This is a genomic window from Psychrobacter piscatorii (assembly GCF_043641605.1).
In the GTDB taxonomy this organism is placed as follows: Bacteria; Pseudomonadota; Gammaproteobacteria; order Pseudomonadales; family Moraxellaceae; genus Psychrobacter; species Psychrobacter piscatorii_C.
In genome coordinates this window covers 1-115,343 of sequence record NZ_JBHZRK010000007.1, presented here as the reverse complement: position 1 = coordinate 115,343, position 115,343 = coordinate 1, and the positions used below count along the sequence as shown (strand labels likewise).

Annotated in this window: 103 protein-coding genes, 3 tRNA genes and 2 pseudogenes (1 of these 108 running past the window's edge); 42 read left to right on the top strand and 66 right to left on the bottom strand. The window is 44.4% G+C overall.

Annotation, left to right across the window (positions count from 1 at the left end):
• Both ACHUET_RS08370 and ACHUET_RS08365 read left to right on the top strand, forming a co-directional pair.
• Positions 1-211, top strand: partial view of a UvrD-helicase domain-containing protein gene (locus ACHUET_RS08370; RefSeq protein ID WP_394212089.1) — the 3' end only. It extends 1,289 nt beyond the left edge of the window; 211 of the gene's 1,500 nt are visible here — the last part of the coding sequence; its start codon lies off the left edge, out of view; it ends in the stop codon at positions 209-211.
• A gap of 76 nt (positions 212-287) precedes the next feature.
• The gene (locus ACHUET_RS08365; protein ID WP_394212088.1) at positions 288-1,322 is read left to right on the top strand and encodes a tRNA dihydrouridine synthase; all 1,035 of its coding nucleotides are present in this window, start codon (positions 288-290) and stop codon (positions 1,320-1,322) included.
• A gap of 46 nt (positions 1,323-1,368) precedes the next feature.
• Here the strand turns inward: ACHUET_RS08365 and ACHUET_RS08360 are convergent, their stop codons facing one another.
• The gene (locus tag ACHUET_RS08360) at positions 1,369-1,797 is read right to left on the bottom strand and encodes an MAPEG family protein (protein ID WP_394212086.1); all 429 of its coding nucleotides are present in this window, start codon (positions 1,795-1,797) and stop codon (positions 1,369-1,371) included.
• A gap of 11 nt (positions 1,798-1,808) precedes the next feature.
• Positions 1,809-2,222, bottom strand: coding sequence for an OsmC family protein (locus ACHUET_RS08355; protein ID WP_394212084.1), 414 nt, complete (start codon positions 2,220-2,222; stop codon positions 1,809-1,811).
• A 451-nt stretch (positions 2,223-2,673) separates the two neighbouring features.
• Here ACHUET_RS08355 and ACHUET_RS08350 point away from each other — a divergent pair, with 451 nt between their 5' ends.
• Positions 2,674-3,195 carry an RNA pyrophosphohydrolase gene (locus ACHUET_RS08350; protein WP_114701778.1) on the top strand — a complete coding sequence of 174 codons (522 nt, stop codon included), beginning with the start codon at positions 2,674-2,676 and terminating at the stop codon, positions 3,193-3,195.
• A 148-nt stretch (positions 3,196-3,343) separates the two neighbouring features.
• On the opposite strand, the gene ACHUET_RS08345 is transcribed toward ACHUET_RS08350, so the two are convergent.
• Entirely contained in the window at positions 3,344-4,186 is an 843-nt protein-coding gene (locus ACHUET_RS08345; RefSeq protein ID WP_394212082.1) for an NRDE family protein, read from the bottom strand.
• 109 nt (positions 4,187-4,295) lie between these two features.
• The gene (locus tag ACHUET_RS08340; protein WP_394212080.1) at positions 4,296-5,957 is read right to left on the bottom strand and encodes a DUF4139 domain-containing protein; all 1,662 of its coding nucleotides are present in this window, start codon (positions 5,955-5,957) and stop codon (positions 4,296-4,298) included.
• A gap of 439 nt (positions 5,958-6,396) precedes the next feature.
• On the opposite strand from ACHUET_RS08340, the gene lgt reads away from it, so the two are divergent.
• The 3 genes from lgt (at position 6,397) to ACHUET_RS08325 (ending at position 8,971) form a co-directional block, all read left to right on the top strand.
• On the top strand, positions 6,397-7,281 hold the full coding sequence (lgt, locus tag ACHUET_RS08335; protein WP_075106443.1) for a prolipoprotein diacylglyceryl transferase: 885 nt from the start codon (positions 6,397-6,399) through the stop codon (positions 7,279-7,281).
• A 153-nt stretch (positions 7,282-7,434) separates the two neighbouring features.
• The gene (locus ACHUET_RS08330) at positions 7,435-8,304 is read left to right on the top strand and encodes a thymidylate synthase (RefSeq protein WP_394212078.1); all 870 of its coding nucleotides are present in this window, start codon (positions 7,435-7,437) and stop codon (positions 8,302-8,304) included.
• A 79-nt stretch (positions 8,305-8,383) separates the two neighbouring features.
• Positions 8,384-8,971, top strand: a complete 588-nt coding sequence (locus ACHUET_RS08325) for a dihydrofolate reductase (protein WP_394212076.1) — start codon at positions 8,384-8,386, stop codon at positions 8,969-8,971.
• Positions 8,972-9,079: 108 nt separating this feature from the next.
• Here the strand turns inward: ACHUET_RS08325 and uvrC are convergent, their stop codons facing one another.
• Together uvrC and ACHUET_RS08315 are read right to left on the bottom strand one after the other, a co-directional pair.
• Positions 9,080-10,924 carry an excinuclease ABC subunit UvrC gene (uvrC, locus tag ACHUET_RS08320; protein WP_394212074.1) on the bottom strand — a complete coding sequence of 615 codons (1,845 nt, stop codon included), beginning with the start codon at positions 10,922-10,924 and terminating at the stop codon, positions 9,080-9,082.
• Positions 10,925-11,076: 152 nt separating this feature from the next.
• Positions 11,077-12,603 carry a DUF3360 family protein gene (locus tag ACHUET_RS08315; RefSeq protein ID WP_394212072.1) on the bottom strand — a complete coding sequence of 509 codons (1,527 nt, stop codon included), beginning with the start codon at positions 12,601-12,603 and terminating at the stop codon, positions 11,077-11,079.
• A 511-nt stretch (positions 12,604-13,114) separates the two neighbouring features.
• Here ACHUET_RS08315 and ACHUET_RS08310 point away from each other — a divergent pair.
• Complete coding sequence (locus ACHUET_RS08310) at positions 13,115-13,672, top strand: DUF4442 domain-containing protein (RefSeq protein ID WP_394212070.1); 558 nt, start codon at positions 13,115-13,117, stop codon at positions 13,670-13,672.
• 254 nt (positions 13,673-13,926) lie between these two features.
• Here ACHUET_RS08310 and rplS read toward each other — a convergent pair whose 3' ends face one another.
• The 4 genes from rplS to rpsP all read right to left on the bottom strand — a co-directional run bounded on the left by rplS (position 13,927) and on the right by rpsP (position 16,361).
• Positions 13,927-14,346: a 50S ribosomal protein L19 gene (rplS, locus tag ACHUET_RS08305; RefSeq protein WP_102093129.1), complete on the bottom strand. Its 420-nt coding sequence runs from the start codon at positions 14,344-14,346 to the stop codon at positions 13,927-13,929.
• Between the two features lie 205 nt (positions 14,347-14,551).
• Entirely contained in the window at positions 14,552-15,316 is a 765-nt protein-coding gene (trmD, locus tag ACHUET_RS08300; protein WP_201601560.1) for a tRNA (guanosine(37)-N1)-methyltransferase TrmD, read from the bottom strand.
• Between the two features lie 76 nt (positions 15,317-15,392).
• Positions 15,393-15,926, bottom strand: a complete 534-nt coding sequence (gene rimM / locus ACHUET_RS08295) for a ribosome maturation factor RimM (protein ID WP_201601557.1) — start codon at positions 15,924-15,926, stop codon at positions 15,393-15,395.
• 165 nt (positions 15,927-16,091) lie between these two features.
• Positions 16,092-16,361, bottom strand: a complete 270-nt coding sequence (rpsP, locus tag ACHUET_RS08290) for a 30S ribosomal protein S16 (protein WP_021812802.1) — start codon at positions 16,359-16,361, stop codon at positions 16,092-16,094.
• Positions 16,362-16,799: 438 nt separating this feature from the next.
• On the opposite strand from rpsP, the gene ACHUET_RS08285 reads away from it, so the two are divergent.
• Positions 16,800-18,284 (top strand): ATP-binding protein, encoded by a 1,485-nt coding sequence (locus ACHUET_RS08285; RefSeq protein ID WP_394212067.1) that lies wholly within the window; start codon positions 16,800-16,802, stop codon positions 18,282-18,284.
• A gap of 33 nt (positions 18,285-18,317) precedes the next feature.
• Here ACHUET_RS08285 and ACHUET_RS08280 read toward each other — a convergent pair whose 3' ends face one another.
• The 13 genes from ACHUET_RS08280 to ACHUET_RS08220 form a co-directional block, all read right to left on the bottom strand.
• Entirely contained in the window at positions 18,318-18,497 is a 180-nt protein-coding gene (locus tag ACHUET_RS08280) for a hypothetical protein (protein WP_238038631.1), read from the bottom strand.
• A 149-nt stretch (positions 18,498-18,646) separates the two neighbouring features.
• Entirely contained in the window at positions 18,647-20,335 is a 1,689-nt protein-coding gene (locus tag ACHUET_RS08275; protein WP_201601548.1) for an ATP-binding protein, read from the bottom strand.
• A 315-nt stretch (positions 20,336-20,650) separates the two neighbouring features.
• Positions 20,651-21,367 carry a response regulator gene (locus ACHUET_RS08270; protein ID WP_058023509.1) on the bottom strand — a complete coding sequence of 239 codons (717 nt, stop codon included), beginning with the start codon at positions 21,365-21,367 and terminating at the stop codon, positions 20,651-20,653.
• A gap of 621 nt (positions 21,368-21,988) precedes the next feature.
• Positions 21,989-22,405, bottom strand: coding sequence for a F0F1 ATP synthase subunit epsilon (locus tag ACHUET_RS08265; protein ID WP_058023508.1), 417 nt, complete (start codon positions 22,403-22,405; stop codon positions 21,989-21,991).
• Positions 22,406-22,519: 114 nt separating this feature from the next.
• Entirely contained in the window at positions 22,520-23,953 is a 1,434-nt protein-coding gene (gene atpD / locus ACHUET_RS08260; protein ID WP_201601540.1) for a F0F1 ATP synthase subunit beta, read from the bottom strand.
• A 38-nt stretch (positions 23,954-23,991) separates the two neighbouring features.
• A complete protein-coding gene (gene atpG / locus ACHUET_RS08255) occupies positions 23,992-24,873 on the bottom strand; it encodes a F0F1 ATP synthase subunit gamma (RefSeq protein WP_394212063.1) in 882 nt (293 codons plus the stop codon).
• Positions 24,874-25,082: 209 nt separating this feature from the next.
• Positions 25,083-26,627 carry a F0F1 ATP synthase subunit alpha gene (gene atpA / locus ACHUET_RS08250; protein ID WP_201601534.1) on the bottom strand — a complete coding sequence of 515 codons (1,545 nt, stop codon included), beginning with the start codon at positions 26,625-26,627 and terminating at the stop codon, positions 25,083-25,085.
• A 93-nt stretch (positions 26,628-26,720) separates the two neighbouring features.
• Positions 26,721-27,344, bottom strand: coding sequence for a F0F1 ATP synthase subunit delta (locus ACHUET_RS08245; RefSeq protein ID WP_075106456.1), 624 nt, complete (start codon positions 27,342-27,344; stop codon positions 26,721-26,723).
• A gap of 13 nt (positions 27,345-27,357) precedes the next feature.
• Positions 27,358-27,828 carry a F0F1 ATP synthase subunit B gene (locus ACHUET_RS08240; RefSeq protein ID WP_058023503.1) on the bottom strand — a complete coding sequence of 157 codons (471 nt, stop codon included), beginning with the start codon at positions 27,826-27,828 and terminating at the stop codon, positions 27,358-27,360.
• Positions 27,829-27,945: 117 nt separating this feature from the next.
• Positions 27,946-28,194: a F0F1 ATP synthase subunit C gene (gene atpE, locus ACHUET_RS08235; RefSeq protein ID WP_010197960.1), complete on the bottom strand. Its 249-nt coding sequence runs from the start codon at positions 28,192-28,194 to the stop codon at positions 27,946-27,948.
• Between the two features lie 33 nt (positions 28,195-28,227).
• The gene (gene atpB, locus ACHUET_RS08230) at positions 28,228-29,094 is read right to left on the bottom strand and encodes a F0F1 ATP synthase subunit A (RefSeq protein ID WP_075106457.1); all 867 of its coding nucleotides are present in this window, start codon (positions 29,092-29,094) and stop codon (positions 28,228-28,230) included.
• A 682-nt stretch (positions 29,095-29,776) separates the two neighbouring features.
• Positions 29,777-30,175, bottom strand: coding sequence for an ATP synthase subunit I (locus ACHUET_RS08225; protein ID WP_394212060.1), 399 nt, complete (start codon positions 30,173-30,175; stop codon positions 29,777-29,779).
• A gap of 287 nt (positions 30,176-30,462) precedes the next feature.
• On the bottom strand, positions 30,463-31,344 hold the full coding sequence (locus ACHUET_RS08220; protein WP_394212059.1) for a metal ABC transporter solute-binding protein, Zn/Mn family: 882 nt from the start codon (positions 31,342-31,344) through the stop codon (positions 30,463-30,465).
• A 200-nt stretch (positions 31,345-31,544) separates the two neighbouring features.
• On the opposite strand from ACHUET_RS08220, the gene ACHUET_RS08215 reads away from it, so the two are divergent.
• From ACHUET_RS08215 to gluQRS, 6 genes are all read left to right on the top strand, one after another.
• The gene (locus ACHUET_RS08215; RefSeq protein ID WP_394212057.1) at positions 31,545-32,123 is read left to right on the top strand and encodes a Fur family transcriptional regulator; all 579 of its coding nucleotides are present in this window, start codon (positions 31,545-31,547) and stop codon (positions 32,121-32,123) included.
• A 91-nt stretch (positions 32,124-32,214) separates the two neighbouring features.
• Positions 32,215-33,012 (top strand): metal ABC transporter ATP-binding protein, encoded by a 798-nt coding sequence (locus ACHUET_RS08210; RefSeq protein WP_394212055.1) that lies wholly within the window; start codon positions 32,215-32,217, stop codon positions 33,010-33,012.
• 126 nt (positions 33,013-33,138) lie between these two features.
• Positions 33,139-33,954: a metal ABC transporter permease gene (locus tag ACHUET_RS08205; RefSeq protein ID WP_394212053.1), complete on the top strand. Its 816-nt coding sequence runs from the start codon at positions 33,139-33,141 to the stop codon at positions 33,952-33,954.
• A 248-nt stretch (positions 33,955-34,202) separates the two neighbouring features.
• Positions 34,203-35,045, top strand: coding sequence for a metallophosphoesterase (locus ACHUET_RS08200; RefSeq protein WP_394212051.1), 843 nt, complete (start codon positions 34,203-34,205; stop codon positions 35,043-35,045).
• A gap of 472 nt (positions 35,046-35,517) precedes the next feature.
• Positions 35,518-35,955, top strand: coding sequence for an RNA polymerase-binding protein DksA (gene dksA / locus ACHUET_RS08195; RefSeq protein WP_201601517.1), 438 nt, complete (start codon positions 35,518-35,520; stop codon positions 35,953-35,955).
• Between the two features lie 247 nt (positions 35,956-36,202).
• Complete coding sequence (gluQRS, locus tag ACHUET_RS08190; protein ID WP_394212049.1) at positions 36,203-37,183, top strand: tRNA glutamyl-Q(34) synthetase GluQRS; 981 nt, start codon at positions 36,203-36,205, stop codon at positions 37,181-37,183.
• A 105-nt stretch (positions 37,184-37,288) separates the two neighbouring features.
• Here the strand turns inward: gluQRS and ACHUET_RS08185 are convergent, their stop codons facing one another.
• Both ACHUET_RS08185 and murD read right to left on the bottom strand, forming a co-directional pair.
• Positions 37,289-38,485 carry an FtsW/RodA/SpoVE family cell cycle protein gene (locus ACHUET_RS08185; RefSeq protein WP_394212047.1) on the bottom strand — a complete coding sequence of 399 codons (1,197 nt, stop codon included), beginning with the start codon at positions 38,483-38,485 and terminating at the stop codon, positions 37,289-37,291.
• A 288-nt stretch (positions 38,486-38,773) separates the two neighbouring features.
• Entirely contained in the window at positions 38,774-40,210 is a 1,437-nt protein-coding gene (gene murD, locus ACHUET_RS08180) for a UDP-N-acetylmuramoyl-L-alanine--D-glutamate ligase (protein WP_394212045.1), read from the bottom strand.
• 671 nt (positions 40,211-40,881) lie between these two features.
• On the opposite strand from murD, the gene ACHUET_RS08175 reads away from it, so the two are divergent.
• From ACHUET_RS08175 to ACHUET_RS08160, 4 genes are all read left to right on the top strand, one after another.
• Positions 40,882-42,381: a SulP family inorganic anion transporter gene (locus ACHUET_RS08175; protein WP_394212043.1), complete on the top strand. Its 1,500-nt coding sequence runs from the start codon at positions 40,882-40,884 to the stop codon at positions 42,379-42,381.
• Between the two features lie 177 nt (positions 42,382-42,558).
• Positions 42,559-43,413, top strand: coding sequence for a universal stress protein (locus tag ACHUET_RS08170; RefSeq protein WP_394212041.1), 855 nt, complete (start codon positions 42,559-42,561; stop codon positions 43,411-43,413).
• A 464-nt stretch (positions 43,414-43,877) separates the two neighbouring features.
• Positions 43,878-44,216 (top strand): P-II family nitrogen regulator, encoded by a 339-nt coding sequence (locus tag ACHUET_RS08165; protein WP_010197981.1) that lies wholly within the window; start codon positions 43,878-43,880, stop codon positions 44,214-44,216.
• Between the two features lie 106 nt (positions 44,217-44,322).
• Entirely contained in the window at positions 44,323-45,585 is a 1,263-nt protein-coding gene (locus tag ACHUET_RS08160; protein WP_201601505.1) for an ammonium transporter, read from the top strand.
• A 200-nt stretch (positions 45,586-45,785) separates the two neighbouring features.
• Here the strand turns inward: ACHUET_RS08160 and ACHUET_RS08155 are convergent, their stop codons facing one another.
• The 3 genes from ACHUET_RS08155 to ACHUET_RS08145 all read right to left on the bottom strand — a co-directional run bounded on the left by ACHUET_RS08155 (position 45,786) and on the right by ACHUET_RS08145 (position 47,582).
• Entirely contained in the window at positions 45,786-46,169 is a 384-nt protein-coding gene (locus ACHUET_RS08155; RefSeq protein WP_371532811.1) for a DUF2147 domain-containing protein, read from the bottom strand.
• Between the two features lie 260 nt (positions 46,170-46,429).
• Positions 46,430-46,693, bottom strand: coding sequence for a hypothetical protein (locus ACHUET_RS08150; protein WP_371532810.1), 264 nt, complete (start codon positions 46,691-46,693; stop codon positions 46,430-46,432).
• A gap of 52 nt (positions 46,694-46,745) precedes the next feature.
• Positions 46,746-47,582 carry a DNA/RNA non-specific endonuclease gene (locus ACHUET_RS08145; protein WP_394212038.1) on the bottom strand — a complete coding sequence of 279 codons (837 nt, stop codon included), beginning with the start codon at positions 47,580-47,582 and terminating at the stop codon, positions 46,746-46,748.
• Positions 47,583-47,768: 186 nt separating this feature from the next.
• Between ACHUET_RS08145 and ACHUET_RS08140 the strand changes: the two genes are divergently transcribed.
• Positions 47,769-47,859, top strand: a tRNA-Ser gene (locus ACHUET_RS08140).
• A 251-nt stretch (positions 47,860-48,110) separates the two neighbouring features.
• On the opposite strand, the gene ACHUET_RS08135 is transcribed toward ACHUET_RS08140, so the two are convergent.
• A complete protein-coding gene (locus tag ACHUET_RS08135) occupies positions 48,111-48,671 on the bottom strand; it encodes a PepSY domain-containing protein (RefSeq protein ID WP_394212036.1) in 561 nt (186 codons plus the stop codon).
• 202 nt (positions 48,672-48,873) lie between these two features.
• Between ACHUET_RS08135 and ACHUET_RS08130 the strand changes: the two are divergent.
• Positions 48,874-48,981: pseudogene (locus ACHUET_RS08130) on the top strand (ketoglutarate semialdehyde dehydrogenase); the annotation flags it as partial.
• Between the two features lie 115 nt (positions 48,982-49,096).
• Here the strand turns inward: ACHUET_RS08130 and ACHUET_RS08125 are convergent.
• Complete coding sequence (locus ACHUET_RS08125) at positions 49,097-49,357, bottom strand: hypothetical protein (RefSeq protein WP_394212034.1); 261 nt, start codon at positions 49,355-49,357, stop codon at positions 49,097-49,099.
• A 340-nt stretch (positions 49,358-49,697) separates the two neighbouring features.
• Between ACHUET_RS08125 and ACHUET_RS08120 the strand changes: the two genes are divergently transcribed.
• On the top strand, positions 49,698-50,480 hold the full coding sequence (locus ACHUET_RS08120) for a YdcF family protein (RefSeq protein ID WP_394212032.1): 783 nt from the start codon (positions 49,698-49,700) through the stop codon (positions 50,478-50,480).
• A gap of 35 nt (positions 50,481-50,515) precedes the next feature.
• On the opposite strand, the gene ACHUET_RS08115 is transcribed toward ACHUET_RS08120, so the two are convergent.
• The 7 genes from ACHUET_RS08115 to rsmH all read right to left on the bottom strand — a co-directional run bounded on the left by ACHUET_RS08115 (position 50,516) and on the right by rsmH (position 60,075).
• Entirely contained in the window at positions 50,516-51,466 is a 951-nt protein-coding gene (locus ACHUET_RS08115) for a putative RNA methyltransferase (RefSeq protein ID WP_394212159.1), read from the bottom strand.
• A 128-nt stretch (positions 51,467-51,594) separates the two neighbouring features.
• Complete coding sequence (gene mraY / locus ACHUET_RS08110) at positions 51,595-52,713, bottom strand: phospho-N-acetylmuramoyl-pentapeptide-transferase (RefSeq protein WP_075106486.1); 1,119 nt, start codon at positions 52,711-52,713, stop codon at positions 51,595-51,597.
• Positions 52,714-52,716: 3 nt separating this feature from the next.
• Positions 52,717-54,165 carry a UDP-N-acetylmuramoyl-tripeptide--D-alanyl-D-alanine ligase gene (locus ACHUET_RS08105; RefSeq protein ID WP_394212029.1) on the bottom strand — a complete coding sequence of 483 codons (1,449 nt, stop codon included), beginning with the start codon at positions 54,163-54,165 and terminating at the stop codon, positions 52,717-52,719.
• 83 nt (positions 54,166-54,248) lie between these two features.
• Complete coding sequence (locus ACHUET_RS08100; protein ID WP_394212027.1) at positions 54,249-55,991, bottom strand: UDP-N-acetylmuramoyl-L-alanyl-D-glutamate--2,6-diaminopimelate ligase; 1,743 nt, start codon at positions 55,989-55,991, stop codon at positions 54,249-54,251.
• Between the two features lie 67 nt (positions 55,992-56,058).
• Positions 56,059-58,143 carry a peptidoglycan D,D-transpeptidase FtsI family protein gene (locus tag ACHUET_RS08095; protein WP_394212025.1) on the bottom strand — a complete coding sequence of 695 codons (2,085 nt, stop codon included), beginning with the start codon at positions 58,141-58,143 and terminating at the stop codon, positions 56,059-56,061.
• Positions 58,140-58,625 carry a cell division protein FtsL gene (gene ftsL / locus ACHUET_RS08090; RefSeq protein WP_394212157.1) on the bottom strand — a complete coding sequence of 162 codons (486 nt, stop codon included), beginning with the start codon at positions 58,623-58,625 and terminating at the stop codon, positions 58,140-58,142. The genes ACHUET_RS08095 and ftsL overlap by 4 nt, the downstream gene beginning before the upstream one ends.
• Before the next feature lie 415 nt (positions 58,626-59,040).
• Positions 59,041-60,075: a 16S rRNA (cytosine(1402)-N(4))-methyltransferase RsmH gene (rsmH, locus tag ACHUET_RS08085; RefSeq protein WP_394212155.1), complete on the bottom strand. Its 1,035-nt coding sequence runs from the start codon at positions 60,073-60,075 to the stop codon at positions 59,041-59,043.
• Positions 60,076-60,439: 364 nt separating this feature from the next.
• On the opposite strand from rsmH, the gene gltX reads away from it, so the two are divergent.
• The 5 genes from gltX (at position 60,440) to ACHUET_RS08060 (ending at position 63,841) form a co-directional block, all read left to right on the top strand.
• Positions 60,440-61,966 (top strand): glutamate--tRNA ligase, encoded by a 1,527-nt coding sequence (gltX, locus tag ACHUET_RS08080; protein WP_394212153.1) that lies wholly within the window; start codon positions 60,440-60,442, stop codon positions 61,964-61,966.
• Between the two features lie 159 nt (positions 61,967-62,125).
• Complete coding sequence (locus ACHUET_RS08075) at positions 62,126-62,491, top strand: hypothetical protein (protein WP_394212023.1); 366 nt, start codon at positions 62,126-62,128, stop codon at positions 62,489-62,491.
• Between the two features lie 122 nt (positions 62,492-62,613).
• A tRNA-Ala gene (locus ACHUET_RS08070) sits at positions 62,614-62,689 on the top strand.
• Between the two features lie 148 nt (positions 62,690-62,837).
• Positions 62,838-62,913: transfer RNA gene (locus tag ACHUET_RS08065), tRNA-Glu, on the top strand.
• A 274-nt stretch (positions 62,914-63,187) separates the two neighbouring features.
• Positions 63,188-63,841: a LysE family translocator gene (locus tag ACHUET_RS08060; protein ID WP_394212021.1), complete on the top strand. Its 654-nt coding sequence runs from the start codon at positions 63,188-63,190 to the stop codon at positions 63,839-63,841.
• 98 nt (positions 63,842-63,939) lie between these two features.
• On the opposite strand, the gene acnA is transcribed toward ACHUET_RS08060, so the two are convergent.
• Both acnA and ACHUET_RS08050 read right to left on the bottom strand, forming a co-directional pair.
• The gene (gene acnA / locus ACHUET_RS08055; protein WP_394212019.1) at positions 63,940-66,780 is read right to left on the bottom strand and encodes an aconitate hydratase AcnA; all 2,841 of its coding nucleotides are present in this window, start codon (positions 66,778-66,780) and stop codon (positions 63,940-63,942) included.
• Between the two features lie 296 nt (positions 66,781-67,076).
• Positions 67,077-68,117: a DUF3025 domain-containing protein gene (locus tag ACHUET_RS08050; RefSeq protein ID WP_394212017.1), complete on the bottom strand. Its 1,041-nt coding sequence runs from the start codon at positions 68,115-68,117 to the stop codon at positions 67,077-67,079.
• 217 nt (positions 68,118-68,334) lie between these two features.
• Here ACHUET_RS08050 and ACHUET_RS08045 point away from each other — a divergent pair, with 217 nt between their 5' ends.
• On the top strand, positions 68,335-69,051 hold the full coding sequence (locus tag ACHUET_RS08045; RefSeq protein ID WP_394212015.1) for a hydrolase: 717 nt from the start codon (positions 68,335-68,337) through the stop codon (positions 69,049-69,051).
• A gap of 59 nt (positions 69,052-69,110) precedes the next feature.
• Positions 69,111-69,650, top strand: coding sequence for a YchJ family protein (locus ACHUET_RS08040; protein ID WP_394212013.1), 540 nt, complete (start codon positions 69,111-69,113; stop codon positions 69,648-69,650).
• Between the two features lie 24 nt (positions 69,651-69,674).
• Here ACHUET_RS08040 and ACHUET_RS08035 read toward each other — a convergent pair whose 3' ends face one another.
• From ACHUET_RS08035 to ACHUET_RS08025, 3 genes are all read right to left on the bottom strand, one after another.
• On the bottom strand, positions 69,675-70,595 hold the full coding sequence (locus ACHUET_RS08035; RefSeq protein ID WP_394212011.1) for a class II glutamine amidotransferase: 921 nt from the start codon (positions 70,593-70,595) through the stop codon (positions 69,675-69,677).
• A gap of 3 nt (positions 70,596-70,598) precedes the next feature.
• Positions 70,599-70,937: a hypothetical protein gene (locus ACHUET_RS08030; RefSeq protein WP_394212010.1), complete on the bottom strand. Its 339-nt coding sequence runs from the start codon at positions 70,935-70,937 to the stop codon at positions 70,599-70,601.
• Between the two features lie 71 nt (positions 70,938-71,008).
• Complete coding sequence (locus tag ACHUET_RS08025; protein ID WP_394212008.1) at positions 71,009-72,178, bottom strand: homoserine kinase; 1,170 nt, start codon at positions 72,176-72,178, stop codon at positions 71,009-71,011.
• A 185-nt stretch (positions 72,179-72,363) separates the two neighbouring features.
• Here ACHUET_RS08025 and hisF point away from each other — a divergent pair, with 185 nt between their 5' ends.
• The 8 genes and pseudogenes from hisF to truC all read left to right on the top strand — a co-directional run bounded on the left by hisF (position 72,364) and on the right by truC (position 81,080).
• A complete protein-coding gene (gene hisF / locus ACHUET_RS08020; protein WP_394212006.1) occupies positions 72,364-73,146 on the top strand; it encodes an imidazole glycerol phosphate synthase subunit HisF in 783 nt (260 codons plus the stop codon).
• A gap of 185 nt (positions 73,147-73,331) precedes the next feature.
• Positions 73,332-73,853, top strand: coding sequence for a 6,7-dimethyl-8-ribityllumazine synthase (ribH, locus tag ACHUET_RS08015; protein ID WP_058023462.1), 522 nt, complete (start codon positions 73,332-73,334; stop codon positions 73,851-73,853).
• 215 nt (positions 73,854-74,068) lie between these two features.
• Positions 74,069-74,899, top strand: a pseudogene (nusB, locus tag ACHUET_RS08010) (transcription antitermination factor NusB); the annotation flags it as partial.
• Positions 74,900-74,928: 29 nt separating this feature from the next.
• The gene (gene thiL, locus ACHUET_RS08005) at positions 74,929-75,960 is read left to right on the top strand and encodes a thiamine-phosphate kinase (protein WP_394212003.1); all 1,032 of its coding nucleotides are present in this window, start codon (positions 74,929-74,931) and stop codon (positions 75,958-75,960) included.
• 3 nt (positions 75,961-75,963) lie between these two features.
• A complete protein-coding gene (locus ACHUET_RS08000) occupies positions 75,964-76,569 on the top strand; it encodes a phosphatidylglycerophosphatase A family protein (RefSeq protein ID WP_394212001.1) in 606 nt (201 codons plus the stop codon).
• Between the two features lie 167 nt (positions 76,570-76,736).
• Positions 76,737-78,113 carry a bifunctional UDP-N-acetylglucosamine diphosphorylase/glucosamine-1-phosphate N-acetyltransferase GlmU gene (gene glmU, locus ACHUET_RS07995; RefSeq protein WP_394211999.1) on the top strand — a complete coding sequence of 459 codons (1,377 nt, stop codon included), beginning with the start codon at positions 76,737-76,739 and terminating at the stop codon, positions 78,111-78,113.
• 183 nt (positions 78,114-78,296) lie between these two features.
• Positions 78,297-80,141: a glutamine--fructose-6-phosphate transaminase (isomerizing) gene (gene glmS, locus ACHUET_RS07990; protein ID WP_394211997.1), complete on the top strand. Its 1,845-nt coding sequence runs from the start codon at positions 78,297-78,299 to the stop codon at positions 80,139-80,141.
• A 180-nt stretch (positions 80,142-80,321) separates the two neighbouring features.
• Positions 80,322-81,080 (top strand): tRNA pseudouridine(65) synthase TruC, encoded by a 759-nt coding sequence (gene truC, locus ACHUET_RS07985; protein WP_394211996.1) that lies wholly within the window; start codon positions 80,322-80,324, stop codon positions 81,078-81,080.
• A gap of 234 nt (positions 81,081-81,314) precedes the next feature.
• Here the strand turns inward: truC and ACHUET_RS07980 are convergent, their stop codons facing one another.
• The 8 genes from ACHUET_RS07980 to ACHUET_RS07945 form a co-directional block, all read right to left on the bottom strand.
• A complete protein-coding gene (locus ACHUET_RS07980) occupies positions 81,315-81,806 on the bottom strand; it encodes a hypothetical protein (protein ID WP_394211994.1) in 492 nt (163 codons plus the stop codon).
• Positions 81,807-81,935: 129 nt separating this feature from the next.
• The gene (locus tag ACHUET_RS07975; RefSeq protein WP_394211992.1) at positions 81,936-82,415 is read right to left on the bottom strand and encodes a hypothetical protein; all 480 of its coding nucleotides are present in this window, start codon (positions 82,413-82,415) and stop codon (positions 81,936-81,938) included.
• Positions 82,416-82,631: 216 nt separating this feature from the next.
• On the bottom strand, positions 82,632-83,447 hold the full coding sequence (locus ACHUET_RS07970; protein WP_394211990.1) for a sulfite exporter TauE/SafE family protein: 816 nt from the start codon (positions 83,445-83,447) through the stop codon (positions 82,632-82,634).
• A gap of 38 nt (positions 83,448-83,485) precedes the next feature.
• Positions 83,486-83,998, bottom strand: a complete 513-nt coding sequence (locus tag ACHUET_RS07965; RefSeq protein WP_394211988.1) for a flavin reductase — start codon at positions 83,996-83,998, stop codon at positions 83,486-83,488.
• Positions 83,999-84,037: 39 nt separating this feature from the next.
• Positions 84,038-85,066, bottom strand: coding sequence for a methionine synthase (locus tag ACHUET_RS07960; RefSeq protein ID WP_394211987.1), 1,029 nt, complete (start codon positions 85,064-85,066; stop codon positions 84,038-84,040).
• Positions 85,067-85,139: 73 nt separating this feature from the next.
• Positions 85,140-86,132, bottom strand: a complete 993-nt coding sequence (locus tag ACHUET_RS07955) for a DUF1852 domain-containing protein (RefSeq protein WP_394211985.1) — start codon at positions 86,130-86,132, stop codon at positions 85,140-85,142.
• A gap of 378 nt (positions 86,133-86,510) precedes the next feature.
• Positions 86,511-86,972: a DMT family transporter gene (locus ACHUET_RS07950; protein WP_394212152.1), complete on the bottom strand. Its 462-nt coding sequence runs from the start codon at positions 86,970-86,972 to the stop codon at positions 86,511-86,513.
• Positions 86,973-86,980: 8 nt separating this feature from the next.
• Positions 86,981-87,415 carry a DMT family transporter gene (locus tag ACHUET_RS07945; RefSeq protein ID WP_201600155.1) on the bottom strand — a complete coding sequence of 145 codons (435 nt, stop codon included), beginning with the start codon at positions 87,413-87,415 and terminating at the stop codon, positions 86,981-86,983.
• 97 nt (positions 87,416-87,512) lie between these two features.
• On the opposite strand from ACHUET_RS07945, the gene ACHUET_RS07940 reads away from it, so the two are divergent.
• A complete protein-coding gene (locus tag ACHUET_RS07940; protein WP_394211983.1) occupies positions 87,513-88,448 on the top strand; it encodes a LysR family transcriptional regulator in 936 nt (311 codons plus the stop codon).
• A 199-nt stretch (positions 88,449-88,647) separates the two neighbouring features.
• On the opposite strand, the gene ahr is transcribed toward ACHUET_RS07940, so the two are convergent.
• From ahr to recG, 7 genes are all read right to left on the bottom strand, one after another.
• Positions 88,648-89,649: an NADPH-dependent aldehyde reductase Ahr gene (gene ahr, locus ACHUET_RS07935; RefSeq protein WP_394211981.1), complete on the bottom strand. Its 1,002-nt coding sequence runs from the start codon at positions 89,647-89,649 to the stop codon at positions 88,648-88,650.
• 215 nt (positions 89,650-89,864) lie between these two features.
• Positions 89,865-90,827 (bottom strand): DMT family transporter, encoded by a 963-nt coding sequence (locus ACHUET_RS07930; protein WP_394211979.1) that lies wholly within the window; start codon positions 90,825-90,827, stop codon positions 89,865-89,867.
• Between the two features lie 65 nt (positions 90,828-90,892).
• On the bottom strand, positions 90,893-91,603 hold the full coding sequence (locus tag ACHUET_RS07925) for a helix-turn-helix domain-containing protein (protein WP_394211977.1): 711 nt from the start codon (positions 91,601-91,603) through the stop codon (positions 90,893-90,895).
• Positions 91,604-91,655: 52 nt separating this feature from the next.
• The gene (locus tag ACHUET_RS07920) at positions 91,656-94,748 is read right to left on the bottom strand and encodes an efflux RND transporter permease subunit (protein WP_394211975.1); all 3,093 of its coding nucleotides are present in this window, start codon (positions 94,746-94,748) and stop codon (positions 91,656-91,658) included.
• Complete coding sequence (locus ACHUET_RS07915) at positions 94,745-96,085, bottom strand: efflux RND transporter periplasmic adaptor subunit (RefSeq protein WP_394211973.1); 1,341 nt, start codon at positions 96,083-96,085, stop codon at positions 94,745-94,747. The genes ACHUET_RS07920 and ACHUET_RS07915 overlap by 4 nt, the downstream gene beginning before the upstream one ends.
• A 102-nt stretch (positions 96,086-96,187) precedes the next feature.
• A complete protein-coding gene (locus ACHUET_RS07910) occupies positions 96,188-96,871 on the bottom strand; it encodes a TetR/AcrR family transcriptional regulator (protein ID WP_394211971.1) in 684 nt (227 codons plus the stop codon).
• 73 nt (positions 96,872-96,944) lie between these two features.
• Positions 96,945-99,296 (bottom strand): ATP-dependent DNA helicase RecG, encoded by a 2,352-nt coding sequence (gene recG / locus ACHUET_RS07905; protein WP_394211970.1) that lies wholly within the window; start codon positions 99,294-99,296, stop codon positions 96,945-96,947.
• A 301-nt stretch (positions 99,297-99,597) separates the two neighbouring features.
• On the opposite strand from recG, the gene ACHUET_RS07900 reads away from it, so the two are divergent.
• Positions 99,598-100,584, top strand: a complete 987-nt coding sequence (locus ACHUET_RS07900) for a patatin-like phospholipase family protein (RefSeq protein ID WP_394211969.1) — start codon at positions 99,598-99,600, stop codon at positions 100,582-100,584.
• Positions 100,585-100,729: 145 nt separating this feature from the next.
• Here the strand turns inward: ACHUET_RS07900 and ACHUET_RS07895 are convergent, their stop codons facing one another.
• Positions 100,730-101,317: a hypothetical protein gene (locus tag ACHUET_RS07895; protein WP_394211967.1), complete on the bottom strand. Its 588-nt coding sequence runs from the start codon at positions 101,315-101,317 to the stop codon at positions 100,730-100,732.
• A gap of 341 nt (positions 101,318-101,658) precedes the next feature.
• Here ACHUET_RS07895 and argA point away from each other — a divergent pair, with 341 nt between their 5' ends.
• The gene (argA, locus tag ACHUET_RS07890) at positions 101,659-102,981 is read left to right on the top strand and encodes an amino-acid N-acetyltransferase (RefSeq protein ID WP_394211965.1); all 1,323 of its coding nucleotides are present in this window, start codon (positions 101,659-101,661) and stop codon (positions 102,979-102,981) included.
• A gap of 94 nt (positions 102,982-103,075) precedes the next feature.
• On the opposite strand, the gene ACHUET_RS07885 is transcribed toward argA, so the two are convergent.
• On the bottom strand, positions 103,076-103,807 hold the full coding sequence (locus ACHUET_RS07885) for an FKBP-type peptidyl-prolyl cis-trans isomerase (RefSeq protein ID WP_058025059.1): 732 nt from the start codon (positions 103,805-103,807) through the stop codon (positions 103,076-103,078).
• Between the two features lie 462 nt (positions 103,808-104,269).
• On the opposite strand from ACHUET_RS07885, the gene ACHUET_RS07880 reads away from it, so the two are divergent.
• Positions 104,270-105,940, top strand: a complete 1,671-nt coding sequence (locus ACHUET_RS07880) for a mechanosensitive ion channel (RefSeq protein WP_394211963.1) — start codon at positions 104,270-104,272, stop codon at positions 105,938-105,940.
• Positions 105,941-106,077: 137 nt separating this feature from the next.
• Here ACHUET_RS07880 and ACHUET_RS07875 read toward each other — a convergent pair whose 3' ends face one another.
• A complete protein-coding gene (locus ACHUET_RS07875) occupies positions 106,078-107,517 on the bottom strand; it encodes a hypothetical protein (RefSeq protein ID WP_394211961.1) in 1,440 nt (479 codons plus the stop codon).
• A gap of 294 nt (positions 107,518-107,811) precedes the next feature.
• Between ACHUET_RS07875 and budC the strand changes: the two genes are divergently transcribed.
• Entirely contained in the window at positions 107,812-108,594 is a 783-nt protein-coding gene (budC, locus tag ACHUET_RS07870; RefSeq protein ID WP_371532766.1) for a meso-2,3-butanediol dehydrogenase, read from the top strand.
• A 141-nt stretch (positions 108,595-108,735) separates the two neighbouring features.
• On the opposite strand, the gene ACHUET_RS07865 is transcribed toward budC, so the two are convergent.
• From ACHUET_RS07865 to ACHUET_RS07855, 3 genes are all read right to left on the bottom strand, one after another.
• Entirely contained in the window at positions 108,736-109,431 is a 696-nt protein-coding gene (locus tag ACHUET_RS07865) for a lysophospholipid acyltransferase family protein (protein ID WP_394211959.1), read from the bottom strand.
• 164 nt (positions 109,432-109,595) lie between these two features.
• The gene (gene parE, locus ACHUET_RS07860; protein ID WP_238038570.1) at positions 109,596-111,482 is read right to left on the bottom strand and encodes a DNA topoisomerase IV subunit B; all 1,887 of its coding nucleotides are present in this window, start codon (positions 111,480-111,482) and stop codon (positions 109,596-109,598) included.
• Between the two features lie 110 nt (positions 111,483-111,592).
• Entirely contained in the window at positions 111,593-112,246 is a 654-nt protein-coding gene (locus ACHUET_RS07855; protein ID WP_394211957.1) for a YqiA/YcfP family alpha/beta fold hydrolase, read from the bottom strand.
• A gap of 188 nt (positions 112,247-112,434) precedes the next feature.
• Here ACHUET_RS07855 and ACHUET_RS07850 point away from each other — a divergent pair, with 188 nt between their 5' ends.
• Positions 112,435-112,695 carry a DUF1289 domain-containing protein gene (locus ACHUET_RS07850; protein ID WP_058025054.1) on the top strand — a complete coding sequence of 87 codons (261 nt, stop codon included), beginning with the start codon at positions 112,435-112,437 and terminating at the stop codon, positions 112,693-112,695.
• A gap of 44 nt (positions 112,696-112,739) precedes the next feature.
• Here ACHUET_RS07850 and ACHUET_RS07845 read toward each other — a convergent pair whose 3' ends face one another.
• From ACHUET_RS07845 to ACHUET_RS07835, 3 genes are all read right to left on the bottom strand, one after another.
• Entirely contained in the window at positions 112,740-113,519 is a 780-nt protein-coding gene (locus ACHUET_RS07845) for a hypothetical protein (protein WP_394211955.1), read from the bottom strand.
• Between the two features lie 98 nt (positions 113,520-113,617).
• Positions 113,618-114,559, bottom strand: a complete 942-nt coding sequence (locus ACHUET_RS07840) for a hypothetical protein (RefSeq protein WP_394211953.1) — start codon at positions 114,557-114,559, stop codon at positions 113,618-113,620.
• A 156-nt stretch (positions 114,560-114,715) separates the two neighbouring features.
• Complete coding sequence (locus tag ACHUET_RS07835; protein WP_394211952.1) at positions 114,716-115,078, bottom strand: 4-fold beta flower protein; 363 nt, start codon at positions 115,076-115,078, stop codon at positions 114,716-114,718.
• Positions 115,079-115,343: the final 265 nt, after the last annotated feature.

Genomic DNA, 115,343 nt, shown 5'->3' with positions numbered 1-115,343 from the left:
TAAGGCCAAAGGGCTTGAGTGGGGTAAAGTACAGCTAGATGATGATTTTTACTACGATGTGACTACCAATGCGGTCAAGATAAGCCCAGAAGAATTACGCCTGCTTTATGTCGCTTGTACGCGGGCGCAGAGTAATCTAGATATTCATAATATCAAAGACTTGATATCAGGATTACAGACAGGGAAAAAGGTGATTTTTGGCAACACTTAGTCACTTTTCATGTTTGCCAATTTTAGTCCCTAGTCTACCTCTATTTATAACGACCTTTTAGCAGTGAATAACCAGCATGAATCAGAGCCAACAACTTCAAGAACGCCAAAATACCGTTAACCAGTTATTTGCAGCTCCCGTCCGCCTCCTCGCCCCGATGGAGGGCTTAACCGATCCGTTGATGCGCCAAATTTTAACGCAGATTGCGACGGATTTGGGTCGTCCTTATAATTGGTCGGTCAGCGAGTTTATTCGTATCACCCAGCATGTCTTGCCGGCGCATGTATTTTATAAATACGTGCCTGAGTTACATCACAATGCCAAAACTGCCTCTGGCACGCCGATTCATGTGCAGCTTTTGGGTAGCGACGCGCAGCTCATGGCAGAAAACGCCGCGTACGCTTGTGAGCTTGGTGCGCCTGCTATCGATATCAACTTTGGCTGTCCTGCAAAAACGGTCAATAGCCATCGGGGTGGTTCTGTACTGTTAGATGAACCTGAAACCATGTATCAGATTATCAGTGCCGTACGCCAAGCCGTTCCCGCCCATATACCAGTATCAGCTAAGATTCGTCTAGGCTATACCGATACCAGTCGCATGGATGATATTCGCGGCGCAATTAACGATAGCGGTGCCGATTGGCTAACCATTCATGCACGCACCAAAACCCAAGGCTATAAGCCGCCTGCCTATTGGGACAAAATCCAGAGTTTTAATGCGCTCGATATTCCAGTCATTGCCAATGGCGAGATATGGACAGCAGCGCAAGCAAGCGACTGTATGACTCAGGCAGGAACGTCACATCTCATGCTAGGTCGCGGCGCAGTAACACGTCCTGATTTAGTGGCACAGGTTGATAATGATACTGAAAAAAGTACTGACAGCGGAGAGAATACGGCGACATTGTTATGGCAAGATTTAATTGCGCATCAAATTAAGTTTTTGGAAGGTGAGGCAAAGAACGATGTGGTATTGGTTGGGCGTTATAAACAGTGGCTGGGTATGCTCACCAAAGGCTATGCTGAGGCGCAAATAGTATGGGAGGGTATCAAGCGAGAGAAAAACAAAGCGGTGATCATTCGTGCACTACAAGCGAGTGTTCAAGAATAATCACCTATTCTGATTTGATGTATTTGATAAGTATGGATGGGTAGCGCTATACACTCACTCGTATTGCCAGATAAAACAGCATCAGACAGCATGCCATTGATAATACCCAAAGGATAGAGCGAAACGTCGATAAGTTGGTGATATAAGCGGTGCAATAACCAATCCGAATGATCACATAGAGCCAAGCCAATACATTGATAATCGATTGTGGTACAAAGAACAGCATAGCCACCAGCACTGCCGCCAAAAATACCGGTAAAGTCTCATAGCTGTTTTTTTGTGCAGCATCAGCGCGTGCCGCCATCCCTGTTGCATTTTTAAAAAAATCGCGAGGATGTGCATTATTTCTGACCCTAAAGCCGCCAGATACTTTTGCAATTATTGATACAGCCCATGGCAGTAAGCTCGCTACCACCATCGCCCAAATGGCAGACGCCACTTTGTCAGTTACCAACTCAAAAAATGCACTTATCATTGTATAAGTCCCTAGCCTGCAACCACTTCAAAGTCATGGGTGATATTGACCCCACCCGCGACCAGCATGCGACTGGCTGAGCAGTATTTTTCTGCGGATAGATGAATGGCTTTTTCGACCTGTTTGTCTTTAATGTCTTGACCAGTAACCACAAAATGCAGGTGAATATCGGTGTAAACGGCTGGTGTAGTCTCGGCGCGCTGCGCAGTTAGCTCACAACGCACGTCTGTCACTGCTTGACGTGATTTTTGGAGAATTGACACCACATCATAGCTCGCACAACCACCCAGCCCTAATAAAACCAGTTCCATTGGGCTTGAGCCTTTTTCTTTGTCGGCATCGATTTGTACGTTATGTCCTGATGGTGACACGCCCATAAAGGCTTTGTTCTCTTGCCATGTAACGCTTGCTTTTGACTCTGACATTGTAAATGTTCCTTACTTTAATTGGCATGTCGCCTATTTTTATTGTTTGAAATATATGCAGCTTCGCTAGTGTAGCATAAGCCAAAGCAAGATTTTATAAAGCCATTGTTTGGCTATGGTGTCGTGAGAAAACAATTTCTTGGTCTCACCCTCTTTTTTAATAAATGATTTGAGCACTATGCAGCTATCGTTACTCGCATCAATATTTATTAAATTTTTATTTGAAAAACCTACAAAAGTCTGTTTATAAATAGTTGATTTTAAAAGGTAAAACTCGTGAAACATTTTATAGCAAAATACTGTTACACATTTTGCTTGTTTCTTGGTTTAATAACGGTAATGAATCTTGTTTTGAGCTGATATCGATAACAATCACCTTATAATAATTACGATTGCTATCATGGTTTTAATTCAAAACGAGCTATTTTTAAACAAATTAAAAGGTTTAGTCATGATAGATGCAGACGGCTTTCGCGCCAATGTCGGCATCATCTTGGCAAATACACAAGGGCAGGTTCTGTGGGCAAAACGTATTGGTCACAACGCTTGGCAATTTCCGCAGGGTGGTATCGACCGCGGGGAGACGCCGATGGATGCAATGTATCGCGAACTCTGGGAAGAGGTCGGTTTACATCCGCGTCACGTAGACTTATTGGCAGTCACGCAAGACTGGCTGCGCTATCGTCTGCCAAAACGTTACGTACGCCATGGCCAGCACCCCTTATGTATTGGGCAAAAACAAAAATGGTTTTTGCTACGCTTAGATGAGCCGAATACCCAACATATCCGCTTTGATGAAGGGAAACCTGAATTTGACCATTGGCAATGGGTCAGTTACTGGTATCCACTCGGACAAGTGATTCACTTTAAACGAGGCGTTTATCGTCGCGCCTTACAAGAATTGGTACGAGAACTTCCCTTAAAGCAAGAACTGATCATTCCTGAGCAAAATAATCATTTGATTCAGTCTTAATTTCTAAAATGTCCTTTTACTTTTTTATATAAAAAATGAAAAGCCTGTATCCAGTGATACAGGCTTTTTTGTGTGAATGGTTTTAATAATGATGTATAGGTTCTCGTGAAATCAGTAGAAGTTATCACTGACATTGAATAATAAGTTTTTACTCACTAGCCATTGAATGCGGATACTCTCGACTGACAATGTGAGCGGTGATCTCTGAATCTACCCTGCCATTTTTGCTCAAAGTTAAAATACTCTGGGTCCGTGTGCCATAAGTAGGCTTGCTGGTGTCAGTGTTGCCAAAGCTCACAGGCTCAATATAAACAGACGACAGAGTTTGCTCAAGCTCAGTGCTCATCCCTGTATCTGGTAGCTGATCATCTGGTGCCTTGGTATTATCTGACAACACATTGAATGCAGCTGCTTGCCAGTAGCTAGCCGCGCTGTCTTCGGCAATTAGTGGTAGCACCTCTTGGCGCAAACGACCACGCAACCGCTCCGTCTTAAACCAAGCTGATTCTGGCTGACCGTTTGAAATCACATGCAAACCTGCATGCAGTGGCGTGGGGGCATGACCGCGATTATTAACGATGACCGCTTGGCTGGCATCACCAATAACAAGATTGAAGCCTGCGTAGTTTTGCAAATCAATCTGCCGTGCAAAGGCCATCGGACTGAGCGTACTGGTCAAAAAACGCGTGACCAACTCACCGCGCGAACGTTCATTGGCACTTGCCTGCACACCGTCCCGAAAGTTGAGTACCGCCGCCCAGCGACCATTTTGCTGATAAATAATGTCATCCTCGCCTGCCGTATCTGTTAGCGACTGCTGATGAATACCTAACCATGTGCCACCGCTTTGACTGTCGCGCCCTGCATAAATCGGCTGGTCAGACCATTGATGCAGCGATTTTGTCGGACGCTGCAAAAACTCATCGCGATTGGACAATAGCACTAATGGCAGCTCGTCAAATAACTGCCAAGCAATGGCAACAATACACATAGCATTCCTTTTATATTTATCATCTGATTTATCGATACGCTAAAATAAAAAATAAGCGATATCGCATAAAACCTTACTAATCAGTAGAACCTAACTGGTAAATTCTAACTTATCGATTACCACTCAATATTTTATTGGCAGGATAGCTTATTTGCGAGGTTGAGCGTATCACTTGTGACTGCTTACTTGGCAGATCAAACTCCCACGCTACCATGCCTTGATTGTCATTCCAATTGCGCTCAGTGACAGGCGGCGTGTGCGTGACCGTAACTTTCAGACTATCATCACGGCTGATAGGCTCGCTACCCAATACTTGCAAACGCACAGGACGGTTATGCTGATTGGTAAACTGATAGGCTTGGGTCGTTGTTAAGGTTTGTGTGCGGTTCAACACGCCTTTTTCACCTTGCTTGTCTTCATTGGTTAACTCTTTGACCATCATACTTGGATCACGACCAAAACCAATCCCTTGCTCTTTTAACATTTGATAGTTATAGCGTGATTGTCCAACATAGTTGTCATCGCGGTACAGCTGTAATGAGCCGTCTACCCAATCTGGCGTCAAGAACGGCGCTGACGCATACCAATAGGCCGCCGTCTGGGCACTCGGTGTACTGCGCACCCACAGCTTACTGCTGCCAGATTGCTCACCAATGACGGTACGCACTCGTCTACCAACGCTGGGTATCGTTACTCGCTGCGGCAAGCGATACTCAATGATACCGTTTTTATTTTGGCTACTGACCGTAAAGTTCGGCAATGGTGCCATATTTGGTGCTCTAGAATCGTCGCTATAGCCCTCTCTGGCAGAGACTACGACAGGCATAGCCTCCGACATGGGCGGTACATTGACCACATTGTTGTTTCTATTTTCTTCATATAGCGATAGGCGTGGCACATAAGGTAATTGTCCTGTGGCACTTTGATTAGGATTCGCGGTACTGAGAGTCACAGGTACGTTGGTCCAGTTCTCGCCTGTTTGTTGGGCGATGATCGCCGAGGCGGTGATACTTAACTGGTCGCTATTGGTGTTGAGACGTGCCTGATACGTAGGCTCCCACCCTGCACCGCGCACTTGATAATGCAACTTAATGCTACTAGGCACGCGACTAGCAGTGCGTACACTCACCTGTGTCACATTACTCGCCGTTGACGCGGCACTACCTGCCATCAGCTGATTCATTGTATCTTGGGCGCTTGCTTGTCGCCGCTCCATCTCAATAATACTTTGGTTAATACGGGTCGCCTGCGCCTCTATATCGCGTGCGTTGCTAGCAATCGTACTCGCCGTGCTGACTTGCGTGGCCTTAGTCAAATTTTGCAAATAGGCTTTTGCTAAGCGTGCCGCTTCTAATTCCGCATTGATACTAGCCAAGGTATTTTGCTGTGTTTGTACCTTGGCGTCACCTTGATATTGGCACTGGATTGCTTGCTCTCCTGTTAATTCCTCAATACTGATTTCACCAATATTCACATTACCTATTGCCTGTACGCTGAGACTGTCTTTATCCATATAAGGCGAAAGACACGAAAATATCACGGTTTGCTCACCGCTACCAGTAATGGGTAGTGCTCGTGTCACACTCGCCAAGCCTTGATAAACCGTCACTTGCTCGATACTACTCGTTGCCGCTTGGGCGACGGGTAACCCTAATATTGCACTGCTGCCAAGCATCAGTGGCAGAACAACAAACCGCGATATTTGAGGGCGTGGCGATAATGCGCGTGCAGGATCCGTCAGTCCAGACCACTGTGTTGGGTATGCGTTCATATGTCTTTCCTTAGAAGTGAAATCAATCATAGCGTCAATGCTCATCGGAGATAAGCAAGTAAGACAACAGTTATTCAAACGTATTGAGATCGCTTTTTTGGTGAGTGTTGATGTTCAATATCTTTATACGGTTATCATCTATTCTATGATATTTCTCAAAACTATAGTGTACTCTTATCAACTATTAATACTACCAACGATCAATACTACCATTGTCACCCCAAAAAATTATCTATCGTGACTTCTACCATCACTACTGTCATGAGACCTACCTCACTTCATTTATCTCATCTCGTGACTACTAAGCGTAAGATTAAGCATCAGTTTAACGCTATAAACCGTCAATACTGCGTGATGGCCTTGATAGCAATTGTGTATGACCAGCGCTTGAAATTTGCTATTATAGTCAGCACTTTATTATCAATATTATGACACCCTTATGATGATTCATCCTCAGTACGATCCTGTCGCCTTGGCACTTGGGCCCGTCGAAGTCCACTGGTATGGGCTGATGTATTTACTGGCGTTTGCTGCCGCTTACGGTCTGGCATGGTATCGCAGCACCAAGCGTGAGGGCTGGACGACAGACATGGTCTCAGATCTCGTGTTCTTTGGCGCACTGGGCGTCATCTTGGGTGGTCGTGTCGGTTACGTGTTGTTTTATCAATTTGGCGAGTTGCTACAAAACCCTGCTTACCTCTTCAAGGTTTGGGAAGGCGGCATGTCATTCCATGGTGGCCTGATCGGTGTCATGCTAGGGATGCTGTACTTTGCTCGCAAATATAAAAAGACCCCGTTTCAAGTGCTCGATTTTATCGTGCCCTGCGTCCCGACAGGTTTGCTGTTTGGTCGCATCGGTAACTATATCAATGGCGAGTTATGGGGCCGTGTCTCTGATGGTGGCTACAATTGGCTCACCTACTTTCCTCAAGCGGCTGGCTTTGATATGCAGCAACTGCAAGCCAATCCTGAGCTACAAGAGGTGATGACTGAGGTAAATGGTCAGTACTTATTACCTCGTCACCCATCACAACTGTACGAGGCCTTTGCCGAAGGTCTGCTGTTGTTTTTATTCTTGTGGTGGTACTCATCAAAACCTCGTCCGCGCATGGCAGTGACGGGTGTCTTTATGTTGGGCTATGGCTTGAGCCGCTTCATCATTGAGTTCTTCCGTCAGCCAGACGTTGACCAAGGATTTATTTTGTTAGGTTGGGTGACCAAAGGGCAAATATTGAGCACGCCGATGATTATTATCGGTCTGTTCTTAATCGGTTACGCTTACAAACGCGGTATTTACGATTGGGGTAAGCACGCCGCTTACTAAGGGTCTCGCCTTACCGATAAAACGATTAATCACTTGAATAAGAGGGTACGCCTCATAACGCATACCCTAGCAATACTTTTAACAATGATAGCGTCTATATGGATTACTAGCCTAATCTGTGGACGCTGTCAGCAGTAATTAAAGAGCACTTTTATGAGCAATGGCACCCAAAGTAACAACGAGCAAGCGTATCTTGATTTGCTGCGCCACGTCTTAGACAACGGTACTGAAAAAGGCGATCGTACGGGTACGGGTACGCTGAGTCATTTCGGCGCACAGCTGCGTTTTGACTTAGCGGCAGGTTTTCCACTATTGACGACCAAAAAAGTTCACTTCAAATCCATCGCCTACGAGCTATTATGGTTTTTGAGTGGCAGCACCCACGTTCAATACTTGCAAGACAATGGTGTGCGTATCTGGAATGAATGGGCGACAGCGGAGCAGACCGCACGCTTTAACCGTCCTGCAGGCGACTTAGGTCCCGTATATGGTCATCAGTGGCGTAACTATGGTGCAAGTAAAGGCGCAGACGGCAGCTATAACGATGATGGTGTCGATCAAGTCGCACAGGTCGTTGAGCAAATCAAAACCAATCCCAACTCGCGGCGCTTGATTGTTTCTGGCTGGAATCCAGGGGAGGCAGAGCAAGTGGCACTACCCCCGTGTCATACACTGTTCCAGTTTTTTGTGGCGGATGGTAAACTCTCCTGCCAGCTATATCAACGTTCGGCTGATCTTTTTTTAGGTGTGCCTTTTAACATTGCCAGTTATGCGTTATTGACGCATATGGTTGCGCAGGTTTGCGGCTTAGAGGTTGGTGAGTTTGTTTGGACAGGTGGTGATTGCCATATCTACCAAAACCATCGTGAGCAAGCTGAGCTACAATTGACACGCTCGCTATATACGCCGCCAACATTGATACTGAACCCAAAAGTTAAAGATATTTTTGCTTTTGAATACGACGATATTAGCGTCAATAACTATGAGTCTCATCCGACTATCAAAGCCAAAGTTGCCGTTTAAAGTACGTCTCATGCACGACAATAAATAAGACTGTGAGTTAAAATACAGACGTTTAAAAATATAATAGAAAGGACACATTATGAGTTATGCCCACACTGAAGTTGCCCAAATCGCCGCCATAAGTAGCAATCGCTGTATCGGTAAGAACAATGAGCTGCCGTGGCATATCTCACAAGACCTGCAGCACTTTAAACAATTGACCACACGTGACCCGCAGAATACGGCCTCGAGTAGCGATATGCAAGGCATCGTCATCATGGGTCGCAAGACATTTGAATCAATGGGTAGCAAGCCATTACCAAAGCGTGTGAACTTCATTGTCTCCACTCAGATGGACTACGCAGAGCAAAAAGGACTGGTAGGACACGCCCACGCGCATGTGGTTCACAACTTAGATGATGCACTGACGCATGCAGCAAGTTTGGCACATGGGCTGCATTTAGATACTATTTGGGTGATCGGCGGTGAACGTATATTCAATGATGCCATGATGTACACGGATCGCATTGAGCTGACCCATGTAGACACTGACATTACCGATGGTGATGCTTTTTATCCTAAGCTACCCGCGCGCTATAAAGTAGCTGAGGAGTCTGAGCAAATGCATGACGAAAAAAGTGATTTAAGCTTTAAATTTGTGACTTATAAAGTAGAGAAGACTGATTAAGAGCATTTGATTAACTCAAGAAAAGGGCTGCCGCAAATAAATCAAATTATCTGCAGCAGCCCTTTTTTTTGGACGTTATCAAGTTATTGGTAAAAATAATAGATCAAGCTACTCGTGCAGTACTTTATAAACCGTCTTCGCCAGTACAGGTCCAATACCTTGAACGCCTGCCAGTTCCTGCTGTGACGCGCCAAGCAGTTGCTGCATACCGCCAAAGTGATTGAGCAAATCGCGGCGGCGCTTTTCACCCAGACCCGGAATCACCTCAAGCACTGATGATGAGCGACGCTTATCACGTTTTTTACGATGGGCGGTAATGGCAAAACGATGCGCCTCATCACGAATATGCATCAACAAATGCAATGCTTTGCTATCCATTGGCAAATCGAGCGGCTCATGATCCAAAAAGTGCAAGACTTCGAGTCCCGCCTTACGTCCTTCTCCTTTCGCGACGCCAATGATCAACGTATCACCGAGAATACCCAATTCAACCAGTACTTCTTTTGCCATACTCAGCTGACCCTTACCACCATCAATCAGCAGTAAATCAGGCAACGGCTGCTTTTTATACCGCCTTGTCAGTACTTGTTTCATCGCTGCATAGTCATCGCCGCCTTGGATATCATGAATCGCATATTGACGGTAGTCACGCCTGCGTGCGCCGCCTTGATCAAACACCACGCAGCTACCAATGGTCGCCTCGCCCATGGTATGCGAGATATCAAAACATTCGATGCGATCGACCGTTCTGTCTGTCACATCTGATAATAGATCTTTTAGCGCGCCAAAGCGTGCGTGCAATTCTAAATAATCACCAAGCTTGGTCTTTAGCGCATTACTGGTATTCAGCGTTGCTAAGTCCAGCCACTCTGAGCGATGCTCACGCACATTGGTTTTGATGACCACTTTATTGCCAAAATGCGTTGCTAATGCTTCACTGACCGCCACCTGATCGGGGATCTCATGACTCAATATAATCTCGGCTGGTAGATCGTCCGTCACCTGAAAATAAAACGAGGTAATAAAAGCCGATAGGTTATCTGCTAGCGGCTCGCTACTGTCCACATCAGGGAAATAATTTTTGCCGCCCAATACTCGGCCGCCGCGTACGGTTAGTACATTGACACACGTCATGCCCGCTTGACTGGCAATGGCTATCACATCTGCCTCACCTTGCACCGTATAGACGGCCTGCTTTGCTTGCACTTCGCGTAGCATCGACAGCTGATCACGATAAAGGACGGCTTTTTCAAAATCTAGTGCTTCAGCCGCGCCTTCCATCTTCTCAATCAGCGTGGTATGAATATCGCTAGAATCACCCTTCAAAAACCGAATGGTATTATTAACGTCCTCTTTATATTCTTCTGGCGATACCAATCCTACGCAAGGCGCACGGCAACGCTTAATCTGATACTCCAGACAAGGACGCTGGCGCTGCTTAAAAAAAGTATTGGTACATTGGCGCATCTGAAACATTTTTTGCATCAACACCAGCGTTTCTTTTGCTGCATGGGCAGAGGGGAACGGCCCGAAAAAACGGCCTTTTTGATGATTGCCTTTGCCGCGCCCATACGCCAAACGAGGATAAGGCTTATCCGCTGAAATAAACACGTATAGATACGACTTATCATCACGCAGCAAGACGTTATAAGGCGGGCGATATTCTTTAATTAAGTTCTGCTCGAGCAACAGCGCTTCGGTCTCACTACGCGTGATAATGGTCTCAATATTATGAATCCGTGCCACTAGCGCCCGCGTCTTTGGATGATCAATCGTCTTGGCAAAGTAACTATTCACGCGGCTTTTTAGCGACTTGGCTTTACCAACATATAAAATATCGCCGTTTTTGCCCAGCATCTTATATACCCCTGGCAAATTAGGCAGGTTCTTGATCAGATGTTTAAGACGGGCTTTTTTATCATCGACAGGACTCGATTCTGAGACAGTAACCATAGAATTTATTGCTCTTAAAAATCTTAGTAATACTGCTAGTTATGGGGCAGGAATCGTGGTTTTGCAAGCTGATTATTGCCTCAATAGCACGCATAAAAAAGCCAGCTTTATGCTGACTTCGTTTGTTCGGTCATATGCTAATCATGAATGGTCTAATGACGGAAGTTTGCCATCAATGCTGGAATACCTGGCAACATACCAACAATAGCCATCACACCAGTCAGTACCACAAACATAATACCCGGTATGATCCAGCGACTCATTTTAGTCAAACTGGCACTGCGCTCTTTTGAGCCAATCAAGCCCAAATTATCAAGCAATAGCGTGAGTGACCAACCAAAGGCTGGGTTCACCAAGGCAGAAGCAAACACCACAATAGCAGCAGACTGCGTGGTTTTACCTTCGCGCGTCATCTCCATGCCAGCCTCTAAGAGTGGGATGAAAACCCCAACGATCAATGCCACGCACATCACTGGTTGCCAGATAGCCAAATCCATTGGATAGCCCCAGACACCTGCGATAATACAGAACAAGGCCGTCAATAAAGCACCAGCAGGAATCGGACGTTTCGCAATCGCCGCAGGAACAATATAAGTACCCCAAGAGGACGCAAAGTTGGCACCGCCTAGCACAGAGCCAACTACCTGACGAAATGAAGCGCTGGTCATCGTATCATCGATGTCCATGAGCACTTTTTCAGTACGCTTAGGGTAGCTGATTTTTTGGAATACCTGATGGCCCAAGAAATCTGGTGACCACATTGCCACGGCCAAAATAGCAAAGGGCAATACCACAATGAAGCTTTCAATCGTCGGTAGCCCTAACATCCAACCTGTATTCTCACCCCACCAATACATTGGGTTCATATGCGGTAGACCTGGTGCTGTTTTGAACGCAAAAGGTGCGCCCAATGCAAAAGCAAGACCGCCACCTAACACGCAGCTGAGCGGAACCGCAAGCCAACGTTTTTGCCAATGTTCAAGTAATGCATATAGTAGGATAGTCGCTAAAATAATAAAGAAAGCAATGTGCGACATACCAATCCCTTCTGCCCAAGCAAAAAGGTTCTTAACCTGTGAGGTGGTTCCGATAAACCCTAAGTAAATCAACAGGCCACCGCATACGCCTTTACTGGTTAAATTGGCCAGTAAGCTCCCCCCTTTACTAATAGCGAGCAGCAGACCAAAAGCCCCAATCAGTAGGCCAAAAGCCATCGGATGACCACCTGCAGCAACAACAATGGGAATCAATGGAATAAGTGGCCCATGAGTACCGGCAAGGTTGGCCGTCGGTAGCAGAAATCCAGAAAACAAGACAATAAAGAACGAGACAATCAACAACTCATAACGAACGTTTTCTAAAACAAAGGCATCACCTAGGCCGAGTGGGCCTGCAAAGGTTGCCGCAATCGCGCCCACCATGACCACTTTACCGATGGTCGCTGCCATCGCTGGGATAGTATCTTCATACTCAAAACGATAATCACGAAATGGTAAATTGGGACGCCAGCGTTTTGGCTGCATGATTTGCAATTCATGATTTAGATAAGCGTCACGACTGTCAAAACTTGAGCTTGGCTTATGCAAATCTATATAACTGCCTTGCAATTCGCTATCTTGATTTTCTGGATTTGATTCCGGCGTGTTAGACCTTAAAGATGAGGTCTGAATGTTACTCATCACATTTCCTTGTGTTGATTGCATTTTTAATTGGCTAACGATTTTAATTTGATATTCGCTAAATGACCGGTCGGTCACAATAAGCGGAAAACCATTGTATGTTAAGGGATAAGAAAATGCGAATTTAAGGTGAATTAAAGAGACTATGTGTATCGTTATAATATATAAATTAAAGTTTTCATTGGATACAGGAATGAACTTAATAGGAAACTAACAGGAAAAAACAGCGCCAATTTGGACGTAAAATTAAATCAAAGGCCAGTTTTCTTAAGAATGACTTACATCTGAATATTTTTTATCATATAACTAAATACTAAAGATAGTTATAATAAATACTAAATATTACTTTGCGATAGCTATAAAGACTATGCCCAGTTACGCTTTAAAACTAGCGAGCGCAGTCATTTTTAACTATGATAAATGTCTTTGTCGTTTATCATCTAATAGCAAGCACTAAAAAACAGCGCTACCCATATCACTGAAAAATCAATAAAAGCAACAGGATAGATTTATGAGTGTACTACCCAGCAATTTTGAGACTTTGAAGCGTCGAGCCAAGCAAAGTATCATGCCGCTACTGACCCCGCACCTACTGAAGTTGCGACTCAATACTTACGCGCCCTATATCGGTGCAGGCATCAAAATCGATCACATCAGCCTCGATCAGGGATTGTGTGTGGTCAGCATGGGACTGACCACTCTCAACAAAAATATCGTCGGTACTCAATTCGGCGGTAGCTTATACTCCATGGTTGATCCCTTCTATATGCTCATGCTGATGCATCAATTGGGTAGTAACTATGTGGTCTGGGACAAAAGCTCACATGTTGATTTTGTCGCGCCCGGTAATAGCAGAGTCACAGCACGAATGAAAATACCTAGCACTGAAGTGATTACCATTCAAGAGTTAGCAAAAGACGGTGAACCTGTGTTTCGTGAATATAAAGTCGATATCGTAGACGACCAGCAAAAACTCATTGCTACCGTCACCAAAACCTTGTATATCAGACTACGCAAATACAGCAAATCTAAAGAGCAAGCTAGCCGAATTGAAACGCCCCATACCTGAATAGTTTTCGACTATTCGCAAAAAGTAGCACCTATTAGCTGTGAATATCCAGCTAATCACCCCGCAAGCCTAAATTGATAAGCGTTCACATACAAAAACCCCAATCCAGCATTCGCATAGATTGGGGTTTTGTCTTTTTTGGTATGGCCCGCTTATTTATAAATAAACCTATGAATAAGGGCTTGTATCTACTATTACCTTGTTTTGAGTCAATTCTAAAACCATACAATCAACTCAAAACGGCAAACTTGTACTTAGATACCAGGTGCAGTATCAACTGCATCAGGTACGCCAGCGTCAGTCTTTTTCTGAGCTGGACGTGGCGCAAGTTTTTCGCGGATACGTGCTGATTTACCAGAACGCTCACGTAAGTAGTACAGTTTCGCACGGCGAACAGCACCACGACGTTTCACTTCAATGCTATCGATGATTGGTGAGTGCAATTGGAATGCACGCTCAACGCCAACGCCGCTTGAGATTTTACGTACGGTAAACGCTGAGTTTAAACCGCGGTTACGCTTAGCAATTACAACGCCTTCAAAAGCCTGTAAACGCTCACGCTCACCTTCACGTACTTTTACTTGTACCACAACGGTATCGCCGGGTGCAAAGTTTGGGCGCTCGATCAATTGAGCGTTTTCGATGACCTGAACCAATGGATGCTTGTTGCTCATGAGAGTTATCTCCTCACATTAGATAATAGAGGCTTTACGCATATCACCTGTTTGTAATAATTAATCGTATCTCTTTATAGTGAGATACAACATAAATGGGTTATAACCAACGGCCACTATGCGATGACTCGTTTTATTATTGCTCAAAATTCTGTTTCTTAACTGTTTATCAAGCTTAATGACGATAAAATCAGGTATCAACAACCTACTTTTTATCTGCTTTTGCTAGTGCTTTAAGCCACTTCGCTTGCTCTACCGTCGGAGTAAACGCTTGCCACAAATCCGGACGACGCGCTTGCGTACGACTGACTTGCTGACTAAAGCGCCACTTAGCGATATTGGCATGGTGACCCGAAAGTAACACTTCAGGAACCGCCATACCCGCAAACTCATGCGGCTTGGTATAGTGTGGACAATCAAGCAATCCATCGACAAACGAGTCTTGCTCTGCTGACTTATCATCACCCATGATATCGGGTAGACGACGTATCACACTATCCATCAGCACCATTGCTGGTAGCTCACCACCAGTCAACACGTAATCACCTAGTGATACTTCCATATCGACATATTGTGACAGCAGGCGCTCGTCGATGCCTTCATAACGACCGCATAATAAAATCATGCCATCATAATCAGTCATACCGACTACGCTACTCTCACTAAGCGTTTGCCCTTGCGGTGACATATAAATCACCGGACAATGCTCACTATCGACACGGCAACCGTATTGCTTGGCACGCAAGCGTGCATCCTCAATGGCTTTCGACAATGGCTCAGCCATCATCACCATCCCAGGACCGCCACCATACGGGCGCTCGTCAATACGGCGATAGTTATCAGTGGTATAATCACGTGGATTAATGCATTCAATCGTAACTTGCTCCTGAGTCACTGCCCGTCCCGTGATTCCAAACTCACGAATCGTGGCAAACATCTCAGGAAAAATACTAATTACGGCAAAATACATCTGATGTCTACTTGCATTGAGGCTAAAACAATCGGTGTGACTATCAATGAACACTAACTAAAAGCTAGAATCGATATTAATAATCACTCGGCCATGCCACAAGTACTGTTTTTTCAGTCATATTGACCTCTATCACAGTTTGCTTATGCCATGGAATTAGGCGCTCTTCATTATCCAAACTGTCTGAATTGGCTGCCACGCGCATAATGTCGTGGGCACCAGTTTCAAACATTTCAGTGATATTGCCTAAATACTCGTTCTGCTCGTTCATCACGCGCAAACTGACCAAATCCGACCAATAATATTCGTCTTCAGCTGTTTCAGGCAAGACGTTTTGTTCGACCCAAACGGTAACACCGTTCATGGTCTCAGCAACATTACGATCAGGAATCTGCTCAAATTGAGCCACAATTCCTGTTCCTTGCTCACGCCAAGCTTTGACAGTCAAAGGTTTCATGCCAGTGGCGGTTTTCATCCACCACGGCTTCATGTCGAATATCGCTGTACGATCATCCGTATCGCTAAATACCCAAAGCCAGCCTTTGATGCCATAAGGCTTCTTAAGCTGACCGATTTTCATAAGGGCACTAGCGTTTGGAGTGGATGACATAGCAGCTAACCTAACAATGATTAAAACAGCAATTGCAAAAACAATTGTGTCAAAAGCGATAAACAGTTAATGGCGCACCCTGGTCAAACCAGTTACGCTATGTATTCTAAAGTCTACTGAATCGTCTTGTAGTCATACTACAAGTGGCTCAGTAGCAACGAAAACTTAAGCAGTTGCTTCAGTTTGTGCTGCAGACTTGTTGTAAGCTTTTGCTAATGAAGCAACGCGATCTGAAGGTTGTGCACCTTTTGCGATCCACGCATTGTACGCTTCCATGTTTAGGCGTACTGCTTCTTCAGACTCTTTAGCGAGTGGGTTAAAAAAGCCGATGTTTTCAATATAGCGACCGTCACGCGCGCGGCGTTGATCAGCAACAACTACTTGATAAAATGGGCGTTTCTTGGCACCGCCCCGTGCTAAACGAATAACAACCATGTGAATTCTCTCTTTCGCAGGTATACCAAAAAGGGCATAATTATATCACAGTCTTTATTTGTTGAAAACATAAACCGTGCATATTTAATTATTTATTAACAATAGCTTAAATACCCGTCTATGTAAAACATAATCGAGCATAACCGTGCGTTTTATACAATTATTAAGGACTCTCTATCTTAATCAGTTACTAAAATATACCGCGCTTTAGGTTTGGTATTATTAAAATAGTGGAGAGGTACATAACAAACTGCTTAAATGAATAGCGTCACAGTACGATTCATTGGTTATGCTATTCTATGGTGTGTTGAAGTAGACTGACACACCCTACTCTCAGCCACCATGTTTAGAAATAACCCGCTCTTTCTCCAAAATACAATCGCGGCTTAACTCAAAACCAAATTTAATCAGACATCTTTCTTAATCTGCTGGATTTATATGATTACTCCAAACTCAAAGCCCCGTCGCAAAGGTTGGCTACCACGTTCTTATTCCAATACTTGGCTGACAACCTTGATGGTCGCTTTTATTGTTCTCATCAGTGTGAGTTTGTCGATTTTATTCTTTTGGCGTAGTCTTTATCTGCCAGAACTCAAAAACCATGCGCGTTATTTGACAAGCGAGCTGCGATTAATTAATAGTGTGAATAAAGACTGGCAATATCGTCCTGATATCCGCCAATGGGTGTATCAGCATTCTCATGTCGTGGTGGTGAACAACCCCAGTGACTTTCCGGAGGTGGCTGACAAAGCATTTGTGAGCTTCTTTACTGATGTACTTCAGTATGAGATTGGTGCGCAGCTGGGTCGACCTGTCGAAGTTTATTTCAAGTTCAAACCAACACCGCAGCTTTGGGTACAAGACAGCCGCGATGACAGTTTCTGGATTCGTGAGCCAGTGGTTTACTACTCGCAGTACAGCCCAACATTGCTCATATTGTTTTTGATTGGATTGCCTATCTTATCGCTGCTGACCATTATTTTGTTAGCACGTCAATTGAACCGCCCTTTACGTTATTTGCAACGTGCAGCGACTAACTATATTCGTCTGGGTCATGCGACTACACTGCCAACGCAAAAAGGCCCTACCGAGATACGTCAAGTGAATATGGCTTTCAACCGTCTATTTACAACGTTAAATCAAGCCCAAAAAGAGCGAACCATCATGCTCGCTGGTATCTCACATGACCTGCGGACACCTTTGACTCGTATGCGTCTGACTGCTGAGATGCTACCAGATGATTTTTTTCGTGAAGGGCTAATTTACGATATTGAAGATATGGATGCGATTTTGGAGCAGTTCATCTCATTTATGAAAGATGGCTCCGATGAGCCAGTTAGCTTGACCAATTTGGACACGATATTTAATGAAATAATGGTGCAGTTTGCACCGATGAAGTTCGTTTATCAATCAGAGTGTCACAAAGTCGTTCCTGTACGCCCCTTATCCATCAAGCGTCTCATCATCAATCTGATCAATAACGCCAATCGTTATGGTAAACCGCCGATTTATCTATCAGCCACGGTGATACCAACATTTATAGAAACGGTTGAAGAAGAAGATAGCGATGTCGTCAGTGAAAACGTTGTCAATAAGGAAGCACAAGAGCAACTGATGATTTGTGTGCGTGACTGCGGTGATGGTGTGGCAGAGGATCAATTGGAGCGTATCATGCAGCCATTTGAGCGTGGAGAGACCGCACGTACTACCCAAGGTAGCGGTCTAGGGCTGGCCATTGTAGATCGCATTGCGCGGTTACATCATGGTACGGTCGAGGCGATTAATCACCCTGATGGTGGGTTACAAGTATGCGTGCGCATACCCCTACTCTCTAAAGTTGCTGGAGACAATACCTTGGCTGCTGATGCAGTCGATGACACATCTACAGTCGATAGTATTACATCGAATGAAGACAATCCTTAACACGATCGCTTAAACAAACCCTGCGTGGATAAATTAATCTTTGCTACCAATGATAGGCGGAATATATTCAGCACTATTAGTAAACGTCAATGGCTGAGTAATTTCTTCTTTGGCTGTCTTTAGCGTTTGGGTTGTTGATGGCTGCTTTAGAAACAAGTAGTAACCCAGCGTAATCGCATTTAATAGCACCAAGCCACCAAATAAATATGGCATCCTTTGCCTCCTATATTGTCAAACTACCCTAGAATAAGCTGCTGCAAACAAGACACCTGATTATCAAAATACTGATGATCGGGTTCGTTTAATGATGACAAATTTTTTACTTGTCATCATTGTTTAGTTGTCATCATTGTTCAACGTCATTATTTAGTGTCAAAATCGCGTTCGCTTTTTTCTTGCGTCAATTCGTCAGCAGCCAAAATTTGCGTCAATGGCTTGATAGGCCATGTCATTACGAATCTTGCGCCGCCAAGATCTCGGCTTTCATCTACTTTCATACTACCATTAAACCAAAAGGCAATGCGCGATACAATAGACAGACCTAGGCCGTAGCCGCCTGATGCTCGTGTACGGCTATCATCCAAGCGCGAAAACGGTATAAATACTTTTTCACGATCAGCCTCAGGAATCCCATGACCGTCATCTTCGACGCTGACAAATGCATTACCCTTTTTGACACCAGCACTAATAATGATCGTGGTCTCGGCATAACGTAAAGCATTACCTGCAAGATTCTGAATCACACGGTGCAGATAGCGTCGATCGGCAATCGCGGTTACTTTTGCATTTGGCAAGTTGGTCACTATTTTAATCGGCTTACCTAGTGCATTGGTCTCACGCTCAATCTGCTGTAGCAATTCTCTGAGATTTACTGGTTCTAAATCTAATTTTGGCGAGCCCTCTTCGAGCTTAGCATAAGTCAAAATCTCATCAATCAAGCCATTAAGTGATTCGATATCTTCATCGATATAGTCACGCTGCATAAAGCGTGAATCTTCGTCATCAGTATCAGCCAGCATATCTACCGCAAATCGAATACGAGCAACTGGCGTACGAAGCTCATGTGATACGGCTCGCGTGAGCTCTCGTTGCGACTCAATCAAACGCTTGATATGTGACGTCATCGCGTTAAAGGTCGCTGATAAACGTGCGATCTCATCTTGACCAATTACTTGTACTTGAATATCAAGGTTGCCTTTACTCACCTCATTAACACCAACTTGAATCAGCTGTAGCTTGCGCTCAAGTGGGAAAATGAGCGCATAAACACCCAAACTGATTAAAAACATACTAATCAGAATCATACTAATAATCAAATTAAGTGGGAACCAATTAAACAATGGTACAGGGCCTATCAGGACTGCCATATCATTAATTTCAGACGGAACCACTATCTTGATGGCCGAACTACTGGTACTGCTATTAGGGTCTTGTAATGAGATGACCACTTCATCACGGCGTAGGCGTGACATTTGATCTGAATCTAAATCGAGCGTGTTAACAGGCACAAATGCCAGAGGGAAAGAAAATTTCTCCTCAAGTTCGGCCAAGCGCGCACGTTTATCAGACAAGGTGACTTCATAAGACAAGTCGTCCAATAAAAAGACAGCAATTGCTCTGACTTGCTGTTCCGTGACTTCCGATATTCGTGCTGTTAGGACATTCTCATTATCCGGCAAGCGATAATAGACATCTGCATACACAGGCTGTTCGACGTAACGAACGACAGTATTATCATTTTTAAAGCGGCGTAGCTCGCTGGCAGTAAAATCTACTTCATCAATAGGTATGATTTTGAAATTTGCACCAAACAAACTACTGGCATCAGACAGCCAGTATTCACGCTCTTCTGCAGTATTTTGGTGAGAGATACCTTCGCTCACCAAATGAAAAGCCCCCATTGCCATGTTTTCACGGTAGGACTGTACACGCTCCTTATTGATAGTACCCATCAATAACTGCGCAAACAATGCTACGCACAAACAGACTATGAGTAGTCCAGCATAGATACGGACAAAAATACTGTGTTTTAAAGAAGAGACTAATGACATACGTGCCGTGACCAACTTAATAAATAAAAACTGCTGATATCATCTAGCATATAAGCACTGCTATGTGATTGATATCGAACACTGTTGAATAGGATTATCAGACGCTAAATAGTATATTTTAATGGATATGCAATAATCATCCAAAAAGAATAGACATTTTATACATTTAGTTCGCGTCCATAATAAGTGCTTAATTAAACCACATAACACCGCATTTAAGTTCAAAAATTAGAATTTAGCCATAAAAAAACCAGCAACTAGGCTGGTTTTTTCAAACGACGATCAATATTTAGTCATTAAATGAGCAAAAATGACTTAGTTACCTTCTTTCACAAACAGATAGCCCTTACTACGTACCGTCTTAATACGTTTTGGATTTTCTGGATCATCACCGATTTTTGGACGGATACGTGAGATACGTACATCGATTGAGCGATCTTGTCCATCATACTCAATACCGCGTAGACGCTCAAAAATATCTTCACGAGATAAGATACGGCCTGCGTTAGACGCAAGTAACCATAGTAGATCGTATTCTGCACTGGTGAAATCAACCAATTCATCACCTAGATTGACTGAACGACCACCGTTATCGATGACTAGCTCGCCAAACTCTAGACGCTGTGGCACGTCTTCTGACGGTGCATTTTCTGAACGACGTAGCAAGGCACGAATACGGGCAAGCAATACACGCGGCTGGGCAGGCTTGGCAACATAATCGTCAGCACCCATCTCAAGACCCAATACTTGATCCATATCTTCAGTACGCGCAGTCAACATCAAAATCGGATTTTGATAATGCGGACGCACTTCACGACAAACCGTCAATCCGTCGCTACCAGGAAGCATAACATCAAGTACGACCATGTCTGGTTGCTCATTGACGATACGGCGAATAGCGCGGTTACCATCAGTTTCAATTGCTACTTCTAAACCATTTTTGACCAAGTAATCTTGAGTCAACATGGCCAGACGCTCATCATCTTCAACAATCAAGATTCGGGGGGTGTTGTCTTCTTCAGTCGTTGTCATTGTTATATCCTCTAATACATCTAATTTAAAAGCAGTAAAAGTAAGAGCGGTAAAAATTAATAGCACCATAAAATGGCACAATCGATGTTCGTATAGCTGTTACAAACTTAGCAGCACAGTATACTATTAAACGTATCGCTTCCTATACTATAGCTGATAGTCGTTAACAAAACCTATAAACTACATCGACTAAAACTTTAGTTTACGTCCAAAAATAATGTCATATATTTCCGCATTAGCTAATGGTTTTACTTTTGCAGACTACTTAATATCTAAGTGCATATAAATTATCAAATGAATGATTAAGGTTGCTCAAATACACTCAACCATCGCTGTTTATTTACGATGTTCCATTATCTAATATAACGACATATTACGATTGTCGCCAGTAACTTTTCGGAATATTCTAATATTGTTTCTCTCAATCATAGATGAACGATTTTACTTTAAAGAATAGAGAATTCATTTATTCATACCTCAGATCTGAGCGAGGTCAATCATGATAAAGTGAATCAATCATTAACGAGTAGACATAAAAAAACAGCCCATATAATGGACTGTCTTTTTATCATTACTTGGAACAGTAAACTAAAGCGAATATTTACGGTTATTAGTAATAGATTACGCGCGGTTTTTATACTTACGGATAGTCTGTAGTTGTCCTACTGACTCTGCAAGTGAGGCCAAAGCCGCATTGGTTTGTAATGTGTCAGATTGATTGACCAGCATTTGCTCCGCTTTTTTGCGTGCTTCAACGATTTTACTTTCGTCAAGATTATGCGCACGCATGGCTGTATCCGCCAATACGGTAACCATTTTTGGTTGTACTTCTAATACACCACCTGAAACATAGATCACTTCTTCTTCGCCGTTTGCTTTTTGCACTCGCATTGCACCCGGTTTTAGCAAAGTAATAAGCGGTGTGTGACCTGGCAATACACCAATCTCGCCTTCGGTGCCAGTAGCTATTAACATGCTAATTTCGCCTGAATACAACTCTTCACGAGCACTTACGACGCGACATTGTAACGTTGCCATACTTAACTCCTTACCATAAAAGCGCGATCAAAAAACAGTAAAACTGCGATGCGTTACTAAAGAGTAGATATAAGGTTGATATTATATCTACTCTTTAGCTTATACGCATACAACTTACGCTGACTTAGACTTCATTTTTTCAGCTTTAGCAACAACTTCATCGATGCTACCAGCCATGTAGAACGCTTGCTCTGGTAGGTCGTCGTATTCACCAGCGATGATTGCTTTAAAGCTAGCAATGGTATCGCGTAGTGGTACGTATTTACCAGGTGCACCAGTGAATACTTCGGCTACATGGAATGGCTGAGACAAGAAGCGCTGGATCTTACGAGCACGATAAACAACCAGTTTATCTTCTTCTGATAACTCATCCATACCCAAGATAGCGATGATGTCTTTAAGCTCTTTATAACGCTGTAGAACTTCCTGAACACCACGAGCAACATTGTAATGCTCTTCGCCGATTACTTGTGGATCTAGCTGACGTGAGGTTGAATCGAGTGGATCAACCGCAGGATAGATACCTTGTGATGCGATGTCACGGCTTAGTACAACTGTTGCATCCAAGTGAGCAAACGTCGTAGCAGGTGATGGATCGGTCAAATCATCCGCAGGTACGTATACCGCCTGAACTGAAGTAATAGAGCCTGACTGAGTTGACGTAATACGTTCTTGTAGTAAGCCCATCTCTTCAGCTAGTGTTGGCTGATAACCAACCGCTGACGGCATACGACCAAGTAGTGCTGATACTTCTGTACCAGCTAGTGTATAACGGTAGATGTTATCAACAAACAATAGTACGTCACGACCTTTGCCAGTAACAGGATCTTTGGTATCACGGAAGTATTCAGCCATGGTCAAACCAGACAGTGCAACACGTAAACGGTTACCCGGTGGCTCATTCATCTGGCCATATACCATTGCAACTTTAGACTTACTGAAGTCTTCGGTGTTTACAACGCCAGCTTCCTGCATTTCGTGATAGAAATCGTTACCTTCACGAGTACGCTCACCAACACCAGCAAATACTGACAAACCTTCATGTTTTAGAGCGATGTTGTTGATCAGCTCCATCATGTTAACGGTTTTACCAACACCAGCACCGCCAAACAGACCAACTTTACCACCTTTAGCGAATGGGCAAAGTAGATCGATAACTTTAATACCAGTCTCTAGCAGCTCAGTGCTATTTGACTGATCCGCGTAGCTTGGTGCTTCACGGTGGATAGACCATTTATCGTCAGCAACAACGGGACCTTCTTCATCGATAGGACGACCAAGAACATCCATGATGCGACCTAGCGTACCAGTACCAACAGGCACAGAGATAGGTGCACCAGTATTAGTAACAGGTAGGTTACGCTTTAAACCTTCGGTTGAACCCATTGCAATAGTACGTACGATACCATCACCTAGCTGTTGCTGTACTTCTAGGGTGGTTTCGGTACCATCTACTTGCAAGGCATCAAAAATTTGAGGAACTTCATTACGGTTGAACTCAACGTCAAGAACCGCGCCAATAATCTGTACAATACGACCGCTACTCATTGCGTTCTCCTTGAACTTCTATATATAGGTGTAGTCAATTATGAAACAGCAGCAGCACCGCCAACGATTTCCGAGATTTCTCGGGTAATCGCCGCTTGACGCAGCTTGTTATAAACCAACTGTAAATCGTTAATAAGGTCACCAGCATTATCTGTTGCCGCTTTCATCGCAACCATACGTGAAGACTGCTCAGAGGCAATGTTTTCCATTACCGCTTGATAAACAATCGACTCGATGTAGCGACCAAGCAATTCATCAATCAACGTCTTGATGTCAGGCTCGTAGATATAATCCCAGCTAAGTTCTGTCTGTAGACCACTATCTTCATCACCAAATGACTGCTCTGGTAGAGGAACCAACTGATTGACTGTTGGTTTCTGAGTCATCGCATTGATGAATCGGTTGTAGACCACATAGATACGGTCAATATTGCCGTTACTATAGTCTTCAAGCATAGCCTGAACCGGTGCATTCAATTGCTCAAACGTTGGTTTATCGCCATAGTCGGTCACAGCCGATGTAACTTTACCACCAAAGTTTTTGAAGAAACTCACACCTTTGGCACCGATGACTGCAAACTCAGCTTGTACTGACTGACCTTGATAATCTTGGATACTTTTAGTTAAAGCTTTGAATAGGTTAATATTCAAACCACCCGCTAGGCCACGGTCAGAGGTAATGACAATATAGCCAACCTTATTGACTGGACGCGATACCATATACGGATGTTTATAGTCTGATGAGGCATGCACCAAATGTGAAATAACCCGGCGCATACTATCAGCATACGGGCGACCCACTTCCATGCGCTCTTGGGCACGGCGCATTTTACTTGCCGCTACCATTTGCATCGCACGAGTAATTTTCTGGGTGCTTTTAATACTGGTGACTTTGGCACGTATCTCTTTTAAGCTTGCCATAATGATTCCAATATAAGAGGGTTAAAAAGCATTGGCGCATGCGACAATCGTTTGATATACAACATCACTTTTATAGAATAACATTTTATATCTTGTGGCATTACGCGATCTAATACCGATCATGGTTAAAACAGTGGCGCAAATATCTGATCAGACAACGCGCCACTTTTTAAATACCAGTTATAACCAATTCGGCTTAACCCGTTAAATTAATAACTGTGATTTTGTTTAAAGGTCTCTAGAGATGACTTTAAACGACCTGCGATATCGTCGTTGTAGTTCGCAGTGTCATCAATTTCACGCATCAATTCACTTTGCTCATCATGCATATAACGCAAGTACGCTTCTTCGAAAGAACCAATCTTTTCGACAGGTACGTCAGCTAAGAAGCCTTCGTTTGAAGCATAGATAACGGCTGCTTGCTCAGAGATTGACATCGGCTGATACTGCTTTTGCTTCATCAATTCAGTCACACGCTCACCATGATCAAGCTGCTCGCGCGTTGCGTCATCAAGATCTGAGGCAAACTGAGCGAATGCTGCTAGTTCACGATACTGAGCTAGAGCGGTACGGATACCACCAGATAGCTTTTTGATGATCTTAGTCTGAGCGGCCCCGCCCACACGAGATACCGAGATACCAGCGTTGACTGCTGGACGGATACCTGAGGCGAATAAACTAGACTCTAAGAATATCTGACCATCAGTGATCGAAATCACGTTGGTTGGTACGAATGCAGATACGTCACCAGCTTGGGTTTCGATGATTGGTAGTGCGGTTAAAGAACCAGTTTTACCTTTCACTTCACCGTTAGTGAACTTTTCTACATAATCAGCGTTTACGCGTGATGCACGCTCAAGTAGGCGTGAGTGTAAATAGAATACGTCACCAGGATACGCTTCACGACCTGGCGGACGGCGTAATAGTAGTGAAATCTGACGATAAGCAACGGCTTGTTTTGATAAATCATCAAATACAATCAGTGCATCTTCGCCGCGGTCACGGAAGTATTCGCCCATCGTACAACCTGAGTACGGTGCGATGTACTGAAGTGCTGCAGGCTCTGACGCTGAAGCAACCACAACGGTGGTGTATTCTAGTGCGCCAGTTTGCTCAAGCTTACGTACGACGTTAGCGATAGTCGAACGTTTCTGTCCGATAGCCACGTATACACATTTAATGCCAGAAGCTTTCTGTGCAATGATCGCATCGATAGCCATCGCTGTTTTACCAGTCTGACGGTCACCAATGATAAGCTCACGCTGACCACGACCGATTGGAATCATGGTGTCAACGGCTTTATAACCAGTCATTACTGGTTGATCTACTGATTGACGGTCGATAACGCCTGGAGCGATCTTTTCGACTTTATCAGTCATCTTGGCATTGATTGGACCTTTGCCATCAATAGGATTACCCAAAGCATCAACAACACGGCCTAACAGCTCAGGACCTACTGGTACTTCAAGAATACGACCAGTACAATAGGCTTTTTGACCTTCTTGCAGCTTTAGGTAATCGCCAAGTACTACCGCGCCAACAGAATCACGCTCTAAGTTTAGAGCCATTCCGTAGATTTCGCCTTCAAACTCAATCATTTCGCCGTACATGGCATCTTCAAGACCATGAATCTGCACGATACCGTCAGATACTTTGACAATCGTGCCTTCATTCTTTGCAGTTGCACCCGCATCAAGGTCTTGAATACGCTGCTTAATCAGGTTACTGATTTCCGCTGGATTCAATTGTTGCATTGCCTTGTTTCCTTTAATTTATGATAACCCGCCCACTGACTCAAATGCTCTTGCTATGACGCAGATAATATATGACTGCATCAATAAATGGCATTAGGCAGTTAGCTGTGTTTTTAACTGTTGTAACTTGCCGCGCATCGAATCATCAATGACTTTATCACCGACTTTGATTGTAGCGCCTGCCAATAAACTTGGATCAACTGATTCGTGAATCACTACACTGGCATTTAGCGAGGCAGCAAGACGCGTTTGTAGCATTTGACGCTGGTCATCAGTCAATGGGTAGGCAGAAGTCACATATGCGTCAAGCTGCTTTAAGCTTATTGCCTTGTGACGGCGATAATGCTCATAAACTTCAGGAAGCAGCGCTAGACGCTCTTGTTGCGCCAACTGCTTAACAAAATTATTGAGCTGGGGTGATACTTTAGGGTAGCTAATACTATTACCGTAGCGAGAACCTTTGCTCTCGCCTAGTAGCTGTTTAAAAGCAGAGTCGCTATCACCGGCCACTTGTGAGTCATAAAGATCGACCAAAGCAGCTGACTTATGCTCAGCAGAAACAGCTGGATTGTCTAGCCAAGTACTGAACGACTTGTCATTGACAACAGTGCTAGCGACAAGTAAGAAATCTTCCCACTCGTGTACAGCGCCGTTTTCATTGGCATAGTCAAACGCGGCTTTAGCGTACGGTCGTGCTAAGGTTGATAAGTCAGCCATTATATCCTCACAATTACAGCTTCGCCGCCAGTTGGTCTAACATACTGGCATGTTTTTGCACATCGACTTTGTCTTGCAAAATCTTCTCTGCACCAAGTACAGCCAGTTCAGCAACTTGGGCACGTAATGATTCACGCGCTTGATTGATTTCTTGGTCGATAGACGCTTGCGCTTGTTGACGAATGCGCTCGCCTTCCGCTTGGGCTTGCGATTTTGCATCTTCGATGAGCTGATTGGCACTCTTGTTTGCTTGCTCGATTAGAGCGGCAGCCTTGGTCTTTGCAAGATCAAGTTCCTGCTGGACATTTTGCTCCGCGGTCGCCAAATCTGCTTTTGCTTTTTCTGCGGCATTCAGACCTTCAGCAATTTTACGCTGACGCTCATTGATGGCACCGATAAGTGGTGGCCACACGAATTTCATGCAAAAAATCACAAATATTGCAAAAGCAATGGCTTGACCGACGAGGGTAAAATTGATATTCACGTGATCACCTCTTTGTTAATGAAAAATCAGTTTCATTGATCATGTTTGGTAGTCAAATCTTGACTATATTTAATAGAAAACCCTTGAGCACCAAACATGTACAACTGAGCTTTCGGATTAACCTGCTAGAGGGTTAGCGAACAACAATAGCATAGCAATACCAACACCGATCATCGGAATAGCATCCAAAAGACCTGCTACGATGAACATACGAGTTTGCAACTGTGAGCCAAGCTCTGGTTGACGAGCAACGCCTTCTAAGAATTTACCACCTAGAATAGCAAAACCAATACCTGTGCCAAGTGCGCCAAGACCGATAAGTAGTGCTACTGCGATAACTGTGTAACCACCTAATACTGGATCCATTGATGTATCCTCATTTACCTATTGAATGTCTAATTAATGTTCAGTTGATGATGCAAGCGACATATAAACTATCGTCAGCATCATGAATACGAACGCTTGAAGTGTAATAACTAAGATGTGGAAGATAGCCCACGGTACCGATAACGCCCATTGAATCCAAAACGGCATTAGAGCAATCAGTATGAAAATCAATTCCCCAGCATACATGTTACCGAATAGACGCAAACCAAGTGATACAGGTTTTGCTATTAAGGTAACTGCTTCTAGGATGAAGTTGATCGGGATCAAAATCGCTTGTACGATTGGGTTTTTGGCGCTAAATGGATGCAGTGTTAACTCACCGATAAAGCCGCCCAACCCTTTTTCTTTAATGCTATAAAAGATAATCAGTGCAAAGACAGAGAACGACATGCCAAGCGTGATGTTAGGATCAGTCGTTGGAACAATCTTAAAGAAAACATGATGTGGATCGTGACCCATAGCAGCGCCAACTTGTCCTGCAATACCTGGAATAAAATCAACAGGTATCAAATCCATCAAGTTCATCAAGAAGATCCAAACAAAAATAGTCAACGCCAATGGCGCGATCAATTTTGATGTACCACTGTACGAATCACGAACGTTGTTATCAACAAACTCAACGATCATCTCAACCGCTGCCTGAGTTTTGCTTGGTACGCCTGAGGTGACTTTTTTGGCAACCATCCAAAAGATGGTACAAAATAAAATACCTAGACCAACTGACCATAGCATAGAATCAAGATGGATAGCGTTAAAGCCCATTTGCCCTGCTTCTTCAGCATCATAGGCAACTTTCCAACCTTCGCCCGGCAGATAGCCGTACGTCCAATTCGTTAAGTGGTGAGAGATATATTCTGATGATGTTTGCTCGGATGCCATAATGTAAGCTTCTTATTAATCAACGATTTAATCAACTACCAAAAATATGGTTGTCATCTGATGGGGTTTAGTGTTTCTATTTGCCTTGCAATTAAGCAAACAAATAAATCATACTAAAAGCACCCATGTAACCAACAACATCCAACCCATAGTTCTATTACTAATGCTATATTTGATAACTTGACATAAATTTTAGCTATCAAAAAAGGGCTTATGATAACTCAGTAATAGCCCTTGCATGTATACGCAAAATTATTATATATGTGCTTGTCTACTGGCCATTTTTTACGACCGGCGCTTAGTGTAGCGCTCATAAACAAAATATTTAGCTGCCTATATTAATGCAGCGTTGTATTCGTGTAAAGTCAATTATGATTTTATTATCCACTGTATGAATAAGTTAGCTGACAATAACGGCTACTAATATAGTTAGTCGTCCATAACTAAACTGTAAAAATTTAATCATCAGTGAGGTTAATAGCTTGGTCAGCTCTACCCCATCACTGTGTCGTTGCATACTGCGCCTGACATAGAGGCTCATACTTCGATTTTTATAATCATTGGTGCTGTCGTGGGACAGTTTTGTACTTTGACTTTCTGAACTAGTCATAGAGAAGTTGGACGGCAGGGTGACTTGCCAGTACTATGAATAAATTATCTATGTAGTGATCATTTATTAGCGCTAGCGTATATGCCACAACATCCAACTGTGACTAATTTGCATTACCATAAAACCGATAAACAGCGCAGGCGCAGATAGGGGTTGTACGGTAATAAAAATTAGTGCGAAACCAAACACAGTCAACAGCCATTTAGCCATTTGACCTCGATATAGCTGGCTAACGATATGTTGGCGCGCGCGATATCCAGTGTACCAAAAGATAAAAAAAGCAAAAACGGCTTGAGTCGTGAAACTGAGCAGTGCACCAATGGCGACGCTCTTTGCTACAGTAAGCTCACTACGTAACCAAATCGTATCTATCATCCAAGCAATAATGATAAGGATAAACAATATCCATGCTTGCCGTTTGATATAGATGCCTATTTTATCTTTTTGCGTGCGTTTGGCAGGCTTGGTCATCGATATTCCTATAGCCTTTCAGCATTGGGATAATATAGCATACTTGCGACACTTTTATCCGTAAATGACTTACTCTACAGGCATTACCTTTAAACCAAAATAAAACGCCACTTATTATAAGGAGACAGCCACTATTAAGCAAGTAAAATATGACTTTTATCAGTCACCTAACGCAACCCACTGGTATTGCTATGTTACGTAGCCGTACCAGATACTTGAAAAACAGCTGTCTCACTCTTTTTAAAAACTTTAGCCTCTAAAACAACCCTAACGAATGGCTTCCTATTCTAAGATATGCATTGGTGGATTTGCTGAGCCATTGCTGTCCATCCTTCTACAAAGTCTTCGCTATCGCTCATGTCTTCGATTTGGACAGTGGTATTGATAGGTTGCAATTTGGCAAGCAATCCTTTGCTAGCGGTGCTTTGATTGACCAAGCACATTTGTTTGGCTGGACGATTGTCATTAAGCCAGCGCAATTGACTTGCTTTTGGGGCAAGGTGATGGTCTGGGCTTAAGCTACCTGCCAGCTTTATTTGTGTGGCACTTTCAATATATTGATAGGCGTCGTGATAGGCCCAGTAAGGACGCTGTTTTTGTGTGGATTGCTGTATCTTCGCTACAGCATTGTCCATACGCTGTGCAAACTTTTTGGCGTTGGCTTGGTAGGTACTTTTATACTTTGGATTGGCATGGCTATGAATAACAGCTAAGGCACGAGTAATGGCCTTTGCATTTTCAGGATCAAGCCAGATATGTGGGTCGAATGTGCCCGCAATAGGTTTTCCTTGAATATCACGAAGAGGATGTCGAGTAAAAGCATCAAAAGCAAACAGGTCAATGGCATTAGGTGCCATCTCTAAACTGCCAGTCAGGCTGTTCTCTAATGAGGGACCAAACCAAACCACAAATTTACTGTCTTGAATGGCTTTCTTATCACTTGGACTAATACTACCATGGTGCCCCACATCGCCAGCTTGTAAAATTTGGTTAGCAGAAGGCGTGCCTTCCGTCACAGCTTGGCTGAGTAAAAACATGGGATGATTGCTGACACTGACCGTTGCTGCGTGCGCGCTTAATGTAAAAGAGCCTAAGACTACCAATCCTGTAATCAGTAAGCGCTGTAACGTAATGATTGAGCGTCGTAAATAAGTAAAAACAGAGTTCATGGTAAGCTCTTTAATGAGTGAGTAACAAAGTTATGAATCACAGTGTCGTGCCGCATCATTGGATAAAAAATGATCATTATATATAAGAGAGGTAAGACAACTGATTCGATTCTACGTTTATTATGTTATACTATAACAATAAAAAACGCTATCATAAAAAACGTCATGCGATTACCATGCTATTTTTGGGAGCCTGTACTATGTCTACTACCTCATCGAATTGCGAACATTTACATGATGTGCAAGATTTGACTCCGCATGACGTTATTGAACGCTTAGCAGCAGCAAAAGAGCACTGTCGTCTGAGTGGGGCACGTTTTACCCCTTTGCGCCAGCAGATATATCAGCTGGTTTTAGAGTCTGATCAACCTGTTGGTGCTTATGACTTAATCACGCAATTGCAGCAGATGCGTCTCTTTGAAATGGATGATGGTGATACGCTAAAAGCATCAGGCTTATCAAAGCAATCTGTAGAAAAACCATCAACCAAAAAGCGAGCACCAAAAAATGTTGCGCCGCCAACGGTTTACCGCAGCTTAGAGTTTTTACTAAGTGAAGGTTTGATTCATCAATTAACGTCTATCAATGCTTATGTTCCTTGCTGCCATCCCAGAGCACAACACACGGCTGCCTTTTTAATCTGCGATCAGTGTCAGCGAGTTCAGGAATGTAGCAGCTTACCAGTACAAGAAATGATGAGTTTCGCTGAGCAAGATGTTGGTTTTACGGTTGAGCGTAGTGTTATTGAGCTTAGCGGTCGTTGCCAAGTTTGCCAGTAAGATTGATTCAGGCTCTTTGGTTGCTTGAGAAGTATGTCACTGTCATTGATTGTTTATTTGTATTATCTATTCACCTATTCGTTGTCATCCTATGAGCCTGTCTACCTCACCCTCTAACCAATCAACTACTGCTATTGTGAATAGTAGTCCCACGAATGAAGCTGGCAAACTGCTGAGCTTGAACAACGTCAGTTACCATATCGGGCACCAACGTTTGCTCTCACATATTGATATTGATATTGCAATCAATGAAACCGTTAGTATTATCGGACCTAATGGTGCCGGTAAGTCAACGTTGGTCAAGCTTATTTTGGGTCTGATCGAATCCACAAAAGGCAGTATCACAGCCCATCAACAGCTACAGCTTGGCTATGTGCCGCAGCGATTTACTGTGCCGCCCATATTGCCGCTGCGTGTCTGCGATTTGTTGGGGCAAGCAGATAAGAAGCGTCTCACTTCTGAGCAGCGACAGTTTATCTTTGATAATTTGTCACTAACGCATTTGTTGTCACGACAAATGCTGCACTTGTCAGGTGGTGAGACGCAGCGAGTACTACTGGCGAGGGCGCTATTAGATAAGCCAAATTTGCTTATTCTAGATGAACCGATGCAGGGTCTCGATCCTGACACCGAGGTTTGGTTATATCAATTTATCGATGAGCTGCCGGATTTCTTACGCTGTGCGATGCTGGTGGTATCGCATGATTTGCACTGGGTGATGAAAGGCAGTCGCCGTGTCATTTGTCTCAACAAGCACATTTGCTGTGAAGGACAACCAAGCGAGCTTGCTATCAGCTCTGAGTTTCAAAAGCTATTTGGTCATCATTATGAGCAGCCGTATGTGCATCAGCCACATGCTTGCGAGCATCATGCACCAAGCGAGTTATAACGATAATGACCAAAAACAATGATGATCTAAATCTAAAATAGCTGACATCAAACTCGTTAAAGCTAGCTTTACCAGACCGATAGACAGCACTAACTTTTTCTTATAAAAATTTTACGGACACTTCTTATGACCGCTTGGTTAGCCATTATTGCACCTGCTTGGATCGCTGGCAGTATTTTAGCACTACTATCAGCGCCTTTAGGATGCTTAGTCTTGTGGCGACGCATGGCATTCTTTGCCGATGCTTTAGCACATGGTACCTTGCTTGGAGTCGCACTTGCTGCTTGGTGGCAGTTGCCCATGGGTATAGGTGTGGCGTTGGTTAGTGCAGCGGTGGTGCTGTGTCTGGTACTGATGGATGATGACCGTCTGCCAGCCGATGCCGTGCTTGCGGTGGTTGCCGTAACGCTGTTGTGTCTGGGGCTATTGACTTTAACGCAGCTGACCAATCAACAAGCCAATGTCCTGGGGTTTTTATTTGGCAACTTACTTGAGCTGGACTGGGCGGATTTACCACTACTCGCTGGTAGCGTACTGGCTGGGTTGGGGCTACTGTTGTATATTTGGCCCACCCAAATAAAACTTGCGACTCATGAAGCATTGGCACGCATTCAAGGCATTAATCCGACCCGCCAGCGACTATTTTTTATGGGCGTTCTTGCAGGGTTTTGTGCGATTGCGCTACAGGCTGTTGGCAGCTTATTGATCAGCGGTTTATTGGTATTACCTGCACTGACGGCACGCTTATGGTCTTCATCGCCAAAGCAAATGGTGGTCACAGCATTTATCATTGCGCAGCTCGGCGTGACGCTCGGCGTGTGGGGAAGTATCTGGCTAGATATCCAGACTGGACTCTCTATCGTATTGATATTAGCGATATTGTTTTTTATCGCGTTAATTGTTTCCAAGCTAGCCAAAATAAAATTTCGGTCAGCGCGCTAGCGTGCTGATATATAGGCTATAGCAGCATTATACATTTCCTTTAGTCAACTTTATTTCATTAATATTACTAGAGCTTTCATTCGCTTTATGTTATAAACTTGCTTTACCATTGTTTGTACCGATTCACTATATGACTCGTCATTAATTAGTGTTAATAACAGATTAATATAATTTTGAAAATAGTAGATCATTTATCCATACTCGTTCTCACAATGACCATTGTTTTGATTCGATAAGGGACCGACCCAATGCCGAACTATCCTGTCAATAAAATCAGCACGTCCGATGAACAGATAAATATTTTACAAATCACTGATTTGCATCTATCTACGCCTGTCGCTGCTGATACTGACAGTAGTCATGTCAATGAGGTGGGGGATTGTCAGCGTAATTTTGAAGCTGTACTACAGCAAGCACTGAATGAAGATATTCGCTGTGATTTGATTATCGTGACTGGCGATCTGGTCAGTAAAGTAAAGCCCGCCACCTATGACCATATCTTTGCCGTACTACAGGCAACCCAAATTCCTTTTGTATGTATCGCTGGCAATCACGATGTGACTGATGAGAATGGTGAAGATTTGCCATTTTTTCAGCGGACACTCATTGCCCAGCCTGCTGACTCACGCTTACTCAGTCGGCACATCATTGAGAGTGATCACTGGCAGCTACTGTTATTAGACTCGTCTATCACAGGGAAAGTGGCAGGTGAGATAACCACCACAGATATTGATTGGTTATGCAAACAGCTTGAGGCATGTGATAAGCCTGCGCTTATCGCCCTACACCATCACCTCATCCCAGTAGATTCTGACTGGATTGACACCCATATGGCGCAAAACGCTGAAACTTTTTGGGAGTATATGGCGCCTTTTGAGCATTTACAGGTGATTATTAGCGGTCATACTCACCAAGAGCAGATTCGTTATCGCCAAGGTGTGACTGTTTATAGCACGCCATCTACCTGCTATCAATTCAAACCTTATTCGCATGATTTTGCTTACGACGAAGCGTGTTCGCCTGGTTACCGCTGGTTGCAATTAGCCAACAATGGAAAGGTTGCAAGCTGGATTGAAAGACTGGATACTTAATGCCCATATTTATTGGTGCATAAAATAGCTATAGCGCTTACACCTCAAGGATTTAGCACCTATTAATTGAAGTGGCGCTAGAGAGTAGATTAAGAAAAAATGAGATCAGTATAAAAAATAACTTCATTATTATTAAAAACAATGATACAACTTGTAAAATGAAGCGAAATGACCTGATATCTCACATTAGTCAGCAATATAGTAGCTAAGATCGTTTTTCACAGTCAGTAATTTACCACATGATTGCAACCATGCTATTGAACCAAGATGTTGCATCGCAGTATACCTAAGCAATGGTGTGTCGATACCGATAGGCCAACATAACGATATTATTTGATCAGCTGTGTTACTTGTGTTACCAAGTGGTAAAACGTTTGATAAAGGGACAAATTATAGCGTTTGTAAAACTAATAACGTCTTGTCTTTTGATACGTCGTTTTATTGAATTAATTTGAAAAAGTAGGATACCCATATGAGCACCGTGACCACAAATCCAAGTGAAGTCAAGTTTACTCCTTATGTGCCAGCCCCAGACGAAGAGTATATGTCTGATGCACAGTTAGAGCATTTTAAGGCGATTTTGTTGGAATGGAAAAACCAACTGATTGGCGAAGCGGATCGTACCAAAAACTACATCCAAGACGAATCAAGCGCCATGCCTGATATCAATGACCGTGCAACTCAAGAAGAAGAGTTTGCGCTAGCCTTGCGCACACGCGACCGTGAACGCAAACTTATCCGCAAAATTGACAAGTCTATGCTAGAAATCGAAAATGATGATTATGGATTTTGTGAAACTTGTGGCGTAGAGATTGGTTTGCGCCGTCTTGAAGCACGTCCAACAGCGACCCAATGTATCGACTGTAAGACTTTGTCTGAGATTAAAGAACGCCAAAACCAAGGCGCTTAAATCAGGTAGAACTAAGATGACTGTAAAACAAAGCGACCCTATGAGTGGTCGCTTTTTGCATTTTAGATGACCGTTTAGACGACCGCCTCTTCACGCAAACGCTCCCCCTACTCTGTATTGAGTATATGACTGATAAAGCATTGGTGAAATGTTGCCCTTGCTCACGAAACAATCTCATTTAATAAATATCTTTTGAACCTAATTTTTATTATTCTATCTATATTATTTTTATCGATAGCCATTTATTGTGAAAACTATTCCTACTGACACGCCATCTCACACCAAATCATCCCAGCCTATTGGCCGCTTTGCGCCTTCACCAACGGGTGAGTTGCACCTTGGTTCTTTAACCACGGCACTTGCAAGCTTTTGCCATATCAAATCGCTTGGTGGGCAGTGGCTGCTGCGTATCGAAGATACCGACACCGAGCGCTGTGATAGACAGTTCACTGAACAGATTTTCATGGACTTAGAGGTGCTTGGGTTGCACTGGGACGGTGATGTCATTTATCAATCTGAACGTATTGATATTTATAACGAATACTTGTCTTCATCATTACGCCCATTGACCTATGGTTGCCAGTGCTCACGCAAAGATTTAGAGCAATATTGGGCGCAAGAGGAAATTAATAGACATCACAATAATGCGGACTTAACACAACCATGCAATCAAACGCAGCCAAACAGACAGCGTTACCCACGACGCTGTGTTGCATCCGGCCTTGATAGACAACAGCATAAATTACGTATACAGCTACCAGACTATAAAATTGGCTTTCACGATGGTATCCAAGGACTGCAATGGGACAATCCGCAGCAGACACTAGGAGATATGGTGGCTCGTCGTCAAGACGGCATGATCAATTATATACTGGCAGCCAGCATTGATGACGGCCTACAACAGGTGACTCATATCATGCGTGGTTTAGATATTTTACCCATGACCACAGCACAGATCAGTATCATGCAGGCGGCACAACTGCCAACCATCGACCATTGGTATCATCTGCCATTAATCAACAATGCTGATGGTCAAAAGCTCTCTAAGCAAAATCTTGCACAGCCAATTGATACCTCAGACCCAAGCCAGCTGATTGCTGATGCCTTAAAACTCCTGCAGCAACCAAAGATCGATATTGATATACCAGAGAATATGCTCAAGCAAGCAATTGCTCAATGGGACAATACGCCGCTACAAGGAAAACAGCAGTTGAATTCGCCTTATTGAAGATAACTAAAAAGTAATTCACAAAAGACAGATAGCAAAAAGCGCCACTGTTTGCGGCGCTTTTTTAGTGCTTGATCATAGAATGTATAGACTAACTTAAACTTTTTAGTAGTAGCGGCATTGGCTTTTTTCAATCTCGGGACTTTCTTTATATATTTTCAATAATAAAGCCACCATCACTAAGCTGATTAACATTGAAGAACCGCCATAACTAAAGAATGGCATGGTGAGGCCTTTGGTAGGAATAGCACCCATGTTCATCGCCGCATTAATAATCGTCTGTGCAATAAACATCACACCGATACCGAACGCAGTATAGCTCATGCGCATCTGGCGACGTTTTAGTGCGTTGTAGCTGATACGCATCGCACTACCGATAATCAGTGCTTCGAGTATCAATACCATACTGACACCAACAAAGCCCAACTCTTCACCCGTAATCGCCAATAAAAAGTCGGTATGCGCTTCAGGCAAATGCGACAGTTTTTGCACACTTTCGCCATAGCCAACCCCAGTAAACTGTCCACGGCCAAAAGCAATCAGACTACGTGCCAGCTGATAATCGGTATCCTGCACATCATCAAACGGATCCATGAACGACATCACACGCACCAGTCGGTACTCTGCCGTGGTCACCATCAACACTGCGCCACCAACGGCAGCCGCACCTAATGCTAAGAAGTGCTTATAAGGTGCTCCAGCGATATAAAAAATCGCGAACAGCGTCCCCAAAATAACGACAAAAGAACCGAAATCTGGCTGCGACAATAGCAGTATCGTTATCAGTGCCACCACTAGCATAATGCGTAAAAATCCATCTAGGCCATTACGAACCTCAAAAGAGCGGCGCACCACAAAATCAGAGACAAACACAATCATGACCAGCTTGGCCAACTCTGCTACCTGAAAGTTAAAGCCTCCTAGCGTGAGCCAGCGTTTAGAGCCGTTAATGGGCGTACTAAACAGCGTTGCCACCAGCAAGATACCGGTGATACCCAACAAAAGAAACTGAGTTTCAGTCTTATAGAGCGTCCGTAAAGACACACCATAGTAAGGGATAATGGCGACGATTAACCCAATCGTCATATACAGTAGCTGATTATTGAAAAAATACAGCTCCGTCATACCGCGACTGAGCGCAAAAGGAATAGAAGCAGAAGCCACCATCAGCAGACTGAGTACCATGATACAGCCGACGCTCGATAATAAAATTGCGCGCGCTGATGGCATAGAAAGGACACCGTCTGAGCCAGAGGCTTGCTTGGTTTTGGGCGAAGAACGAAAAAAAGAAGAGAGCGCCATAATTTTATATACACTAACAAACGAAAAAACACGGCGTCTATGAAACGCCACCGTTTAAAAAATCATAAAATAAATCTTACTAGATAGACGATGGTAAAAACCTTCAACCATCAAAAAATGCTTGAGCAATCATTTATCTAGCAATCAGAGTCGTTACGGTTGACAGTAGCAGCAATTTATAAGCAAAACAATCATTTATACGAGAAATGCTGCTCTGGTTAATAAGTAACTCACGTGCTACTACACCATCTATGCTGGCCTATTCGAGCCTATAGCCATTTAAAAATTTTAACTGATAATAGTGCTATCTGATTGTGCCGTATCTAACTGAGCAACCAATCGACTGAAGTGTTCACCGCGAGCCGCGTAGCCACTGTATTGATCAAAACTGGCACAGGCAGGTGATAACAATACCGCTTGCACTTGCGATAGGCTGCTAGCAGTGACTTGCTGAATAGTGACAAAGGCGTTTTCTAATGTTTGGCATTGGTGCAATGTGACATCATCGCTTAATTTCGTTGCGCGTAAATGCTGCTCAATTTGCTTGCCATCCTCCCCAATAAACAGCACTTGGCTGACGTACTGATTCATAAAGGGCGTCAACTCACCAAACTGCTGACCTTTACCTTGTCCGCCCAAAATCAATAATAGCTTACCATCTTTTGGTGCGTAGACCGCGCCTAGCCCTTCGATAGCAGCCATGGTCGAGCCGATATTGGTGCCTTTAGAATCATCAAAATAGTCGATATTAGCAAAGCTTCCTACATACTGGCAGCGATGCTTAAGACCTGTGAATTGCTGTAACGTCTCGAGCATACTCTCAAGCGGCAAACCTGCAAGCTCACCAAGCGCTAAAGCTGCTTGCGCGTTTAGCAGATTATGACGCCCTTTAATCAACAGTTTGTCTGCGGACAGTAATCTTTCTGTACCGCGTGCAAGATAAGTTTGGCCTTCTGTGTCTGTAATGAGACCGTACTGACCTTTATCGGGCGCATGGATACCCGTACTGATTCTGGGTAGGTTGTCTGCGACCAATGGACGGGTGAGTGCATCTTCGCGGTTAATGACTACTGACTTGGCACCTTGAAAGATACGATGCTTGGCTTGATGATAGCCAAGCATATCACCGTGACGATCTAAATGATCAGGTGACATATTGAGGACAGTTGCTACTTTTGCCCCCAAGTTAGTGACAGTTTCTAACTGAAAGCTAGACAACTCCAGCACTGCCAACTCCATATCCGCATTATCAAGCAAAGTCAGTGCTGGCACGCCAATATTGCCACCAACACCAACATTGACGCCAGCATCTACCGCCATTTGTCCAACTAAGGTCGTTACGGTACTTTTAGCATTGGAGCCTGTGATCGCCACTATCGGTGCAGTACAGGCTTCGCAAAATAGCTGAATATCGCTAACTACTGGAATATTTGCTTGGCGCGCGGCTACAATTGCATCATTTTCGAGCGAAATGCCTGGGCTGATAATAATGCGTGCCGCTTGTTGTAAGAGCTCTGCGTCAATCGCACCAAACTGACGAACCTCGATCTCAGCGGGCAGTTGCTCCGTCAATTTAGGCGCGGCTTGTGCATCTGTTACCGCTACTCGATAGCCTTGCTTGGCAAGATAATGCGCGACCGATAACCCAGACTGTCCCAAACCGACCACGACCTGTAGACCGTTGCCTTTATGGATTAAGGTTTCTGTTGCGGTATTAGCGGTCATATCTATTCCTTCTATTGAACGAGCAAAATGGCGTCAAGCAAACTGAGCGTACAGCGACTCTAAATGACACCGCCAAGATGACAAGCATCATAACGGTATCGTTCATATTTCGGTACTGATTTTTTATGACTTTGTGCTATTATTCGCCTGTTTTTATATTCAGTGGCTAATGCTATAATAGTTAGCTTGATTGATATGTGACATTGTTATGTGACAAGGCGTTTCGCCTGACTGTTTTAGTTTAGCATGTTGTCACATTTATCGCGCTATTGTCACGTCTCTTTAGCAAAGATTCGTGTGTGATAATGATATGCCAGATAGTAGTCATGATTTGGCAGATTTTTTATCACCCTCTACTGCAGCAAGCGATTGCTGATTCTATGTCTTATGATAGGTATTTTTTTATAGCCTATTTTAAGCAACCTGATTCAAACCATATTTTTAGGTAATTTTACTGTCCTTATCATCGTATTGATTATTGATGAGCGTATTCGTGATACTAAAAAAAATCAGTAGACATACTTATTATTGACCTTTCACACTCCAACACAGCAACATGATCCAGTACATGTTGACGTAAAAGAAAGATGAATAGCTATTATTAGCGACGCGATCATTTTATAAATGAGTAATGATTACTTTTTTTGCCTCTAACCCTATGTAGTTTACTTATGACATCTTTTATTGATAACTTGCGTGACGAGTGGTTTTCCAATGTTCGCGGTGACGTTTTATCGGGCTTGGTTGTCGCCTTGGCGCTTATTCCAGAAGCCATTGCCTTTTCTATTATCGCAGGTGTTGATCCAAAAGTCGGCCTATATGCCTCATTCTGTATCGCGGTCGTGATCAGTTTTGTTGGTGGTCGTCCAGGTATGATTTCGGCAGCAACGGGTGCTATGGCCTTAGTCATGGTCGATTTGGTTGCCGACCATGGTTTGCGGTATTTACTGGCTGCAACCTTGCTGTGCGGCGTCATTCAGGTCGTCATGGGCATTCTAAAGCTTGGTAATTTGATGCGCTTTGTCTCGCGCTCAGTCGTCATTGGCTTTGTCAATGCATTGGCAATACTGATATTCGCCGCCCAGTTACCAGAACTGAATCCTATGACCGAGCGTGTCGGTATGACTGTTTATATCATGACCGCTGTAGGCTTGGGGATTATCTACCTGTTTCCACTTATCCCTAAAATCGGTCGCATCATTCCGTCACCATTGATTTGTATCGTTGGGTTGACGGCTGTTGCGATGTATATGAATCTTGATATTCGTAACGTCGGTAGCATGGGTGATTTGCCAGATTCGTTGCCTGTGTTTTTGTTGCCGGATATTCCATTAAACCTAAATACATTGCTGATTATTGCGCCTTATTCTATTGCGCTTGCCATTGTGGGTTTACTAGAGTCTATGATGACTGCAACGATTGTCGATGAGCTAACCGATACGCCAAGTGATAAGAACAAAGAGTGCCGTGGTCAAGGCATAGCCAACGTGGTGTCAGGTTTCTTCGGTGGTATGGCAGGCTGTGCGATGATTGGTCAGTCAATGATTAATGTAAAATCTGGTGGACGCACGCGCCTTTCTACCTTGATCGCAGGTGTGGTACTGCTCATCATGGTGGTATTCTTAAGTGAATGGGTCAGCCAAATCCCAATGGCAGCCCTCGTTGCTGTCATGATTATGGTATCGATTGGCACGTTTAACTGGCAATCTATTCGTGAATTCAAAACGCATCCTATGTCATTCAATATAGTGATGCTAGCGACGGTATTGACCACTGTCTTTACGCACAACTTAGCTTATGGCGTTGGTGTTGGCGTGTTGCTATCTGCCTTAGCATTTGCCAATAAGATTGGTCAGTTCTTAACCATATTCAGTGAGTACGATGATAATAGCAATACCCGTTATTATTATGTTCAAGGGCAGGTGTTCTTTGCCTCTACGACACAGTTTTTGAATAGCTTTGATACCAAAGAAGCGGTAGACAGCATTCAAATTGACGTCAGCCATGCTCATTTTTGGGACATCAGTGCTGTTGATACTTTGGACAAGCTGGTCATGCGCTTGCAACGTGAAGGTATTGATGTCAAAGTGGTAGGACTCAACAATGCGAGTCGAACACTGATTGACCGCTTCTCTGTTCACGATCGCCGAGATATTGGCTTATTAGATTAAGCAAATCTGCGTCTGCCTTGTCATTGATGTATGGCAAGGTTTTGTGAATCGATGAATGATTTGTGAATCGATGGATAAATAGACAGCTGCGTTGGTCAAAAGCGTTGGGTATGTACATGATGCCTTAGCCCTAAACTGAGTGGCTGATTTTTATGATTAGAATGATGTGGCCGTTTTATGAGTAACTTAAAACCAGATAGTGTCATTGCTTGCTTGGACTGTCCTGATCATGTTCAAGCTGTATTAGAGGCCAGCATGTGGGCTTCTATTCGCTTGCGCGCGCCTGTAGGACTATTACACTCAGTCCCAAGCTTACAGCAAAAAGCTGCAGTCAACTATTCTGGTTGCCTCAATATCGATGATGAAAATGCCTTGCTTGAGCAGTTCACAACCAAAGAGCATTTGAGCAACTGTGAGCTAAAAGCACAGGGCAGATTGCTACTGTCTCAAGCAACCACGTATTGCGAGCAAAAGCCTCATAAGCTCAAAACTTATACCTTGCATCGTCATGAAAACCTGAACCAGAGTATCGATTACGTCGATGACAAGGCACAATTGATCGTTATCGGTCATCATGTCACGTGCAAATCGACATTAGGACAACTGATTAGGGTCAGCCACTGCCCCATTTTGGTGACACATGCACCATTTTTGCCCCCTACTACCGCTTTATTTGCTTTTGACAACAGTCCAACATGCCATAAGTTACTTAATTGGTTGTGTAAGACCCCGCTCGTACGTGCCTTGACCATTCATATTGTCATGATCGGTAAAGAAACTTCTGATAACTGTGATGCCCTGCGTGAAGCATACGCGAAGCTCAAGCAAGCAGGCATCAAATCTAAAAAAACATTATTAGACTGCCGTGATGTTGCGGCGGCTTTAAATTACTACCAAGACCAGAACGATATCGGCCTACTCATAACAGGCGCGTTTGGCCAGTCGCGTTTACGTGGGTTGCTACAAGGCAGCGATACTAAGAAGTTACTGGGAAGCACTAAAACACCATATCTCCTTTTTCCTAAGGCTTAAGCGTCGGTTTATCTACACTAACATAGCCTATCTATTTAAGCGCAGAGCACCAGCGACTCTCTTGGTCTCTGCCGCTTACCGCGACTTCTCCTCTATTTAGCTTTAATCAGCTGTCATCAAACGTTCATTTTATTACTAAACTCAAGTTAGCAAATCGTCACATGAAATAGAGGGATAGCCTCCCCAAGCACCTAAAAAGTTGGTTATAATAAAGTTTTCATTAACCAAACGCTAAAGGTTGATTCACTTTCACTATGTTTATAATGATGGCTCTCATCATTACATCGTCACTCATATGCTCTGTTGCAACCGCGGTTATTTTTGAATAAATAAACCCAATTCTACCTCCCCCTTGAGTAGGTTGGCACAGTTCTTGAATAACTTACCGTAAGCAAAGCAGAGATACGACGATGCACCATAATGCCTCTATCAATCTGCGGCATCACACAAATAAGGAATTTTTTATGAAGCTAATCACTGCGATCTTAAAACCGTTTAAGCTCGACGATGTGCGTGAAGCGCTTTCTGACATCGGTGTTAAAGGTGTTACTGTCACTGAAGTCAAAGGTTTCGGTCGTCAAAAAGGTCACACAGAGCTCTATCGCGGCGCAGAATACGTGGTGGACTTTTTACCTAAGGTAAAAGTCGAAGTCGCTGTGATCGACGAGATGGTCGAACCTGCTATTGAAGCAATCACTCGTATCGCCAGCACTGGCAAGATTGGCGACGGCAAAATCTTCGTCACTGCGCTTGAGCAAGTCATTCGTATCCGTACGGGCGAAACCGGACCTGATGCTATCTAGATTTGAGGCCATATCTATAAACATCGATTTATAGGGAAAGGCTCTTACTGCATTTTTATCTATCGGTCACACCGATATCTATATCGTAAATTCAAGGGGAATTTAAATGGAAAGTCAAATCTTTGAGCTCCAGTATGCGCTCGATACGTTTTACTTTTTGATCTGTGGGGCGTTGGTCATGTGGATGGCAGCCGGCTTCACTATGTTAGAGGCCGGACTGGTCCGATCAAAAAATACGGTCGAAATCTTAACTAAGAATGTCGCGCTATTTGCAACTGCCAGTATCATGTATATGATATGCGGCTACGCTATTATGTATGGTGGCGATCTGTTCTTGAGCGGAATTGCAGGCGGCGATACCTTGGTAGAAGACGCGTTAGCAGCCTCTGCCGAAAATGGCTTTGGTGGTGACTCTGTCTACTCTGCAGCATCAGATTTTTTCTTCCAAGTAGTCTTTGTAGCGACTTGTATGTCAATCGTTTCAGGTGCTGTCGCTGAGCGTATGAAACTATGGGCTTTCTTATTATTTGCTGTTGTCATGACTGGTGTTATATATCCATTAGAAGGCAGTTGGACTTGGGGCGGAAACGATGTCTTTGGGTTATTTAACCTAGGTGACATGGGCTTCTCTGACTTTGCAGGCTCTGGTATCGTCCATATGGCGGGTGCTGCTGCTGCTCTAGCAGGTGTATTGCTCTTAGGGTCACGTAAAGGTAAATACGGTCCTAACGGTGAGATACGTGCGATTCCTGGTGCTAACCTACCACTGGCAGCGCTTGGTACGCTAATCCTATGGATGGGTTGGTTCGGCTTCAACGGTGGTTCAGTACTTAAACTTGGCGATATCGCCAGTGCCAACTCTGTCGCCATGGTATTCTTGAACACCAATGCTGCTGCCGCTGGCGGTGCTGTAGGCGCTCTGATAATCGCTCGTATCATCTTTGGCAAAGCAGATCTAACCATGCTCCTAAACGGTGCATTAGCAGGCCTAGTCGCCATTACTGCAGAGCCATCAACCCCTTCTGCGCTACAAGCCACTCTTTTTGGTGTTATCGCTGGTGTCATCGTCGTATTATCAATCTTAGCGTTAGATAAAATCAAAATTGATGATCCAGTGGGTGCAATCTCAGTTCATGGCGTGGTTGGTCTGTTTGGTCTACTAATCGTACCAATTACCAACCCAGCCTCTACCTTTATCGGTCAGATTGTAGGTGCGGCGACCATCTTTGCTTGGGTATTCATCGCTAGCTTGATCGTTTGGGGAATCCTCAAAGCAGTCATCGGTATCCGTATCTCTGAAGAAGATGAATATGAAGGTGCTGATATTGCAGAATGTGGTATGGAAGCTTATCCAGAATTTATCAGATAAGATTTCTCAATAGTCTAAACCCTATCATTCGATACGCTGATACTACTTACCGTAGTGTCAGCGTTTATTACTCTAGTCATCAAGCAATCCCCTTTCTTAAAACGATAAAATAAGAAGTATAAAAAATCCCGCAAAACCTTTCGGTAATGCGGGATTTTTATCTATCAGGTTCAGACTTAATAGTTAGGTTCTTTATGGATTTATTTCTTTTTCCATACTTGACTACGTGAGAATGGACCGATATAACCTTTTATGTTTAACGAGTTACCGTTTAGAGTTGCAGTCATACGATAATCTTTACCTTTTGCTGGATCAGTAATCGTACCACCACTATATTTACCGTTACCATCAGACTTCAGACCCTTGATGACCGTCGTACCAACATGCTTTTTGCCTTTAGCCGTATTGGCAGCAATAAGTGTACCGGTTAACACGCCGTTTGACTCAGTGATTTTTACCGTGCCTTTTGGCTCACCATCGTCGTATGTCTGCCAAGTAGTATTGGCTAATGGATCAGCGGCAAATGCCATACTAGCAACACTAATACCAGCAACTGCCAAAGTGGTTTTTGTAAATAATTTCATAGATTGACTCCCTTCATACAATGATTGCTCGAAACATTATGTTTCTGATGTCCTATGCTTATCCTTTGCTAGAATCTTTTATTACAAGCTTTACGACTCTCTACTTATAAAGCGTAGGTTATCGATATTGCTCATAACTCTTTATCAAAGATTTTGAGCGACATAAGCGATGTCTTGACTCATTATAAGCAATTTTCCGACTTTGCCTAGTAATTTTTTTATACTTTATTATTTCTATAAAATAAAACCATATCAAAGACTTACAAGAAGGGATTGTCGATATCTTTGCCCGATTGGTCATCATTTTCTTTTGACTTATCATCATTATTACTATAAAGGTTTTTGCTTTCAAATGCGTTTATGACCCGACTCATTAGCTCATGCAATTGCTGAGCGTGTTCATATCCGGATGCATCCAAAGTCAGGTCAATATCACCATAGATGATGACTTTGTCCTTTTGGTTTTCGATAACAAGATCACCAACCTGCATGCTCTGGTGATTATTGGCGAATGGGTCAATCATGTGATCATCCTTATGGTGTATTTAAAACCCAACAAGTATTCTACGTTTTGCTCTATGCCTTTAGCTGTGCAAGTAACCACTCCAAAATAGCCCAGACAAATAGCATCCAATCCGGCTCCTGAGCGGGCGTATCAATTGTGTCTGAACTCTCACCTGCCTTCAATGGCAAATCCAATGCTTCTCGCTTGGTTTGAATGTCCAACATCGGCAAGACATCGATACCGGTTTCAGCGGTCAGCTCATCGATACTAATAACATCGATGCGCTCCGACTCGTCATTTGGTGCGTAATATACCCCTGCTTGATTGGTCGCGGGTATATACACTGCTTTGAAAAAATGGCTGGGTACAAGCACACGATTGGCGAGCTGCTTAGTTTTTTTATTGGTAAACGCGACACCTGTAATGGTATAAACCTCACCGTATTGCTGCGTCAAATACCGAGTAGCAGACTCAATATTACGCCAAATATAACGATTGTTACGTGGTGACTGCGGCGCGATATTGGCCAGACTGAAGCTATCATACTGTTGGCTGCGCGTTGCCATATCGGCATTTGGTGCTAGGTGTCCGCGATCATAACCAGAGCCTGAATAATCAGATAATGACGCGCGTGCTGACTCTGGGAGCTTGCTTTCTTCATGGAAGCTATCTTCACGGTCGATCTGTTTGGCTTGCTGCAGACGTGTGCGATCTAGATGCTCTGCTGACCACAGCGGTGTGCGTGATACACCAGAGTACATAACGGCAAAGCCATCCATGCATAATGCTTGTGTCTTATTACTTAGCTTGGTGTTGGTAAATTCAGGATAGATACCACCATAAAAAGATTGGCTGCACTGCGTGAAATCATCAGCATGCGCCTGAGTGATACCTATTGCAACTGTCATGACAGTCATTAGCATGCTGTGTTTAAGCCCATATGTGCGCTCACGGAAACTTATCATTCAACTTTCAACCATTTATACTCATCATTGCGTATCTGCTATCCTAGCAGGCAGTTAGCAATAAAGAAAGATAGCGTGCAAGTCGTGACATTTTAAATGGTATCCGCTATACTTAGGCGTTCAAAAAACGGTGAAGTGGGTGAGTGGCTGAAACCGCACGCCTGGAAAGTGTGTATACGTTAATCGCGTATCGAGGGTTCGAATCCCTCCTTCACCGCCAATCTTATTAAATCGTCTCAAATATCAGCTTTCCTAGCTTATCCCCAACACTCCCAAATACCTCTGAAAACCTTTATAAATAACGCGTCTAGCGTCTTTTTTATGCTTGTTATTTACCTATAGTTAATATTCCAATTGTAGATGACTCAGCCGTGTCGATGATATTAGCTCATGATTAGAAATAATTCATAAAAATGCCCCAAACCACTAAAAAGTTGCTTGAGGCAAAAAATCGATATGGGCTATCAATAATTAATCGTCATGATCCACATGACTACTCAAAACCTTACCCGTCAAGCTATCGACCACGACGTAATGAACTTGATTGCCTTTACCAATTTCAATCTTATAAACAGGCTTATTAGCATCCATGTCAAACTCAGCTTCAAGCACTGTACCGTTTAGCATTGTATTGGCATTTTTTATGGCTTGCGATAGGCTAGTTTTTGCTTGTTTCATGGCGTTATATTCGGCCAAGTCATCTCTATCTAAACGCTCCATCTCATCTTTTATCACTTCGCCTGTATTGGTATTTACGATGACTTCTTGCTCATTGTTATTGGCAATAATTTTAATCTCATAATGGTTATTTTCCATACGATCTTCTTGATCAAAGCCTGCACTAATAATATTGCCTGCTACCGCCTTATTGGCGAGAACCATCGCTTGCTCTAGGCTGATTTTACTCTGCGAAGCCGTGACGGTTTCATTCATTGACGTGGCCGCTTGGCTCATTGGAATAGCAGCTGCGCTAAGGGTGGCGACACTCAATGCTACTACTAATGATTTTTTTAATGTTGATATGTTTTTCATAATAAGTCCTTCAGGTTTTCCAAATACGTTATCGAGGTCGTTATTTATTGAATAATGTCGTAAAAAATGGTGACACAGTCCGCCGCGTCCTGTCTAAATGATTTATGCTGATAAAACGTAACTTATGTTGTGTTTACAAGGTAAAATATTTTGTAACTATGTCAAAGCGTGGCCGAATTGTTTACTACTTTTGACATATAGGTGCTATCAAAACTACCCTCAAAGCTTACTGCCAGAAGCATTAAAGGATGGAAATCCATTCAATATCTTGAGATTAGTTAATGGCGAGACGACTCGAAATAAAATTTAATATAAGAGATTAACAAAAAAAAAGAGACCAATTAATGGTCTCTTTTTTTACTGTATATACTATTAAAAAATGACGCCCATTTAAGGCGTCATTTTTGGATTATCGAAGGTTAGTCTTAAGAACGATGTTCGTGAGTATTTTTACCTTGATATTTACCTTTCACCTTATATTTAGTAGCTGCCGCCTTTGATCTATAGTGAGAATCCTTCGCCTTATTTTTGACAACTTTATGCTTACTATCTGCCTTGTTACCATGTTTTTGGTGTTGTACTTGAGACGCATGATGTTGTGAATAATTTGGTGCAGCATTGGCTTGGCTAACCATCGACAAACAAGCAGTAGCGGCTAGAATCGAACTTACTATTATCTTTTTCATTGTTTTTCCTAATTTAATTCATATTAATAAATTATGATTAAAGATACCTTATGAAGTATCACGATAAAGCATCGCTCTATCGACAAAGAAAATGATAACTGGTTCTCGTATTAAGTAGCTTTATGAAACTTGAAGAAAGGTTGCGATTGTTACCACTGCTAAGCGCATTCATACACTAAACGGTAAAAAACTACAGAGTTGCACTATTGGCTGGTATCGACTGAACCGATCAGCCTATGTATGATGCTTTTGGCAGGCGTACAAAGAATTTATAGCGCTTAGCATCTGACAACTATATACAGTGCGACTCTTCTGTCAGCGCTGATTGGATAACAAATTTATGTGTGGGTTATTACGTGTTTTATTAACCGTACTTGGGGCGATACTGATTATCGACTGCGTTGCTTTGATGGCTGTTGATAAGATTAATTTTGGTACAGTGCTGCCTTTTCTGATAGGCGTGGTTTTTGTAGGCCATGGACTGTTTGCGCCCTTAATTACGAAAATACTTTCCAACAATCCTTTATTGCGGCGTATTTGGTACGGATTGTGGCTAATGTTTGGATTATGGCTCGTTAGCTTTTTAGTCTTTTTTTATTCATTGCAGCAGCAGATTGCACAGGGCAGACAAGATTTGCCACCTGTAGCGGCTATTATTGTACTAGGTTCTGGGACGGTCGATGGTAAGCCTACACCTACCTTAGCTAGTCGCTTAGATACGGCCGCACGACTGATCGAGCAGCAGCCACAGGCGCTCATTATTACGAGTGGCGGTGTGGGGTATGAGCGCACGCGCAGTGAGGCGGACATCATGGCGACTTACTTGCAGCAAGCACATGACATTCCACTAGATCGTATTTATCAAGAAGGTAAAAGCACCAGTACTGAAGAAAATCTGGCCTACAGTCAAGTCATACTTGAACAGCATGGTATTGACAAAGAGGCACCCGTCGCGATTGTCACTAGCGATTTTCATACTATCCGCGCGGCTGCTATAGCTCGCCATCAAGGTTACGCGCAACCAATCACGCTTGCCAGTTCAACACCGCTGTCTATTCGCTACAATGCATGGTTTCGTGAGTATTTTGCCTTTGGTAGCGGTTGGCTACTACAAGAATACTGATCAATGGATGGCGTAACAAAAATATTAAAAGGCGCTCAACTGGACGCCTTTTTTTGCAAAATATAAACCACGAATTTTGCCTCTGTTTTAAATGATGCTTTCTCTACTGCTGTCAGCAACGCTTGTCTTTTTTCACTACGTGCGCGGTAGGCATATGGGGTCATGGTCATTAAATCAGCCAAATCATCCGCTGATAATGCCATCTCTGTACTAACATGGTCAGTCCCAATCAACGTAAAGTATGGTGCCAACTCGTGCAAAAACTTATCAGAATCATGCTCACGCACATCATCAAACAAAGCCTCTCGCATCGTCGCTAAATGTCCGGCATCTGGTTTGGCAATGATTAAATAGCCATCATCAGTCAATACCTCAGCGAACGCTTCAGGCAAAATAGGACTAAAAATACTGCTAATACCTGTCACACTATGAGAGCGTAACGGTAGATGCGCGGCGCTGGTCACTAATGGATAAATCACCGTCGTCTTGGCAGCGTTAGTATTCTTGCACTGATACCAAAGACGACCTGCCGCTTTACTCACTTTAGCCAATTCCACCAATGCAGGTTTACTGATATCCGCCGCTATGAGCGTGTCTATGGCATTCGTGCCTATTTGCGCCATTGCTTGCGTGTAGTAGCCTTCGCCGCAACCAATATCAAGCCAATTCACAGACTTGGTATCTTTCACCTCTGTGGCCTCACTTTTTGACAGTAACGCTGCCATCTTTTGGAAAATCAGATTCTGTAACGGCGCATAGTGACCATGGTTCAAAAATCGCTTGCGGGCATTGATAGATTCTTGACTGTCGCCAGGTGCTTTTGATTTCTTCTGCTGTACAGGCAACAGGTTGACGTAACCTTGGCGAGCCACATCAAACGGGTGCGAGGTTTGCTTGGGGTGCAAACTACCATCACAGCGCCAAGTATCTGCAGTAGGCTGTAGTGGCGACTGACAAAGTGGACAAATAAATAAGGACACAGGTATCTCAAAGTCATAGCAATATGACCCGCATTTTAACAAATTTCGTGTGCCTTAAACGATAAAAAGCCACCTCAATACTCATTGAGATGGCTTCTAAGCAGGAAAGTTAGGTATATTTGAGGCTTGTTTTTCTAACGCAGCTTCAAGGTCATTAGCCCAAGGATGACGAGAATGATGGCGATAATCCAAAACCGCGTCACCACTTGCGTTTCTTTCCAGCCAATTTCTTCAAAATGATGATGCAATGGTGCCATACGGAAGACGCGTTTTTTGCGCAATTTATAAGAACCTACTTGCAACATCACTGATAGCGCTTCGGCAACAAATAGACCGCCCATAATGGCAAAGGCAATCTCTTGTCGTGTCATCACGGCAATCGTACCGAGCATCGCACCCAGCGCCAGCGCGCCCACGTCGCCCATAAATACTTGTGCAGGATGCGCATTGAACCACAAAAACCCAAGACCTGCCCCGACCATGGCACCACAAACGATAATGACTTCAGAGTTATAGGGAATATACGGAACGTGCAAATAATCCGCAAAGCGCACATCGCCCGATACATAAGCCATCGCGCCCAAGCCTGCTGCGACAAGCACTACTGGTAGGATTGCCAAACCATCCAAGCCGTCGGTTAAGTTAACCGCATTTGACGCACCATTGATCACAAAGTAGGTAAAGATAATAAAACCAATACCAAAAGGTACTGCCGAAAATGGAATCATCCAATCTTTAAAGATCGGTATCAACAAGTCCTGCATCTCGCGAGTGGTGTTGATATCCGGCTGTAGTGTGGCGATGTAGTATAAAGAGACGCCGACGAATAATGCGCCCATCGATAACCAAAAATATTTCTTTCGCGCAATCAGACCTTTGGGGTCTTTGTACTTGATTTTGAGCCAATCATCCGCCCAACCTACAGCACCAAAGATCACCATAACAACGAGCAAAATCCACACATAAGGATTGTTCAAACGTGCCCATAGCAAAGTCGACACCCCAATAGCACTGAGAATCAATACCCCGCCCATGGTTGGTGTACCGGTCTTGACCAAATGCGATTGAGGCCCATCATTGCGAATGGCCTGACCGTATTTGAGTGAACGCAGGTGTTGAATGACACGTCCGCCAAAAAACATACTAAATGCGAGGGCAGTGACCACCGCAAGCAGCGCTCGCAACGTCAACGAAGAAACCGCAGAAAACGGCGTATAATACTGGCCAAGCCAGCCAAACAACCAAACTAACACCGCCTACTCCTCTACTAGCGCATGAATAAGTGTTTCCATTGTCATGGAACGCGAGCCTTTGAATAACACAGTACAAGGCTTAGCTTGTTGCGCTTGCAAATACGGCTGTAAATACTGTAATAAACTGTCTTTGTCTACGAATGCCTGAGCATTGATATCAGCAATCTCTTTCGCACCAGCAACGGTAGCATTGGCGTATTCGCCAACGCAGAGCAGCACATCGATACCTGTGGTCGCGATAGTACGGCCGAGGCTTTGATGCTCACTAACTGCCGCCTCTCCGAGCTCACCGATATCACCCAACACCATCACTTGCGTACCCGTTTGTGCAGCCAATACTTTGGCAGCGGCACGTACCGAGTGTGGGTTGGCATTATACGTATCATCAATTAGGCGGTGCTTACCCAGTATTTGACTGTTCAGACGACCTTTGGCTGGACGCGCATTTTCAAGGCCGATCACAATGTCACTGACGTCGATATTTAACGCATGCGCACAGGCTGCAGCAGCCAAAGCATTATTGACATTGTGTTCGCCTGCTAATGGCAAGTTGATATCATGAATCTGATTACCGATATGTAGCTTAAACTCACTACGCTCTGGCTCTACATCTAAATGGCTCGCGCTGACATCGGTATTACCAAAGCCAATCACATGTGACGTGTGGTTTTCAGCAATGCGGCGCAATTGGTTGGTAAAATCGTCTTTATCAGGAACAATCGCAAACTGCGCATCCGTCAAGGTGTGATAAATCTCCGCCTTGGTTTGGCAAATACCTTCACGACTACCGAACTCACCCAAATGAGCCGTACCAATATTTAGGATACAGGCCACATCAGGGCGCACAATCTCAGTGGTATAGGCGATCTCACCAATGTGGTTGGCACCTAACTCTAAAATGGCATAGCGATGATGATCTGATAACTCAAGCAGCATCATTGGCACACCCAAATCATTATTGAGGTTACCACGGGTAATCAATGTCGGTGCCAGTCGACCAAAAATGCTACCTAGCATTTCTTTACAGGTAGTTTTACCGCTAGAACCAGTAATCGCGATCACGGTCAGATCTTCATGCTGCTGACGACGATAGCTTGCCAACTGCCCTAACGCCAAACGTGTATCACTGACAACCAGCTGCGGAATCGCATTTGATTCAGATAAGATAGGACGAGACACGATGGCTGCAATGGCACCTTTTGATGCTGCCATATCGATATAGTCATGACCATCGAAGTTCTCACCACTTAACGCCAAAAAGATATCACCGGGTTTTATAGTACGGGTGTCGGTCGCAATACGCTTACTGGCTAATGATGCCTGTCCTGCATCTGCATAGTCTTGTGGCAACTGCCAATGACTATCGAGCGATGCTGTCGCTGCGAGCATATTATCCATTTGCCAGACATAAAGCCCTTGCGACTGGATGGTGTTATCGTGGTCGGCTGTCATAATGGTTACCTTATATAATGACTACTTCATTTTTATATTTAATAATTAATTTTTTGATAATAAGCGTATCGATAGTCAATCGACTATATGCGGCCGGCTTTATCTAACGCTTGCTGCAAAATAACACTGTCATCAAAATCATAACGGACGTTATTAATCTCTTGATAGGTCTCGTGGCCTTTACCAGCGATGACGACAATATCGTCTACACCTGCCTGACTCACGACATACTTAATGGCCTTTTGGCGAGCAGGTTCTATATGCGTACGCTGATATTGCTCAGCACTCATCCCAGCCTGCATATCCTGCAAGATTGCATTAGGGTCTTCGGTACGTGGATTATCAGCGGTCAAGACAACTTGATCAGCACCTGTGAGGCCAGCCTGCGCCATCAATGGACGCTTACCTGCATCACGATCGCCGCCACAACCAAACACTGCCCATAGCTGGCCTTTACAGTGAGTTTTCAGGCTCGCCAGCACTTGACTTAAGGCATCTGGCGTATGCGCATAATCAACGATAAAACAGCCGTCATTGGATGGCACACGTTGCATACGCCCAACCGCACCTTGTAGCTGCGTGACCGCAGTCGCAATGCGCCCAATATCCACATTTGACTCAGTAGCAGACTCAGTACTAGTAACAATACCAGTCGCTACTGCTGCTGCGATAGCGGCAAGCAAATTAGCAACATTAAAGCGGCCGAGTAATGGACTGATAATCTCGATAATATCCGTTTTCTCATCACCAACTGTTTTATCATTAAAGTCAGTACGCAGACTTATCTTGACACCCTGTAGACTTGGCTCGATATCAGCAGCGACAAAAGTAGCAGATGTTGCAGGCTCTAGACTATATGTCCATACCGTCAAGTCACTAGCAGTGGCTGTATCAAGCATAATCTGAGCATGCTCATCATCGACGTTGATGATGGCATGGGTCAAATCTGGGAAGTGAGCTTTATCAAACAGCTTGGCTTTGGCAGACGCGTATTCTTCCATATCAGCATGATAGTCTAAGTGGTCACGACTCAGATTGGTATAAATCGCAATGCTAACTGGCACGCCTTGTAAACGCTGCTGATCCAAACCATGAGAGCTGGCCTCTAACGCCAATATTTCAGCATTTTCGGTGCCCATTTGATACAAGAACTGCTGTACAGCCAAGGCGTCTCCAGTGGTATGGCTGGCTTGCACCAAAGCGCCAAGGCGACCATTACCTGCCGTACCCATCACTGCACTGCTCATGCCTGTTAATTGGGTCAGCTGCGCCACCAATTGACTGATGGTGGTTTTACCATTGGTGCCCGTGACAGCGACCACCTTTGGCAGGGTCACTGGCTGCTGATATTGCAGATATGCTTGGATTAAGCTACCTAAGAAATCACGAATATTAGGGACGTATAAGATTGGGCACGGCAGCGCTGCTAATTGCTGCTGTGCGTTAGACTCACCATTCATATTCAGCGGAGTATTTGCTTCGCTAATCAAGGCAACAGGATCCATTTCTGAGAGGACAAAAGCGGCCTTCTCAGCGGCTTGTAGCAGATAATGTCGGCTCTTTTGGTAGTTTGGATTGTGGCTTTTTAAAAGGATAAATACGTCATTATTGGATAGTTGACGGCTGTCTAGTTGGAACTGCTGAAAAGGAATATGAGCAACAGATTGAATCTGATCCGCCCCTGACTGACTCGATGCCTGTTGAACCGATGTTGCGATCATCGCGGTTAGCTGTTGCGCCAGCCTATTATCGCTCGTATCGATAAGCTGCTGTAGAGTGGCCGTCGTAACAGTGGCGCTATTTGGCGATAAGGTAGGCATAGTCATGGGCAAATCCTAAACAGTTAATACAAATCAGCCCCTAAAGAGCTGACTACTTAAAATCATTAAACGCCTACTGTGGTTCTGTTTTAAGCGGCTTATCCAAAGGCACATTGTATAATCGTAACGCTTCTTTCATCACGTTGTGGAATACAGGTGCGACCGTTAGACCCGCATAAATCTGACCGCGCGGATCTTCAATAAGCATGACGCCCACAAGCTTTGGATTAGACGCTGGTGCCATACCAGCAAAGACGTTACGATACTGATCAGTATAATACCCGCCTTCTGGATTGATACGGCGCGAGGTACCAGTCTTGCCTGCCACACGGTATCCATCAATGGCGGCGGCTTTAGCTGTACCACCTGCCTCGGTCACACTCTCAAGCATCTGTACAATAGACATCGCCTGCTCGCGCGCCATAATGCGTTTGCTTGGTTGCGGTTTGTCGTTCTTAATCAAAGTCAACGGGTGCATCACTCCGCCTGCTGCGAGGGCTGAATAAGCCTGCGCTACCTGCGCTAGTGTCACTTGTAAACCATAACCATAACTGACTGTCGCACGGCGTGAGGTTTCTTTCTCTTTTGGTGTCACAATGAGACCACTGCCTTCACCTGGGAACTGTAAAGGTGTTTTTGAACCAAAGCCAAACTGTCTTTGCATATTAGTGATGGCATCAGGCGGTAGCGACAACGCAATCTTAGTCGAAGCCACGTTACTAGACTTCTGTAGTAGCGTTGCCATATTGATCATGCCCAAGTTATTATGATCGCGGATGGTATAGCCACGCACGCGAATTGAACCTGGGTTGGTATCAATCAAAGTAGTCGGCGTATATTTGCCTGAGTCTAGGGCGGCGGCAACGGTAAAGGGCTTCATCACCGAACCTGGTTCAAACACATCCAACAGCGCACGGTTACGCTGGTTTTCACCAGTCATCTCATTGAGGTTGTTTGAGTTGAATGATGGCCATGTGGATAGCGCCAGCACTTCACCAGTCTGTACATCGACGATCATACCCGTCGACCAGCGCGCTTTTTGCAGACGCCCTGCTTTTTCTAGCTCTTTATAGAGCAAATACTGCAACCGCGAATCAATCGTCAGCGCCACATCTTTGCCTGGTATCTCAGGCTCAAGTTGCTTGATCTCTTTTAAGCTGTTTTGTTTGGCATCTTTTAAAACAAGCACCTTGCCATCATCACCTGCTAAATCTTTTTCATACTGGCGCTCAATACCAGCACGTCCTTCATAACCACCCTCAGGGTCGTTGGCGTTTTGCCCCATAAATCCTAACAGCTGCGCGTTAGATTGCGGCTGCGGATAATAACGCTGAAAGAAGTTTTTCTCATGGACACCAGGAAAATCAAGCGAGCTAACACTTTGCGCAATCTCAGGTGTGACTTTGTTGAGAAGGGGTAAATAATGCGAGCCTGCACCAGACGGCAGCGCCGCTTTGACTGCTGCTTCATCGGTCACATCAATACTATCATCGATTGCTGTGGCTTTTTTTAGCTCATCGACAGAGATATTGGCAGCCGCAGCCAGTGTGGTCAGATCCATATTGTCCAGACGCTTTTGCATACGCGCCTGCAATTGTGGACTGCTAGGATTGGTCAAGATAATACGTTTAAGCTCGTAGTATTCACTCGCATAATCATGCGGGCTAAACGACACGGTCGCCAGCGGTGCGCTCACCGCAAGCGGTAAATCATTACGGTCGGTAATCATACCTCGATAGGATTTTTGCGTGCGCTCACTGGTAATGAGCTCATTGCCTTTGTCTTGATAGAACTGCGCGTTGGCTACCTGAATATAGTAGGCACGGCCAATCAATAGCACCAATATAACCAGCGCCAAACCCCAAACGGTACGGAAACGGTTTTTATCCTGCTCAAAGCCGCCACGAGAGGACGCGCCAGAGGCTTTACCTAAAAACCCTCTTTTACTCTTTGGGTTTCTGGCACTAGCATGCGTCCCTTTCGTGTCACTCTTTTTGATACGATCAAATAATTTGGCTTTACGACTGCCTGCCGCTTTATCACTCGTTTGTCCAGATTTGGCAGCACTCGCACGGCGTAATGGTTTGGTCACCTTGCCACTGGATGGTTTTTTGCTGGTGTTTTTTGCTGGTGTGGATTTAGGTTTTTTGTCACTCATTGTCCTGCCTCCGCTACCGGTTCTTCAGGGGAGATATCGGTAGAGGCTCGTGGTCCGACCACATCCAAATCTAACTCATCTTCGTCATCATCAGAGACTACTGGTGCCAAGGCGGTGGCGACACCCGGTTGAATAATCAGTTTATCCTTCAATGTCGGTGAGTACATACCCAATTCCGCCACTGCACGACTGGCGATTTGCGGTGTCGCGCTAAAAGTTTGCTGCTCAATCAATAGACGCTGATGTTCTATTTGTAGCTTACGCTCTTGTTTTTTCATGTCTTGCAAGGTTTTATAATCCTGATGATATTGCTGAACGGCTTCGGCAGTCTTGATGCCGCTCCATACGATTGCGGCTGCCAAGAGCAGTAATACGACCACATAAATGCTCACCACATTGAACCGACGCACGAATAGCTCGCCGATATCGGTGTTATAGGGCGCGGCGGCGCGGCGGTTTGCAGGTTTGTCAGATATTGCCATGACGATCTCAAAAAGTGAACGTAAACGATAAAGTAGATAATGGTCTGCAAACAATGAACGCATCATTGCTCAGCCATACCATTGATAAAAATAAAACCAAAGATAACCGCCTTATAACGGCAACAGCCTACCGCTATAGCGATATGTCATATCAAAACCTGCTGTCTTACCAAACCTGCTGTCTTGCAAAGTCGAATAGGTCGAATAAATAACCATGTGATTTTAGAGTAAAGAATGACTGAGTTACTTGATCTCTCAGCCACTCTCAACTAATAAATGACAGAAAATTATTTGCTGAGCCTAACAGACAATATTTACAGCTTTTTAACAGTGGCGTAGCGATTAAGACATTTATGCATCATTCAGACAAACAATAGCAATCATATGCGATTTGCTCAGTGTTTTCACCCATGATTTATGGCGCGGCCATCTGCTGATGCTCTGTGTCAGTGCGAGTTGCCATACGTAACCATGCACTGCGCGCGCGCGGGTTTTGACTCGTTTCAGCTTTGCTTGGGCCAACGCGTTTAGGTTTGCTAAAGTAACGTGGACGATTGGGCGGCATCGGCAGGTTTTCGTCTTCTGGATATTGCCCTTTGCTATGTCGCTGCAAAAACTGCTTGATACGGCGATCTTCTAATGAATGAAAGCTAATCACGGCAAGCTGTCCGCCTGACTTTAAGATGGGAATACTTTGCGCTAAAAAGTCGTCGACATCGCCCAGCTCATTGTTAATAAAAATACGCATGGCCTGAAAGCTTTGTGTGGCTGGGTGTTTGCCACGCTGCCAATTGGGATGCGCCACTTTGATCACCTCTGCCAGCTCAAGCGTAGACTCATAGCTGTCCATCTGTTTGATAGCGCGAGCAATACGGCGACTGTGACGCTCTTCACCAAACTCATAGAGCACATTGGCCAATGTCTCATCGTCAACCTGCTCAAGCCACTCGGCAACTGACTGGCCTCGACTGGTGTCCATACGCATGTCTACTGCCCCGTCACGCATAAAGCTAAAGCCGCGACTACCATCATCAATCTGCGGTGATGAAATGCCCAAATCTGCCATCAATCCATCAACTTCAGTGATGCCCATAGCAGCCAGACTATCGGTCAACGTCGCAAAACTATCATGAACCACACGCACACGGCTGTCTTTGCTTGCCAGCTCTTGCGCCACACTAATGGCGGTCGGATCTTTGTCAAAGACAATCAGTGTTGCATCATCGGCAAGTTGACTTAATAGTAGCCTGCTATGGCCGCCACGGCCAAAAGTTGCATCAACATAGATACCACTTATATTTAAGCTATGTTGGTCGCCTTCTTTTTGCTTGGGCAAGGATTTTACGCCGAGTACTGCAGCGACAGTCTCTTGCAACAGTACCGCATCATGGATAAAACTTAATACATCAGACGTGATATCGCCCTCATGACGGGCGTGAGTAACATCCAGATCGACATCTTGCGTAGACGCATCCTTTACAGCAGAAGGATTAGGCACTGACTCAGAGAGATCAGCGGCGGCAGAAGGACTGGCTTTCGATTTTGGCTTAGACTTTGATAGGGACACAAACAACTCAATAGATGACGACCATACTGGCCAGTAATTAGATGAAAATAAACAAGTTATGACTTGCTTAGCATTATTATCGCAAGGATACACCTGTAGTCAAGCTCTAGAAGGGCTTTTCATTAAAAATATCACATGTCTCTGTTATACTAGCGCTATATTTTACGCTATTTCTTAACATCGACTTCATATCTTTCATCGCTATTTATACTGATAGCTTATATCGATAGCAAACTTTGAGACTTTTATCATGCAAACCTCTACTGACAGCACGCGCCCTGTGCGCACGCGTATCGCCCCATCACCAACTGGCTTCCCGCACGTAGGTACTGCCTATATTGCCCTGTTTAACTTGGCTTTTGCCAAAGCTCACGGCGGCGAATTCATCTTACGTATCGAAGACACCGACCAGACTCGCTCGACTGAGCAATCAGAACAAATGATTTTGGATGCTCTACGCTGGGTTGGTCTAGATTGGAGCGAGGGCCCAGATATTGGCGGCCCACACGCCCCTTATCGTCAGAGCGAGCGTAGCGATATCTATAAAAAGCACGCTGAAATACTTATAGAAAAAGACCATGCGTTCCGCTGTTTTTGTACCAGTGAAGAGTTAGATGCTATGCGCGCTGAACAAATGGCCAATGGCGAGACCCCTCGTTATGATGGTCGCTGTGCCCATCTTGCACCAGAAAAAACCGAGCAATTGGTAAGCGAGGGCAAACCGCACGTGATTCGTATGCGTGTACCGACCGAAGGCACTTGTCAGGTACAAGACATGCTACGTGGCACCGTTGAGTTCCCTTGGACTCAAGTCGATATGCAAGTACTGCTAAAAACAGACGGCATGCCAACCTATCATTTAGCCAACGTCGTTGATGATCACTTGATGGAAATCACTCATGTGATGCGCGGTGAAGAGTGGCTGAACTCTGCGCCTAAGCATCAACTGCTATATGATTATTTTGGTTGGGAAATGCCGACCCTTTGCCACATGCCGCTACTGCGTAACCCTGATAAGTCAAAACTGTCTAAGCGTAAAAACCCAACCTCTATCACCTACTATCGTGATGCAGGCGTGCTACCTGAAGCATTGCTAAACTATCTCGGTCGTATGGGCTACTCAATGCCTAATGATGCTGAGCAGTTTACGCTAGAAGAGATGATTGCCAGCTTTGATATTCAGCGTGTGTCGCTTGGCGGCCCTATCTTCGATATCGAAAAGCTAAACTGGCTTAATGCAGAATGGCTACGTGCGCTTACTCCTGAAGAATTGAAGAACAAAATCCTTGAATGGGCCAGCAACAGTGACAAGCTAACTGCTATTGCAGCGGCGATTCAGCCACGTATCGAGCTATTGACTGATGCGGTGAATTGGGGTGGTTTCTACTTCCAAAACCTACCTGATATCAATGCTGAGAGTTTCACTCATAAATCACTCACGCCTGAGCAAATTATCGAGATGCTGCAATTAGCGCTTTGGCAATTAGAAGTCTTGCCAACTTGGTCAGAAGAAAACATTTATGCCACGCTAAAAGGCCTTGCTGCTCATCTGGATATCAAGATGCGCGACTTTATGGCGCCGTTCTTTATCGCGATTGCTGGTAGCACTTCATCGACGCCAGTCATGAACTCTATGGCGATTATCGGCGCTGACATGACCCTGACTCGCTTGCGTCATGCAGTTGATGTACTGGGTGGTCTCGGTAAAAAGAAATTGAAAAAACTTGAGAAACAAGCGGCAGAATTGCCAGATTTCTTAGCTGCTGCTGAATAGTTCAGAAGCTGAACAACTTATCTACTAAACAGTTAACTAGCTAAACTTGTCGAATGTAAAAGGGTCAGGCCATCTCTGGCCCTTTTTTCGTTGTTAATCAGTACAACTATCTTCGTACTATTAAACGTCTTTTATTAAATATTTCAATTGGAAATAAACATGGCCGCTAAAACCGTCACGATAGAAAGCAAAGATTATGTCTTTAATACCCTAAAAGAAGCACAGAAATATTATGATGCCATCGTAAAGGAGCTGTTTGATGCAACCTTGACCCTGACCAAGGGCCAAGACTTCGAAGATTTAAAATGGATATACAGCACTTACTGTGGTTATACCAAACATAATCTAGATAAATTGGGCAAATATGACATCATTGGCGTCAAAGGTATCAGAACGATCAGAGAGAAAGGCGGTCAATATATGCCAACAGAATGCTGTGCGATCATTTTTTCTGATGGTAGCGAAGAAGAGTTTTATACCGATAAAGCCATTAAAGAGATCGCGCTTAAGCAAAATCCACGCTAATTTGGGCTTATTAAGCCTTTAAAATAGGTTAAATCACTTTTTTTTGCATATTTATGAATTATTTTTAAAATAGTTGTTGACAAGACTGCCGCTCTTACATAAAATACGCACACTCTTAGCGAGGGGCTATAGCTCAGTTGGTAGAGCACTTGCATGGCATGCAAGGGGTCAACGGTTCGACTCCGTTTAGCTCCACCATACTTATTTATAGCAACGCTCAGTATTACTGAAACGTAATCATAAATACTCGCTAGTAGGACGATATCAGCACCTAGGCAACGCTTATTTACTAAGCTATCTGATATTGTGAAGTACCGTTGTAACCACTGGTTATAACACTCTATGCGTCCCCATCGTCTAGAGGCCTAGGACACCGCCCTTTCACGGCGGTAACGGGGGTTCGAATCCCCCTGGGGACGCCACTATTCGGCGTCACTTATTAGCACTTTTGCTTAGCATCAGATCAGACTAATAAGCGAACAATAAAAAAAGCCCAGTCATCATACGGTGACTGGGCTTTTTTACGTCTGTCATTTCTCCAATATGTCTTAACGCTGCTCTCACTGCCTTATGGCTATCTGCGCTATTGCCAACCTATTCAATGCTCGCTACTATCTATCCCATCAGCATTTTATACAATATAAAAATGCCCTACGACGTATGGATTTTTGGTGCTATTAAAGGAAGGGATTAGCTATGTTTGGTATTGAGAATTACCTAGGGTTTGTCCTAGCCGCTATTTTATTAAACCTAACGCCCGGCACCGATAGCATGTATATCATCACCCGCAGTGTCTCGCAAGGACAAGCGGCAGGGGTTTATTCTGTGTTAGGCATCACCACAGGTGCTCTGGTGCATACATTATTCGCAGCTCTAGGACTGTCAGTACTGCTCGCCAACTCCCCTACGGCATTTATGCTCGTGAAATATATTGGTGCGTCTTACTTGTGTTATTTAGGCTTTAAAATGCTAACGAGCAAAAACTCGAACTCAATAGCGAACCATTTGTCTAAAGCTCAGAATGTGACTAACCAAAAGGCCGTAGACGGCTGGAAAATCTATCAGCAAGGCGTGTTGACCAATGTATTTAATCCAAAGGTAGCCTTGTTCTTCTTGGCATTCTTTCCGCAGTTTATCGACGCTAGTTATGCTTATGGCATGCTGTCATTTCTGATATTGGGACTGACTTTTGCCACCACTGGCTTTATATGGTGTACCTGTTTGGCGCTATTGGCGGCGCGATTTAGTACTCGCTTGCGGGAAAACCCCTCTATTGAAACGATGTTAAATAGAATCAGTGGTATGGTATTTATTGGCTTGGGAATTAAGTTATTGACTGAAAAGGCTTAAAGAGTAAAGCAACAAGAAAAAAAGTCTTCCATAAAAAAACCCAATCCCCCTACTTTGAAGGAGGTTGGGCTTTTTATCATACAAAGCTTAACTAATTACTAGCCTGCTTCTTTGCTCTCGCTTGCCAACTGACGTAGTACATAGTGCAACACACCGCCATGACGTACGTATTCGCGCTCTTTTGGTGTTTGTAGACCGACATTTACTTCAAAGGTTTCTGCCGAACCATCAGCACGCGTAGCAGTGACTTTGGCAGTTTTGCTCTCACCATTATCCAGACCTGTGATGCTCAGAACTTCAGAACCATCTAGTTTGTAAGTCTCTGCATTTTGACCATCTTTAAACGTCAATGGTAACACGCCCATACCCACGAGGTTTGAGCGGTGAATACGCTCAAACGAGCTGGTCAATACCGCTTTTACGCCGAGCAAGATCGTACCTTTGGCTGCCCAGTCACGACTAGAGCCTGAACCATACTCTGACCCACCAAGTACGACGAGCGGACGCTGATCTTCTTTATACTTCATCGCTGCGTTATAGATAGGCATTTCTTCACCATCTTGTAGCGTAGCGCTATCATCTTTGAAGTAATAGGTATAGCCGCCCTCTTTGCCACCCATCATGGTATTTTTGATACGGATATTGGCAAAAGTACCACGAGTCATGACTGCATCATTACCACGGCGTGAACCATAGCTGTTGAAGTCTGCTTCCATCACACCGCGCTCTTGCAAGTACTTACCTGCTGGTGAGTCTGGATCGATATTACCTGCTGGTGAGATATGATCGGTGGTGATTGAATCACCAAATAAACCTAAGATACGTGCGCCTTCGATATCAGGGATGCCTTCTGGCTCCATGGTCATGCCATCAAAGAACGGCGGGTTTTTGATATAGGTCGATCCTTCATCCCACGGATACAGTTGACTATCCGCTGAGCTAATGGCGTTCCATGCGGCACTACCGTCGAACACTTCGCCGTAGTTTTTGCGGAACATATCAGCATCGATGTTATTGGCAATCAACTCGTTAATTTCTTCTGAAGTTGGCCAGATGTCTTTTAAGAATACATCATTACCGTCTTGGTCTTGGCCTAGCGGATGGGTCGTCATATCGATATCGACTGTACCTGCCAATGCGTAGGCGACCACTAGCGGTGGTGATGCCAAGTAACTGGCCTTCACGTGAGAATGAATACGACCTTCAAAGTTACGGTTACCAGACAGTACTGCCGCCGCTACCAAATCATTCTCTTCAATGCCTTTTTCAATCTCTTCTGACAATGGGCCTGAGTTACCAATACAAGTGGTACAACCATAACCGACGAGGTAAAAGCCTGTTTTTTCTAGCTCATCCATCAGATGGGTTTTTTCTAAATAATCAGTAACGACTTTAGAACCCGGTGCCAGTGAGGTTTTGACCCATGGCTTAGCTTTTAGGCCTTTAGCAGCGGCTTTTTTGGCAACTAGACCGGCACCAATCATAACGGCTGGGTTTGAGGTATTGGTACAAGAAGTAATGGCAGCAATCACGACTGAACCGTCACGCAGTTTGTGCTCTTTGTCGTCAATATTAACGCTTGAGAACACATTATTAGCTGGCTGGTAGCCTTTACTATCGTCAGTTTCGGTATCAACGTCGATGTTTGGTTCGGCTGCCAAGTGTTCCGCTTGCTCTTGCTCGCCGCCTTCTTGATCAAAGCGTACTTTACCTTCGACTTCTGACTTGCGATCTTTGGTCATTTTTTCTAACGTTTCGCCAAACTTCTCATGCATATCAGACAGGTTGATACGCTGCTGTGGCAAGTTTGGCCCTGCTAATGCGGGCTGTACTGACGACAGATCTAACTCTAGCTTGCTCGAATAAGTCGCCGCTGGCGTATCGGCATCGTGCCATAGACCTTGCGCTTTGGCATATTTTTCGACCAGTTCAATCTGCGCTTCTTCGCGACCTGATAGACGCAGATAATCAATCGCCATTTGGTCAATCGGGAAAATACCACAAGTTGCGCCATACTCTGGTGACATATTAGCAATCGTGGCACGATCAGCTAGCGGCATACTGTGTAAGCCTTCGCCATAAAACTCGACGAACTTACCAACTACACCATGTGCACGCAGCATCTCAACGACACGTAATACCAAATCGGTTGCAGTAACACCCTCGGTTAGCTTGCCTTTTAGCTCAAAACCGACTACTTGCGGAATCAGCATAGAAGACGGTTGGCCTAGCATCGCGGCTTCCGCTTCGATACCGCCCACACCCCAACCAAGTACACCGATACCATTAATCATGGTGGTATGACTGTCGGTACCAAACACCGTATCTGGATAAGCCATGAGTTCGCCATCAACATCAGCTGCCATCACGACACGGGCTAGATACTCAAGGTTGACCTGATGCACAATACCCGTCGCTGGTGGCACGACAACGAAGTTTTCAAAGGCTTGCTTGCCCCAATGCAAAAACTCATAACGCTCGTTGTTGCGTTTAAATTCAATCTTTTCGTTCAAATCGAGCGCGTCTTCTCGGCCATAAGCATCGACCTGTACAGAGTGATCGACGACCAGCTCACTAGGGATAAATGGGTTAATCTGTTCCGCTTTGCCGCCAAGCTCGACCACTGCATCACGCATCGCAGCCAAATCAACGACTGAGGGCACACCAGTGAAATCCTGCAACACCACTCGCGCTGGCATAAAGGCGATTTCTTTTGACGCCTCAGCGCCCGCATCCCAGTTAGCAACCGCTTCGATATGGTTTTTGCCGACTGACTGACCACCGTCTTCGTTACGCAATAGATTCTCTAACACCACCTTCATACAAAAGGGTAGCGTTTTGATATGCTCGTAAGTTTCGGTAAGTTTGGGCAGGCTGTAGTAGGCATGTTCCTTGCCCGCAACTGAAAGGGTGTCTTTTACATTAAAAATATCACTCATGATAGCTTCCTTATCGTTGTTATAGATCCTAGACATAAATTATTATAAGTTTATGTATAACTGGTGGCTCAATAGATGATCGATATATCTTTAATCAGCAGAGCAGTTTAATAAAACGGTCTGATGTGACTCTGTGTTAACAAAAGAGATAACCATCTCTTTCCTGTTTAACAGAAACGTCCTTTTACCATAACAAACATATGAGGCTTTGTTAACGTCTGGACGTTGTCAAATCGTGGCACAATCGTAAACGTAACAAAGGTTTGGCTAACCAATCTTGAGTGACTCATTCCTCTTTATTTTTTATTCTTTTGGCGTCGACCACTGCGAAATACATAGCTGTCTTCATAAAAGTCAGTATCAGTATTTTCTGCCCAAAAATACGGCACACCTAAGATTGGCAATGGCGCAAGTTGGCGCGGTGTCACGTCATCTTTTGATAATAATGTGTCCATGTATTCGGCAACTTTGTCATCCAAATAGCTCATACGCTCAGCTAATGGTAGGGTAAAGAAACTTTGCGTCACGTAAATGACAATGCTGTGCGCACATAAGGGTTTGCGCGGCTGTAGTAACTGCTCTAGCAAGGCATGCCCAAAAATATAGACTGCGGCTTGAGCGCTGTTATCAGGCTGGGTTGGGTTATCCCATTTAGCACGGGGCGTCACCAAACTTGCCTGCCAGTCAAAATCAATCAATGCCTCACCGATACTAGCATCAGAAGTCACTAGCACTGCGCCATTCTCATCAAAAACAGTGATGGTATCGCGCACACGCCCTCGGCGCTCACTGATGCCTTGTTTGGCGATTTCCAACATGTGGTAATAATTCAGCACCGCTTTAGTCTTGGGAAAGGTCAGCCAGATACTGCCGTTAAATAAGTCATGCAAGTTATCACGCGTCGGAATGTTGCCAGTTGTGCCGATGAAATGCTCGTAAGCCTCTCCTTCAGGTAATGCGTTTTGAGAGACAAACTGTAGCGTTTGAGGCGCTTGGTTATGGATAGGTTTGGTCTGCGGTAACGGCTGCACTAAATGATTGGCCTGCTGCTGCATCGCCGTTTTTAAGATGTTGGCAACCGTGTCAGGCGTACTGATGTCAGAAGCATTTACATACTGCTCATCTAAACTATCCGATTCACTTAAGCTATTCTGCTGACTTGGCCTACTGAGATGCACAATGCTGTTGCTGAGGTAATTTAGTTGAACGATATGTGACAACCATGGTGCTTGCCAATCAATCTCAGCAAAACTGTTATCAAGCTGACCTCCTAATACCGGCAGCTCCTTAGTATGAGTATCAGAGTTAAGTGTGGCGGGTAAATCATTGGCAGGCATAGGCGCTATCCCTTAAAGGCTATCTCTGTTAGACGTATGGACGGTCTATGGTATCATGGTGCGCTTTTTTACAGCTAGATGCACCGCTCGAAAGGTCTTTTTGAGCGCTATGGATGAATGAGTTTTATGGCAAATTTTAATACCCACCTAAATGTCGCTTTTATGGTCAGCGGCACACTGAGTTTGACGGTTTATAAAGCAGGATTGAATGAGTTTTATGGCAAATTTTAATACCCACCTAAATGTCGCTTTTATGGTCAGCGGCACACTGAGTTTGACGGTTTATAAAGCAGGATTGATTGATGATTCAGGGTTTTTAGTATGCGTGGCGCTTGGTACCATCGGTGGATTGCTGCCAGATTTGGATTCAGATAATTCAACACCGATTAAGCTGGGTTTTAATATTACCTCGTTTGTCTTTGCCTTTGGCCTGGTCATGCATTGGCGCAGTGATTTGAGCTTGCTCGCATTGATCGCATTATGGCTGGCAGGTTATGGTTTTATGCGTTATGTGATCTTTCATATTTTTACTACTATGACAGTACATCGCGGCGTTATCCATTCTGTGCCATATATGGCGATACTGGGGTTGGGTCTGACTTGCTTAAGTTATTACGGTCTAAACCTACCGCTGACGACCAGTTGGTTTTATGGTCTGTTTTTATTTGGGGGCGCGATGGTGCATTTGTCATTAGACGAGCTATATAGTGTCAATTTGTCCAATATGAAAATGAAACGTTCATCGGGCACGGCAATGAAGTTTTATCAGCCAAAAGACAAATGGTGGTATCTGCTCTTATATACTATCCTTGCACTACTAGTATATGTTGCCCCGCCTTTTGAGATGTTTTGGTCACGACTGAGCGACCCTTCTGCATGGGCGCAGCTTAAGGTTGGTATATTGCCAGAGTTAATAAAGAGTATGCTGCAATAAAGTTATCATAAGACCATTGAGCATAAACGAATAAACCCAGACGAATATTAGAGTCAAATATGCAACCTTCCCTACGTACTTGCCCTTGCCAAATCAATCCAACAGCAGAAATGGCAAACACGGCTCTATCCTATCAAGACTGCTGCCAGCCGTACCACGAATCACTTGCCGCTCCTGATGCTGAGCGGTTAATGCGGTCGCGCTATAGTGCGTTTGTATTAATTAAGCCAGAGTATATCGTCAAGACCACAGTACCTGCGCAGCAAGGCTTGCTTGACGTTCAGGCAATTAAGAGCTGGGCCAAAGAGACAGACTGGGCAGGATTGGAAATCGTACAGCACATACCTAAGCTGGGCAAAAGACATGCACAGGTTGAGTTTAAGGCTTATTTTAATACCAAAGATAATACAAATGATTTAGCAGGAAAAACACAAGCGCATCATGAGTTGTCTACCTTTGTAAAAGCAAAAGACAAGACTAATAACGATGCGCGTTGGTACTTTTTAGATCCCACGGTTGCGATGACGGTGACGCAAAAACAACCGTGTATTTGCGGGTCTGGAGAGAAGTTTAAGCGGTGTTGTGGGGCTTATATTTAAACAACATTAGATATATATTAGCCGCTAAACACTCGCCCCAACTTCCCGTGCAATCGCAATGCCTTCGTCCACTGTCAAAAACTTGCGCTGGCTAGGGCTGTCTTTATAAATGACATCACCATCTTGAAATATTAAGCATTCATTGACCGCCAATTGCTGCCATTTCTCATTTTCAGTCAATGGCACAGTGACCAAAATCGTGACTTTATCCGTGTCTGTAGTCACGTCACCAAAGTTAATCGCCATATCATCGTCCGCCAGTTTGGCTTCACCAAATGGCGCTTTGCGCGTGAGATAAAACAGTAAGCTACCTGCATAAGCCAGTTGCCACCTGCCATTGGATATTAAGCAATTAAATAGCCCATTGGCCGATAGATAACGACATTGCGTGGTCAAAAAATTAAACAGCGTTTTGTCATCAGGACGCGATTTAAAGCTGCTTTTTAGACGATTGACCAAATAGCAGAATGCCATCTCAGAATCAGTTGAACCGACTGGCTGGCAGTGTGAGGCATTGCCGTTGTCTTGCAGGCGCTGACAGCGTTTGATAAATTCGCTATTCATCTGTCCATTGTGCGCAAACACCCACTGCTCGCCCCATACCTCACGGACGAACGGATGGGTGTTTGCCAAGCAGTTCTGCCCTTGTGTCGCCTTGCGGATATGCGCAATGACATTCATGGCTTTGATTGGGTAATTATTGACCAAATCAGCGACTGGCGACAGATGGCTTGGACGATTATCATGAAACAGACGCAGACCCGTTGAGTCATTTGCCGTTTCATCGTTAATTCTGTCATTATTGCTGCATTCGCTGCGCTCAAAAAAGGCAATACCAAAGCCATCTTCATGACTGTCCGTCATTCCGCCACGCTTGCGAAACCCTGCAAAGCTAAAGCCAATATCTGTTGGGGTATTACAGTTCATTCCTAAGAGTTGACACATTTATCATTCACCGTCTTTATTATTTTGTATGGCATGCTCATCATCTGATCTATGGTGGCGAGCAGACTCAGGGGTAATTCCAAGCTCTGCATCACTCATATTGGCAAGTAAGTCAGCGCCCGCATTGTCGTCTGTGTCGATACTGGCTAGGATGCGCTGGGCTTGTGCCAAGTCACCATGATCTACCCACAGAACGATACCAGAATTCATACCAGGAATGGCGCTGAGCGGCTGCAAAGAGACCGTGATACCGTTATTACGCAATAGGTTGGCGCGCAGCTCGCCTTGTATATTAGTGTCAAAGCGCGCCAGTTTGTGCCAGTTGTCAACGTGATCGGTCATAGGATCGCCTCTAAGGTTTCGGTACTAAAATTAGCCTAGCATTGGTACTAGGATATATGAATAAGCAACGCTTACGACAATTGATCAAGCTTATACTCTTCGATTGTAAACTCACTACTATTTAATATTTGCTGCGCTTGCTCAGCTTGGGTGATACTGCTAAACACACCGACTATTTGATTGTCTGGTTTGGTTAATAATACAAATACGGTATTTTGCGACTTTTCAACATGCGCCCAATGGTAAGCGGCCAGACGTTTCATCAAGTCAGGGTTTTTGACCATGATGTTATCACCCGTACGGCCTTCGGTACGGTTGTAGTGAATCACATTTAGACGTAATAACCAGAAAATCACCGCCGCCTTTGCCAGCATAACAGGTAGTGCACGTTTTTCGTCGTTATTTAGCGGGCGGATCGATTCATAACCTTGTAAGAACGCCGCCATTTTACTGCGGTCAAAGTTCACAGATTCGCCTTGTTCTGCAACGCCCCACGTGGTACAAAAATCATTGATAGTGATCGCAATATCCATCACGTAATGCTCGACGCTGACTTCGGTAAAGTCCAACAGGCCTGTCAGACGCGCTTCGCCTTTTTGTAGATTCCATAAGGTATTATCGGCAAACATATCTAAATGGCATAGACCTTTTGGCAAAGTGGCCAGTGGCAATTCTGAATAAGCGCACCAGATATCGCTCATCAGCTTGGCTTCGTCACCTGGCATGAACTGCATTTCACGGTCGCGCACCTCGCTCCACGGGTACAAAGGCACGCCGTACTGCTCGCTTGGTTGTAGTGCTTGGAGTGTCTCATGCAGCATCGCTAATGCCGCTCCAATATCGTGACACATTGCTTGCGTGGTTTGCTCGGGATGTGAGCCTGCTAGGCATGGCACTAGCGTAATCGCTTTGTCTTCGTAATGGATGACATAGCGTTTATCATCGATGGCGCTATCCGCCTGAGCACTATTTGATTCAATAACGGCTAGCGGCGCAGCGACTGGTAACTTGCCATTCAATTGATTGAGAATAACGGCCATTTTTTCGATATCAGCGGGCGGACGCTCTTCAAATAAAGTAAACACGTAAGAGTACGTGCCGTCCACATCGTCAGTCGTTTGAATAAACCAGTTTGAGTTTTTAATACCCTGAGTGATCGGAATCGCGCGGGCAAACGATACGCCAAAGCTTTGGCAAAAGGCGGCAAACTGGTCATCGGTTAACTGGGTATAGACGGACATGACATCTCACTTATAGCAATTGGATAAGAAGTTAAATAGGATAAATTTCTGCGGTAATGACAGCAATTGTACCGCGCATGATAAAACGATGGTGAAAAGCGTAATAATCTTGCGAAAACCTGCCTGAAATAGCAGTGATTTTGCTAGACTAGCGCCTATGAATTGATTATAAGGTGAAAGACCCTATGTTAGCAAAGCGTATCATTCCTTGCTTGGACGTTGACAATGGCCGCGTGGTCAAAGGCGTGCAGTTTGTCGATATCAAAGATGCAGGCGATCCTGTCGAAGTCGCCCGCCGCTACAATGAACAAGGCGCTGATGAGATTACTTTTTTGGATATTACTGCGACTAATGATGAGCGCGATACCACTTATCATACTGTTGAGCGCATGGCGGAAACGGTATTCGTTCCGCTGACTGTTGGCGGCGGCGTGCGTAAAATCGCTGATATTCGCAATTTGCTCAATGCGGGCGCGGATAAAGTGGCGATTAACTCAGCAGCCGTATTTACGCCGGAGTTCGTTGGTGAAGCGGCACAGAAGTTTGGCAACCAATGTATCGTTGTGGCCATCGATGCCAAACGCGTTGCTGATATCAACGTCGATGGGATTACTGTGCCGCGTTGGGAGATTTTCACTCACGGCGGTCGCAAGCCAACGGGTATCGATGCCGTCGCTTGGGCGAGCAAAATGGCTGAACTGGGCGCTGGTGAATTACTAGTCACTTCGATGGACGGTGATGGCACCAAAAAAGGCTATGATTTGGCATTGATGAAGCAAATTACGAGCCGCGTCAATGTGCCTGTTATTGCCTCAGGCGGTGTTGGTAACCTGCAACATTTGGCAGAAGGCGTACTAGAAGGCGGCGTCGATGCCGTACTTGCCGCCAGTATTTTTCACTTCGGTGAGTATACGGTACAAGAGGCCAAAGAATATATGGCAGCAAAAGGGATACAGATGCGTCTTTAGTACGCTCGTAATATACAAATAAAACCCAAAAAAATGCTATCATAGCGCTAACCATTTATTTTCGTTCAATTAACTAGAGCAACGCCAAAATAATAGGCGGCTAAGTCGATTGAGCGCATCAGACTATTTAGCTATTTATTGACGCCTATATTTCAATTGAACGCTTATTAAGCAAAGGATTTTTTATGTCGAATTTACAACAGCAGCGCAACGACGTGACTCATATCGATGGTAACTTGCATCAAAACGCTGATGCTCGCATTGGTATCGTCGTCGGTCGTTTCAATGGTTTTGTCGTTGAGTCATTGGTCGATGGTGCCATCGATGCCCTACTCCGTCATGGCGTATTGGGTAGCAACATTACTGTTATTCGCGTACCTGGCGCATTCGAGCTACCACTTGTGGCCCAACGTGCTGCTGAGTCAGATCGTTTTGACGCGATTGTGGCATTGGGTGCAATCATCCGTGGCAGTACGCCACATTTTGATATTGTAGCCAGCGAGTCGGCCAAAGGTTTGAGTGCTGTGGCAATGGATTATAATATTCCTGTTGCTAACGGTATCATCACTACTGATAGCATCGAGCAAGCTATTGAGCGCTCTGGTACAAAAGCAGGTAATAAAGGCTCTGAAGCTGCGATGGTTGTGCTAGAGATGATCGCTGTTTTGTCACAGCTAGACATCGACGACGATATCGATGAAGCTTAAGCCTTAAAGCTCAAATTTATTAGTCTAACTGGTGCTGCTATTGAGCAATAGCAGCACCTCATAGCCCAGGCCAGCTATCAAAATAATTGGCTATTTTTTGAATTTTCGCCGTATTTCTATACCCTTTAAAATTTTGAATAAACAAAGCTAAAAAGCTACTTTGTTATTTATATTTTGACTGGGTATCATCTCAAAAATTTAGGTACAGACCCCCTATGACTGACCAACTCAAGCGCGCTATTAGCGCTGCGAAAACCGCACAAGCCAATCAAGCTGAAGCTACCCGTATAGCGAGCAGTAGTGCAGGTGATCAAACCTTCGATATGAGTGAGTCTTCTTATAAGACCAGTCACACTGCTATCCGTAAGGCGCGCCGCTTTGCCATGCAAGGTCTATACGAGTGGCTCGTCACCGACCGCCGCTTTGATGTAGATGGCAAGCTTGGCTGGAAAGACAATGCACCGCATGATATCGCGGCACGCACGCGCGCAACCAACGCTATGCACACCGTCCATATCGGCTACTATCACGAAATGATGCGCGATATCCCAGAGCAAATTGAAGCGTTAGATGCGCTTATCAGCCAGCATCTCGATCGTGAGGTTGATAAGTTAGATACGGTTGAACATGCTATTTTGCTCATTGGTGCGTACGAGCTACAAAACCGTATGGAGATTCCATATAAGGTTGTGCTTGATGAAGCGATGAAGCTAAATAATCACTTTGGCGCGACGGATGCTCATAAACTGATCAATGCGGTACTGGACAAAATGGCTGGTGAGCTGCGTGCTTTAGAGGTACAAGCAGACACCAATGCCAATCTACGTACGTCACAAAAAGCGGCGGCTAAACAATCTGAAGCGAGTTCGGCTGAAGTAACGGTAGCTGACAATATCGAAGCGGCTGCTGAAACAGAAAGCGCGATCGATAATGTACCGACTGCATCAAATAAGCCGCGTATCAGCGCCAACAAAGCTAACGTTAAACGCAGTAGTGCCAGTAAAGCCAGTGCCAATATCAGTGACTTTAAGGCGAGCAAGAAAAACGCTAACGATACCAAAGACTAAGACTAGTTATGAACGAGTTTGAGCTGATTGAGCGTATATTCTCACAGATGCAGGCCACGCATGCGCCATTAACGGGTATCGAAAAAGGTATCGGTGATGACGCGGCTGTGATGGCATTGCCAGCAGGATCACGCTTGGTTAGCTGTATTGATACACTGGTTCAAGGGCGTCACTTTCATGCTGACTTTGCACAAGTAGATAAGCTTGCGTTTGAAATTGGTTATAAAGCTGTCGCGGTTAATGTTTCAGACATTGCAGCGATGGGTGCGACGCCGCATAGTATTTTACTAGCATTGGCATTGCCCGAGCGTCTAGCGAATCATGAATGGCTCACGACATTTGCCAAAGGATTGTTTCATGCCTGCCAGCTGTTTGGCGTCACGCTGATCGGCGGAGATACCACCCGCAGTGAGCGCCTAGTGCTGAGCGTCAGTGCGCAAGGATTGCTTGCCGCAGGTACACCAGCTGTTTATCGCTCAGGGGCACAAGTTGGCGATAAAATCTATGTCTCAGGCACCCTTGGTGATGCCGCTTTCGCCTTACAGCATCCTGACAGCACACAAGGTATCAAGTTGGCTCATCGTCTACATATGCCAACGCCGCGTATTGTGCTAGGTGCAGCATTGGCAGGAGCTGGTGCCACATCGATGATCGATATCTCTGACGGTCTTTATCAAGACCTTGGTCATATCTGTCAGCAAAGCTCAGTCAGTATGCATATTCATTTAGATCAATTACCGAGTAGCGAGTCACTAGCCACGGTAGAGTTATCTGAGCGTTTGTTATGTCAATTAGCAGGTGGCGATGACTACGAATTGGCGTTTACCTTGCCTGCACATATTGAGCCACCTGTTGCCAATACGCCTGTCACTTGTATTGGAGAAGTCGTTGCGCTCGCAGATTATATTGCGACAGATGCCAAATCGCCTCATCACTCACGTCTTGAACTGTTTTATCAAAATCAGCCAGTCACGCCGACACAATCTGCACCCTTCTCTACGTGGCCTAATCTCACCGGTTATCAACATTTCACAGGCTAATCCATGACTGATCAACACCTATCTAAGCCTGATATCCGACAAGCAAATGACTGTCCACCTCTACCAATCGGTGCCAGTATGCTTGACCGCATGGTTTATTGGCTCGGACTAGGTTTGGGCAGCGGACTACCTCGACGCGCGCCCGGTACGTGGGGCACGGTTGGTGGTCTGATTGTGGGTGTGCCACTCATGAGCTTGGGTTTTGTTCCTTTTTTGGTGCTAACGATTTTATCGTGTTTGGTTGGTGTTTGGATTTGCGGGCGTACGTCTGAGTTGATGCAGGTACACGATGATCCACATATTGTGTGGGATGAATGGGCTGGCATGTGGATTACCCTATTGCCGTTATCTTACATACTGTCCTATGTATTTCCTACGTCTGAAAGCACCTTATCAATAATGATGCTGCCGATGTTTTGGGGCTGGCTACCGACCGCTTTTATCCTATTTCGCGTATTTGATATTTTAAAGCCACCACCGATTGGCTGGGCAGACAAAAAGGTTGCGGGCGGCCTTGGGGTGATGTTGGATGACATTATTGCAGGGATTATGGCAGCAGTGATTTGGCTGATTATTTACGTCATTGTGATGATGTTTATGTCTTTTTGATATTGTTCCGCAGAAATAATTACTTCGGTTTAGCATTCTTGCTCATTTGATTTTGCTTGCTTAGGTTTTGGGTATTCGAGTTACAAAGCCTGCACGTCATAATTTTTTTTGTGCAAGTTTTTACGCTATAATTCAAAATTATATTTTGTTACATTTGTAGGCTTATTATGACATCTCCTCTTTCTGTAATTATTTTAGCGGCCGGTAAAGGCACACGTATGCAGTCGGCAAAGCCAAAGGTTTTGCAGACCCTAGCTGGTAAGTCATTATTGGCCCATGTATTAGATACTTGTCATCAGCTCACTGTTGATGAAACCATCATTGTCCATGGTTTTGGCGGTGATCAAGTAAAGTCAGAGATTACCAACCAATATACACAGTCGTCGTTTACTTGGGTTGCTCAAACTGAGCAGTTAGGAACGGGTCATGCGGTCAAAGTGACATTATCTGATTTACCGAAATCAGGGCAAAGTCTCATTCTGTATGGTGATGTGCCATTGGTCAGTTGCCAGACATTAGCTGCTTTAAAAGCTGCCAATACTGACGGTATGTCTATGCTGACGTTGACTGTCGATAATCCGTTCGGGTTGGGTCGTATCAAACGTGACCAAAACGGCAATATTGAAGCCATCGTTGAGCAAAAAGATGCCAATGCTGACGAGCAAAACATTAGAGAGATCAACAGTGGTATTTACTGCGTAGACAACGCCCTACTGCATAAGTATTTACCTGAGCTCTCTAACAATAACGCGCAACAAGAATATTACCTCACTGACATCGTCAAAATGGCCGTCGCTGATGGTATTACGATTGCGGCGATTGAGCCTGAGCATACGTTTGAGATTGAAGGGGTTAATAACCGCCAACAACTCGCAAGCCTAGAGCGCACGTGGCAACGCAAAATAGTCGCTGACTTACAAGAAGCGGGCGTTCAATTTGCCGATCCCACGCGCGTGGACATTCGCGGGTCGTTGAGTGCCGGACAAGATGTATTTATTGACGTCAACGTGGTCTTTGAAGGCGACTGCACTTTAGGCGACAATGTCTATATTGAGGCGGGCTGTGTTATCAAAAACGCTCAGATAGGCAATGCTTGTTATATTAAGCCTTACTGTGTGATTGATCGCGCTGACATCGGAGCGGGTGTCGACATAGGACCTTTTGCACACCTGCGTCCTGATACGGTATTGTCTGACAACAGCAAAGTCGGTAACTTTGTAGAGATTAAAAAATCAACAATCGGTCAAGGCACTAAAGTAAATCACCTAAGCTACATCGGTGATGCAACTGTCGGCACAGGCGTCAATGTCGGTGCAGGAGTCATTACTTGTAATTACGATGGCGTCAACAAGTCGAAAACTATCATTGGAGACAATGCCTTTATTGGCTCCAATGCGAGCTTAGTCGCGCCTGTAACCATCGGAGATACGGCTACCATCGCTGCAGGTTCTGTCATTACAAAAGACGTTGATAGTAGCGCTCTAGCATTTGGCCGAGCTCGTCAGGTACAAAAAAAGGACTTTCAACGACCGACTAAAAAATAACTGCTTTATCGAAAGTTTGATCAATCGCCGTCATTCTTGAGTAAACCTAAGCAGTACGGCAAACTTGATGGTACTGCTTCATCATACTTTTGAGCTAATGACTGAGCATTGGTAGCTAACGAAGTTTATTAGTCTTGTACCATCATATACTGAATCATTAAAAAACAAATTTAAGGAAAAGCCATGTGCGGAATCGTTGGCGCAGTTGCTGAGCGCAATATTGCGAATATCTTGCTTGAAGGTCTTAAGCGTCTAGAATATCGGGGCTATGATTCGGCTGGTTTAACTGTCATTCGTGATGGTGAATTACATCGTGAGCGTCAAGTGGGTAAAGTACAAGCGCTGGTCGATGCTGTCTCTATCAATCCAGAATTTTTTGATGGGCATATTGGTATCGCTCATACCCGCTGGGCCACGCATGGCGAGCCTGCGCAGCACAATGCACATCCACATGTCTCAGGTAAGATTGCAGTTGTTCATAATGGCATCGTCGAAAACTACGCTGAACTCAAAAAAGAGCTCATCGCAAAAGGCTACGAGTTCACCTCACAGACCGACACCGAAGTGGTGGCGCATCTGATTCATGACATTTATGAGCAAACCAATGATTTGCTAGAAGCGGTACGTGCAGTGATTCCTAAGCTGCATGGTGCATTTGCTTTAGGCATCATTCACGTGGACACACCAGACGAGCTGGTCACGGTACGCTTAGGCTCGCCTTTGGTCATCGGTGTTGGTATCGGCGAAAACTTTATCGCCTCAGATCAGCTGGCACTATTGCCAGTCACCAACCGCTTTATGTACTTAGAAGAAGGCGATATTGCCAAATTGACCCGTGACAGTATTAAAGTCTATGTCGATGGCGAAGAAGTCAGCCGCGAAGTGCATGAAATCGATGCCAAGCAGCACAATGCCGACAAAGGCGAGTTCAAGCACTATATGCTCAAAGAAATCTATGAGCAGCCAGATGCCGTTGCTCGTACGCTTGAAATGGCCATTGACAATCGCCAAGCGTCAACCTTACGTGATGACTTTTTAGCACGCAATGAGTCGCAGCTATCAGGCGTACAGCATGTACAGATCATCGCCTGTGGCACTAGTTATCATGCGGGGATGGTTGCTAAATATTGGTTTGAGAGCTTGATGCGCCTATCCTGCTCTGTTGAGGTGGCCAGTGAATTCCGCTATCGCAATCCTGTGGTACTCGACAACTCGCTGGTGATTTGTATCTCTCAGTCTGGTGAAACAGCCGATACCTTATCAGCCCTACGCGATATCAAAAAGCAAAACCCAGCAGGCCTTGTGAGTCTAGCGCTATGTAACGTGCCTACCTCATCATTGGTTCGCGAGACAGACATATTCTTGCCGACCCTTGCAGGTCCTGAAATTGGTGTGGCATCGACCAAAGCCTTTACCACCCAGCTGGTCGCACTCATGCTATTGATCTTAAAAACAGGCGCAGTACAGCAGCGCATCGACAGCGCAAACCTAAGTACCTTACTTGGCGAGCTACAAAAGCTGCCCGGTCAACTCTATGCTAGCTTGCACCTTGATGCTCCGATCAAAGCGATGGCAGAGCACTTCGAGGATAAGAGAAGTTGCTTATTTTTAGGGCGCGGTCTACAGTTCCCTATCGCTCTAGAAGGCGCATTGAAGCTCAAAGAAATCTCTTATATCCACGCTGAAGGCTACGCCGCAGGTGAGCTCAAGCACGGTCCGTTAGCGCTTGTTGACAAGGACATGCCAATCGTAGTGCTGGCACCCAAAGACAGCATGCTCGATAAGCTCAAAGCCAATATGCAAGAAGTACACGCCCGTCACGGCGAGCTGTTCGTCTTTGCTAGTGAAGACAGTCACATCACTGCCGAAGACCGCCTGCATGTGGTATACGTCAAAGAGGTTTGTGAGACACTTGCCCCTATCGTCTACAGCGTACCTGTACAGCTACTGTCTTATCATGTGGCCGTGATGCGTGGTACTGATGTCGATCAGCCGCGTAACCTTGCCAAATCAGTAACGGTCGAGTAAATTAAGTTATTGATTTTATTATAATTTTTATTAATAAATTACCTATCATACTATTGTGTGACGATTCATCCTTTGCTATCTTGTATCAACGAGGTGGCAAAGGATTTTTTTTGAATAATGAAATAAGAAACTATCCATCATTTATATGGTTCTAGTCTCTACAGTATAGGCATTGAACACATGGAAATCGAAAGCGAAAACGCTAACCAAATAGACATCATCTATGAAGATGAACATCTGGTAGCGATTAATAAAGAAGCGGGCCTGCTGGTGCATCGCAGTTGGCTGGATAAAGGCGAGACGCGCTTTGCCATGCAGCTCACCCGTGATGCGGTCGGTTGTCATGTGTTTCCCGTGCATCGGTTAGACAAGCCGACATCAGGTGTGTTGTTGTTTGCCAAAAGCTCAGGCGTGGCTCGCACCTTGACCGAAGCATTTACTGAACGCAGGGTTACCAAGCAGTATTTGGCCGTGGTACGCGGTTTTATGCCGGAACAAGGGACGGTTGATTATGCGCTTAGCTTTAAGCCCGACGCCATCGCTGATAAGTTTGCCAACTTAGACAAACCCGCTCAAGAGGCGGTGACTCACTGGCAAAGTTTGGCGCAGATTGAGCTGCCATTTGCAGTGTCAAAAAAGCACGCCACTAGCCGTTATAGCCTTGTACGCTTGACACCTGAGACGGGACGCAAGCATCAGCTGCGTCGGCACATGAGACATGTATTCCATCATATCATCGGTGATACCAGCCACGGTGATATACGGCACACGCGATTTTTTCGCACTCATTATGACTGTACGCGCATGCTCTTACATGCTCAGACGTTGGCGATCAGCCACCCCGTCACTGGTGAGCCATTATTGCTAAAAGCAGGACTGGACGATCAATGGATGCGTATACTCGAAGAGTTTTCTTGGGTCAGTAGTGCTGAAGCTTAAACTTGTCTAAAATAATCAGTAAAAAAAGCCAATATACCGCTATTAACAGTTCGGTAACCTAGTGAGGACTTGGATACTAAGCTATAGACTAATAATATCGGTAGTTTTGGTTAATTAGATCATAGTATTGTACTTCACAGTACACATGTAACAAGGAATTCAAGAACAGATATGACCATTTTTTTATTGTGAACTCACTATAATGACTACACGTTATTACAGAGCTTTCAAATTTCAATAACTAATATATCTATCTTTATCATACATTTTCTTCACTGACTCAGGCGTGATCTCAACAGGATTATCCAAAAACAGATCTATCTCTTCATTAAGTAAATTTTCATCTATTTTTTCTAGATGCTTATAATCACCATTTAACGAGTAAACATATTTTTTAAATGATTCAGGAAGATTTAATTGATAATTTTTCATATAATATATATGAGATTCGGCCCAACAATATTTGCCATCAGATAAAGAAGCTGTAGGTATTGAGCTAAAACTATTGACAACATCTCGCTCACTAAAAACACCGCCACAATAAATACCTTTTTCCATATACTTCACTAGGATTTCCATTTCCTTTTTTCCTAGAGTTCCTATGTGGTCTTTAATTCTTGGATAACGAGATAATATAACTTCTCCCAGATAATATTCTGAGTTAGGACTTCTAAGTTTGTCAGGTATTTCTTCGTAGTAATGAGGTAGTAATTTAAATTTTTTCATTGTATGAACAGCCCCGACTATATTGGAGATTCTTTATTTAAATTAGGCCGCTTGGCTTAAGCGATTAAGTACCTTTACTGGTTCGATGCGCTATACAGGAGTCGAACTGCTTTGGAAAATTATTTTATTCTAACATCCTTTATATCTAGGAGTTTTCCACAACTCAGGCATATGAGGGAAATTTACAAACTCTTCATCTATTCTCTCAATATATGTTAATCCATCTATAGCAACATAGTCTTCATCGAACAAATAGCTCCATAAATTAAGTAGAAATTTATTATATGCAATATGCCAATCGCCCACTTCTTCAATTCCTGGAAGATATATATCAATGGGGACGGTTTCGTTTGAATGAATGACTTTTCTTAAGCTTGTTTTATATAATTCATACCCTTGATTTGTCTCCTTATCTATTTTGTACAATAGTCTATTCAACCATTTCAGTAGTTGTTCTTCGTCCTTAAAATCTGCATCATAATAATCTTCGTACTCTTCTTTCAAGTGATGCTCTAATGAATCATCTGTTAGGGCAAAGAGCAAATTCGATACATGATACGGTGAGTACTCTAAAACAATATTCTCTTTATTATTTTTAAATGAAATCATTTTTAATAGATCCTTTGTTTGTAGTGGTCAACTAATTTAGGGTATACCCCAGTAGAACCAGTCATCTCATCCTTCAAACCTATTAATAAACCACCCAAAATAGACCAAACCAATAAAACTACTTATACCAGACTACTAAACTAGGCGTGATTTTCAATATTAAGCAACATCATATCGTTCTTAGTCTTCATATTTCAAACACACCAATCCAAATCCTCAAAACAACCCTTTATACAAGAAAAAGCAGCTCACAATCATGAGTAGCACCGCAAAGCATTTTTTTAATAAAATCGGCGAGAGTTGGTGCGCGACTTTTGCGCCCACTTTTGCGGTGAAAAAGCTCATGATGCTAATACCCAAAAATGCATAAATATGCACAAAGCCAATCGCGTTGGGGATATTGACGTGTTCTTTCATCCCAAACACCATAAAGCCAAGCGCGCCAGCAATCGCAATCGGCAGACCACAAGCCGCGGACGTGCCCACTGCCTTTTGCATCACTACATTATAGCGGGTGAGATATGGCACCGTTAAACTGCCTCCGCCGATGCCAAAAATGGCAGAAGCCACGCCAATACTTGCCCCTGCTGCTAGCTGCTTAGGTGTTGACGGTAATACAGTATCGCCAGTACTGACATCGGAACCTAGCCGCTTTTTGCCGCCCGTAAACATGTTAAAGGCGACCCATAGCAAAAACGTACCAACGATGATTTGTAGATGACCGCCTGAGATCGCGCCTGCAATTCCTGCCCCAAAAAAGCAGCCAATCGCCATGCCCGGTGTGAGATTTTTGAAAACAGGCCACATGACCGCGCCTTTTTTATTGTGCGCCATGAGCGAGCTGATAGAGGTGACGATGATGGTGGCAAGCGAGGTGCCGAGTGCCAAATGCATGACCGTATCAGGACTATAGTCCATCTGGGTAAAGACGATGAATAATAACGGTACGATGATGGTGCCACCGCCCACCCCAAACAGGCCTGCTGCAAAGCCTGCTACCGCCCCAATGATTAAAAAAATGATAAGTTCCACAGAGTCTTTACTTTTGGTTGGATGATGGAAGGATAAGGTTAAGCCATATCAATTTGACAGACTTGACCAACCGAGTGATAGCGACGATTGAAATAGACCAAGCTCTCGTCTGGCTCGCCCGCTCGCTCAGAATGCTTGATGGCAACCACACGGCACATAAAAACACTGTGCGTACCCACGGCTTGTACTTGCTCAATCTCACAATCGAAGCTTACGAGTGCATCGTCTAGCACAGGCGCGCCCGTTGCCAAGGTGTGCCATACGCCATGGGCAAAGCGCTCATCTGACTCAAGCTTTGAGGCAAAGGCATTGGATAGTTGCTCATGATGTGCACCAAGTACGTTGACGGTCAAGACTTTATTGTCCACAAAAGGGGTGTGCGAGCGCGATGATTGATTCATACAGACCAGCAAGGTCGGTGGATTATCACTGACACTGCACACCGCCGAGGCAGTGAATCCATGCTCGCCTGCATCGCCTGCGGTCGTGACCACATTGACCGCCGTCGTCAGCAATGACATGGCGTTTCTAAAACTGCTTGCTTCACTCATCACTCACACCCCAAATTTGGATTATTACTGATTGTCCACTTAACCTGCCAGCTCTTGACGAACGATATCTGCGCCTGCGCTCAGCGCTTGCAATTTGCCTTTTGCCACTTGGCGCGACAACGGTGCCATGCCACAATTGGTCGAGGGATATAGTTTGTCGGCATCGACGAACTGCAATGCTTTACGTAAGGTATCAGCGACTGCTTCAGGCGTCTCAATGTCATTGGTCGCCACATCAATCGCACCGACCATCACTTTTTTACCACGAATCAGTTCAATCAAGTCTATCGGTACACGCGAGTTCTGACACTCAAGCGAGACAATATCGATTTTTGACTGTTGCAGTTTAGGAAAGGCTTTTTCGTATTGACGCCATTCTGAACCAAGCGTCTTTTTCCAATCGTTGTTGGCTTTGATACCGTAGCCGTAGCAAATATGTACCGCCGTTTCGCATTTTAAGCCTTCGATAGCGCGCTCAAGCGTGGCAATACCCCAGTCGTTGACATCATCGAAGAACACGTTAAAGGCAGGTTCATCGAACTGAATGATATCCACGCCAGCCGCTTCCAATTCTTTGGCTTCTTGATTAAGAATCGTCGCGAACTCCCACGCCAGCTTTTCGCGGCTTTTATAGTGATTGTCATATAAGGTGTCAATCATGGTCATCGGCCCAGGCAATGCCCACTTGATCGGCTTATCAGTATGCTGACGTAAAAACTTGGCATCTTCGACAAACACAGGCTTTTGGCGGCTCACGGCACCCACAACTGTCGGTACGCTGGCATCATAGCGATTGCGGATACGCACGGTTTCACGCTGATTAAAATCCACACCGTCTAAATGCTCAATAAAGGTAGTGACAAAGTGCTGACGGGTCTGCTCGCCGTCACTGACGATATCGACGCCTGCTCGCACTTGCTCTTGCAATGACACCAGCAGCGCATCCTGTTTGGCTTGGAGCAATTCTTCACCGTCAAGTTGCCACGGCGACCAAATTTTCTCAGGTTCTGCCAGCCAAGAGGGTTTTGGTAAGCTGCCAGCGGTCGATGTTGGTAATAATAAAGTCATGTCGTATTGTCTTCTCTATTTCAGGTGTTCTCTATTTTAGGTGTTATAGCGTGCGCTTTTATATTTGGATTTTTTAAGCGACGTTCTTGTTTACAGCGTAATTGGCCGCCCATGTTTCAAGAATATCTTGGTAAGGCTTGATAAAATGCGTTTCGGTAAATTTACCTTGCTTGACCGCCATTTGGCTGCGCTCAACGCGATCATAGACCACTTGCGTCAATGAATAATCTTGGTAGTTCAGGCTGGGCTGATACACTTGACCCGCGCTTGAATTGGCGTTGTAAATTTCAGGACGGTAGATCTTTTGAAAGGTCTCCATGGTGCTGATTGCACTGATGAGCTCAAGATCGGTATAGTCGCTGGTTAAATCACCCGCAAAATAAAACGCTAATGGCGCCGCGCTGCCCTCAGGCTTGAAGTAGCGCACGGTTAAGCCCATTTTATGAAAATAGTCGTCGGTTAACGAGTATTCGTCTTGCTGGTACTCAACGCCCAATACCGGATGCTGATTGGTAGTACGATAATAGGTCTTGCTGGTTGAGACACTCAAGCAGATGACTGGTTTTTTATCAAAATTGGCTTTATAAGCTTCGGAATTCAGTAAATATTGAAATAATTTGCCGTGCAAATCGCCAAAGTCGTCAGGCGCTTTTGTATTTGGGTGCTTATTGAAATGCTCCAGTAGCACCACGCTAAAGTCATAATCGCGCACGTAAGAAGAAAAACTGTTGCCAATCATGCCATCGATGCGCTTGTTTTCTTTGTGATCGATGATCGTCGTTTTTAGCGTTTCGATAACAGGAAAAGCATCGCCATTGCCCGCAATATCCATGTCTACAGAGATGATGTCGACTTCGACAGAATAACGGTCGGCATTCGGGTTGTCCCAATGCGCCAGCGCATTGAAGCGATTGTTGATCATCGTCAATGTTTTGCGTAGATTATCCTCACGCTGCTCGCCGCGTGCCAAATTGGCAAAGTTCGTCGTCAGACGCGTGCTGTCAGCAGGCTGATAGTTTTCATCGAAACGAATGCTCTTAATGGAACAGTTAAATTCTTTAATCATGGCGATTCACTACCTTAATATCAAATAGAACAAAATGTCGGTATGGGTGAATCATACCCAAATCCTCACATGAATAAAAACGATACTATTTTAGTATAAGATGAATAAAATTCATGGTAGCAGCAGTTTGAAAGGCAATGTAGCTAAATAGTCGTAGTTCTGACTACTAAACTAAAGAGGATTTAAGCCTATAAAGTAGTGAGAAATGAGGGCTTTGGTCATTGAATAGGACAGATAATTGACGTACAACTAGAGTTTGTAGACGAGTGATAAAGTATTGTCCTAGTTATTAAAATAACGCCCCCCTACTACACTGAATTGAATAGCAGGGTTTTGATTTTTCAAATTTTCATGCTGCCAAGAGCGTGTAAAACGGACTTAACTGACCTCTTTGGGCTTAGGTTTATTACTCGAATAAATAAAGTACAGCGCAATCGCTAAGCACACCAACGCACTAATACGACTGCCTGACAGGCTTATCGCTTCATTGCCGAGCCAACCAAAGTTATCGATCAATACGCTCATACTCAGTTGACCAAAGATCACCGCCACCGTAGCCACAGCTGTGCCAATACGCTGTACCGCAACTACCATGATGACGATATAAGGCACACCGCACAATGCGCCAAGCAGCTGCCATTTAGGTACATCCATGAGCGTTACCGCGTGATTGGGCTCAAAGAAGAAAATCAGCAAGGCCGTCACCACGGCACCAACAGAAAATGTCAAAAACGCACTTTTGAACACGCCAACATTACTACCCAACCGACCATTCAATGCCGCTTGTACACTCAAAGTAGCACCACCAATTATCGCTAATACAATCATTAAAATAAGCATCATGTGGTCTACCCCTTTGCCATAAAAATAAGTGCTGCAATAATGAAACCTAACGCAATCACTCGTCTAATATCTATTTTGCGCTCCTCGGTTTCAAACAGCCCATAGTGGTCAATGATCAAGCTCTGAAAGACCTGACCTGCAAGTATGCCAATCATCGTCAATGCAATCCCAATGACGGGTGTGACGACTGTTAGCACCACCACATAGACAGGCCCTAAAATGCCACCAATCAATAGCAGTGGCGGCTGTGAGAAAAATGAGGGGCTCTCTCGCGGACTAAAAAACAGCATCAAAAAGAACGTCAATGCGGCCCCAACACCAAAGATACTGAGCGTCGCCCACAGCTCACCCACCTGACTGCCTAGGGGGCCAAGCAGTCCAGCCTCGACCGACAACCCCATACCGCCTAAAACCACCACCAGTATCAATAAAATCTGCATAAAACAATCCTCAATGAGCAATGCCGCGTAGTTTACCGCAGCCTATACCCACGAAAAACGCTATAATGTAGAAATGACTTTTGCATAAGTTGCACAGATGAATAACGTCGACAACATCAGCATACAAACCTTACTGTTTTTTATCAGCGTCTTTAATGCCCAGAGCTTCTCTGTCGTGGCACGAAAAGAAGGGGTATCTGCTTCAAAAGTGTCTCGTATCATCAAGCAACTAGAAGACTCGCTAGGGCAGCAGCTTTTTTATCGTAATACACGCGCTGTCATTCCTACTGAGGCGGGACGTGTGTTTATGAGCTACGCGCATGCGATAACCGAAAGCATGAATGCGGCGCAGAAGGAGTTGCAAGACAGGACTTTAGAGCCGGGTGGTTTATTAAGAATTAACGCCCCTGTGTTTTTTGGTCAACGGCACATCGCACCTTGGATACCAGCACTGAGTACTCGCTATCCCAAATTACAAATAGACTTAACGCTCACCGATGATTTTGTGGATCCTCATCATTATGCAACCGACGTTATTTTTCGCATTGGCACCTTAAATGATTCGACCTTTCATGCGCGTATTTTTGGTGAACAAACCTATCACCTTGCGGCCGCTCCAGAATATATAAATAAGCATAACACCCTACAAGCGCCATCTAACTTGACTCATCATAAATGCTTGGTTTATAAAGGCTCATCAGGGCCAAACCGCTGGTTTTTCAAGAAAAATGATGAAAACTGGACACCATTTGCCGCCCCTGCATTGCTTATGTCAAACAATGCAGAGTCATTGCTGGTATCAGCGCTCAAAGGAATGGGAATTGTACTGTTTCCAGATTGGTTGATCGGTGATCATCTTAAGAGCGGTAAATTGGTGAAGCTGCTGCCTGACTATGAGGCTGCTATTAAGACGACGCCTCAGCATGTCGCCGCTATCTACCCCAATACGCGTCACATCTCTTTAAATGTTAGAACCTTGATCGATTATTTCGCTGAGGTTTACGGTGAGCCTCTGTATTGGCAAGTTAGCTAAGAAGCCATGAATGAAACGCCATAACCTACCGCAAGTTTTATAGAAAAATTCAGATAGAACAAGAAAAATAACATCAAGCATTTATATCAGACAAAAAAATAGCGATACATCATCTGTTAAATGACCTATCGCTACTATGATAAAAGTTCGCTATCTTTAGAGGCTATAGTGGATTGACTATAGTCGCTTTTAGCAATTTTTATTCTCTTTCTAACACCACTCTATAGCGAGCATTACCGCTTTCTAAGCGCTCAAATGCTTCGCTGATCTCAGACATTTTATAGGTTTCAGTTACTGGCTGGATATTATGTCGCGCCGCAAAATCTAGCATTTTGCGCAGTGTCGATGGTGAGCCGACTGGTGAGCCTGATAGGCTTTTCTGAGCCATAATCATGGGCGCGGCCGATATCTCTAGCGGCGCTTCTAATATACCAACAAAGTGTAGTTTGCCCTTTGGCTTCAAGGTCTTAATGACAAGATCCCAATTCATATCGACGTTCACGGTTGAGATGATTAAATCAAAAGAACCCGCTACTTTTTCGATTTCGCTGTCTTCTCTTGAATTCAGCGAATGATGAGCACCCATCTCTTTTGCTTCTTCCAGTTTCGACTCGCTAGTAAACGCCGTCACTTCACAGCCCCATGCATTGGCAAACTGTAACGCAAGGTGACCCAAGCCGCCGATACCGATCACGGCTACTCTTGAGGTTGGTGTGATACCGTACTCTATAAGTGGGTTAAACACCGTGACGCCGCCACACAGCAGTGGTCCTACCGCATTAAAATCTAGGCCTTCAGGGACTTTTATGACACTGGTATCTTTTGCACGTACTTTATCTGCAAAGCCGCCATGGTTGCCGATGATGGTTCCTTCTTGCTCAGGGCACAGGTTATGGTCGCCATCGATACACAGATCACAAACGTTGCAATACCCTTTATGCCAGCCAAGTCCGACTTTATCGCCTAACTCCAGATGTTTGACATGTTTGCCTTTTGCTAGGACTTTGCCAGCAACTTCATGACCACCCACGAACGGATACTCGGTCATACCCCATTCGTTTTGCCACATTGACAAATCACTATGGCAGATACCGCAGCTATGCACTTCGATTTCTACTTCGTGATCGCCCAGTGTGCCAGGGTCGTACTCATAAGGTTCAAACTTGCCACCTTTCTCTTTTGCTGCATATGCATTAATCATAGTTATTCCTTGTTTTTAGTATGGATGGAGGCTGGTTTATATCGATAACAAGATATAAAAACTTTCTTTGATAACCTTAACTAAAACGACTATAGCAAAGAGCTGTTCGAGCGCACCACCCTACTTAACAAATTAGGACTAGGCTAATACAAAGTGTCATACTTGATAGCGATTGAGTCCTCACATTTAACATTCATCTATCGCAACCTGCATATTTAGCTAATAGGTAGCCTGTGATTGTCTGGATATACTTTTTGCTTTGGCGTTTTAATGACTTGCAATGACAGACAGATCACCATCAGTCCCATCCCTAGCCAACCGATGGGAGAGAATGTCTCGCCGATGATAAGGATGGCAAGTATGGTCGCCACGATAGGCTCTAGTAGTGTGATGAGTGTCGCTTGGCTCGCTTCAATCACTTTTAACGCTTGACCAAAAAGTAGGTAACCCAAAAACATGGGCGCGATGGCCATATATAACGAAACACTGATATGTTTAATGTCTAAAAATAAGTTGTCACCCGTAAATAGCAATGACGGCAATAGTAAGATGGCTGATAGACCAAACATGCTTGCCATGGCTGATTTGGCATTGACCCCATTTTCTATCATTTGGCGCGCTGACCATGAATAGGTGGCGTAAGTCAGTCCAGCAACCAGTCCGAGCAACACGCCCAACACCTGATTGCTCGACGCTACAGTTACGTCCAAATAGTGCGTTTTCCCCAAGGTTAGCAAGATAACGCCAATGGCACCAAAGGTAAAGCTTATCTTCCAGCGTCTAGTGATGTGCTTATTGCTGATCAGACGCTCCATCATGACCGTAAAGAAAGGTGCACTCGCAATGGAAATAACAGTGCCGATAGCAACACCCGCAAGCCGCATGGAGGAATAAAAAGCCAGAGGATAGATGGCAACACAGAGACTGCCGATGAATAAAACTTTCGGCTGAGACAGTAGTTTTGCTTTATCGCTGACTAGGTGTTTTTTGGCATTTAATACCAATAAAATACCGCCTACGCCCATTGCAAACGCCCCGATACCTAACGGACTCACGTCAGGTATAAAAGCAGAAGCAGTCCCTGTCGTTCCCCAAAAGATACTGGCGACCACCACACATAATACTGCGCTCAAACCAGATTGAATCTGCAACATAATGGTCATCTCAAAAGTTATCATGAATGATACTATTATAGAGCGCTAGTTATGAGATACTTTGCAGATAGGACGGTTTTGTTGGCTGGTTAGACGTGTTTTAGTGTGGAGGGAGCTACCCCGAAATACTGTGAGAATCGGCGGCTAAACGCGCTAACATCGGTATAACCGACCAGCTCAGCGACAATAGAAACGGGACAATCTGTATGTAGTAGTAGAGCCTGCGCCTTTTGCATTCTGAGTTTGGTTATGTACTCGGTCACTGTCTGCTCAGTTTGCGACTTGAAGTTCTTTTTGAGCTGCGTGGGACTCAAACACGCAATATTGGCCAACACATCTATGGTGAGATTTGTCGAGAGGTTATGAGTGATATAAAACACGACTTCTCTGATTCTGTGATCGTATTGAAAAAACAGTTTTTGTTCTGCTAATAGCTTATAAAAAGTAGCAAACATCAACGCTTCAATCTCAGGATTTATCTGGTGCTTTAATTGACTCTCCGAAAACGCCAAAAATGATAGCAATGGCGCGCTGATCGAAAAAACAATATGTTCTGAATGCAAAATATGAGATGGCAAACTGTCTGTGTCCACAACGATAAACTTGGCATTCTCTTCGGCATTAAAGTAGTGCGTTTCGTTGGCTTTGACGATGACACATTCGCTTGGCGTCACTTTACCGCGATAGCTTGCCACTTCAATATTTATCACACCTCGCAGTGGCAAAACAATCTGATGAAAGTCATGAGAATGCCCACGGGTTTGACGAGTATACGATCTAATGGAGAGTGTATTGATCATTGATCGTATCCCGCATACATCGTTCTTCCTATTGATACGGCCATTTGACTCTCTACTTTATATCACGCTGTTTACCATGTGGCACTAGCCATTTGGCAAACCAGCCTGACACATCGTCCATCAACGTATAGACAACTGGAATGACCACCAGACTGAGTAGCGTTGACGTCACTAGCCCGCCCAATACCGCTGCTGCCATCGGTCGTCTAAAGGTAGGATCGGCATCGCCCCAGCCAAAGACCAGTGGCAACATCCCTGCACCCATCGCAATGGTGGTCATGATGATAGGCCGCGCACGCTTGCGACAGGCATCCATAATGGCCTCAAAACGCGCCAGCCCTCGACGCTGAGCAATCAGCGCGTAATCGACGAGTAGGATTGAGTTTTTGGTTGCGATACCCATGAGCATAATAAATCCAATCATCGACGGCATCGACAGACTGCTATTGGTAATCACCAAACCCACAAACGCGCCGCCTATCGACAACGGCAATGCCATCAAAATGGTAAATGGCTGCAATAAACGACCGAACAATAAAATAAGAACGCCTAAGATACAGACCACACCCACCGACATCGCAATGATAAACCCACTAAAGAGATCCGCCATGTTCTCGGCTTGACCTTGATCAATGATGGTAATCGAAGGCGGTAATTGCTGCATCGTTGGCACGGATTTGACCGCTTGCACCAAATCACCTAGCTCGCCATCTGCTGGTTGCACTGTGATGCTAATTGCACGCTCTCGATCCAACCTGCTAATCTGCGCAGGCCCTGTACCAAAGTCTAGCGCTGCGACTTCGCCCACACGCACTCCTTGCCCTGCAGGCATAGTACTCGGCACGTACAGTCCTTCTAACTGACTGACGTTTTGCTTGGCAACATCTGGTAGACGCACTACGATAGGAATCTGACGCGTATCAAGATTGAGCTTAGACAAGCGCTGCTCATAGTCGCCAACAGTCGCCACACGTAACGTGGTCGCAATATCTTGCGTCGTCACGCCTTTGTCCGCCATCGCCAGTCTATCGGGTGTTACCGTCAGCTCTTGACGTGGCAGGCTGCGATCACTGGTGACAGCGCCAGCACTTGGCAAACCGCGTATCTCAGTCATGATTTGCTGAGCCGTTTGCTCAAGCAGTTGAGGATTGGTACTGGTTAATGAAAAGTTATAACCACTCTCCCCGCCGCTCGATAGTCCAACCGTAAAGCGAGCACCGGGTACTTCGGTCATGAGCTGGCTAATTTTGCGTTCGATCTCTTGCTTGGTGCCTCGTTCTGCACGTGGGGCTAGTACGATATCTAAGCCCGCAATATTTTCAGCTTTACCGCCGCCACCATCCGACGCACCCATCGACGCCTGCGCCTCTCCCACTGAGGTAAAGATATTCGTCACCTCAGGCATGGCTAGAATACGAGCACTGGCAAGCGCTGCCACCCGTTCTGTATCTTCTAATGCCACATCAGGCGTCAGTTCAATCGCCACTCTCGTTTGATCGATATCGTTATCAGGGATAAATGCGGTTGGCAATAGCTTGACCAGACCAAGCGATGCCACAAACAGCACCAGCGTTGCTCCCATCGTCAGCCAGCGACGATGCAATGTCCATGAGACGATTTTGAGATAGTATCCCATCATCGCACTTTGTTTTTCGACGTGGTTTTTTTCAGGTCGAAGTATGTATGCCGCCATCATCGGTGTAATCAAACGCGCCACCATGAGCGATGCGAAAATAGATAACGCCGCCGTCCAGCCAAACTGACGAAAAAACTGTCCAACGATACCGCCCATAAAGGCTGTTGGTAAAAATACCGCAATCAAAGTAAAGGTCGTAGCTACCACTGCCAGACCAATCTCATCAGCCGCTTCCATCGCCGCTTCATAAGGGGTCTTGCCCATACGCAAATGTCGTATGATGTTTTCGACCTCAACGATCGCATCATCGACCAGTACGCCAATGACGAGTGATAAGGCCAGTAGCGAGATAATATTGAGGCTAAAACCAAAGAGATACATGCCCAAAAAGGTAGGAATCACGGATAAAGGCAAAGCGACGGCTGCAACAATCGTCGCTCGAATATTACGTAAGAACAGAAATACAACGACGACCGCTAAAATGCCACCTTCGATTAACATCCGCAGAGATGCTTCATAATCCTCAGCAATGGGCGTCGCACGATCATAGACTTTTTCGATACTGATATTGCCAGTATCAGCAGTCAGCTTGGCAAGCTCATCATCAACCAGCGCCATGACATCGACTTCACTGGCACCGCGCGAGCGAGTGATGTTAAAAGCCACTACTGTTTTACCGTCAAGCTTAGCAATCGAGCTTGGGTCGGCTGCGCCATCAGTGATTTGTGCCATCCGCCCAAGGGCTTGTGTGCCACCAGTGGGAACTGCGACTTGTACATCGTTAAGTTCATTCGCCCGCTCAACCGCACCAAGGACACGAATAGTCTGCGTCGTATTTCCAACTTCTGCCTCACCGCCAGAGCTGTCTTGCTGGATGCCTGCGATTTGCTGCGAGAGCTGCGAGATGGATAATTTTAAACCATTCAGCGCAATCGGATCAGCGGCAACGGTAATCTCACGCTGAAGCCCCCCAACACGGCTGACGGTACTCACACCCGGTATATCAGAGAGCCGCTTGGTGACCGTATCATCCACAAACCACGACAGATCCTCTACGCTCATATTGTCAGAAGCCACAGAGTACGTGACTACTGGGAACCCTGCGGTAGATACCTTGGTAATAATAGGATCGTTAGCAGCGGCTGGTAGATCGCCACGTACCTCACCCACCGCCGAGCGTACATCGTCGACGGCTTCTTGAATGTCTTTTTCTAACACAAACTCGGTCGCCATTGTCGCAGCACCAGTCTGCAACGTGGTGCGGATATGACTTACACCTTCGATACTGGTCAGTTTGTTTTCAATTTTCTTAGCGATATCGTTTTCAAGCTGCGAGGGCGCGGCACCAGGCAACGTGACTGTCACTACCACAGCGGGCAGGTCGATATCCGGAAACTGCTGCACCTTCATTTTCATAAAGCCATAGATGCCGCCCAATGTCAGGAGCACAAATAGCAAGATTGCGACGAGCGGGTTTTTGATCGAGTAAGCGGAGACGTTTAGACTCATGACTGTGCCTGCGCTGCTGTATTGACGGCGGTACTGATTTGGCTCACACCATTAACGATACGTACCAAATCTCCATCATTTAAGAAACTACCACCTTGCTGCACAATATGGCTGTCACTTGGCAATGGTTCTAGTACGGCGACGTTTTCACCAAGTCGCTCGCCCAATGTCACTCGTTGTTGCTTGATACGACCCATCGACTTACCGTCTGTCGTGGTCAGATCAGTCACTAGCATCACATAGTCATAGCCATCGTTACTGACGATAGCGCTATTCGGAATCGTTTGAGTGCTGGCACTGCCGAGCAGGAACTCACCAGTCTGATACATGCCAGCGCGGATTTTTGAATTAGCCGCGAGGCTGGCATAAATCGTGATTTGGCGATTATTATCTGCCGTCGGTGCGATACGGCTCACCTGTCCCATCACACTATCATCACTCGGTAGAGCGACTCGTACGGGTGTACCAATATTGATATCGCCAATCAGCTTCGGATCTAACTCTGCTCGCCACTCCAATATGCCGCCTTTGATAATCGTAAATAATGGATCACCACCTGCGACCTGCCCAACCTCGATCATTTTTTCACTGATGATGCCACTGACAGGGGCAACCACTGTGGCATTGTCGAGCGTCAAACGCTGATTGCTTAAACGGGCTTTGGACGCTTGCAACGCTGCGCGGGCACGTACCTCAGAGGTACGGTAGCGATCGGCTTCTTGTTTACTGATGGCATCGATATCGATGAGTGGTAATACGCGGGCCGCATCGGCGCTGGCGTTGGCAAGTGTGGCTTCTGCCTCTGCCACGTCTGCCTCAGCTTGCAGCACTTGCTGCTCCATCGCATCGGTATCAAACATGGCGAGCATTTGCCCCGCTCTCACGCGGTCGCCCTCTTCGACCAATACACGCTCGATGGCCACACCACTGACTTTTGCACTGACATTAGCAATATCTTTGGCGTTGATGGTGCCATCAGCGCTGAGTGTGCGACCAATATCATCTTGGCTTGGGCTGACGGTTTCTACTGACAAGACAGACTGCTCCGTACTCGCAGCGCTATCAGCTTCATTGCCACCTGCCACACCACTAGAGGCTACCGGCTCATCTCGTAACTCGTCTGTATTACCGCCCCAATACTTACCAAGCAATACTCCAATCACAAGCACCGCAACCAATGCTGGCAACAACCATAGTGGCATTTTTGCAGGAAAGTTTTTAGATAAGGCATCAGATTGACGATACGGTGGTAGCTCAGCGTGTTGAGGTGTCTCAATATTGGTTTGCTGTCCGTTAGTCGGTTCTTGCTTATTATCAGGGTCTTTAAAGTCACTCATAGTCGGTCTCTATAAATACGGATAATAATAAAAGCAGCGCTTAAACGTTCACTTAAACCATCACTCAAAAACAATCACTGGACAGCCACTAGTCAGAACAGCCTATGAATTAGTGGTTAGTGCGCCATCTTTTTGTAGCAAGCTCATTGCTAGATTTTTTGCAAACGATTTAAGCTGTTGTTGTAACTCTGGTTGTTCATAAACCGACCCGCCAAGCGTGGCTTGTTGTAGTGACGAGTCAGTAAAAATACCGATGGTAAAATAAAGCAAGGTGAACAGGCGCAATGGCTTAGTATGATCGTCAGTGGGACCAAGAAATGTGGACAGATAGCCTTGAAACCGTGCCAATACTTGAATGTCATGTTCAAACAAAGTCACCATTTCTGGGTTATTTTGTACTGAGATATTCTGTGACGCTAGCTTAGCAATCGCTGGATTCTCAATCAGTAAATCCAAAGTTTTATCGATCCACTGCTCTAGCGCTTGGGCGGGCTCAAGTGTGCTATCTGCAATCGCGGCTTCCGTTTGAGATACAAAAGCCAACAGCTGACGAGCATGCATTCTACATACCGCTTCATACAGCGACCGTTTGCTTTGCCAGTGAAAGTGAATAGTGGAGATATTCTTGCCAGATGCTTTTGCAATATCTCGAGTAGTAACCGCTTTAAAGCCTTTAGCCGAAAACAGCACTTCGGCACATCGTAAAATGGAGGCGGCGCTACTATTAGGTTCAGATTCGACTCGATCAAGCGCGGTTTCAAAGTCAATTTCAGATAATTTTGTCATGGGTTATTATTAATCAATCAATTGATTGAGTCAAACATTTTAGATATCCAAACGGTATATAATAATAGCCCTTTTAAGCATTGGTATAACGACTCGCCTCAGGCATCCAGCGGTGAATCAGTTGGCTGACATCCGCTTTTCTCGCAGGATCTGCAATCAAGTGCTTGGCCAAACGCTGCGCAATGGCAAATAACTGCTCATCACGGATAAGATCGGCTAAATAGTAGCCAATATTACCTGTCTGACGTTTACCGAGCAGTTCACCCGGCCCACGCAGCTCTAAGTCTTTTTGAGCAATGACAAAACCATCGGTGCTATCACGTAGCACGTTCAAACGCTCTGTGCCTGTTTCTGATAATGGTTTTTGGTATAACAACACACAAAAGCTCTTAGTTGAGCCGCGCCCAACGCGCCCGCGCAACTGATGCAATTGTGAAAGCCCTAGACGCTCCGCATTTTCGATCACCATGAGCGACGCGTTGGGTACATCAACGCCCACCTCAATCACGGTGGTGGCAATTAACAAATCCAAATCACCCGCCTTGAATGCTTGCATGATGGCTTGTTTATCCGCAGATTTCATTTTGCCGTGTACCAAGCCGATGCGAATATCTAAGCGCTCATTTAAATCCTCATACGTGGCTTCAGCTGCTTGCGCATCGAGCACGCTAGATGCTTCTACTAAGGAGCACACCCAGTATGCTTGCCTACCCGCTTCGCAATTCACGGCAATGCGTTCGATCACCTCATCGCGGCGATTACGATCGATGGTCACCGTCGTAATTGGGGTACGTCCCGGCGGCAGCTCATCAATGATAGAGGTATCCATATCACCATAGACGCTCATCGCAAGCGTACGCGGAATGGGGGTAGCTGTCATAATCAGCTGATGCGGCGTACTATTGGCCACACCTTTATTGGTCAAGGCCATACGCTGCTCAACACCAAATCGATGCTGCTCATCAATGATCACGAGGCCTAGCTTGGCAAACTGTACTTGCTCTTGAAATAGTGCATGCGTACCAACGATGACTTGTACGGTGTTTTCTGCAACCGCTTCCAATGCCTCACGACGCTGTTTAGCAGTTTGCTTACCAGCGAGCCAACCAACACCAATACCTAGCGGCTCAAACCATTGTTTAAAATTCACGAGGTGCTGCTCTGCCAAAATCTCAGTCGGCGCCATGACTGCCACCTGCCAACCACTATCAAGCGCATAACCCGCCGCTCCTGCTGCGACCAAAGTCTTGCCAGCGCCCACATCACCTTGTACCAGTCGTAGCATGGGAATAGAGGTTGCCATGTCGGTCGTGATATCTTTCATCACTCGTTTTTGTGCACCTGTCAGATCAAACGGCAATGCGCCGAACAGCTTATCAGCCAGCGGACTGCGGGTAGTACATTTGGGTGCTTTATGCTGATGCAGCTGTTGACGACGGTACAACAGGCTAAGCTGATGGGCGGTCAGCTCTTCAATAATTAAACGCTGACAGGCAGCATGAGTACGCGCAGTCAGTTGGGTCAACAGTTTATATTGCTGGCTTGCATTAGTATAAGTGGGCGGCGTGTGCAGCAGCACTAACGCTTCAAATATCGTTAAGTTGTAGACATTACTATGAGCGATGCGAGCAGCCGCGCTATGAACATCGTTATTGACGTTGTAAACGGACGCAGTAGGCCTATTCACACTACTGCCAATCATATTATCAGGCACACTTCGCGCCAGCGTCGAAAAAATATCTTCTGGAAATTCTGTCTCTAACAGTACAGATTTGGCTGGCTCAAAAGGCACTAAGGGTAGATCAGCCACAACGGCAAAATCCTCCGTCGTAAACAGCGTCATCGGTAGACCTTGACTACGAACTGTTTGCAGGGCCAGTTTGATCAAAGTGCGTAGCTTATTTTGGTGCAAGCCTTTGACAGTAGGATAAATGGGCTGTAGACCCGTATCGGTCGTGGCTATATTATCTGTGATAATTTGATATTCAGGATGGTGTATTTGTTTGCCGTAACGACTGACTTTGACTTCACCAAACAGCTGTAGCCGTGTCCCCAGATTCATGGTCTGCGCAAGACCACGATAGACTTTGAAAAACCGCAAAGCTATGGTGCCTGTATCATCGTCCACAGTGACGGTCATGCCGCTACGTTTAGTATCGACATGGACCACGCGTCCGGTAATCATAGCCGACTGTCCGTGCACCACCTCTGCAATCGATACCAGTCGACTTCGATCTTCATAATCACGCGGCAAATGCAGTAGCAAATCAAATATCCGTTTGATATTCAATTGTGCCAATTGCTCGGCTACCTTTGTCCCGACACCTGCCAGCGCCGTCAATGGCATATCTAACGCCGAGAGTGGCAAGTCAGGCCTTATATGGTCTGCTGAATTGGCTGAAGAAACATTCACCGATACTGGCATCAAAGATCCTAACAAGGTTATTTATTATTTTTATCTGCGTCGTCGACTGTTTTAAATATAACTCACCTAAGGAAGATTGTCATAAAATTACCCGTAAAAACAGCAAAATATAAACATCGATTCATCTCATTATAGCTGAACAGTCAATGACTTATGCTAAGCTATTCCGTCATGACTGCAAAACCCTTTAAGACAACTTGTTTCCTTCTATTATATGAATAGTAGCTGTCTTATTTTCTACATCATGGTTTTTCTGCATCATGGTTTTTATAAATCACGGTCATTTTATAAGGTGTTTTTTATGTCAGACTCTGCTCTGTATCGACCGTCTTATCAAGGTTTAAGTATATTACGTCTTAGTATGCTTGCCATAGTTGGGTTATGTGTCAGTGCTTGCAGTACCCTAACACCCACTGCTCAAATACCTCAAACGCCAGAGCCTATCGTAGAGTTACCTAGTGTCGCCTTGGTATTGGGTGGCGGCGGTGCCAAAGGGTTTGCTCATGTGGGTGTGATAAAGGCATTGGAAGAGAATGGCATCAAACCAACACTGATCGTCGGCACGAGTGTCGGTAGCTTAATCGGTAGCCTGTATGCTAGTGGGTACACGCCGTTACAGCTTGAGCAATTGGCACTGACCACCAGCGATAGCCAGTTGACGGACTTTACGTTGTCCAATCAAGGCTTTGTCGAGGGCATCAAACTCAAAAACTTTGTGAATGAAAAAGTTCGTGGACAAGTCATAGAAGACTTTCCAATTACCTTTGCCGCCGTTGCAGCAGAAAAAGACACTCTAAAAAAAGCTGTGCTGACCACTGGCAATGCAGGGCTTGCTGTCCAAGCATCCTGTAGCGTGCCAAATATTTTTATCGCCCCGCGTATTCCAGAAAAAATTGGTAAAAAATATATTGACGGTGGCGTGGTCAGCCTCGTACCCGTTGATAGTGCACGCGACTTGGGCGCTGATATTGTTATCGCTGTTGATGTAACTACCGCTCAAGTCAATGGCCCTATTGATAATAGAGCACTAACCATCAGCTCATTAAGCGACTTTTGGGGCTTTCTCGAAACCAATGTGGTGTCCCCTACCAATCGCTCCCCATCAATACGCCGCGAACGAGATCGCGCGGACATTGTCATTACGCCTAATGTTGGTCGTAATAGCTCAATAGATACCAGACAACGTCGTGCGCTGATAGAAGCAGGTGCACAAGCCACGACGCCACAAATCCATGCCATTAAACAGCTAATTCGAGAGAAATCTACTAGCAAATACGTAACGCTTTAAGTAACTCTATCTAAATACTAATGAATACGGATTTCAATCAACGTCGAACACAGCACATAAAAAAGCACCAACGTTATAAACGGTGGTGCTTTATCAATAATAAACATCAATATCTGGCGAACTTTTTACTATAAAGGTCTTAGCCTTATTTAACACGCGCGCGATATTTTACTGCAACGGTATCATTCAAGCCGACACCTTCAAGATCCCAACGAACCGCTTTATAATATTTTAGTGCGACATCTTGTAGTTGATTGTCTACCTTGGTACGTAGTGGCATACGGGCGAAGTTGTTGCCATCGACGCTACCATATGGGAATTCAGGTGACACTGTACTCAAAAGCTCTACTTGATCTGGAATACTCATGGTGACCGTCATCTTACGGACGCGATCAGCATTGGTGTTGGTAAAGTATCCTTGATACTCCAATACATTACCTGATTGCAAACGAGTGTTGGTATCGACAGGGACGAGTACTTCTTGACCATTGGCATCAACACTGACCAACGATGCTGTGATTTTACTATTGACCGCTTGAGCACTTGAGTTGCTGCTCGCATTTGTATTGGCTTGAACTGCCATTGAGCTATCAACTGCTTGCTCTGGTGTCGGTAGCATGGCAGATGCCTGCGTGACTACCATCGCACCGATGAGCGTACCGGCAACAACGTGAAATAAGCGATGACCGCTCCAAGCACTAAATGGGCTAGCAAATTGGTTACTTTTTTTCATAATTCTCATTATCCCTGATTGATATATCGGTAAAGCACAGATGGCAAAAACTGAGTTGTCTTAACACATAGTCAATAATTAAAAGAATCAGATTCATTATTTTTATTGATTATCTTCGTTCATTGACAGTAAAGCAATAGCGCTTAGCATAGCAAAAAGCATTTGTGTGTACATTAACCCCGTGTTGAGGTTGTGTATATCACTGATGGGCAATAAAAAGACCTTAACACAGCTGAAATAAAAGATAGCTCATAACCGCGTTTTTTGCTATGGTAAATCTTTAGCGTTAGGCATTTTTTTGCTACGCCCTTTTTCTTATTCTAACGACTACTGCTCCCATTATGACTACTAGTTCCATGCCACAGATTAACCCTGAATACGTCCATTGGTTCCGTAACTCTGCCCCATACATTAATACGCATCGCGGCAAGACCTTCGTGATTATGTTTGGCGGTGAAGCGGTCAATCATCCTAACTTCAGCACGCTGATTCATGACTTTGCCTTGCTCCATAGCTTGGGTATCAAGCTGGTACTGGTACACGGGGCGCGACCGCAGATCGAAAAAAACCTAAAAGACGATAATATTGAATCTCCACTGCATCAAGACATTCGTATCACGCCGCGTGCTGCAATGCCCGCTATCCTGCAAGCGGTTGGCGCGATTCGCTTACAGATCGAAGCACAGCTGTCGATGGGACTGGCCAATTCTCCTATGTACGGCTCACGTATTGACGCCATCTCAGGCAATTTTGTCACGGCGCGCCCTTATGGCATTCGTGAAGGCATTGATTATCAGATGACGGGTGAAGTGCGCTCTATTGACGTTGAAGCCATCAAAAACAACCTACTGCATGACCATATCGTGATTTTAGGCTCTATGGGCTATTCTGCGACGGGTGAAGTATTCAATTTGCTCGCTGAAGACGTTGCGCTTAGCGCAGCGGTAGAGCTGGGTGCTGATAAGCTGATATTCTTGGGCGAAGAAGCAGGTATCAATGATGGTGATCGTTTGCTACATGAGATGATTCCAAACGAAGTGGATCGCTTCTTACGTGACCGTGATTTGAACTGTGAAATCAATTATTTCTTGAACTGCGCCAGTTTGGCTTGCCGTCAAGGTGTCCATCGCACGCATATCATCTCCTATGCCAAAAACGGTGCACTATTAGAAGAATTATTCACTCGTGACGGTTCTGGTACGCTGATTAGCCATGATCCTTATGAAGAAATTCGCCGTGCCAATATCGATGACGTCGTTGGCCTTATCGAGCTGTTATCGCCTCTAGAAGAACAAGGTATTTTGGTCAGCCGCTCACGTGAACGCTTAGAGCAAGAAATCGACAACTATAGCGTCATCGAACGTGATGGTATGATTTTGGGTTGTGCAGCGCTACATACGTTAGATGCAGAGTCCGCAGAAATCGCTTGCGTTGCCGTACGCCCTGAATATCGTAGTGGCAGCCGCGGTGCTGATTTGCTCGCGTTTTTAGAGCAGCAAGCGCGCAGCCATGGTTTGTACAAGCTATTTGTTTTGACGACTCGTACCGCGCATTGGTTCGTGGAGCAAGGCTTTGCGGAAGTTGAGGCAAGTGTCTTACCAGCAGCACGTCTGGAGAAGTACCACAATGGTCGTAACTCTAAAGTCTTTCAAAAAAACCTATAGTTTATAGCCAAACTGATATAAAACCTTTGCTCACAAAAAAGCCTTCATAATCATTATGAAGGCTTTTTTTATATACTAATGCTTCAACCGCGCATTACTTTACTTTCAATAGCTCAACCGTAAAGATAAGCGTGCTGTTTGGCTCAATACCAGCGTTACCCGCTTCGCCATAGGCGATGTCTGATGGGATATAGAACTCGTACTTGCCGCCCTCTTTCATCAACTGTAGACCTTCCGTCCAGCCAGCGATTACTTGGTTCAGTGGAAACTCAATTGGCTCACCACGCTCATATGAGCTGTCAAATACGGTACCATCGATCAATTTACCTTCGTAGTTCACTTCCACCACGTCAGTTGCTTTTGGCGATTTACCTGTACCTTCTTTCAATACTTTATATTGCAGGCCAGAATCTGTTTGCTTCACGCCTTCTTTCTTCGCATTTTCTGCTAAGAATGCTGTGCCAGCAGTTTTATTTTCTGTCGCTTTGGTTTGCATGTCTTTTGCGAACTGTTCTTCTTGCTCTTTTTGATACGTCATCAATACTTCTTGCATTTGCTCTTGGGTCAATGCTGAATCATTGCCTTCGTAACCATCACGGAAACCTTTTTCAAAAGTATCGAGGTTCAAATCTTTGACAGCTTCTTTATTGCCTTCTGCCATCATGAATCCTAAGCTATAGCCCACTTTTTCACTTGCTGAGCTCTGTTCAGTGATAGAAACGCTTTGAGCAGCTGTTTCTTGACTGCCGTTATTGGTGCTACAGCCAGTCATTAACAACATAGCACTAGCAAGGGCGCTAATGCTTAAAGTAGTGATTTTTTTCATAGATTACTCTCTGATTGTAAGAATAGTGGCGAGATGTCACATTGCTCTATAATAACAAATCTAAGTTTTGGGAACCACGCTTTACATGAAATTATCGGGCGAATGTACAGTCTGTGTTAATATTCCCTATTATAATAACAAGTTATCACACAAATATAGTGGCAGGTAAAGCTTTCTATCTTTAAATCCATCAATACATAGGCTAAGCTAAATTGGTTAAGGAGATAAGTAATCGAATGTTGGTATTTATCGTTGATATATGAGTGTCAGTAGCAAAGCGATAACTAAAAACCAGACTGATACTTTTGATAATCCTCTTTATTCGAAAATTATAATATCTTCGCCTAACTCAATTTAAAGACACTATTTATAATAAACCATCTATATATTTGTCTCGTTCAACAGTGATTGTACTAACAATACTTTTGAGTGTTACCTATAGGATGATTCAAGGAGGATAAGATGAACCCAATGTATACATCTTTTAACGGTTATCTTGGTGGGCCTATCGGTTCTATCATTGGCGCTATTTTGATATTTATCATTGGTTGGCTGGTCGCACTCGGTATCGCAGCACTTGTCCGCGGTGTGCTCTCTAAAGTCAATCTTAATCAACGCATGAACTCTTCAACCGGTAAAACTTACGATCTTGAGGGAATTATCTCCAAGATTGTTTTTTGGTTTATCTTTATCATTGCTATTTCAGGGGCGCTGAGCCAACTAAACTTAAACTCAATTTCGGCACCATTTGCAAATATGGTTAATCAAGTATTGGCATTTATCCCTAACCTCATCGGTGCGATTGCACTTGGTGTGATTGGGTGGGTCATCGCCACGGTAGCACGCACTGCAATCAATGCGGCGCTTTCTAAAACAACAATGGACGAGCGTCTAAGCGCACAAGCAGGCGTAAAACCGATGAGCAGCACCATCGCTGATATGGTTTACTGGTTCATCTTATTGGTTGTTTTGACCATGGTACTCGGTCAGCTAGAGCTTGATGGTTTGTTTGCACCATTGACAAATATGGTCGACAAAATCTTCAGCTTTATCCCTAACATTCTAATCGCTGGTGTGGTCTTTGTCGTTGGTTATATCATTGCCAAAGTCGTACGCGGCATTGTGACCAACCTTGTTTCTACTTTTAATGTTCAAGAGTTAGCGACGAAAGCTGGCTTGAGTGAACAAAACAGCCTACCTAATATTGCCGGTTCGCTAGCATTTTTAGTGGTTATTATCCCAACGATTATTGCTGCTTTGAATGCATTAAAAATCGACGTTATTGCTCGCCCTGCGACCAATATGTTGAATAAAATCATGGAAGCATTGCCAAACATCTTCATGGCAGTGGCTATCTTGTTTGTGACTTTTTATGTTGTACGTATGGTTGCAAATATTGTCAAAGGATTGCTTGAAAACACTCAAATCAATCAAATGCCTGCCAAAGTTGGCTTGCAAGAGACTATGGGTGACAAGAGAATCTCTGACTTAGTTGCTTATGCGATTATCTTCTTTGCTATGCTATTTGCTGCTATTGCAGCTGCTGATTTACTAGGTTTTGAGCCTATCTCAGCTATTATTACTATGTTTATCGCATTTGGCGCTAACATCATCTTAGGTGCGATTATCCTGTTTATCGGATTTTGGCTTGCCAATATCATTGCAGGTGTTGTTGAGCGTTCTGAGCAAGGTTCACAATTCTTAGCAAATATTGTCCGTGTATTGATTATGGGCCTTGTACTTGCTATGGGTCTAAAAGCAATGGGTATTGCAGATTCAATCGTGAATCTAGCATTTGGCCTAACGCTAGGTGCCGTAGCCGTCGCCTTTGCCCTATCATTTGGTCTTGGTGGTCAAGAAGCAGCCGCACGCTTCCTACGTAAAATGCAAGATAAAATGGATCGTGAGCGCGACGAAGCAAAAGCAAAATCTACGCTGCAGCCAAGCTCATCAACACAAGAAAAAGTTGCTGATTCAGTTCGTGACAACACACCTTCAGCTGCTAGCACGTCAACGACTAGCTTGCGTACTGATGTGATTGACACTCCTCGCGTAGATACTGATACCAATGATATCTATAACAGTGATCAAATCCTTCCTGGTAATGATCTTAACGATGACATCAATAAATAAGTATCAATAATTACCTACTCTTAGATAAGAAAAAGACAGCCTAGGCTGTCTTTTTTTGTGAGTGTCAGTATAAGTTTGGCTTACAGCAGCTTCTAACAGAATACCCAGCTCGATTTCCAAAGTATGTTACGTGCTCATTATTTCTTTCGCGCAGGTACAGTAAGACTTAGACGTACTTGAGGCAAGTTTTCAGATTGAGGATGACTTTCAGAGTTTTGAGCGGTTTTCTTCTCCGCCTCTTGCGTATTTTGATGCGATTTTTTACTCTTTAGTTGTTGTATTTGCTTCGTTAGCTGCCGCTCTCTTTGCGTCATCGCGTCCACTGACTGAATCCACACATCAATATCGATAAATGTTTCATTTGCCTCAGTAATAAAGTCGATACCGAGTACAACGATATGATGCAGCTCTGCTATCGGCAATCGAGTCGCAACATCCTGTGCAATCTTGGCTAGATTCGGTTGAATAGCATTTTTGCTATTGTGTGCTTGAGCGTCTTGTCCATAGAATATCAGTACATAATGTCGCCCCAAGCTTTCGTAAGAATGCTGATGTACGATATAACCATCTTGTTGCAGCGCCTTACTTTGCTTAGGATGTCTATATAGCGTACGGATCAACTCATGACGCGAAAATAGAGACTCATCTAATAGTTGTTGCTGCCAACGAAACCCTAGCAGCTCGGTTAATGATTTTTGGTCATTATTAGATGTCTGCTTATCAGCATATGCTGCTATCATTTGTGTACTGAGCTGCGACCATAGCGTGGCTGCCTGCTGCATATGCTGTTGATACATCTGCGCAGTCGTGCTCTGATTCTTATATGCAAGTGCCATAGCCACCAATGCTGGATTGGGTTTATCCTGAATGTCGTACTTGATAAGTGCATTGTCTACTTTGATCGCAGGTGTGAATAAAGAGGCATTTTGCAAAAATTCAGCGACTAGCACTTCTTCTGATACAAAACTTGGGACATGGCTGATAGCCGAATACTGTAGTTGCTCTAAGTGATGACTCAAAAACCGCCATAACTCACAGGGTGTTTGTACCGCGATCAGTATTGAATGCCAGTCGTGCCAGCTGAAGACTTGCAATTGCTGCCCGCCCTCACTCATGTCTACAACCAAGTCCTCCAAAAAATAACGAGCACCAAAAGCATGTTGCAAGTGATTTGCTTGCTTGCTGTCCTGACTATCAGTATTTTTCTCATGACTATCTACTACATCATCAGTAAGCTGAATATCAAAAACCAAAACATCATGAGTCTCTGCAACATGTTCATTTTGAGACAATGATGATTTATGCCATGCCAGCGCAGCCTTTATAGCAGCCATACGTGCTCGCTCCATATCAGCTGAGCTTGTACTCATGGGCAAGTATAATGTCAGTGCCAGCAGTTGCAGCTTGCCGGCCGAGAGCTGGTAATGATAGTGGCGGGTGCTATAGCGAGCATCATATTGCTGTTCAATAGTCTGCATACCAGCCAAAGCGATGTCTACCGCTGCTGCCTGTAAGTAACAGGCCAGCTCACTAGCAAGATAGCCCCCATCGGATATTGTAGTAGACGAATGAGACACAGATTCTAGCCCTTTATAATCTTATGATATGTGATGAATGACATTTTGGCTGATTAAAATGACGGCATATTTATAAATATAGTTATCAGCGTTTCAACATTTTTACGAATGTAAAATTACGCTACATAAGCACTATCAGACACAGTCGCTTTCAACGTAATGACTTGTTATGATGATATCAAAGCAGCAATGCTTGTGCGTGGATCTTATAGTTATAAGCTGCGCTCACGTATCAATGTCAGGTACGTTTATCGAATTTTAATAAGCACTATATAATAACAAGGATTGAGCATTATGAAGCGTTTTAAAGAAAAAACCGTCATCGTTACTGGAGCAGGCTCAGGTATTGGCCGGGCAACTGCTATTCGCTTCGCCGAGGAAGGCGCGAGAGTCGTTTTGGTAGGACGTACGGCTGAAACATTAGAGCAGACAGCAGCAGAGTTCCCAGAAGATCATACGTGGATTCATACCGACAACTACCTATGTGTTACTTGTGATATCAGCGTACAAAGCCAAGTACAAGGGATGATTAGCAGCGCGATTGATAAGTTCGAGAAGATTGATATTTTGGTAAATAACGCAGGAAAAGCGATTCAAGGTAAAATAACAAACCTATCCTCTGACGATTGGCACTCGGCTATCAATATCAATTTAAATGGTACATTCTATGTCTGCCAAGCCGCCATGCCTCATCTAATCGCCACCAAGGGCAATATCGTCAATGTCTCATCTCTCTCAGGTATGGGCGGTGATTGGAACATGGCCGCTTATAACGCTGCTAAAGCGGGTGTCACTAACTTGACGCGTACGCTAGCAATGGATCACGGCCCTGATGGTGTGCGTGTCAACGCCGTCAACCCAAGCGTGACCAAAACCAATATGACGACTGCTATTCAAGACAATGACAGCAAAATAGATAAGTTTCTAGCCCGTTGTCCACTTGGACGTTTGGCAGCACCAGAAGATATTGCCGCCGCAATTACCTTTTTAGCCAGTAATGATGCCTCTATGATTACTGGGGTAAACCTACCAGTTGATGGTGGTGTCAGCGCATCTAATGGGCAGCCACAGTTTTAGTATATTGGCTGTTTGATTGATAAATACTAAAGTAATCCAATTAAAAAAGCCCCTAATAATTTCATATCAGGGGCTTTTTTGTTTTTAGAGCTAAATTATAAAAACTTATTAAAATTAGTACCAATAATGCTGCCATAAGCTTTATTCAGCTGCGTTATTAACATCCTGTAGCGGCTGCGATAAACGCTCAGGGTGGCGCGGCATCACGCCTTGGTACTGGGCATAGATTTTTGGCAAATCTGCTTCGATATCGCCAGTTGGATGGACCAGAGACAAAAAACGAACTTCCTTGGTATTATAATCTAGCGCAACTGGCAAGATAGGAACACCAGCACCGACGGCCAAATAATAAAACCCCGTCTTCCAGCTTTCGGTATATTCTCGTGTACCCTCTGGCGCCAACCCCAAAAATAGCGGCTTTCCCGTTTTAAATTTATCGATACTTGATTGTAGTACTGAGCCTTTATCACTACGATTGATAGGAATGACCCCTATCCAATTCAATAATTGCGCAAATACAGGCACCTTAAATAGTGTGTGCTTACCCATGATACTAATTTTCAAATCCAGCGCAAATAAGCTAGGAATAGCGTAAACCCCATCAACATTAGAGGTATGCGGTAGTGCCAATACCACGGCCTGAGAGATATTAGGTATCTCACCGACCGTCCGCCATCCCGCTGTTTTCATCAACCATGAGCCGATGACGGGCGATACTTTATTGCCACGCCTAGGCACGTTTTCACCCACCTGCTCTCTACTAAGATTCGGCAGTATTTTTGAGCGTGCAGACGGAGCAGCATCAGACTTAGAGCGTTTAAAAATCTTTGGTATCATGACAATATAATATAATGAATATATTGATATCATAACATTAAGCCTCTAGGGCGAGGCTGATTTTTGCGTGCTTTTACTATGGCAAAAATTGCTTAGCTATAAATATAAGTAATGACCCATTACGATATTTTATACATGCATTTCTGAAAACTCACTGCTACTTCTTAAGAAATATCAGCCAAATCGCCCTTGCTCTCTAGCCACGACTTACGATCAGCGGCACGTTTTTTCGCTAGTAACATATCCATAATGCCATTGGTCAATACCATATCATCCATATCTAGCTGTACTAACCTGCGTGTATCACGGCTCATCGTCGTCTCGCGCAATTGCTCAGCACTCATCTCACCGAGTCCTTTAAAACGGGTAATTTGCGCTTTTTTATTACCCGGTACCTTGGCTAAGATATGCGCAAGCTCTGGCTCATCTAACGCGTAATGCACCTCTTTACCCACATCGACACGGTACAACGGCGGCATGGCCACAAATAAATGACCGGCATCCACTAGCGCAGGGAAATGCTTCACAAATAACGCGCAGATCAGCGTCGCAATATGTAAGCCGTCAGAGTCAGCATCTGCCAAGATACATATCTTGTCATAGCGCAGCTCGGACAGATCATCGGAGGCAGGATCCACACCGATCGCAATGGCGATATCATGAATCTCTTGGCTGGATAGTACCGTGTCTGATGACACTTCCCACGTATTCAAAATCTTACCACGCAATGGCAATATCGCTTGATAATGACGATCACGTGCTTGCTTGGCACTACCACCTGCCGAGTCACCCTCTACTAAGAACAGTTCCGCACCATCACGCAGATCACCGCGGCAATCTGCCAATTTACCCGGTAGGGCAGGTCCTTGTGTGATTTTTTTACGAGCGACTTTTTTGGCTGATTTTAGGCGGCGTCCAGCTTTATTAATCGCCAATTCCGCAATCTGCGTACCCATATCAGCATGTTGGTTTAGCCACAAGCTAAAAGCATCTTTTGCCAAGGTCTGTACAGCGCCAGCAGCCTCGCGGCTAGATAAACGTTCTTTGGTCTGACCAGAGAACTGCGGCTCAGAGAACTTCAAGGATAAGATATAGTTCACGCCATCCCACACATCTTCTGCCGTTAGCTTTACACTGCGCGGTAGCAAGTTATGAATATCACAAAACTCACGCAACGCTTCTAAAATACCTGTACGCAGTCCATTGACGTGGGTACCGCCCTGCGCTGTCGGGATCAGGTTCACATAGCTTTCCTGAATCGGTGTGCCACCATCAGGCAACCAAGACAATGCAAAGGTAATAGCAGCACGTTCACCCGCTTTTGCATCATAATTATAATAAAACGGTGCTTCTGGCAATGTTTCAAGGCCGTCTAGCTGCTCGCTTAGATACTCAACCACCCCATCCGTAAACTGCCAAACGACCTTTTCATCATTAATATCATCGGTGAACTCAATCGTTAGTCCCGCGGCCAAAACTGCTTTGGCTTTTAGATTGTGCTTGAGCTGCTTAACGTTAAATTTTGGCGTATCAAAAAAGCTACCATCTGCCCAAAAGTGCACTCTGGTACCACGTTTGCGTTTGTTGGAGCTGACCGCTTCCGTCAACGGCGTCACGGCTGCGCCATTTTCAAATGCCATATCAAACTGGGTGCTATCACGCCATACCGTCACTTCAACACGTGTGGATAGCGCATTGACGACAGAGATACCCACCCCATGCAGACCGCCTGACACCTCATAATTAGAAGTCGAAAACTTACCACCCGCATGCAAACGGGTCAAAATCAGCTCGATGCCGGATTGACCAAACTCAGGGTGAATATCAGTCGGCATACCGCGCCCATCATCTTCGACAGACAACGACCCATCACTGTGCAATTGCACCTTGATGGTTTTGGCATAACCCGCCAACGCTTCATCCACCGAGTTATCAATGACCTCTTGCGCCAAATGGTTTGGACGCGTGGTATCGGTATACATACCTGGGCGACGACGAACGGGTTCAAGCCCTTCTAAAACTTCTAACGATTGCGCATTATATTGACTCACAAATGCATCCTTAACTATTCATGTGCGTTTAACTCTATAAAACCATTATAACGAAAAACAGCGACGTTAAGGTCAATAGTCCATCGTTCACGTCATATAATGTCGTCTATCTAAGAATTTACTAACTCTCGTAGCATCTCTATCACCATCGGTAACTGCTCACCAAAATCACTAAAGCGATGGTCTCCACCTGCTTGTACAGTTACTGATGCACCCTGACTTTGATAAAAGGCCTGAGACAACTCAGAGTTTAATAACTCATCTCCTTGTTTAAGCAGTACAGCGACTTTATTGGGATAAGTGACTTGGGATATTTGATGATCTGCAAACCACTGTAAATCTGACGGCGTAATACCCCAACCGCCAGCCGTTGTATGCAGGACGTTGTTATCCGATGACCCATCACTATTGTCTTGAGCGAATATTGAAGAATCAGAAAAACGCTGTAGCGTGATATGAGGTTGAATACTAGGATTTAGCAGCAATGCAGGACAACCTATTTGATTGCTTATTAAAGTGGAAAAATAACCACCCAATGAGCTACCGACCAATACCGTGTTGGACGATTCCGTCTGCTCATCTTGGCTATTGTTTAACCCTTCTATCAATGACAACAGCTGCTCACGCACTTGCGCAGGCGATTTATTCAAATCAGGACGCAGCACCGTGATATCAGGATGATGCTGCTTGCAATGTTTTTCTAACAGCATGCCTTTGGTCGAGTTTGCATCGCTGTCCAGTCCATGGATATAAATCAGGTTCACGTATCATCTCACTTATTAATTTTGTTATGATTGTCTTATATAGGCCAGTAGCGCTAAGCATAGCAACCGATGCACAAAAATAATAACAATAAAACGGCACACTATTAGTCGGTATTTGCGACATAATAATATGGTCATAATCGTTTTGTGCCAGTCAAAGGAATGACGGTAATAGCAATGGAGTCGCCATGAATCAACAGTTTGAGCTGTTCGACATTGACAACCCTTGTATCGGTGTCTGTGAAAGCAATAAAAAAGGCTATTGCTTTGGTTGCCTGCGCAGTCGAGCCGAGCGCCAACGATGGCATCATATGACGACAGAGCAGCAACGCGAGGTGCTAAGGCTGATCGCAGGACGTAAGCTACGTATTGAGCTCATGCGACTGCGTAAAAACGAGCAGTTGGGGTTTGATTTTGAAGAAGACGTTGAGATGGGTGAGTTGTTTTAGGGTTTTAAGAATTGCCACATAGAATCAATCTTTCAATGCATATTCTAATTATTTTTTAAATTAACCGGATAAGTTTTATTACCTAAAGTCAAGGTAACTGGCACCCCTATCTTCATTAATTCAAAACCTAAGTGTGATGGCTTTTCTATGCCATTTGGCATCATAGAGATATAAATATCTATGCCGCCGTAGAACCTAAGATATAAAAGATAAATACCAAATTGATCAGGTTCAGAAAATTGATAGTAAAAAACTTCAGAATTTTCACCTTGCTTAGGTATACCTGACAAATCTATTTGAGCTCTATCCTTAATAAACTGAACAAAATTATTATTACTTACATCTGTATTATGAAGATAACCAAGTAAGACCTTCACTTCACCGCTAAATTTATGATTAAAATGTTTAAGATACAATTCATAAGCTATGTGTTCAAAGCATCTATTTAATCTAATATGATCTGGTGTTCCCCAAATGACTTCTAAAAAATCATTATTCTTTGTTTGTATGAAATAATGCTTCTTTTTAGTAAAGGCCTTATCTATAAGTCTCGTCGAGCTTCTTCTAATAGCTCTATCAACTTTGCCAAATTTATGCCTATAACCAATCGAGTTGTTGCCAAATATATCGGCTAAGCTAACTAAAAGAAACTCATCATCTTTACTCTTGCTACTGTTATGTACTTCACAAGATGGAACTGTAATTAAGTCTTTTCGATAGTTTTCACCAGCTACATCTTTTTGCTCTGGAAAAATGCATTTTGGAGGTACATGTTCTTTAGAAACAGCTTTTTCCTCACACATGTAGCAATATTCAAATTTCAAAATAAAAATCCATACAAAATTAACATAGCGTCAAGTAGGCAAAAAATATTAATAATAATATGAGCAAGAGTAAAACCTACTGCCTGTTTTAGTTCTATTTATAATACAAGTGGAAGAATATTCCAAGCGACATTATGTTTTTGCTCATAGCAATCATAGACAAATAAGTCTGTTCTAGTGTTAACAGGGAGATCTATTTTCGGTATGTAATACGTAGATGGGTCGCTTTCATTAAGGCTAATTTTAAAATGTTGATTGATTAAAGAAGATAGCGTGTTGTTATTGTTAAGCAGGCTGAATGGGCTAAACCTCGCACAGAACATAACTATATTAGCTGAAACTGCATCTAAGACATTTTCTAATGTCGCTTCGTTGAATGAAGAATTTCGATCATGTTTAGTCTTGTTGTATGAGTCGTACCATTTTAATGATTTTGTCGGTTGAGATATATCCCATTGAGAAAATGGTATGAAGCTTCGTAACTCATTATAATTCTTGAAAATAATTTGAAATTCATTTAAACGAGCTTTAGACAATAGTTTTACATAATCATTTGTGGTAAAAATCCGATTGTTTTGAGGTAATACTCCTGAACTTTTAAATATTGATACCCATAAGTTTTCAACCTCTGTACATGCCAAAATAAGTAGTTCTCTGGATTTATGTCCGTAAGATTTTAATCCATTCTGATCTGGTTCAATATACAGTAGCAAGTCATCTAATTTTTCTATCAATACTCTCAATGCTTGCTCGGCTGAACGTTGCTCAAAAGCGTTGATTTTCAAAGCATCATGAATGTCCTGTGTATAATATAGAGATGGCCTCCAAAGGTTTTCTATGGAATTACCAATGGGTAATTGTAATGGCGTTATATCTTGAGCTCCAAACACTCTAATTACCCAATCATGCAAACTGTCGCTTTTACCTTCAATTACTGTCAGACCGACAGAAATAACATTGAAACCATAATTTTTACCGTAAATATGAACGAAATGTGAGTCTGTTTCGTAGGCATAACCTAGAGCATTTCTTTCATGCAAATTATCTATCCATCCAGGTATGTTAGTTTGCGTATTTGTATAAAAAACTCCGTTCAATGTTCTCTCTCGCTCTATATGTACCATCATAATGTAAAAAATAACTATTAAAGAAAATATTTATAACTGATTGAAAAAGTATCTATTAACGTAGTTTTTCTAAGCATTCAGCCACTGACTCCAATTTAATTTTGACCATCCACCTAAAGGATTTAATGGTTTTAGAGGTTGAAGTGGATTTAAAGGCTTCAGTGGACGAAGTGGTTGTAACGGCTTTAACGGCCTCAAAGGAGTAAGTGGCTTTAAAGTACCACTTGGAGTAGTCCCATCAAGCCATAAAACAGGTTTACCATTGCGATCAAGTAGCGAACCTCTGTTAAATGGACCTAACCACTGCAATGAATTCGACGAAAAGAAATTACCGTCGCTTAAGAAAGCAACCCACTGTAGATTTAAATCAAAAACGTTTTCTCCATCAAACCAGCCTGATAGCTCTGCATATTGATCAAATATTGGCGTCATAAATTTTCCTATATATGTTTAGTATTATTTTATAAATTTGGATTTAATTGTAAAGTTTATCAATCCTATAGAAGTTATACCATATATTATTAAACACCTGTTGATAATATATTAAATGTGAATTGTTGAGGATCTTATTAGCACGCAAAGAAAAGCCCCCTTCTGTTTTCACAGAAGGGGGCTTTTACTTAGAATAGAGAGCTGACGATGACCTACTCTCACATGGGCGAACCACACTACCATTGGCGCAACGATGTTTCACTTC

Excerpts from the sequence above, each read along its gene's own strand:
- ACHUET_RS08365 (WP_394212088.1), top strand. The coding sequence starts at position 288 with ATGAATCAGAGCCAACAACTTCAAGAACGCCAAAATACCGTTAACCAG.
- ACHUET_RS08360 (WP_394212086.1), bottom strand. The coding sequence starts at position 1,797 with ATGATAAGTGCATTTTTTGAGTTGGTAACTGACAAAGTGGCGTCTGCC.
- ACHUET_RS08355 (WP_394212084.1), bottom strand. The coding sequence starts at position 2,222 with ATGTCAGAGTCAAAAGCAAGCGTTACATGGCAAGAGAACAAAGCCTTT.
- ACHUET_RS08350 (WP_114701778.1), top strand. The coding sequence starts at position 2,674 with ATGATAGATGCAGACGGCTTTCGCGCCAATGTCGGCATCATCTTGGCA.
- ACHUET_RS08345 (WP_394212082.1), bottom strand. The coding sequence starts at position 4,186 with ATGTGTATTGTTGCCATTGCTTGGCAGTTATTTGACGAGCTGCCATTA.
- ACHUET_RS08340 (WP_394212080.1), bottom strand. The coding sequence starts at position 5,957 with ATGAACGCATACCCAACACAGTGGTCTGGACTGACGGATCCTGCACGC.
- lgt (WP_075106443.1), top strand. The coding sequence starts at position 6,397 with ATGATGATTCATCCTCAGTACGATCCTGTCGCCTTGGCACTTGGGCCC.
- ACHUET_RS08330 (WP_394212078.1), top strand. The coding sequence starts at position 7,435 with ATGAGCAATGGCACCCAAAGTAACAACGAGCAAGCGTATCTTGATTTG.
- ACHUET_RS08325 (WP_394212076.1), top strand. The coding sequence starts at position 8,384 with ATGAGTTATGCCCACACTGAAGTTGCCCAAATCGCCGCCATAAGTAGC.
- uvrC (WP_394212074.1), bottom strand. The coding sequence starts at position 10,924 with ATGGTTACTGTCTCAGAATCGAGTCCTGTCGATGATAAAAAAGCCCGT.
- ACHUET_RS08315 (WP_394212072.1), bottom strand. The coding sequence starts at position 12,603 with ATGAGTAACATTCAGACCTCATCTTTAAGGTCTAACACGCCGGAATCA.
- ACHUET_RS08310 (WP_394212070.1), top strand. The coding sequence starts at position 13,115 with ATGAGTGTACTACCCAGCAATTTTGAGACTTTGAAGCGTCGAGCCAAG.
- rplS (WP_102093129.1), bottom strand. The coding sequence starts at position 14,346 with ATGAGCAACAAGCATCCATTGGTTCAGGTCATCGAAAACGCTCAATTG.
- trmD (WP_201601560.1), bottom strand. The coding sequence starts at position 15,316 with ATGTATTTTGCCGTAATTAGTATTTTTCCTGAGATGTTTGCCACGATT.
- rimM (WP_201601557.1), bottom strand. The coding sequence starts at position 15,926 with ATGTCATCCACTCCAAACGCTAGTGCCCTTATGAAAATCGGTCAGCTT.
- rpsP (WP_021812802.1), bottom strand. The coding sequence starts at position 16,361 with ATGGTTGTTATTCGTTTAGCACGGGGCGGTGCCAAGAAACGCCCATTT.
- ACHUET_RS08285 (WP_394212067.1), top strand. The coding sequence starts at position 16,800 with ATGATTACTCCAAACTCAAAGCCCCGTCGCAAAGGTTGGCTACCACGT.
- ACHUET_RS08280 (WP_238038631.1), bottom strand. The coding sequence starts at position 18,497 with ATGCCATATTTATTTGGTGGCTTGGTGCTATTAAATGCGATTACGCTG.
- ACHUET_RS08275 (WP_201601548.1), bottom strand. The coding sequence starts at position 20,335 with ATGTCATTAGTCTCTTCTTTAAAACACAGTATTTTTGTCCGTATCTAT.
- ACHUET_RS08270 (WP_058023509.1), bottom strand. The coding sequence starts at position 21,367 with ATGACAACGACTGAAGAAGACAACACCCCCCGAATCTTGATTGTTGAA.
- ACHUET_RS08265 (WP_058023508.1), bottom strand. The coding sequence starts at position 22,405 with ATGGCAACGTTACAATGTCGCGTCGTAAGTGCTCGTGAAGAGTTGTAT.
- atpD (WP_201601540.1), bottom strand. The coding sequence starts at position 23,953 with ATGAGTAGCGGTCGTATTGTACAGATTATTGGCGCGGTTCTTGACGTT.
- atpG (WP_394212063.1), bottom strand. The coding sequence starts at position 24,873 with ATGGCAAGCTTAAAAGAGATACGTGCCAAAGTCACCAGTATTAAAAGC.
- atpA (WP_201601534.1), bottom strand. The coding sequence starts at position 26,627 with ATGCAACAATTGAATCCAGCGGAAATCAGTAACCTGATTAAGCAGCGT.
- ACHUET_RS08245 (WP_075106456.1), bottom strand. The coding sequence starts at position 27,344 with ATGGCTGACTTATCAACCTTAGCACGACCGTACGCTAAAGCCGCGTTT.
- atpE (WP_010197960.1), bottom strand. The coding sequence starts at position 28,194 with ATGGATCCAGTATTAGGTGGTTACACAGTTATCGCAGTAGCACTACTT.
- atpB (WP_075106457.1), bottom strand. The coding sequence starts at position 29,094 with ATGGCATCCGAGCAAACATCATCAGAATATATCTCTCACCACTTAACG.
- ACHUET_RS08225 (WP_394212060.1), bottom strand. The coding sequence starts at position 30,175 with ATGACCAAGCCTGCCAAACGCACGCAAAAAGATAAAATAGGCATCTAT.
- ACHUET_RS08220 (WP_394212059.1), bottom strand. The coding sequence starts at position 31,344 with ATGAACTCTGTTTTTACTTATTTACGACGCTCAATCATTACGTTACAG.
- ACHUET_RS08215 (WP_394212057.1), top strand. The coding sequence starts at position 31,545 with ATGTCTACTACCTCATCGAATTGCGAACATTTACATGATGTGCAAGAT.
- ACHUET_RS08210 (WP_394212055.1), top strand. The coding sequence starts at position 32,215 with ATGAGCCTGTCTACCTCACCCTCTAACCAATCAACTACTGCTATTGTG.
- ACHUET_RS08205 (WP_394212053.1), top strand. The coding sequence starts at position 33,139 with ATGACCGCTTGGTTAGCCATTATTGCACCTGCTTGGATCGCTGGCAGT.
- ACHUET_RS08200 (WP_394212051.1), top strand. The coding sequence starts at position 34,203 with ATGCCGAACTATCCTGTCAATAAAATCAGCACGTCCGATGAACAGATA.
- dksA (WP_201601517.1), top strand. The coding sequence starts at position 35,518 with ATGAGCACCGTGACCACAAATCCAAGTGAAGTCAAGTTTACTCCTTAT.
- ACHUET_RS08185 (WP_394212047.1), bottom strand. The coding sequence starts at position 38,485 with ATGGCGCTCTCTTCTTTTTTTCGTTCTTCGCCCAAAACCAAGCAAGCC.
- murD (WP_394212045.1), bottom strand. The coding sequence starts at position 40,210 with ATGACCGCTAATACCGCAACAGAAACCTTAATCCATAAAGGCAACGGT.
- ACHUET_RS08175 (WP_394212043.1), top strand. The coding sequence starts at position 40,882 with ATGACATCTTTTATTGATAACTTGCGTGACGAGTGGTTTTCCAATGTT.
- ACHUET_RS08170 (WP_394212041.1), top strand. The coding sequence starts at position 42,559 with ATGAGTAACTTAAAACCAGATAGTGTCATTGCTTGCTTGGACTGTCCT.
- ACHUET_RS08165 (WP_010197981.1), top strand. The coding sequence starts at position 43,878 with ATGAAGCTAATCACTGCGATCTTAAAACCGTTTAAGCTCGACGATGTG.
- ACHUET_RS08160 (WP_201601505.1), top strand. The coding sequence starts at position 44,323 with ATGGAAAGTCAAATCTTTGAGCTCCAGTATGCGCTCGATACGTTTTAC.
- ACHUET_RS08155 (WP_371532811.1), bottom strand. The coding sequence starts at position 46,169 with ATGAAATTATTTACAAAAACCACTTTGGCAGTTGCTGGTATTAGTGTT.
- ACHUET_RS08150 (WP_371532810.1), bottom strand. The coding sequence starts at position 46,693 with ATGATTGACCCATTCGCCAATAATCACCAGAGCATGCAGGTTGGTGAT.
- ACHUET_RS08145 (WP_394212038.1), bottom strand. The coding sequence starts at position 47,582 with ATGACAGTTGCAATAGGTATCACTCAGGCGCATGCTGATGATTTCACG.
- ACHUET_RS08135 (WP_394212036.1), bottom strand. The coding sequence starts at position 48,671 with ATGAAAAACATATCAACATTAAAAAAATCATTAGTAGTAGCATTGAGT.
- ACHUET_RS08125 (WP_394212034.1), bottom strand. The coding sequence starts at position 49,357 with ATGAAAAAGATAATAGTAAGTTCGATTCTAGCCGCTACTGCTTGTTTG.
- ACHUET_RS08120 (WP_394212032.1), top strand. The coding sequence starts at position 49,698 with ATGTGTGGGTTATTACGTGTTTTATTAACCGTACTTGGGGCGATACTG.
- ACHUET_RS08105 (WP_394212029.1), bottom strand. The coding sequence starts at position 54,165 with ATGACAGCCGACCACGATAACACCATCCAGTCGCAAGGGCTTTATGTC.
- ACHUET_RS08100 (WP_394212027.1), bottom strand. The coding sequence starts at position 55,991 with ATGACTATGCCTACCTTATCGCCAAATAGCGCCACTGTTACGACGGCC.
- ACHUET_RS08095 (WP_394212025.1), bottom strand. The coding sequence starts at position 58,143 with ATGAGTGACAAAAAACCTAAATCCACACCAGCAAAAAACACCAGCAAA.
- ftsL (WP_394212157.1), bottom strand. The coding sequence starts at position 58,625 with ATGGCAATATCTGACAAACCTGCAAACCGCCGCGCCGCCGCGCCCTAT.
- ACHUET_RS08075 (WP_394212023.1), top strand. The coding sequence starts at position 62,126 with ATGGCCGCTAAAACCGTCACGATAGAAAGCAAAGATTATGTCTTTAAT.
- ACHUET_RS08060 (WP_394212021.1), top strand. The coding sequence starts at position 63,188 with ATGTTTGGTATTGAGAATTACCTAGGGTTTGTCCTAGCCGCTATTTTA.
- acnA (WP_394212019.1), bottom strand. The coding sequence starts at position 66,780 with ATGAGTGATATTTTTAATGTAAAAGACACCCTTTCAGTTGCGGGCAAG.
- ACHUET_RS08050 (WP_394212017.1), bottom strand. The coding sequence starts at position 68,117 with ATGCCTGCCAATGATTTACCCGCCACACTTAACTCTGATACTCATACT.
- ACHUET_RS08045 (WP_394212015.1), top strand. The coding sequence starts at position 68,335 with ATGGCAAATTTTAATACCCACCTAAATGTCGCTTTTATGGTCAGCGGC.
- ACHUET_RS08040 (WP_394212013.1), top strand. The coding sequence starts at position 69,111 with ATGCAACCTTCCCTACGTACTTGCCCTTGCCAAATCAATCCAACAGCA.
- ACHUET_RS08035 (WP_394212011.1), bottom strand. The coding sequence starts at position 70,595 with ATGTGTCAACTCTTAGGAATGAACTGTAATACCCCAACAGATATTGGC.
- ACHUET_RS08030 (WP_394212010.1), bottom strand. The coding sequence starts at position 70,937 with ATGACCGATCACGTTGACAACTGGCACAAACTGGCGCGCTTTGACACT.
- ACHUET_RS08025 (WP_394212008.1), bottom strand. The coding sequence starts at position 72,178 with ATGTCCGTCTATACCCAGTTAACCGATGACCAGTTTGCCGCCTTTTGC.
- hisF (WP_394212006.1), top strand. The coding sequence starts at position 72,364 with ATGTTAGCAAAGCGTATCATTCCTTGCTTGGACGTTGACAATGGCCGC.
- ribH (WP_058023462.1), top strand. The coding sequence starts at position 73,332 with ATGTCGAATTTACAACAGCAGCGCAACGACGTGACTCATATCGATGGT.
- thiL (WP_394212003.1), top strand. The coding sequence starts at position 74,929 with ATGAACGAGTTTGAGCTGATTGAGCGTATATTCTCACAGATGCAGGCC.
- ACHUET_RS08000 (WP_394212001.1), top strand. The coding sequence starts at position 75,964 with ATGACTGATCAACACCTATCTAAGCCTGATATCCGACAAGCAAATGAC.
- glmU (WP_394211999.1), top strand. The coding sequence starts at position 76,737 with ATGACATCTCCTCTTTCTGTAATTATTTTAGCGGCCGGTAAAGGCACA.
- glmS (WP_394211997.1), top strand. The coding sequence starts at position 78,297 with ATGTGCGGAATCGTTGGCGCAGTTGCTGAGCGCAATATTGCGAATATC.
- truC (WP_394211996.1), top strand. The coding sequence starts at position 80,322 with ATGGAAATCGAAAGCGAAAACGCTAACCAAATAGACATCATCTATGAA.
- ACHUET_RS07980 (WP_394211994.1), bottom strand. The coding sequence starts at position 81,806 with ATGAAAAAATTTAAATTACTACCTCATTACTACGAAGAAATACCTGAC.
- ACHUET_RS07975 (WP_394211992.1), bottom strand. The coding sequence starts at position 82,415 with ATGATTTCATTTAAAAATAATAAAGAGAATATTGTTTTAGAGTACTCA.
- ACHUET_RS07965 (WP_394211988.1), bottom strand. The coding sequence starts at position 83,998 with ATGAGTGAAGCAAGCAGTTTTAGAAACGCCATGTCATTGCTGACGACG.
- ACHUET_RS07960 (WP_394211987.1), bottom strand. The coding sequence starts at position 85,066 with ATGACTTTATTATTACCAACATCGACCGCTGGCAGCTTACCAAAACCC.
- ACHUET_RS07955 (WP_394211985.1), bottom strand. The coding sequence starts at position 86,132 with ATGATTAAAGAATTTAACTGTTCCATTAAGAGCATTCGTTTCGATGAA.
- ACHUET_RS07950 (WP_394212152.1), bottom strand. The coding sequence starts at position 86,972 with ATGCTTATTTTAATGATTGTATTAGCGATAATTGGTGGTGCTACTTTG.
- ACHUET_RS07945 (WP_201600155.1), bottom strand. The coding sequence starts at position 87,415 with ATGCAGATTTTATTGATACTGGTGGTGGTTTTAGGCGGTATGGGGTTG.
- ACHUET_RS07940 (WP_394211983.1), top strand. The coding sequence starts at position 87,513 with ATGAATAACGTCGACAACATCAGCATACAAACCTTACTGTTTTTTATC.
- ahr (WP_394211981.1), bottom strand. The coding sequence starts at position 89,649 with ATGATTAATGCATATGCAGCAAAAGAGAAAGGTGGCAAGTTTGAACCT.
- ACHUET_RS07930 (WP_394211979.1), bottom strand. The coding sequence starts at position 90,827 with ATGATAACTTTTGAGATGACCATTATGTTGCAGATTCAATCTGGTTTG.
- ACHUET_RS07925 (WP_394211977.1), bottom strand. The coding sequence starts at position 91,603 with ATGATCAATACACTCTCCATTAGATCGTATACTCGTCAAACCCGTGGG.
- ACHUET_RS07920 (WP_394211975.1), bottom strand. The coding sequence starts at position 94,748 with ATGAGTCTAAACGTCTCCGCTTACTCGATCAAAAACCCGCTCGTCGCA.
- ACHUET_RS07915 (WP_394211973.1), bottom strand. The coding sequence starts at position 96,085 with ATGAGTGACTTTAAAGACCCTGATAATAAGCAAGAACCGACTAACGGA.
- ACHUET_RS07910 (WP_394211971.1), bottom strand. The coding sequence starts at position 96,871 with ATGACAAAATTATCTGAAATTGACTTTGAAACCGCGCTTGATCGAGTC.
- recG (WP_394211970.1), bottom strand. The coding sequence starts at position 99,296 with ATGCCAGTATCGGTGAATGTTTCTTCAGCCAATTCAGCAGACCATATA.
- ACHUET_RS07900 (WP_394211969.1), top strand. The coding sequence starts at position 99,598 with ATGTCAGACTCTGCTCTGTATCGACCGTCTTATCAAGGTTTAAGTATA.
- ACHUET_RS07895 (WP_394211967.1), bottom strand. The coding sequence starts at position 101,317 with ATGAAAAAAAGTAACCAATTTGCTAGCCCATTTAGTGCTTGGAGCGGT.
- argA (WP_394211965.1), top strand. The coding sequence starts at position 101,659 with ATGACTACTAGTTCCATGCCACAGATTAACCCTGAATACGTCCATTGG.
- ACHUET_RS07885 (WP_058025059.1), bottom strand. The coding sequence starts at position 103,807 with ATGAAAAAAATCACTACTTTAAGCATTAGCGCCCTTGCTAGTGCTATG.
- ACHUET_RS07880 (WP_394211963.1), top strand. The coding sequence starts at position 104,270 with ATGAACCCAATGTATACATCTTTTAACGGTTATCTTGGTGGGCCTATC.
- budC (WP_371532766.1), top strand. The coding sequence starts at position 107,812 with ATGAAGCGTTTTAAAGAAAAAACCGTCATCGTTACTGGAGCAGGCTCA.
- ACHUET_RS07865 (WP_394211959.1), bottom strand. The coding sequence starts at position 109,431 with ATGATACCAAAGATTTTTAAACGCTCTAAGTCTGATGCTGCTCCGTCT.
- ACHUET_RS07850 (WP_058025054.1), top strand. The coding sequence starts at position 112,435 with ATGAATCAACAGTTTGAGCTGTTCGACATTGACAACCCTTGTATCGGT.
- ACHUET_RS07835 (WP_394211952.1), bottom strand. The coding sequence starts at position 115,078 with ATGACGCCAATATTTGATCAATATGCAGAGCTATCAGGCTGGTTTGAT.